The 115343-nt window shown below is 59.1% G+C and carries 97 protein-coding genes and 1 pseudogene (1 of these 98 running past the window's edge); 56 read left to right on the top strand and 42 right to left on the bottom strand.

From position 1 onward, the window contains the following. The 3 genes in view from CKW18_RS10585 to CKW18_RS10575 are tightly spaced (at most 27 nt apart) and all read right to left on the bottom strand, a layout consistent with a single transcriptional unit that may run on beyond the window. Positions 1-45: the start of a methionine ABC transporter ATP-binding protein gene (locus tag CKW18_RS10585; RefSeq protein ID WP_095188743.1), read on the bottom strand. The gene continues 756 nt to the left of window position 1, outside the view; 45 of the gene's 801 nt are visible here — the first part of the coding sequence; its start codon is at positions 43-45; its stop codon lies off the left edge, out of view. Then, on the bottom strand, positions 42-851 hold the full coding sequence (locus CKW18_RS10580; RefSeq protein WP_095188742.1) for a MetQ/NlpA family ABC transporter substrate-binding protein: 810 nt from the start codon (positions 849-851) through the stop codon (positions 42-44). The genes CKW18_RS10585 and CKW18_RS10580 overlap by 4 nt, the downstream gene beginning before the upstream one ends. Positions 852-878: 27 nt before the next feature. Continuing rightward, positions 879-1925, bottom strand: a complete 1047-nt coding sequence (locus CKW18_RS10575; RefSeq protein WP_095188741.1) for an isopenicillin N synthase family oxygenase — start codon at positions 1923-1925, stop codon at positions 879-881. A gap of 498 nt (positions 1926-2423) precedes the next feature. Here CKW18_RS10575 and CKW18_RS10570 point away from each other — a divergent pair, with 498 nt between their 5' ends. The 3 genes from CKW18_RS10570 (at position 2424) to CKW18_RS10560 (ending at position 5817) form a co-directional block, all read left to right on the top strand. Then, a complete protein-coding gene (locus tag CKW18_RS10570) occupies positions 2424-3920 on the top strand; it encodes a HEPN domain-containing protein (protein WP_141233094.1) in 1497 nt (498 codons plus the stop codon). A 381-nt stretch (positions 3921-4301) separates the two neighbouring features. Continuing rightward, on the top strand, positions 4302-4967 hold the full coding sequence (locus tag CKW18_RS10565; RefSeq protein ID WP_095188739.1) for a TIGR02466 family protein: 666 nt from the start codon (positions 4302-4304) through the stop codon (positions 4965-4967). A 484-nt stretch (positions 4968-5451) separates the two neighbouring features. Continuing rightward, complete coding sequence (locus CKW18_RS10560; RefSeq protein ID WP_095188738.1) at positions 5452-5817, top strand: DUF6124 family protein; 366 nt, start codon at positions 5452-5454, stop codon at positions 5815-5817. Between the two features lie 134 nt (positions 5818-5951). Here CKW18_RS10560 and CKW18_RS10555 read toward each other — a convergent pair whose 3' ends face one another. Beyond that, entirely contained in the window at positions 5952-6881 is a 930-nt protein-coding gene (locus CKW18_RS10555) for a Gfo/Idh/MocA family protein (protein WP_095188737.1), read from the bottom strand. Positions 6882-7065: 184 nt separating this feature from the next. On the opposite strand from CKW18_RS10555, the gene CKW18_RS10550 reads away from it, so the two are divergent. Further along, a complete protein-coding gene (locus CKW18_RS10550) occupies positions 7066-8115 on the top strand; it encodes an NAD(P)-dependent alcohol dehydrogenase (RefSeq protein WP_095188736.1) in 1050 nt (349 codons plus the stop codon). A 116-nt stretch (positions 8116-8231) separates the two neighbouring features. Next, on the top strand, positions 8232-8927 hold the full coding sequence (locus tag CKW18_RS10545; RefSeq protein ID WP_256586920.1) for a tRNA (adenine(22)-N(1))-methyltransferase TrmK: 696 nt from the start codon (positions 8232-8234) through the stop codon (positions 8925-8927). Between the two features lie 86 nt (positions 8928-9013). Here the strand turns inward: CKW18_RS10545 and CKW18_RS10540 are convergent, their stop codons facing one another. The 12 genes from CKW18_RS10540 to dnaA all read right to left on the bottom strand — a co-directional run bounded on the left by CKW18_RS10540 (position 9014) and on the right by dnaA (position 30949). Beyond that, complete coding sequence (locus tag CKW18_RS10540) at positions 9014-9409, bottom strand: hypothetical protein (protein WP_095188734.1); 396 nt, start codon at positions 9407-9409, stop codon at positions 9014-9016. Between the two features lie 57 nt (positions 9410-9466). After that, entirely contained in the window at positions 9467-10078 is a 612-nt protein-coding gene (locus tag CKW18_RS10535; protein WP_095188733.1) for a hypothetical protein, read from the bottom strand. After that, positions 10075-14736: an RHS repeat-associated core domain-containing protein gene (locus CKW18_RS10530; RefSeq protein ID WP_095188732.1), complete on the bottom strand. Its 4662-nt coding sequence runs from the start codon at positions 14734-14736 to the stop codon at positions 10075-10077. The genes CKW18_RS10535 and CKW18_RS10530 overlap by 4 nt, the downstream gene beginning before the upstream one ends. 117 nt (positions 14737-14853) lie before the next feature. Continuing rightward, positions 14854-15117, bottom strand: coding sequence for a PAAR domain-containing protein (locus CKW18_RS10525; RefSeq protein WP_095188731.1), 264 nt, complete (start codon positions 15115-15117; stop codon positions 14854-14856). A 100-nt stretch (positions 15118-15217) separates the two neighbouring features. Further along, on the bottom strand, positions 15218-15646 hold the full coding sequence (locus CKW18_RS10520) for an SMI1/KNR4 family protein (protein WP_095188730.1): 429 nt from the start codon (positions 15644-15646) through the stop codon (positions 15218-15220). After that, positions 15643-20325, bottom strand: coding sequence for an RHS repeat-associated core domain-containing protein (locus CKW18_RS10515; RefSeq protein ID WP_095188729.1), 4683 nt, complete (start codon positions 20323-20325; stop codon positions 15643-15645). Before CKW18_RS10515 ends, CKW18_RS10520 begins: the two co-directional genes overlap by 4 nt. Then, positions 20322-23246 carry a type VI secretion system tip protein VgrG gene (locus tag CKW18_RS10510; RefSeq protein ID WP_095188728.1) on the bottom strand — a complete coding sequence of 975 codons (2925 nt, stop codon included), beginning with the start codon at positions 23244-23246 and terminating at the stop codon, positions 20322-20324. Before CKW18_RS10510 ends, CKW18_RS10515 begins: the two co-directional genes overlap by 4 nt. A gap of 127 nt (positions 23247-23373) precedes the next feature. Next, on the bottom strand, positions 23374-23889 hold the full coding sequence (locus CKW18_RS10505; RefSeq protein ID WP_016983993.1) for an Hcp family type VI secretion system effector: 516 nt from the start codon (positions 23887-23889) through the stop codon (positions 23374-23376). An 852-nt stretch (positions 23890-24741) separates the two neighbouring features. Then, positions 24742-27159, bottom strand: a complete 2418-nt coding sequence (gene gyrB / locus CKW18_RS10495) for a DNA topoisomerase (ATP-hydrolyzing) subunit B (RefSeq protein WP_095188756.1) — start codon at positions 27157-27159, stop codon at positions 24742-24744. 5 nt (positions 27160-27164) lie between these two features. Next, positions 27165-28268, bottom strand: coding sequence for a DNA replication/repair protein RecF (gene recF / locus CKW18_RS10490; protein WP_095188726.1), 1104 nt, complete (start codon positions 28266-28268; stop codon positions 27165-27167). A 14-nt stretch (positions 28269-28282) separates the two neighbouring features. Further along, positions 28283-29386, bottom strand: a complete 1104-nt coding sequence (dnaN, locus tag CKW18_RS10485; protein WP_007911887.1) for a DNA polymerase III subunit beta — start codon at positions 29384-29386, stop codon at positions 28283-28285. Positions 29387-29425: 39 nt separating this feature from the next. Beyond that, a complete protein-coding gene (gene dnaA / locus CKW18_RS10480) occupies positions 29426-30949 on the bottom strand; it encodes a chromosomal replication initiator protein DnaA (protein ID WP_095188725.1) in 1524 nt (507 codons plus the stop codon). A gap of 566 nt (positions 30950-31515) precedes the next feature. Here dnaA and rpmH point away from each other — a divergent pair. The 24 genes from rpmH (at position 31516) to CKW18_RS10360 (ending at position 55639) form a co-directional block, all read left to right on the top strand. Further along, positions 31516-31650, top strand: a complete 135-nt coding sequence (rpmH, locus tag CKW18_RS10475) for a 50S ribosomal protein L34 (protein ID WP_003213577.1) — start codon at positions 31516-31518, stop codon at positions 31648-31650. Positions 31651-31666: 16 nt separating this feature from the next. Further along, positions 31667-32068 carry a ribonuclease P protein component gene (rnpA, locus tag CKW18_RS10470; RefSeq protein WP_045122860.1) on the top strand — a complete coding sequence of 134 codons (402 nt, stop codon included), beginning with the start codon at positions 31667-31669 and terminating at the stop codon, positions 32066-32068. After that, positions 32061-32306: a membrane protein insertion efficiency factor YidD gene (gene yidD / locus CKW18_RS10465; RefSeq protein WP_095188723.1), complete on the top strand. Its 246-nt coding sequence runs from the start codon at positions 32061-32063 to the stop codon at positions 32304-32306. Before rnpA ends, yidD begins: the two co-directional genes overlap by 8 nt. A 2-nt stretch (positions 32307-32308) precedes the next feature. Beyond that, on the top strand, positions 32309-33991 hold the full coding sequence (gene yidC / locus CKW18_RS10460) for a membrane protein insertase YidC (protein ID WP_095188722.1): 1683 nt from the start codon (positions 32309-32311) through the stop codon (positions 33989-33991). A gap of 81 nt (positions 33992-34072) precedes the next feature. After that, on the top strand, positions 34073-35443 hold the full coding sequence (mnmE, locus tag CKW18_RS10455) for a tRNA uridine-5-carboxymethylaminomethyl(34) synthesis GTPase MnmE (RefSeq protein ID WP_095188721.1): 1371 nt from the start codon (positions 34073-34075) through the stop codon (positions 35441-35443). Between the two features lie 551 nt (positions 35444-35994). Then, on the top strand, positions 35995-37893 hold the full coding sequence (gene mnmG / locus CKW18_RS10450; protein WP_095188720.1) for a tRNA uridine-5-carboxymethylaminomethyl(34) synthesis enzyme MnmG: 1899 nt from the start codon (positions 35995-35997) through the stop codon (positions 37891-37893). After that, positions 37890-38534: a 16S rRNA (guanine(527)-N(7))-methyltransferase RsmG gene (rsmG, locus tag CKW18_RS10445; protein ID WP_095188719.1), complete on the top strand. Its 645-nt coding sequence runs from the start codon at positions 37890-37892 to the stop codon at positions 38532-38534. The genes mnmG and rsmG overlap by 4 nt, the downstream gene beginning before the upstream one ends. An 18-nt stretch (positions 38535-38552) precedes the next feature. Further along, positions 38553-39350, top strand: a complete 798-nt coding sequence (locus tag CKW18_RS10440) for a ParA family protein (protein ID WP_008084406.1) — start codon at positions 38553-38555, stop codon at positions 39348-39350. A gap of 9 nt (positions 39351-39359) precedes the next feature. Next, the gene (locus CKW18_RS10435; protein WP_095188718.1) at positions 39360-40232 is read left to right on the top strand and encodes a ParB/RepB/Spo0J family partition protein; all 873 of its coding nucleotides are present in this window, start codon (positions 39360-39362) and stop codon (positions 40230-40232) included. 148 nt (positions 40233-40380) lie between these two features. Continuing rightward, the gene (locus CKW18_RS10430) at positions 40381-40788 is read left to right on the top strand and encodes a F0F1 ATP synthase subunit I (protein ID WP_003229783.1); all 408 of its coding nucleotides are present in this window, start codon (positions 40381-40383) and stop codon (positions 40786-40788) included. A 16-nt stretch (positions 40789-40804) separates the two neighbouring features. After that, positions 40805-41674 carry a F0F1 ATP synthase subunit A gene (gene atpB / locus CKW18_RS10425; RefSeq protein WP_095188717.1) on the top strand — a complete coding sequence of 290 codons (870 nt, stop codon included), beginning with the start codon at positions 40805-40807 and terminating at the stop codon, positions 41672-41674. A gap of 133 nt (positions 41675-41807) precedes the next feature. Continuing rightward, positions 41808-42065, top strand: a complete 258-nt coding sequence (atpE, locus tag CKW18_RS10420; protein ID WP_003097235.1) for a F0F1 ATP synthase subunit C — start codon at positions 41808-41810, stop codon at positions 42063-42065. 59 nt (positions 42066-42124) lie between these two features. Continuing rightward, positions 42125-42595: a F0F1 ATP synthase subunit B gene (locus CKW18_RS10415; protein WP_003229781.1), complete on the top strand. Its 471-nt coding sequence runs from the start codon at positions 42125-42127 to the stop codon at positions 42593-42595. 12 nt (positions 42596-42607) lie between these two features. Further along, entirely contained in the window at positions 42608-43144 is a 537-nt protein-coding gene (locus tag CKW18_RS10410; RefSeq protein ID WP_007911956.1) for a F0F1 ATP synthase subunit delta, read from the top strand. A 21-nt stretch (positions 43145-43165) separates the two neighbouring features. Beyond that, positions 43166-44710 (top strand): F0F1 ATP synthase subunit alpha, encoded by a 1545-nt coding sequence (gene atpA / locus CKW18_RS10405; RefSeq protein ID WP_016984064.1) that lies wholly within the window; start codon positions 43166-43168, stop codon positions 44708-44710. 50 nt (positions 44711-44760) lie between these two features. After that, on the top strand, positions 44761-45621 hold the full coding sequence (atpG, locus tag CKW18_RS10400; RefSeq protein ID WP_007911960.1) for a F0F1 ATP synthase subunit gamma: 861 nt from the start codon (positions 44761-44763) through the stop codon (positions 45619-45621). Between the two features lie 27 nt (positions 45622-45648). After that, positions 45649-47028: a F0F1 ATP synthase subunit beta gene (atpD, locus tag CKW18_RS10395; RefSeq protein WP_007911961.1), complete on the top strand. Its 1380-nt coding sequence runs from the start codon at positions 45649-45651 to the stop codon at positions 47026-47028. A gap of 45 nt (positions 47029-47073) precedes the next feature. After that, a complete protein-coding gene (locus CKW18_RS10390; protein ID WP_016772407.1) occupies positions 47074-47499 on the top strand; it encodes a F0F1 ATP synthase subunit epsilon in 426 nt (141 codons plus the stop codon). Between the two features lie 118 nt (positions 47500-47617). Then, on the top strand, positions 47618-48985 hold the full coding sequence (gene glmU / locus CKW18_RS10385; RefSeq protein WP_095188716.1) for a bifunctional UDP-N-acetylglucosamine diphosphorylase/glucosamine-1-phosphate N-acetyltransferase GlmU: 1368 nt from the start codon (positions 47618-47620) through the stop codon (positions 48983-48985). 232 nt (positions 48986-49217) lie between these two features. Then, positions 49218-49994 (top strand): DeoR/GlpR family DNA-binding transcription regulator, encoded by a 777-nt coding sequence (locus tag CKW18_RS10380; RefSeq protein WP_095188715.1) that lies wholly within the window; start codon positions 49218-49220, stop codon positions 49992-49994. Between the two features lie 2 nt (positions 49995-49996). Continuing rightward, positions 49997-51829, top strand: coding sequence for a glutamine--fructose-6-phosphate transaminase (isomerizing) (glmS, locus tag CKW18_RS10375; RefSeq protein WP_095188714.1), 1833 nt, complete (start codon positions 49997-49999; stop codon positions 51827-51829). Between the two features lie 74 nt (positions 51830-51903). Beyond that, complete coding sequence (locus CKW18_RS10370) at positions 51904-52830, top strand: LysR family transcriptional regulator (RefSeq protein WP_095188713.1); 927 nt, start codon at positions 51904-51906, stop codon at positions 52828-52830. A gap of 106 nt (positions 52831-52936) precedes the next feature. Then, entirely contained in the window at positions 52937-53563 is a 627-nt protein-coding gene (locus tag CKW18_RS10365; protein ID WP_095188712.1) for a glutathione S-transferase family protein, read from the top strand. A 45-nt stretch (positions 53564-53608) separates the two neighbouring features. Beyond that, complete coding sequence (locus CKW18_RS10360; protein ID WP_095188711.1) at positions 53609-55639, top strand: pyridoxamine 5'-phosphate oxidase family protein; 2031 nt, start codon at positions 53609-53611, stop codon at positions 55637-55639. A gap of 64 nt (positions 55640-55703) precedes the next feature. On the opposite strand, the gene CKW18_RS10355 is transcribed toward CKW18_RS10360, so the two are convergent. Genes CKW18_RS10355 through CKW18_RS10320 form a run of 8 tightly spaced genes read right to left on the bottom strand, consistent with a single transcriptional unit; the run spans position 55704 to position 64692 of the window. Next, positions 55704-56834, bottom strand: a complete 1131-nt coding sequence (locus CKW18_RS10355) for a glycosyltransferase family 4 protein (protein ID WP_095188710.1) — start codon at positions 56832-56834, stop codon at positions 55704-55706. Next, complete coding sequence (locus CKW18_RS10350; protein ID WP_095188709.1) at positions 56835-57965, bottom strand: glycosyltransferase family 1 protein; 1131 nt, start codon at positions 57963-57965, stop codon at positions 56835-56837. It abuts the gene before it with no gap. Beyond that, positions 57949-59316 (bottom strand): glycosyltransferase family 1 protein, encoded by a 1368-nt coding sequence (locus CKW18_RS10345; RefSeq protein WP_095188708.1) that lies wholly within the window; start codon positions 59314-59316, stop codon positions 57949-57951. The genes CKW18_RS10350 and CKW18_RS10345 overlap by 17 nt, the downstream gene beginning before the upstream one ends. After that, positions 59313-60566 (bottom strand): ABC transporter ATP-binding protein, encoded by a 1254-nt coding sequence (locus tag CKW18_RS10340; protein WP_095188707.1) that lies wholly within the window; start codon positions 60564-60566, stop codon positions 59313-59315. The genes CKW18_RS10345 and CKW18_RS10340 overlap by 4 nt, the downstream gene beginning before the upstream one ends. Then, positions 60566-61363, bottom strand: a complete 798-nt coding sequence (locus CKW18_RS10335; RefSeq protein WP_095188706.1) for an ABC transporter permease — start codon at positions 61361-61363, stop codon at positions 60566-60568. Before CKW18_RS10335 ends, CKW18_RS10340 begins: the two co-directional genes overlap by 1 nt. Beyond that, positions 61364-62806, bottom strand: coding sequence for a mannose-1-phosphate guanylyltransferase/mannose-6-phosphate isomerase (locus tag CKW18_RS10330; protein WP_095188705.1), 1443 nt, complete (start codon positions 62804-62806; stop codon positions 61364-61366). It abuts the gene before it with no gap. A 3-nt stretch (positions 62807-62809) separates the two neighbouring features. Further along, positions 62810-63781: a GDP-mannose 4,6-dehydratase gene (gene gmd / locus CKW18_RS10325; RefSeq protein ID WP_095188704.1), complete on the bottom strand. Its 972-nt coding sequence runs from the start codon at positions 63779-63781 to the stop codon at positions 62810-62812. Beyond that, positions 63778-64692: a GDP-mannose 4,6-dehydratase gene (locus CKW18_RS10320; protein WP_095188703.1), complete on the bottom strand. Its 915-nt coding sequence runs from the start codon at positions 64690-64692 to the stop codon at positions 63778-63780. The genes gmd and CKW18_RS10320 overlap by 4 nt, the downstream gene beginning before the upstream one ends. A gap of 427 nt (positions 64693-65119) precedes the next feature. On the opposite strand from CKW18_RS10320, the gene CKW18_RS10315 reads away from it, so the two are divergent. The 6 genes from CKW18_RS10315 (at position 65120) to CKW18_RS10290 (ending at position 73323) form a co-directional block, all read left to right on the top strand. Next, positions 65120-66697, top strand: coding sequence for a glycosyltransferase (locus CKW18_RS10315; protein ID WP_095188702.1), 1578 nt, complete (start codon positions 65120-65122; stop codon positions 66695-66697). Continuing rightward, positions 66691-67992 (top strand): glycosyltransferase, encoded by a 1302-nt coding sequence (locus CKW18_RS10310; RefSeq protein ID WP_095188701.1) that lies wholly within the window; start codon positions 66691-66693, stop codon positions 67990-67992. Before CKW18_RS10315 ends, CKW18_RS10310 begins: the two co-directional genes overlap by 7 nt. After that, positions 67989-69143, top strand: coding sequence for an acyltransferase (locus CKW18_RS10305; RefSeq protein ID WP_095188700.1), 1155 nt, complete (start codon positions 67989-67991; stop codon positions 69141-69143). The genes CKW18_RS10310 and CKW18_RS10305 overlap by 4 nt, the downstream gene beginning before the upstream one ends. Next, positions 69137-69952, top strand: a complete 816-nt coding sequence (locus tag CKW18_RS10300) for a class I SAM-dependent methyltransferase (RefSeq protein ID WP_095188699.1) — start codon at positions 69137-69139, stop codon at positions 69950-69952. Before CKW18_RS10305 ends, CKW18_RS10300 begins: the two co-directional genes overlap by 7 nt. 61 nt (positions 69953-70013) lie before the next feature. Next, a complete protein-coding gene (locus CKW18_RS10295) occupies positions 70014-71198 on the top strand; it encodes a DUF3142 domain-containing protein (RefSeq protein WP_095188698.1) in 1185 nt (394 codons plus the stop codon). After that, positions 71185-73323, top strand: a complete 2139-nt coding sequence (locus tag CKW18_RS10290) for a hypothetical protein (protein ID WP_095188697.1) — start codon at positions 71185-71187, stop codon at positions 73321-73323. The genes CKW18_RS10295 and CKW18_RS10290 overlap by 14 nt, the downstream gene beginning before the upstream one ends. Here the strand turns inward: CKW18_RS10290 and CKW18_RS10285 are convergent. After that, on the bottom strand, positions 73320-73949 hold the full coding sequence (locus CKW18_RS10285) for a LysE family translocator (protein WP_095188696.1): 630 nt from the start codon (positions 73947-73949) through the stop codon (positions 73320-73322). The two genes, CKW18_RS10290 and CKW18_RS10285, sit on opposite strands and share 4 nt — an antisense overlap. A 144-nt stretch (positions 73950-74093) precedes the next feature. On the opposite strand from CKW18_RS10285, the gene CKW18_RS10280 reads away from it, so the two are divergent. Beyond that, positions 74094-74567, top strand: a complete 474-nt coding sequence (locus CKW18_RS10280; protein WP_045122687.1) for an Lrp/AsnC family transcriptional regulator — start codon at positions 74094-74096, stop codon at positions 74565-74567. A gap of 117 nt (positions 74568-74684) precedes the next feature. Here the strand turns inward: CKW18_RS10280 and lpdA are convergent, their stop codons facing one another. Then, positions 74685-76085 (bottom strand): dihydrolipoyl dehydrogenase, encoded by a 1401-nt coding sequence (gene lpdA, locus CKW18_RS10275; protein ID WP_095188695.1) that lies wholly within the window; start codon positions 76083-76085, stop codon positions 74685-74687. A 211-nt stretch (positions 76086-76296) separates the two neighbouring features. On the opposite strand from lpdA, the gene hflK (CKW18_RS10270) reads away from it, so the two are divergent. From hflK (CKW18_RS10270) to cfaB, 8 genes are all read left to right on the top strand, one after another. Further along, positions 76297-78258, top strand: coding sequence for a protease modulator HflK (gene hflK / locus CKW18_RS10270; RefSeq protein WP_095188694.1), 1962 nt, complete (start codon positions 76297-76299; stop codon positions 78256-78258). Continuing rightward, positions 78255-79292 carry a protease modulator HflC gene (hflC, locus tag CKW18_RS10265; RefSeq protein WP_095188693.1) on the top strand — a complete coding sequence of 346 codons (1038 nt, stop codon included), beginning with the start codon at positions 78255-78257 and terminating at the stop codon, positions 79290-79292. Before hflK (CKW18_RS10270) ends, hflC begins: the two co-directional genes overlap by 4 nt. Beyond that, a complete protein-coding gene (gene hflK / locus CKW18_RS10260) occupies positions 79289-80347 on the top strand; it encodes a protease modulator HflK (RefSeq protein WP_095188692.1) in 1059 nt (352 codons plus the stop codon). Before hflC ends, hflK (CKW18_RS10260) begins: the two co-directional genes overlap by 4 nt. Next, a complete protein-coding gene (locus tag CKW18_RS10255; protein WP_095188691.1) occupies positions 80344-82251 on the top strand; it encodes a cation-translocating P-type ATPase in 1908 nt (635 codons plus the stop codon). Before hflK (CKW18_RS10260) ends, CKW18_RS10255 begins: the two co-directional genes overlap by 4 nt. A gap of 111 nt (positions 82252-82362) precedes the next feature. Next, positions 82363-82614 carry a hypothetical protein gene (locus CKW18_RS10250; protein ID WP_095188690.1) on the top strand — a complete coding sequence of 84 codons (252 nt, stop codon included), beginning with the start codon at positions 82363-82365 and terminating at the stop codon, positions 82612-82614. A 65-nt stretch (positions 82615-82679) separates the two neighbouring features. Then, on the top strand, positions 82680-83525 hold the full coding sequence (locus CKW18_RS10245) for a DUF692 domain-containing protein (protein ID WP_095188689.1): 846 nt from the start codon (positions 82680-82682) through the stop codon (positions 83523-83525). Beyond that, positions 83516-84304, top strand: coding sequence for a DNA-binding domain-containing protein (locus tag CKW18_RS10240; RefSeq protein WP_095188688.1), 789 nt, complete (start codon positions 83516-83518; stop codon positions 84302-84304). The genes CKW18_RS10245 and CKW18_RS10240 overlap by 10 nt, the downstream gene beginning before the upstream one ends. Before the next feature lie 84 nt (positions 84305-84388). Beyond that, the gene (gene cfaB / locus CKW18_RS10235; protein WP_095188687.1) at positions 84389-85576 is read left to right on the top strand and encodes a C17 cyclopropane fatty acid synthase CfaB; all 1188 of its coding nucleotides are present in this window, start codon (positions 84389-84391) and stop codon (positions 85574-85576) included. Positions 85577-85607: 31 nt separating this feature from the next. Here the strand turns inward: cfaB and cls are convergent, their stop codons facing one another. Beyond that, positions 85608-87047, bottom strand: a complete 1440-nt coding sequence (gene cls, locus CKW18_RS10230) for a cardiolipin synthase (RefSeq protein WP_095188686.1) — start codon at positions 87045-87047, stop codon at positions 85608-85610. A 132-nt stretch (positions 87048-87179) separates the two neighbouring features. Between cls and CKW18_RS10225 the strand changes: the two genes are divergently transcribed. Beyond that, complete coding sequence (locus CKW18_RS10225; protein WP_095188685.1) at positions 87180-87698, top strand: DUF3617 domain-containing protein; 519 nt, start codon at positions 87180-87182, stop codon at positions 87696-87698. Positions 87699-87816: 118 nt separating this feature from the next. Here CKW18_RS10225 and CKW18_RS10220 read toward each other — a convergent pair whose 3' ends face one another. The 6 genes from CKW18_RS10220 to folE2 are packed head-to-tail and all read right to left on the bottom strand — an operon-like array spanning position 87817 to position 93023. Further along, positions 87817-89148 (bottom strand): dihydroorotase, encoded by a 1332-nt coding sequence (locus CKW18_RS10220; RefSeq protein WP_095188684.1) that lies wholly within the window; start codon positions 89146-89148, stop codon positions 87817-87819. 3 nt (positions 89149-89151) lie between these two features. Then, a complete protein-coding gene (locus CKW18_RS10215) occupies positions 89152-89712 on the bottom strand; it encodes a DapH/DapD/GlmU-related protein (RefSeq protein WP_025112617.1) in 561 nt (186 codons plus the stop codon). Then, positions 89709-90584: a metal ABC transporter substrate-binding protein gene (locus tag CKW18_RS10210; protein ID WP_095188683.1), complete on the bottom strand. Its 876-nt coding sequence runs from the start codon at positions 90582-90584 to the stop codon at positions 89709-89711. Before CKW18_RS10210 ends, CKW18_RS10215 begins: the two co-directional genes overlap by 4 nt. Before the next feature lie 11 nt (positions 90585-90595). After that, positions 90596-91462: a metal ABC transporter permease gene (locus tag CKW18_RS10205; protein ID WP_095188682.1), complete on the bottom strand. Its 867-nt coding sequence runs from the start codon at positions 91460-91462 to the stop codon at positions 90596-90598. Then, the gene (locus CKW18_RS10200; RefSeq protein ID WP_095188681.1) at positions 91462-92130 is read right to left on the bottom strand and encodes a metal ABC transporter ATP-binding protein; all 669 of its coding nucleotides are present in this window, start codon (positions 92128-92130) and stop codon (positions 91462-91464) included. The genes CKW18_RS10205 and CKW18_RS10200 overlap by 1 nt, the downstream gene beginning before the upstream one ends. Beyond that, positions 92127-93023, bottom strand: a complete 897-nt coding sequence (gene folE2, locus CKW18_RS10195; protein WP_095188680.1) for a GTP cyclohydrolase FolE2 — start codon at positions 93021-93023, stop codon at positions 92127-92129. Before folE2 ends, CKW18_RS10200 begins: the two co-directional genes overlap by 4 nt. An 84-nt stretch (positions 93024-93107) precedes the next feature. Between folE2 and CKW18_RS10190 the strand changes: the two are divergent. Beyond that, positions 93108-94309: pseudogene (locus CKW18_RS10190) on the top strand (N-acetylmuramoyl-L-alanine amidase). Here CKW18_RS10190 and CKW18_RS10185 read toward each other — a convergent pair. Beyond that, a complete protein-coding gene (locus tag CKW18_RS10185) occupies positions 94306-94683 on the bottom strand; it encodes a glutamine synthetase (RefSeq protein ID WP_095188679.1) in 378 nt (125 codons plus the stop codon). The pseudogene CKW18_RS10190 and the gene CKW18_RS10185 overlap by 4 nt on opposite strands. 222 nt (positions 94684-94905) lie before the next feature. Here CKW18_RS10185 and zigA point away from each other — a divergent pair, with 222 nt between their 5' ends. After that, positions 94906-96111 carry a zinc metallochaperone GTPase ZigA gene (zigA, locus tag CKW18_RS10180; protein ID WP_095188678.1) on the top strand — a complete coding sequence of 402 codons (1206 nt, stop codon included), beginning with the start codon at positions 94906-94908 and terminating at the stop codon, positions 96109-96111. Beyond that, positions 96111-96761, top strand: coding sequence for a DUF1826 domain-containing protein (locus CKW18_RS10175; RefSeq protein ID WP_095188677.1), 651 nt, complete (start codon positions 96111-96113; stop codon positions 96759-96761). The genes zigA and CKW18_RS10175 overlap by 1 nt, the downstream gene beginning before the upstream one ends. Positions 96762-96765: 4 nt before the next feature. Here CKW18_RS10175 and CKW18_RS10170 read toward each other — a convergent pair whose 3' ends face one another. Beyond that, a complete protein-coding gene (locus CKW18_RS10170) occupies positions 96766-97125 on the bottom strand; it encodes an NADH:ubiquinone oxidoreductase (protein WP_095188676.1) in 360 nt (119 codons plus the stop codon). Between the two features lie 27 nt (positions 97126-97152). On the opposite strand from CKW18_RS10170, the gene CKW18_RS10165 reads away from it, so the two are divergent. After that, on the top strand, positions 97153-98118 hold the full coding sequence (locus CKW18_RS10165) for a GTP-binding protein (protein WP_095188675.1): 966 nt from the start codon (positions 97153-97155) through the stop codon (positions 98116-98118). 68 nt (positions 98119-98186) lie between these two features. On the opposite strand, the gene CKW18_RS10160 is transcribed toward CKW18_RS10165, so the two are convergent. Beyond that, on the bottom strand, positions 98187-98600 hold the full coding sequence (locus CKW18_RS10160; protein ID WP_095188674.1) for a DUF3301 domain-containing protein: 414 nt from the start codon (positions 98598-98600) through the stop codon (positions 98187-98189). Between the two features lie 117 nt (positions 98601-98717). On the opposite strand from CKW18_RS10160, the gene pdxY reads away from it, so the two are divergent. Further along, positions 98718-99590, top strand: coding sequence for a pyridoxal kinase PdxY (gene pdxY, locus CKW18_RS10155; RefSeq protein WP_095188673.1), 873 nt, complete (start codon positions 98718-98720; stop codon positions 99588-99590). A 134-nt stretch (positions 99591-99724) separates the two neighbouring features. Here the strand turns inward: pdxY and CKW18_RS10150 are convergent, their stop codons facing one another. Beyond that, positions 99725-100207, bottom strand: a complete 483-nt coding sequence (locus tag CKW18_RS10150) for an acyl-CoA thioesterase (RefSeq protein ID WP_003229693.1) — start codon at positions 100205-100207, stop codon at positions 99725-99727. A 282-nt stretch (positions 100208-100489) separates the two neighbouring features. Between CKW18_RS10150 and CKW18_RS10145 the strand changes: the two genes are divergently transcribed. After that, positions 100490-102253 carry a cation:proton antiporter gene (locus CKW18_RS10145; RefSeq protein ID WP_095188672.1) on the top strand — a complete coding sequence of 588 codons (1764 nt, stop codon included), beginning with the start codon at positions 100490-100492 and terminating at the stop codon, positions 102251-102253. Positions 102254-102274: 21 nt separating this feature from the next. Here the strand turns inward: CKW18_RS10145 and CKW18_RS10140 are convergent, their stop codons facing one another. From CKW18_RS10140 to uvrD, 3 genes are all read right to left on the bottom strand, one after another. Then, positions 102275-102682: an SMI1/KNR4 family protein gene (locus CKW18_RS10140; RefSeq protein ID WP_095188671.1), complete on the bottom strand. Its 408-nt coding sequence runs from the start codon at positions 102680-102682 to the stop codon at positions 102275-102277. Between the two features lie 138 nt (positions 102683-102820). After that, positions 102821-103696 carry a Tim44 domain-containing protein gene (locus tag CKW18_RS10135; RefSeq protein ID WP_095188670.1) on the bottom strand — a complete coding sequence of 292 codons (876 nt, stop codon included), beginning with the start codon at positions 103694-103696 and terminating at the stop codon, positions 102821-102823. A 297-nt stretch (positions 103697-103993) separates the two neighbouring features. Beyond that, entirely contained in the window at positions 103994-106177 is a 2184-nt protein-coding gene (gene uvrD / locus CKW18_RS10130) for a DNA helicase II (RefSeq protein ID WP_095188669.1), read from the bottom strand. A gap of 256 nt (positions 106178-106433) precedes the next feature. On the opposite strand from uvrD, the gene CKW18_RS10125 reads away from it, so the two are divergent. The 3 genes from CKW18_RS10125 (at position 106434) to CKW18_RS10115 (ending at position 110727) form a co-directional block, all read left to right on the top strand. Next, positions 106434-109307 (top strand): bifunctional diguanylate cyclase/phosphodiesterase, encoded by a 2874-nt coding sequence (locus tag CKW18_RS10125; protein WP_095188668.1) that lies wholly within the window; start codon positions 106434-106436, stop codon positions 109305-109307. 127 nt (positions 109308-109434) lie between these two features. Beyond that, positions 109435-110301 (top strand): transcriptional regulator HexR, encoded by an 867-nt coding sequence (gene hexR, locus CKW18_RS10120; RefSeq protein ID WP_007962240.1) that lies wholly within the window; start codon positions 109435-109437, stop codon positions 110299-110301. 222 nt (positions 110302-110523) lie between these two features. After that, positions 110524-110727 carry a PA3496 family putative envelope integrity protein gene (locus CKW18_RS10115; protein WP_095188667.1) on the top strand — a complete coding sequence of 68 codons (204 nt, stop codon included), beginning with the start codon at positions 110524-110526 and terminating at the stop codon, positions 110725-110727. On the opposite strand, the gene CKW18_RS10110 is transcribed toward CKW18_RS10115, so the two are convergent. Further along, complete coding sequence (locus CKW18_RS10110; protein WP_095188666.1) at positions 110669-111631, bottom strand: LysR family transcriptional regulator; 963 nt, start codon at positions 111629-111631, stop codon at positions 110669-110671. The two genes, CKW18_RS10115 and CKW18_RS10110, sit on opposite strands and share 59 nt — an antisense overlap. 189 nt (positions 111632-111820) lie before the next feature. On the opposite strand from CKW18_RS10110, the gene CKW18_RS10105 reads away from it, so the two are divergent. Both CKW18_RS10105 and oadA read left to right on the top strand, forming a co-directional pair. Next, on the top strand, positions 111821-113236 hold the full coding sequence (locus CKW18_RS10105; protein ID WP_095188665.1) for an acetyl-CoA carboxylase biotin carboxylase subunit: 1416 nt from the start codon (positions 111821-111823) through the stop codon (positions 113234-113236). An 11-nt stretch (positions 113237-113247) separates the two neighbouring features. After that, positions 113248-115056, top strand: coding sequence for a sodium-extruding oxaloacetate decarboxylase subunit alpha (gene oadA, locus CKW18_RS10100; protein ID WP_095188664.1), 1809 nt, complete (start codon positions 113248-113250; stop codon positions 115054-115056). Between the two features lie 65 nt (positions 115057-115121). On the opposite strand, the gene CKW18_RS30540 is transcribed toward oadA, so the two are convergent. Further along, on the bottom strand, positions 115122-115343 hold a 222-nt coding region (locus tag CKW18_RS30540), incomplete at its 5' end, for a hypothetical protein (protein ID WP_218274346.1).

The raw sequence follows: 115343 nt of genomic DNA, 5'->3' as shown, positions 1-115343 counted from the left end.
CGGCGCTGACGGGTAGGTCTTGCTCAACTGCTCGACGATGATCATGGCTTCGCGTCCGCCACCGGAATCACCGAGCCGGCGAAGTTATCGGTGATGTACTTGGCCACTTGCGGCGAGGTCAGGTCTTTGGCCAGTTGCGCGATGCGCGGGTCGCTCTGCAAGTTCGGTGTGGTCACCAGAATGTTGGCGTAGGGGTTGTGCTCGGCCTTCTCCAGGCCCAGCGCATCCTTGGCCGGCACCAGTCCGGCGTCCAGCGCATAGTTGCCGTTGATCACCGCCAGATCGACATCGTCCAGCGAGCGCGGAATCTGCGGTGATTCGATCTCGAGGATCTTCAGCTGTTTCGGGTTTTCGGCGATGTCCTTGGGCGTCGCCTGGTCCGTTGCCGGATTGTTGAAACCGGGCTTGAGTTTGATCAGGCCGTTGTCCTGCAACAGGTACAGCGCACGGCTCAGGTTAGTGACGTTGTTGGGCACGGCGACGGTGCCTTTTGCCGGCACATCAGCGAAACTTTTATGCCGGTGCGAGTAGATGCCCAACGGTTCGATATGCACGGTGGCCGCGACGGCGAGTTTCTCGCCGAGGGCCTGCTCCTGAGACTTCAGATACGGCAGGTGTTGGAAGTAATTGGCGTCGACATCGCCATGCACCAGCAGCTCGTTGGAGTTCACGCCGTTGGGGATCTCGATGATTTTCAGATTGAGTTGCGGGTCGATCTTCTGCACGTACGCCAGAATCTGCGCATGGGGCACCGGGTCGGCAGCGACACGTAATGGCTCCAGCGCCTGAGCACCAAACGAGGTCACCAGCGCGCCGAGGACGGCCAGGGTCAAACCTGCTTTTTTCAACATGGGCGAAATCCTTGAGCGAGTGATGAATCAGGCGGTTTTGCGAGCGGGTGCTGGCGGCAGCAGCGCATCGGCATAGAACCGTTGCGCCACATCGGGATGCGAGCGCAAACGACCCTTGAGGTAGTTCCAGCCGACATCGCGAAACAGGGGGTTGAGCGGATCACTGGCCGGCCCGCGCGCTTCACGCAACAACGCGGTGGGCAAGGGATACAGCGGCACCGTGGCGTCGAGTTGCGCGCCGAGGAAGAAGGCGATGGACAGGCGTTCGCTGCCTTCGGGCGGCGAGACAACCCGATGCACGGTGGCGCGCAGATAACCGTTGGTGGCGAGCTCCAGCAATTCGCCGATGTTCACCACCAACGTGTTTTCCCGGGGCAGCGCATCGATCCAGCGGCCCTCTTCGATCTCCACTTGCAGACCGGCCTGTTCGTCCTGCAACAGGAAGCTGAGGAAACCCGAATCCTTGTGCGCGCCGACGCCCTGATTGCTTGCATCGACCGCCTGGCCCGGATAGCGCATCAGCTTGATGTGTTCATTGGGTTTGTCGCCGTATAACTGATCAAACGCATCTGCCCGTAGCGACAGTGCCTGAGCGAACGCTTGCAGCAGGCGCAATGACATGCGCGTCATCGCCTGCTGCCAATCGAGTAGCAAGGGTTTGAGTTCCGGCAGCGCCGCCGGCCATTGATTCGGGCCTTGCAGCCGCGCCCAGAACGGGCTGTCCGCTTGCAACGGCAAGACCTTACGCTCGGCGCCCAGATCAAACTGTTCGCGCTGGTCAGGTTGGCCGCGGGTGATCTCGGAAGCCGCGCGGTTGTAGCCGCGAAAGTGCGGCGAGTTGATCATGCCGACGGCGGTTTTTTCTCTGTCGGGCAAGGCGAAAAATTGCCGGGCGTGATCCTGCACTTGCTTGAGCGAAGCGCTGTCGATGCCATGACCGGTAAGATAGAAGAAGCCGACGTCGCGCGCGGCGTGACGCAGGTTTTCAAGAAATTCATAACGCTGTTGCGCCGTGCCTTCGAACAACGAAAGGTCCAGCGTCGGTAATGCAGTGATGTCCAGGGTACGCGGCATGATTCACTCCCGTGTGAACCAAACCTGAAGAGCCTTTGATCGATTCAGCGTGTGCCGTCATGGCAATCGGAGGTCTATCGGTTTGATGCTTTGATTCGTTGGCGAATCAAAACTAATCGATATATAAAACGGCTAACAAATACCTTTTTTGCATTAGCTTAGGTCGGATGCTTTTTGGGTTGAGGGTGTTTGGCAGGTGCGTGGAGTGTCAGGTAGATGGCTGCCCCCTCACCCCAGCCCTCCCGAAACATCCGACCGCCCCCCGAGGGGGCGAGGGTAAAGGGAGCCGATCTATAGCGCGTTCAAAACTGAGTTCGACTCGATGTTTCAGGTCGGTGTAACTCGCAAGAACAATCGCTGGTAACGTGTACGCCCTGCAACGGTGGCGCAGAGCACCTGAAGCAATCATTCTCTGCGTTGCAGCGCGCGGCCTTTTACCCAGCCGACGAGAGCACTTGGCGTGCCCATTTCGGTCCAGTTACGGAAAAGTATATGCACATGGAAATTCAAGACCAGGGGTTCTTCTGGTGGGCAGATGATGATTCTGAGACGCAGAGGACCGCCGGCTTATTAACGATAGACTCAAGCGGTCTGATCAAACTTGAACTGCACGAGACGTTGCCAGGGCGAAGCGGACTCGGCGGAGTTTTTGGTCAAAACCTTGCCGACTCCATTTCCCTGTTGGGCTGTTTGAAAGCCAGCGGCCAATATGTATTGCTCAAGGGACTGGCTGCCGTCGGTGGGCGCACGGGGCACAATTCACATGAAACGTTTATAGCCCGTGAATGTTTTATCTCCCAAAGGCCACCCACCTTTAAAAGCATCAATAAGATCAGTGTGTCCCTGGATGATCTACAGCAGTGGATACGCCCCGGGAAAATCACCTTTGATCGACCAAAGGGTAGTGATGGTGGTGGCGAGGCAATCGAAGCCAGACTGGCGCTAAATCCGGATGAGTCGTTGATCACCTCATCGGGAACGCTTGAAGTTATTCATGACTTCACCGGTTACGAACCCGACATGTGGGCCCATTCAATCAATGCCGGCATGTCTTCAAGACTGGCGTTCACGCCAACAACAGCGATGACAAGCGAGGAGGCACTGGACTGGTACCGTGCCGTCCAGGATTTATTGCTGATTCTTACGAATTCAAATTTAACGCTCAGGTGGCCTAAATTATTCTGGGAAGAGCATGGAAAACTCACTACGGCCGTTTTTTATTTTCGCCGCAACGCACCGGCCGACAGCCCGGTAAAATGGCATGAAATGCTACTGCCGTTCATTATGATCCGCGAGACGTTTGCAACCCTGCTGGAAAACTGGATAGACCAACGAAAACGTTTAGGCCCCGGCATCAGCCTCTATCTGGGAACCCGCCGAAACAAGCCCCTTTATGTAGAGCATCGCTTTGTCAATCTTGTGTGGGGGCTGGAAGCGCTGGATCGCCGCGTCAACGCTTCAAGCTGTGACGACCCGAAACTTACAGAAAAAATTCAGCGACTGAAGAAGTTCGTTGCAGAAAACGGCAAACAACTCAACCGTAGTGATCGTAAATGGTTAACGGGGCTTTTAGAGCAGCGTAGCGCGGAACGGCCGCTGGCAGACAGGCTCTACGACCTGTTAAAGCCGGTGGCTATCGGGCTTGATGACACAAAACTCAAAAAATTTACCCGCGCCTGCGCCGACCTTCGAAATGACCTGTCTCATCACGGTGGTGAAAGGAAGCCGGGGGATTATCAGTATTTCATCAGTGAATTGCTGAAAAAAACTGATGCACTTTCCACCCTTTACCTACTGCGAATCCTCAACCTGACAGGCTTCGACCCGACGCACATCAAGCACATGCTTTATGGCACGCCGAACTCGCGCCAGCTCAAGGAATACTTAATCGGAGCTGACTTGCTTCCCGATGTAGACATCGCTGAACTTCTCGCCAATTTAAAGACCCACAGTTCAACAGCAGCACCACAAGATGGAGACGATACGCCCTCTTAAACGTCCGTTGAACGAAGGTCAGGATAGCCGGTAGAACATTTTCGTTACCGGCGATCAGGTGCGCAATCCTGAGAGTGTCGGGCGTAACGCAGGCACTCTATTTCGCCAGCGGCAGGAATTGCAGGCAGGGAAAAACCGGTCTTAAAGCGCAATTGCCGGATCGGCTGGATACTCGGTGTACGTCGCGCCGGTCCGATATGAGAACTGCATTGAATCAATGGTTGTTACTGACGCGATCAATGATCGTCTGCTGGCTGTGATCAAGCCATAGTCGCTCAAAGGCCTTTAACATCAATACCCTGATTTTTAACAATGGTTTACATCGCTTTGGCAGGCCCCCCGATATAGTTTTTGCACCTGCCACGATCTGGAAATCACGCAATGCAGTCGAGCACTACTCTGGTGGATCCTGAGCTGATCAAGATCCGCCGGCTGTTCGCAACACCTCTGGCCAGTCTCCAATACCCCCATGCAGAAACCCTCAACGCCGAGCTGAAAACCCTCATCACCCAGCGCATGGCGCAAGACCTGTGCGGCACGCAGCGCAGCAATGAAGGTGGCTGGCAGTCCAGCAACGACTTCTCGACATGGGGTGGCGACGCTTGTGATGCCTTGGTGCGCTTCGCCACCGACTTCGCCGGGCAACTGACCGCCGTTCACAGCGAGCAATACGGCCTGACCGAACCGGCATTCGCATGGAAACTCAACGCCTGGGCCAACGTGAATCAGGCCGGCCACAGCAACTCACTGCATGGCCATCCCGGTGCATTCTGGTCCGGGGTTTACTGGGTCGATGCTGGCGGCCGCGAAGACGACCCGGCCGTCGGCGGTGATCTGGAATTCCTCGACCCGCGTGGCATGGTCGCCTCAACCTACAACCCTGCCCTGCGTATGCGCGTCGAAGACTGCCTGACCGCTGGTTTCAGCACGACCTGTGCCGCCCAAAGTGGAACCTTCCTGATGCTCCCGTCGTGGCTGATGCATTTAGTGCAGCGCTTTGAGGGGACGAGGCCGAGGATTTCCATAGCGTTCAACTTTGGCGCGTGAGTGGCTGAACCTCCCCTGCGGGAGCTGCGATGCGATCATTTTCTTTCGGAGGTATGCACTCCAGCTGTAGGAGCGAGCCTGCTCGCGAAAGCGGTAAGTCAGACAACCTCAAAACAGCGGATGGACTGCGCGATGCTCGGTCCGTAAACGCAATCCTGCTAGCGCGTTTAATTTACACAATCCGTTACGCCACAGAGCCTACAACGCCTTGCGCCGTTACCTACGCGTACGCCAGAATCCGCCGGCTTACACGGCTATGGGGCGGGCTATATCGTTTCCCTGTCACTGCATAACAGTGATCGGGTTTGGTAGCCCGCTTCTATAGTAGTCGTATGGCACCACCCTTTATGGTGGCCATGCGTGGGGCTCACTCGTGAGCGCCGGGTTTCCTACTTAGACCGGTCTACCAACCCGCGTATGGCCACCACCCCTCGTTTGGTAGCGAGAGTGATGGTTCCTTAATTTATTAAGTAGGACCTTTATCATGTTCAAAATCACACCCAACCCACCACAAACCGATGCAATCCCCCACGATCCCGCACTCGACCCGCAAAAGGTCAAAGAAGCCACCGACCGCGCCCTCGACTACTACCTCCGACCCGAAGCACTGGGAGCCCCGCCAGGCTCGCCCAGGTTTCGCCCTGTGTTCCTCGTCGACCCCACGCTGGATGACGAAACCCTGCTGGTCGAGGCCTGTGAATCGCTTTCATACGCCCATGCCATGGCCGGCAATATCGCCAACTCGGTGGGCGGCCCGGAGCGCAAACCGCTGCTGGCGCTGCAGCAGGTGATCATGTTGAACGAGCTGTTGGCCAATCGACTGCTGGATAAGCTGCGCTTGCCCGAGTAGTCGCAAGCTCCGCTGATATACGTTTGAGCGGGGCAATAAAAAGCCCGGACGCTTTTGCTGTCCGGGCTTTCAAGAGCAAGAGATCGCAGCGTGCCGCAGCTCCTACAGGGGGGTGACGATGAACCGCAGCGGGTTCAGGCGTCGTAGAACGGCGCGACCGACACGCGACTGCCGACAAAGAAACTATCCGCCACCAACCGCAATGGCTGCAGATCCAGATCACTGGCCTTGTCGCCAATCAACTGCTGGAAATGCCGATACACCGCGGCGTATTCGCCCTCCTCCGACACGGTCTGACGCACCCCGTCGATGCTCAACAACGCGCCGCCGTTATCCAGTCGCAACACACCTTCGGCGCAGCGAATTTCGATGCTCCATAACTCATCATGACCATGGTCGAAATCGAACTCGGCGCGCACATCGAGGTGGCGCGTGTCAGACATTTTGATCGACGCGGCAATCGGTGACTGGCAGTTGCCCGGCACGCGCAGTTCGGCGGATTCGACAAACAACGGCAGCGCCAGCAGGTGCGTGACAATCGACAAGGCATTGATGCCCGGATCGAAAACGCCGAGGCCACCCGGTTGCCAGATCCAGGTCTGGCCGGGGTGCCATTTGCGCACGTCTTCCTTCCAGTCGATCTGCACGCTTTGCAGGGTGCGGGTCGCGAGCCAGTCGCGGGCGGCGGCGATGCCGGGGGCGTAACGTGAATGCCAGGCGAACAACGCGCTGACACCTTGGTGCTCAGTCAGCGTCGCCAACGCCATCGCCTCACCCAATGTGGCGCACGGCGGTTTTTCCACCAGCACATGTTTGCCGGCAGCCAGCGCTTGTTGCACCAGTGCGAAACGCCCTTGCGGCGGCGTGCAGAACGCAATCGCATCAACCTGCGGGCCGTGTTCGAGTAACTCGCTCAACGACTGAAAATTCTCTACACCGGCGCAGGGCTGGCCTTGCGTGGCGACGGACACCAACTGGAAGCCGGGATTGGCGAGGATCGCCGGCACGTGTTGATCCTGCGCAATTTTGCCGTAGCCCACCAGGCCGAGACGGATCGGTTGCATCAATGACTCCTGTTTTTGTTTTAGTCAGCGAACCGGCAGATTACCTGCAAACACCGCGGTCGTCTGTCAACTCAACGTCACAACGGCCCGCAGGATCAGGCAAGCATTGCACAGGAATGCACTACTCCAACGCCGCGCGAAACCGCAAAGATAGTCCTCCGACAAATCCATTGAGGACGTTCCCATGCTCGTACAAGCCTACGGTGCCCACGCTGGCGACAAACCCCTTGAGCCGATGCAGATCAATCGCCGCGCGCCCGCCGCCCATGATGTGCAGGTCGACATTGCCTTCTGTGGCATTTGCCATTCGGACCTGCATCAGGTGCGCGCCGAATGGGCCGGCACGCAATTCCCCTGCGTACCGGGCCATGAAATTGTCGGACGCGTCTCGGCCGTCGGCGCGCATGTCGCGGATTATAAAGTCGGCGATCTGGTCGGTGTCGGTTGCATCGTCGACAGCTGCAAACATTGCGATGACTGCGAAACCGGCCTGGAAAACTACTGCGACGGTATGATCGGCACCTACAACTTCCCGACGCCGGACGCCCCCGGCTGGACCCTCGGCGGCTATTCGCAAAACATCGTCGTGCATGAACGCTACGTGCTGCGCATCCGCCATCCCGAGGCGCAACTGGCGGCCGTCGCGCCACTGCTGTGCGCCGGCATCACCACCTACTCGCCGCTGCGTCACTGGCAGGCCGGGCCGGGCAAGAAGGTCGGCGTGGTCGGCATCGGTGGTCTCGGTCACATGGGCATCAAACTGGCCCATGCCATGGGCGCGCATGTCGTGGCGTTCACCACTTCCGAATCGAAACGCGAAGCGGCCAAACAACTGGGCGCCGATGAAGTTGTCGTGTCACGCAATGCCGAAGAGATGGCGGCGCATGCCAAGAGCTTCGACTTCATTCTCAACACCGTCGCAGCGCCACATGATCTCGATGCGTTTCTGGTGCTGCTCAAGCGTGATGGTGCGTTGACGCTGGTGGGGGCGCCCGCCTCGCCGCATCCTTCGCCAAACGTGTTCAACCTGATCATGAAGCGCCGCACGATTGCCGGTTCGATGATTGGCGGCATTGCCGAGACGCAGGAGATGCTGGATTTCTGTGCCGAGCACGGCATCGTTTCCGACATCGAACTGATTCGCGCCGATCAGATCAACCAATCCTACGAGCGCATGCTCAAGGGCGACGTGAAATATCGCTTCGTGATCGACAACGCGACGCTGGCCGGATAAGGGCTGCGCGCCGTGACCCTTGTCGGCGGAATTTGACAGGCGCCGTGTTGCTCGCCAGAGTCGCACCCCTTTTGCGGCTATCGACGCCGCAGGTTTGGGCAAAACAGGGGTTGTCGTTGAACGAACAAACATTGTCCACGCGCCTGGAGCGCGTGGCGGCGCATGTGCCAGCCGGCGCACGGCTGGCCGATATCGGCTCGGATCACGGCTATCTGCCGGTGGCGTTGATGCGGCGTGGCGTGATTGCAGCGGCGGTGGCCGGTGAGGTGGCGTTGACGCCCTTTCATTCGGCTCAGCGCACGGTGCGCGACAACGATCTGCAGCAACACATTACCGTGCGTCTGGCCAATGGGCTGGCGGCGATCGAGCCTGGCGACAGGGTCACCGCCGTCAGTATCTGCGGCATGGGCGGCGAGACGATCCGCGACATCCTCGACAGCGGCAAAGCGCGTTTGAGCGGCGAAGAACGCCTGATCCTGCAACCCAACGGCGGCGAGCAGCCACTGCGCCAATGGCTGATGAATAACGGCTACCGCATCCTCAGCGAGGAAGTGCTGCGGGAGAACCGTTTCGACTATGAAATCATTGTCGCCGAACGCGCAGAATCCGTGAGCTACACCGATCAGGAGTTGTACTTCGGCCCCTTGCAGATGCAGGCTCGCAGCCCGGCGTTCCTGAACAAATGGCAACGCAAGCTACGTCTGAAGCAGCAGACGTTGAGTCACTTCACTCGAGCGCAGCAGGCTTTGCCCGAGGCGAAAGTGCAAGAAGTTGCTCGCGAGGCGCAATGGATTGCCGAGCTGTTGGCTTGACCGGAGAGGCAAAGCGGTCGATGACATAAAAAACGCTCGCGATCTGCGAGCGTCTTTCTAATGCGCTGAGTCAAATCAACACGGGATTACAAACCGATTTGCTTCAACCCCTGACGCATGCCTTGGTCCGCCTGTTCGCACCACTGTTTCAGATCCAGATTCGCTGGCAGGCTGGCTTCCAGGTTTTTGTATTCACCTTCGGTCAATACTTCACCCTTGCGACCCTGGGCTTCGCTCTTGTCGCCCCCACTCTTGTCCATCCCCCCTGGAATACCGGCCACGTAAGCCACCATTTTGTTGGCGTTTTCCGTGCTGTCCGCTTTCAGGAAGCCCTTGTCGACGCAATGCTTGATCAGCCCGGACATGTTGCGCCCGGTGTCGTACATTCCTTTCAAAGTGGCGGCGTCCGGCCCCTCTGCGTGGGCGACGTTGAAGGTGCCGAAAGCGGCGGTCATTGCGAGGATCAAAGCAGTGTTTTTCATGTTTATTCCTTTAAAAGAAAGAGCCTGGGTCAGTCAATCATCAGGTGAACAAGCACATCACCGAGCGTGCAGATTGTCTTCAATCCACTGGGCAAGAACGGGCCTTTCGATGCTTCGCGCTGCGTCCGCCAAATAGGCGGCCTCGTCCGCACCCACGGTCCATCCATGCGCTACAAGTATCTGCAGACCTTCAATGGCCTGCGCGTCTTCTCCCATATGGAAAACCGCTTGTCGCGCCGGGGTCAGACCGTTGTCTGCCACTGAGTCAACGCTTGCTCCGGCGTCGATCAATCGACGTGCACGCTCTACCGGGCCGAGTTTCAAAAGCGCCGACAATGTCGTGACGCCGGCGTCATCAGGGGTGTCGATCAAGTTATGGGCCTTGTACCAGTCGAGCACCCAGGCGAAGACAGAATCATCACTTTCCAGCGCCGCGCGATGCAGCAGGCTGCCACCGCCGAGGTTGCTTTTCTGAAAAAAATCCACGCCATTTTCCGCGAGAAAATCGAGTGTCTTCACGTTTTCAGCGACGTAGAACAACACCGGGATTTCGCTGTACGACTCGCCGTTTTTTATGTGCGCAAGCAAACGTTGCATTGCACTGCTATCTCCGCCAGCCAGCGCATCGCCGGCTTCATAAAGATCCACTAGCTGTTCTTCATTGATCATCGGTTGCTCCCTATACGAATCGGCGCCACGCCTGGCGGAACGACGACATGCCTGTTCGCGTAGCCTTCTGCCCGATCGAGCACCGGCTTGGCCTTGATGCCCAGGCATTGGCAATTGCATTCGCTGTCTGAATAGTCTTTCAAGGAATTTTTAATCCCTCTCTGAAGATCTCGAATTTCCTTGTAGTGCCCGCCCGGAACAGTCACGCCATGCTTATGCACATGTCCGCCCTTGGCATCCTCAATCGGATTGTATTTGCTGAACTCATGGCTAAGAAGCTGGGTTTTCGCCTCGATTTTTGCCAATTTCGCATAGCAGGCAGCTTTTTTCGCCGTCAGCCCTGACGGATCGACCCAGCCAACCGGGTTCGGCGCATAGGCATACAGGTTCAATCCGCCCGCCAGACCGATCGGGTCCTGGCTGATAAAACGCCCGACGCCTGGATCATAGTAGCGATGCCGATTGTAGTGCAGGCCGGTTTCATGGTCGTGGTACTGGCCCTGGAAGCGGATCGGGTTGGTCAACCCATGACGCTGCGCCAGTGCCGAGCGATGTTCGTCGATTTCCCCCCAGGCCTTGTAGTGGGCGCTCCAGGCAATGTCGCCCTGCTGGTCAGTCAGTTCCTGTGGTGTGCCGAGGTGATCGCATTGATACCACGCCAACACATCAAAAGGATGAGCGATCGGCTTGTGGTTCCACAATGGATCATCTTCAACGCTGTACTCGTCGCTGTCATGCACCTGACCGATCAGGTCGATCGGTTGATGGCGCAGGGCTTGAGCAACCGGAACAAAGGATCCGGGCTCGAAAATATAGTGCACGGTGCGACCGGCACCGCCATCGAGGTGTGCCGGGCTACTTTCCCACGCCAGAGTGTCACCGTCCCAGCCATACAGTGTGAAGCCGCAACCAAGCTCGCGTTGTTGGCGCGCATGTTCATTGCGATTCCATTGTGAACCGGCCTCAGGCCGCTGTTTGTAATGGGCGCGGGAGTTTTTGTGGAGACGTCTGCCCAACGCGTCGTAGGCGAAATCCACGCTCAGCTGCGGGTTTTCGAAATGCACCAGCCGATCAAACAGGTCCCAGTGCAGGTCGCTGCGCTGACCGTTATGCCAGCGCCGGATCTGGTTGCCGCGATCATCGTAGTCGTAGTGGCTGCCGACAAATTCACGCAGCCGATTATCCAACAGGGTGCTACGCGCGGGAGTCTGGTCCAACGGTCGGCGGACTTCGCTGACATGAGCATCAAGCAGGTTGCCCGCCGGGTCGAAGGCGAACGTTTCCAGGCCTCGCCGAGTGGTCGCGCTGAGCAGTTGCCCGATAGGGTCATAGCGATACGTGAGGGCCCCTCTACGGCTGTCATCGATACGGGTCAATTGGTCGGCGGCGTCATAAGCGTAGTCGCGTTTGAGCAGTGTGGACTTGTCCTCGCTGCGCCCCAGCAATTGCTCTTGCAGACGTCCGGTCGGACTCCACTGCTGAGTTTGCAGCAAGCGGTTGCCTTGATGGCGGGCGACTTCACGGTGCAGCGCATCGCGTTCGTAGCCGATCAATTCATGCTCATCGAGGCGCAGCCCCAACAGGTGTCCGCTGCCATAAGTGAGCCAACTGACGCGGTGGCCGTCCGGGCGAACGGTAGCAACACGCTGGTTGAGCGCGTCGTACTCGTGCTGCCAGATCGCGACCGCAGGCTTTTCCAGTGCGAGGTAGTGCTGGTGTTCACGCAACAGATTGCCGGCCAGATCGTGAAACCACTGCAACCGGCTGTCAGCGTTGATGGCCATGATCAGATTGCCGTTACCGTCGTAATCGAAGGTTTCGCTTTGCGACTGGTCGCCCAGGCTGGCGTGGCGTTCGGTCAACCGCCCCATCGCGTCGAAGCTCAAGGAAATCACGCGTTCGCCGTTGAAGACCTGGGCCAGACGTCCTGTCTCGGGGTCGTATTGGTAACGGGTATCACGACCATCAAAGCCGGTTTCTTGCAGCAGACGGCCTACCGGGTCGTAGTGAAAAAGTGCGCGTTGTCCGTTGGCGTTTTCCAGTGCCTGCAACCGCCCCAGCCGATCCCAGCGATAACGCAGCGTCTGTTGCGCTGCATCAACTCGCTCGGCAACCGCACCAGCAGCGCTATAGCTCCACGTGGTACAGCGACCGAGACCATCGACATGCGCCAACAGCCGACCTTCGGCATCGCGCTCAAAACGTTCCTCGGTCTTGTCCGGGTGTTTGATCAGCGCCAGATGCCCGGCCTTGTATTCGTACTCTGTGACGTTTCCAGCGGCGTCGGTGAAACACACCATCTGCCCCCGTTCGTTGTAGTCCCAGACGCTGGATTTACCCGAACAATCGACGTACTCCACCATTTGCCCGGCAGCGTTGTAGGCCAGGGTTTTTTCATTGCCGTTGGCGTCCTTGATCGCCGTTGGCAGCCCCGCCTTGTTATAGGCGTATCGGGTTTTGTTACCCAACGGATCAACCGTTTCAACGAGGTTGCCGTGGTCGTCATGCTCGCGCTGCCATTGGCCACCCTCGGCGTCATGGGTCTTGATCAGTAAATCCTGATCATCGTAGGCGTAGTGCAGCACGGTGTGATCGGCGCGAATGTGTTCGAGCAGATTGCCCCGCTCGTCGTAGCTGTAACGATCAGTGCTGCCGTCGGTGTGCAGATGTCGAATGACGTTTTTAGCGTCATCACGCAATAGCCATTCCGAACGCTCATCCGCATGCCGAATGCGATAGGTGTAGCCAAGGATGTCGTAGTAATGCCAGGTCTCGTTGCCGAGTGCGTCCGTGACGTAAGTCAGACGAATGTTTTCATCCCACTCCAGGCGCGTGTCGAAGCTGCCGTCGTCGGCCCATTCGCGAATGGCTTTCGCGTCGGCGCCGACCCCTTGCCATTGCAGGTTCATGCCGCGACCCGTGCGGTCGGTATATCGGGTCACCAGATGATGTTGATACTGGTACGACCATGCCGCCCCGTTCTCGTCCTGAGCGAGAATCAGATCGCCAGCGGCGTCGTACTGATAGGCACAGAGTTGCCGTTGCGCAACGCCGTCGCGAATCTCCCAGATGCCTGCCAGTCGACCTTGGTCATCGAGCATCGTACCGAGGTGCAAATGTACCTTACTGACGTCGTTTTCCTGATAGGTGATCAGGTCCGAAATCACCGATTGCCCGCCGTGGCTGTGCTCGTAATGCAGCATGATCCCGGCACCGCTGCGCATCGAGACATTGCTCAGCACATAACGCTGGCCATGGCGGACGTAGGTTTCCTTGCGCTCAAACCCGCGGCACAGTAAAAGCTGATCTTCACTGCTGCGCACCAGCGTGATGTTTTCGATAGCGTCGTAATGAAACAGCCCGACTTTGGGTAGCGGCCAGGAATGGCTGCGACCATCGGCATCGTAGAACGACAGGGCTTCATCGACCCTCTCAAAGCGTGTCGAAAAAGGCGTAATCCAGCGCGCGCCCAGCGCCTCCTGATCGTAGGCGTGCAGATCCGAGCTGTAGCAACGGATCCAGTCGATCGGGAATGGGCCGGGCAAACTGAAGTCAGCGTGGGTCAGACTTTCAGAACCCGTGGCGAAACTGATGCTCTTGCACGTACTGGAACAGGTACCGTTCTTGTCAGCGCTGGGTCTTGCTCTGACCGGCACTTCAGTTTTCCTCGCCTCGACCCTGCCGGCCGCACCTTGATGCCTGGCCTGAGTGGTACCGCCGACCCTGACGTTGCCGGGCACCCCACGCCGGTTGCGCGCCCTCCACACCTCGACGGCTTTGGCCAGCATGACCAGCAGCGAGCCGATGGAAAACTGCATATTCGGATTGCTCAGCTTTTTCAACTGCGCCCGCAGCTCAGGCCCCATGGCGGTCAGTTGCGCCGTCTGCCGGTGCACCAGCTTCTGCGCATCCTTGCGCACGAGGAGCTTCGCCGCACTGTTGACCGCGCCTTTGCCCGCAGCCTTGTAGACATCGCAGGCCGCATCAAAAATATTGCTGATGGCCTTGGTGGGGTCGTGAAGCAGTTGCCCGCCTACGCCGCTGACCCTTTTCTGCGCTCTGTCGAGGTCTTGTGCCGCATCCAACTCGCCGTCGACCACCGCGTTCAGGCCCTTGGCGATTTGCTTCAGGAACTCTTCCCCCTTGTGCCCTGCCTTGTCCAGCAAGTCGGGCAACGAGGACTGCGCGGTTTTCACGAACTGATCGATTTCCCCAACGATGGTCGCGTTAAGGTGCCCGGTGACGACATTGATCACGGCATCCGCGAGCACCGCTTTGCCGGCGATCTTCATTTCCTCGCGTATCAGATACAGCATGGGGCGCAAGCTCATGCGAGCGGCGGCCATGTTGGCCGGCACCGGGATCACCCCGATCAGATCGATACCCAGGCTGACCCAGTCGAGCGGGTCGCGTTGCGCACTGCGGGACAAGACCGCGATGTCATTCAGGACATCCACCAAAGCCATGATGTTGCCCACGATCGGCAACGCCCCGGCGACATACTTGATGCGTTCCAGGGTCACATAGCCGCCGCTGACCTCTTGCAGCCAGGCATCGAACTTCGCCGCGTCACGCCCGACGTCCACGACCTGGATCTGATTGAGCGGGACTACCGCAACCTGGGATTCACGTTTTACCGCAGCAGCTTGAGTCGTCATGACAGCGTCCAACAGGCCCGAGCATGCCTCGGGCAATTATTGAAGACGCAGACCTGCGGCAACCGGGGGACACACGTCCCGGAGCGCAGATCTGGTTCCCTATTGAATTTCACCGGTTCAGCTAATGACCGCACCTTTCGGGCCACTGGCAATCAGCGCGGCCCCGCAAGCGGTTTTCATGCCGTCCAGCGCGATGGGAGTGCCATCGACGGTGTAGGTGCTGCTGCCCTCGGCAATCGGGAAAATTCCCTTGCACAAAGGGCAACTGACCTTGTGACCGAGCCCGGCAATCGGTTTGCCGTTGAGGTCGGTCCGGGAGAACGCTTCGAGGACTTTGCCACCGTGCGTAGTGGAGTCGCCCAAGCGGATTGCATCTTTCATGTTGTCACTCCTTTGACGGTCGAACGGGTCGCCGATCTCGACTTCAAACCCGACAGGCAGCGAGACCGCCGCTGCGAGTTTTCAGTTGCTCAACTTTGAATCACGAAAACAGGGCGATAAAATCTTCGAAGCTGTCGGCGATTTTTCGCCAATGATCATCTTCCCACCAGATGACGCTCGGATGCTTGCGATCGCCCCTGTAGTCGAAACAAAACGCACTGCCGTCACCCGCCATGCCAAAACAGATAATGTTTGAGAAGTCGGTGATGTCGGCAATGGCACCCGGCTCATCACTGACATCGCCAGGTTCACCGTAATAACCATCACAGACAAAATCTTTATTGAGCGCCTCGGATTTTTCCCGCAACTGTGACTCGCTCACATACACCTGCGCGAGCTCGGTCTCCAGCGTCTCGTCGAACGCATCTTGCTGGTTTTTCAGCCTGAGATTACAAAAGCCGTCTACCGTTTGATACTTGGAAGCGAAGGCGCTGTAAGCCTTCGGAAGGACCAGATCTTTGACATTCATAATGGCTTTCTCTTTTGATATTCGGGTCTTGTTTTCGCGTAGGCAATCGCCTTCAACGAGGCGCTGTTGCACTTGGTGCCATAAAGCGCTCTGAGGTCTCTTACGTCCTGTGCCAGGCGCTGGCGAGCCAATAGATTATCCTCACCGTCCTTTCTCATCGAGGCTTTGCCTCTTCCCGAGAACGTGCGTGTTTGCGCATGCGCTTGCGTTGTCATCAAAACGGCCGGCCCATCGTTGCGCGATACGCCGATGGTTTTGTTATAGGCATTCTGAGGCATGTGGTGGCCGACTTCGTCAGCCTGCCGTTTGGCGTCCATATCACGGAAACTTCCCCCGTCCAGACAAGGGCATCGCGCCAGTCCCTGTGGATCGATCCAGCCCAGGGGGTTGGGCGCATAAACGAAAAGATTCAGCCCACCTTCGTAACCCGCCGGGTCTTTGGAGATAAAGCGTCCCACCGCCGGATCGTAATAGCGGAAACGGTTGTAATAAAGGCCGGTTTCATGGTCATGGTACTGCCCCTGGAATCGGATCGGGTTACTCAGCCCGGGTTGTCGCCCTGACGCCTGGCTCTGCTCCCGGATCTCGCCCCACGCACTGTATTGGGCACTCCAGGCGATGTCGCCATTTTCGTCAGTCAATTCCTGCGGAGTTCCCAGATGGTCGCACTGGTACCAGGCAAGCCCGTCTACTGGCGGTGCCTTTGGCGTGCGGCTCCACAGCGGATCGTCTTCCAGACGGTAGTCGCCCGATGGATCAGCCAGGCTGGACAACGCGATGTACTGGTGTCGCCTGGCTTGCGCCACGGGTACAAACAAACCTGGCTCATAAACGTAATGAACGGTGCGACCCGCGTCACCGTCGCCTTGACCCGGACTGCTTTCCCAGGCCAGGTTATCCCCATCCCAGCCATAGAGCGTGAACCCGCAGCGCAAGTCGCGCTGGCGGCGTGCATATTCGTTCAGATTCCACAGCGAACCGGCTTCGGCATGCTCCTTGAAGTGCGCTCTGGAGTGTTTGTACAGACGTCGTCCCAACGCATCGTAAGCAAAATCGACCTCCAGGCGTGCATCGTCGAAATGCACCAGGCGGTCGAATAGATCCCAGCGCAAACGACTGATGCTTTCGTTGCACCAACGCTGAATCAGATTGCCACGTTCGTCGTATTCATAATGGCTGCCTGCGCAATGACGTAACAGATTGCCCGCCAGCCTGCCCTGCAACGGATCCTGATCAAGGGGACGTCGGACCTGCTGGGCTCTTTCGTCGAGCAGGTTGCCAGCCGGATCGAAGGCGAAAGTCTCGACAGCCAACCGGCTCTGCGCTTTGAGCAAACGTCCCACGGGATCATATTGGTAGTCCAGTGGACCGCGCCGCGTATCATCGATGTGAATCAACTGTCCTGCGGCGTCGTATCGGTACTCACGCTTGAGCAACGTGCGCTTGTCGTCTGCTCGGCCGAGTACCTGCTCCTGCAAGTAGCCGACCGGCGTCCATTTCTGGGTTTGCTGCAGGTGGTTGCCTTGATAGCGGGTGACCTCACGGTGCAAGTCATCTCGCTCGTAACTGACCAACTCATGTTCATCGACCCGAATACCGAGGACATGGCCGCTGCCGTAGGTCAACCAACTGACCCGATGACCATCAGGACGCCGCGTCGCCACACGCCTGTTGAGCACATCATATTCGTGTTGCCAGACTGCAACGTTGGCCTGTTCGAGGTGCAGATAATGTTGGTGCTCACGCAGCAGATTGCCCGCCGCGTCATGAAACCACTGCAAGCGACTGTCGGCGTTGCAGGCTGAAATCAGATTGCCGTTTCCATCGTAGGAAAAGGTTTCCTCCTGCGTCTGGCCTGCCTGACTCGCGCGACGGGTAATCAAGCGATTCATCGGGTCGAATTCGACCTGGGTAATCCTTTGCCCGTCGATGACCGAGGCCAGCTTGCCGCTGTCGGCATCGTAGCGATAACGTGTGACCTGCCCGTCGAAGCCGCTTTCCTGAAGCAAGCGACCTACAGGGTCATAGTCGAACTGTGCGCGCTGCTCGTTTTCGTTCTCCAGGGCGGTCAGTCTGCCGAGACGGTCCCAACGAAAGCGCAAGGTCTGCTCGGCTGCATCCACCCGCTCACTGATCAGTCCGGCAGCGCTGTAGCACCAGGTCGTGCAGCGACCCAGTTGATCGACGTACGCGAGCAAACGGCCTTCGGCATCTCGAGTGAAGCGTTCTTCGGTCTTGTCCGGGTGAATGATCAGTTCCAGTTCACCGCTGCCGTACCGATATTCGGTACTGTACCCAAGTGCGTCGGTGAAACTGATGATCTGCCCAAGACTGTTGTACGCCCACTCGCTCGCCTTGCCAGAGCAGTCAATGTATTTGGTCAGTTGACCGGCTTCGTTGTATTCGAGCCGGTTTTGCGCACCGTTGGCATCTGTGACCGCTTCGAGCAAGCCGGCTGGGGAATAGGCGTACTCGGTCACGTTGCCGAGCGGATCGACAGCCTCCACCAGATTGCCGCAGTCGTCATAGTCCCTTGACCACAGCCCACCCTCGGCATCGCTGATTTTGATCAACTGGTCCTGATCGTCATAGGCGTAATGCACGGTCGAACCATCGGCGCGCAGGTGTTCGACAAGATTGCTGCGCTCGTCGTAACTGAAGCGGTCAACGCTGCCATCGGCATGCACGTGACGCACGAGGTTCTTCGCTTCGTCACGGAACAACCATTCCGAGCGCTCATCCGGATGACGGATACGATAGGTGTAGCCAAGAATATCGTAGTAGTGCCAGGTCTCATTACCGTGAGCATCTGTCACGTAGGTCAGACGAATGTTTTCATCCCACTCCAGGCGGGTATCGAAACTACCGTCGTCTGCCCACTCGCGCACCGCTCTGGCGTCGGTTCCGTCCCCCTGCCACTGCAGGTTCATGCCGCGTCCCGTCCGGTCGGTGTAACGCGTAATCAAGTGGCGCGAATATTGATAATCCCAAGCCGAACCGAATTCGTCCTGTGCCTGAACCAGATCACCCGCCGCGTCATAACGATAAGCGCAAAGCTGTCGCTGGGGCGCGCCGTCACGGATTTCCCAGAGACCGATCACGCGCCCGCAATCATCAATCAAAGTCCCCAGATGCAAGTGAACCTTGCTGACATCGCCCTGGTAAGTGATCAGGTCCGAGAGTACCGGTTCATCAGCATGGCGGTGTTCGTAGTGGAGCATGATCCCGGCACCGCTGCGCAACTCGATCCCGCTGAGTACGTAGCGCGATCCGCAGCGAACGTAAGACTCCTTGCGCCCGAGGCCGCTGCAGAGCAGTAACTGATGTTCACCGGAACGAATCAGTGTCAGGTTTTCAACAGGGTCGTAGTGGGCCTTGCCAATGTTCGGCAAGGCGTACGCATGACTGCGTCCATCCGCGGCATGAAACAACAAACCATCGTCCACGCAATCGAAGCGCGTGGTGAACTCCGTTAACCAGCGGGCACCCAGTTCGCTGTGGTCATAAGCCCCCAGACTTGAGTAATAGGTGCGGTTCCATTTGATTGGAAAAACCCCCGGAAGACTGAAATCCGTGTGCGTCAGGGTTTCCGTTCCCCGTGCAAAACTGATGTCCCGGGTCGTCCCCGTCGGCACACCATTCTTGCAGCCACTGGCGTCCGCCCGCGCCGGCGCCTGGTTACTCTGCAGCTCCAACTGACCTTTGCCGGCGCGCTGCTCTGCCTTGCTGGTGGCCCCGGGTTTGACACTGGCACTCTGGCCATGCTTGCGGCGCTTGCGCCACGTCACGACGGATCCGGCGAGCATCTGCAACAGCCAACCGATGGAATGCTGCACAGAGGGGTCGCCAAGCTTTTTCAACTGGGTTCGCAGCTCAACACCCAATGTGCGCAACATCGACGTGTTGCTGAGCACCAGGGCCTTGGCGCGGTCCGGCAGAAGATGTTGCGCCGCGCTGTTGGCTACGCCTTTACCTGCTGCTTTATAAGCACTGAAGGCCGCGCCGAAAATATTGCCAATGGCCGCCTTGGGGTTATGTAACAGCTGCCCTCCGGCCGCACTCATTTTCGAGCCCGCTGCACTGAGGTCGCCTTTGGCGTCGAGCTTGCCATTGACCACGGTTTCCAGACCCTTGGCAATCTCGTTCACGGCTTTTTGGCCGAGCTCACCCGCATCGTCAAGAATGCTTGCCAGCTTGGGTTTGGCCTGCTCGACAAAATTGTCGATCGTCCCGACGATGTTGGCATTCAAATGCCCGATCAGTACCTCGATCAAAGAGTCACCCAGCAACATCTTTGCACTGTTGCGCAGCTCCTGACGCACCAGACCCAAGGTCGGGCGCAACGTCATCCGCGCCGAGGCCATCGTTGGCGGCGCCGGCAACACACCAATAAGGTTGATGCCCAGGCTGACCCAGTCGAGGATTTGCCGCTGCTTGCTCTTGGCCAGCGTGACGATGTCGCCAAGGGCGTCAACCAAGGCCATGATGTTGCCGACCACAGGCAACGCACCGGCAACGTTCTTGACGCGCTCAAGCGTTACCACCCCGCCGCTGATGGATTGCAGCCATGCATCAAATTTGGCGGCCCCGCGCCCGACGTCTTTGATGTCGATGGTGTTGAGCGGAACCACTGCCACTTGCGCTTCACGTTTTTTTTCAGCGGATGTCGGCGTAGTCATGACAGCACCTCACCGGGCAGCAGACTGGAAACGGAGCCAGGGGCGAGTTTTTTTACTGATGTTTCAGGAAGCGATACCGCCGGCAGGCTCGGCAACTTGCCTGCCTTGCTCGCGGCGCCGAGGATGCTCGACGCACTCGGCATCGCCGCGCTCGCCAGTTTCGGCAGTCCGGCTACTCCGCCCTGCACTGCGCCTTTCACCTGCTGAGCCGTTTGCATTGCGCCCTGCGCGGTCTGCATCGCACTCATCCCTGTTTGTGCCATTGCCTTGCCCTTCTCCAGCATGTCCCAGTTCTTGGTTGGCAACACTTGAGCGACCATCGCTTGCACCTGGCTTGGCACCTCTGCAGCGCCTGGCGGATTCAACGGCCATTCGGGTTTGCCGATGTAGCTGCCATCGCTCCAGGTGTCTGCCGGATCCTTGCCGAACAACACGCGCGCTGGCCCCGGTGCGGCGCCAGAGACGCTGGCGAAACCCTTGGCGTCGAGCTTGCCCTTGATGCTTTTGCCCAAGGCGTCGATGACTTCGTAATCGCCTTCCTTGATGCCCTGGCGCCCGGCGTACTGGTTGAACAGTTCCAGATTGCCCTTGCCCGGTTTCGGCGGTTCCGGGAATACACCGGCCAGGGATTTCGCCCCGGTATAGGCAAAATTCGCCGCATGCGCCGTGTACGGGCCGGTGGTGGCGTGGGTGATGCCGCCCGCGTTGTACGTTGTTGCACTGCCGCCGCCCTGGATCACCAGTTCGGTTTTCGCGGTAATGGTGATGCGGTCGGCATTGGCGGTGATGTTGAGTTTGGCCAGCAGGTTGATGCTGTCCTTGAGCGCCCGCACGTCGATGTCACCGGACGCGGCTACCAGGCGCCATCCCATGCTTTGCACGAACAGGCGCATGCCGCGACTGGCGCTGGCCAGCAGGCGTTTACCGATGGAGAGGCTAGTGTGCCCGGTGCTGCTCAGCGCCAGGTGTTCGCCGGTGGCGATGTGGCTGGAACGCGGGGTGGTCAGGGCGATGCCGGCCGGGCTGGCAAGGACCAGATGCGGTTCGGTGAACTCGGGGAATTCGTTGGCGGTGAGGTTCGCAGGGCCCGAGCCGAGTACGCCTTGGTGCTGGGCGTGCAGCGCCTTGGCGACGTCATCCTGATCACCGGCTTCCTGCGCTTGCAGCTCTTTGGCCTGCACGGCAAAACCGTCTTGCTGATCGCTCGCAGTGGCGAGGCGCTCGGCAGTTTCCGGCAGGTCTTTGTGGTGTTTCGATTCGTTCGGGCGCGGCTCGGTGGTGATCAGCAAGCCGGCACCGGCACGCACTGCGCCGTGGCGGTCGGTGCGCAATTCAAAACCTTCGCCCCGCGGCTGACCACCGCTCGGGCGCGGATGGGTCAAATAACCAAGGTTGATCGCACTCGCACCGTGGTCACTGCGCAGCGCGATGCTGATCTCGCTGGTGGTGTCGTCGATGCGCAGTTCGTTGGCGCGGCTGCCCTTGTATTCCTTGCTCTTGACCGTGGCGAGGGTCTTGAAATCCGGCAGTTTGTACGGCGGCAAATTCGCGCCGTGGTACAGGCAACCGGTGATCAGCGGCTGGTCGGGATCCCCCTCAAGGAAGGTGATCAGCACTTCCATGCCGACCCGTGGAATATTGATCGAACCAAAGGTTTCCGCTGCCCAGCTCGACGCCACACGCATCCAGCAACTGGTCATGTCGTCGTGCTTGCCTTCGCGGTCCCAGAAGAACTGCACCTTCACCCGACCGTACTGGTCGCAGTAGATCTCTTCGCCTTCGGGGCCGCAGACCACAGCGCTTTGCGTGCCGAGGACTTTCGGTTTCGGGTGATCGAGCGGCGGACGGTATGGCACATCCCACGGAATCGCGCTGAAGCGGTTGCGATAGCCCTGATGGAAATCGTCCTTGTTGTCCGTGGTGTCGCTGGTTACCGACTCTTCCAGCACTTGCGGCTGCTTGCCTTCGTGGAAGATCTCAGTGAGCAGCCACAGGTCGTTCCACGTCGGGTTTGCGTGTTCGGTCAGGGCAAGAAAATGTCCGCTGACCAGAATCGGCTGATCGCTGTTACCTTCGGCCAGACGGTAGTCGCTGCGATGACGTTCCAGCGCGCGATTAGCCAAATGTTTGCCGCGGTCACGGTCAACGAATCGGCCCGGGTAATCGTAATCTTCCAGGTCCGGCTGAGCGCTGCTTTTGGCATCGCTTTCCAGCTCGATTTTCGGTTTGACGAAGTCGTAATCGCGCCGTGTGGTACGGCTGGTGCGCGTAGCCAGACGCAGGCCGAAACGCTTGACCACCGGTTTTTCCGCGACCAGCCCGGAGTCTTGCTGATAGGCCACAGGCGCGAGTTTCGGGAACACCGTCTGGTCATCACCGAAGGTCAGTTTGTGGCCGCTGGCGGTGTGCTGAAAGTGGTAGTGAATACCTTCTTCCTCGCACAGGCGCTGGATGAAATCGAGATCCGATTCGTCGTACTGCACGCAGTAGATGCGCTCTGGGTAAATCGCGCTCAGCTGGAAGTGGTAATCGCTGGCGAGGATGCCGTGCTCTTCCAACACCTTGCTGATGATCTGCTGCACGGTCATCTGCTGGAAGATCCGCTGATTGACCCGGTGCGCGAGGTACGCCAGTTGCGGGCGCAGGGAGATCTTGTAGTGCGTCAGACGCTTGCCGGCCTCGCCCTGAGCGATGCTGTAGACCAGCCCGTGAATGCCGGTACCGGTCGGCGACAGCTGAAGAAACGCCAGTTTATGCAGCACGCTTTCGAGGTTGATCGCAGCCTTTTCGCTGACCAGTTCCAGCTCGAATTCGAAGGGGGTGTTGAGTGCCTCCCGGCCGGTAAACGACAAGACCTGGAAATCGTTTTCCACGCCATCGACGGTCAGGTTGAAATGAGGCTGATTGGCCGGTGAGAACATCCCTTGTTCCTCGCGCAATGCTGCGACGGGCGCCGGTTCCGTGGAGCGTGGCGCACGAAAAAATTCTGTAGGTCAAAGCCGCCCCGGCCAGCCGCACTGGCCGGGGCGGGACAACCATCAGCCATGATTAAACGACTGGAGCACGCCAGTCATCGGAACCCGAAGTACCGGATACTTCGTGGGTCCAGGTGATTTTGCGGTAGGTGAACTGCACTTCTTCCAGGTGGGTGAAGTGCGCGTTGCCTGGATCCTGGCAGTTGTGCATTTTGTTGTTGATGGCGACGATGATCGCGTCTTCCAGTTTGGTGGTGTAGTAGTGCTCTTGGGTACCTTGAGCCGAAGTACGGAACCACTGGATAACGATTTCGCTCATGCGCTCGCCGGAGGTCAGAGCCGCTTGCAGCAGAGGCGAAGCCTTGTCGTAGACCTTGGTGATCACAACTGGCTTGTGCACGCGCTGACCGGTTGGCTGACCGGATTGTGGGTCACGTGGGATGATCACGTCGTGGGTGAACGCCTGAACCATGACCTGGTCTTCGTGGCCTTCCTGGTAGGTGTTGCCAACGGAGTCGGCGGTGAAGGCGCCTGCAGTAATCAGGCCTTGTTTTTCGCCGGTAACCGACATGTACGCTGGTGTAGCCATGGGTGTGCTCTCCTTGCGGATAAATTTAGGGTGCCCGGGAGGCGAAATCGCCCGATGGGTGGCCGACTGCCATCAATGACCGTGCCAGGTTTTTCGAAGTGCCCGGGAACCGGGGCCTAAAACGGCATGGATCGTCACTCAGCTCGTTTTTCACCGAGATAAAGGGAGGAAAGTGCGCAAGAAGTTGCGCAGTACTGCGCAACTTCTTGCGCAGGATGGCAATGAGGCGTTAATGCGTTTCCTTATGCGGAACTCCGGCCTCTATCGCATTCAATCGCTCAATTGAGTTACACAAGCAGATGTAGTCTGGACAATCATTCCTTTGGGCGCCGTGACTGACCAAGGAAAGGGGTCATTCCGTAGTAGCGCACCAAGCGGCACATATCGCGATATATTCAGCCGATCTATATAGAATGGCAACTGAAGGAGATTCCCAGATGGGGCAAGCGGCAGTCACAGCAATACTAGCTGCAGACTCCGAGCCTAAAGCCTGGACAGTGTCCAAACTGGCCATTTACATCTGGGATAAGCGTAGGACGGCAGAACCAATAACCCAAGTTTTCACTGTGTCCAAGGGTGCGCTGTCAGTAATGTGCAGCCTTCCAATTCAAGTACTCCACCACTACAGACGTGCTCATCTCACGACAGCCAATCAGCTCTGAACACGCCTATATCTAGGCAGTCCTCCGCTTCCGCCCCATGAGTTTGGTCGCCAATTAACCGGGAGAGCAGGATAGAAATCGAATTTTCGAGGAAATAAAAAAGGCCAATTCAATGAATTGGCCTTTTTGCATTTGAGTCCGTCGATCATGTATTTGTGAAAATGATCAACTATTGTGTGAACCTACAGGATCAGAAATCCAGGTTGGAAACCGCCAGCGCATTGCTCTCGATGAACTCACGGCGAGGTTCGACCGCATCACCCATCAGGGTGTTGAAGATCTGGTCTGCGCCAATGGCGTCTTCGATGGTGACCTTCAGCATGCGACGCGAGCTTGGGTCCATGGTGGTTTCCCACAGCTGATCCGGGTTCATTTCGCCCAGACCTTTGTATCGCTGGATGGTGTGGCGCTTGGTGCTTTCGGCCATCAGCCAGTCCAGGGCTTCCTTGAACTCGGTGACCGCTTTCTTGCGTTCGCCACGCTGGATGTACGCGCCGTCATCGAGCAGGGTGCTCAGTTGAGCGCCCAGGGTGACGACAGTTTTGTAGTCGTTACTGCCGAAGAAGTCGCGGTTGAACGTCACGTAGTTCGACAGGCCGTGGGAGATCAATTCGACCTCTGGCAGCCACACGCCACGTTCACGATCTTCACGCAGGCTGGCCTTGTAGACCAGACCGGACTTCTCGACGGTACGCAGACGGACTTCGTACTGAGCCAGCCAGTCTTGCATCGCAGCATGGTCGCCGAGTTTTTCAAGGCTGACGGCCGGCAGGTAGATGAAGTGCTCGGTCAGTTCCTGTGGGTACAGGCGCGACAGACGCTTGAGAGTCTTCATCACCATGCGGAAGTCATTCACCAGACGTTCCAGCGCCGGGCCGGAAATGCCTGGCGCTTCTTCGTTCAGGTGCAGGCTCGCATCTTCCAGGGCCGACTGCGTCATGTACTCTTCCATGGCGTCGTCGTCTTTGATGTATTGCTCTTGCTTGCCTTTCTTGACCTTGTACAGCGGCGGCTGAGCGATGTAGATGTAGCCACGCTCGATCAACTCCGGCAACTGACGGAAGAAGAAGGTCAGCAGCAAAGTACGGATGTGCGAACCGTCGACGTCAGCATCGGTCATGATGATGATGTTGTGATAGCGCAACTTGTCGATGTTGTACTCGTCGCGACCGATGCCGCAGCCAAGCGCGGTGATCAAGGTGCCCACTTCCTGGGAAGAGATCATCTTGTCAAAGCGCGCCTTCTCGACGTTGAGGATCTTACCCTTCAACGGCAGGATGGCCTGGGTCCTGCGGTTACGTCCCTGCTTGGCAGAGCCGCCCGCGGAGTCACCTTCCACGAGGTACAGTTCAGACAGCGCCGGGTCTTTTTCCTGGCAGTCGGCCAGTTTGCCCGGCAGGCCGGCGATGTCCAGCGCGCCTTTGCGGCGGGTCATCTCGCGGGCCTTGCGCGCTGCTTCACGGGCACGTGCTGCATCGATCATCTTGCCGACAACGAGCTTTGCTTCGTTCGGGTTTTCCAGCAGGAAGTCGGAGAAGTATTTGCCCATTTCCTGTTCGACCGCGGTCTTCACTTCGGAAGAGACCAGCTTGTCTTTGGTCTGGGAGCTGAACTTCGGATCCGGCACTTTCACCGAAATGATCGCGGTCAGGCCTTCACGCGCATCGTCACCCGTGGTGGCGACTTTGTGCTTCTTCGCCAGGCCTTCAGCTTCGATGTAGGTATTCAGGTTACGCGTCAGTGCGGAACGGAAGCCCACCAGGTGAGTACCACCGTCGCGCTGCGGAATGTTGTTGGTGAAGCACAACAGGTTCTCGTTGAAGCTGTCGTTCCACTGCAGGGCGATTTCCACGCCGATGCCGTCTTCACGCTGGATGTTGAAATGGAACACCTGGTTGACCGCAGTCTTGTTGGTGTTCAGGTATTCAACGAACGCACGCAGACCGCCTTCGTACTTGAACAGCTCTTCCTTGCCGCTGCGCTCATCCTTGAGGACGATGCCGACACCGGAGTTGAGGAAGGACAGTTCACGAATACGCTTGGCCAGGATGTCCCAGCTGAAGTGGATATTCTTGAAGGTGTCAGCCGATGGCTTGAAGTGAATCTGGGTGCCAGTGGTTTCGCTGTCGCCAACGATGGCCATCGGTGCCTGAGGCACGCCGTGGACGTAGGTCTGTTCCCAGATCTTGCCGCTGCGGCGAACGGTCAGTACCAGTTCTTCGGACAGCGCGTTCACTACCGAAACACCTACACCGTGCAGACCGCCGGATACTTTGTAGGAGTTGTCGTCGAACTTACCGCCAGCGTGGAGGACGGTCATGATGACCTCGGCGGCGGAAACGCCTTCCTCTTTGTGCACGTCTACCGGGATGCCACGGCCGTTGTCTTTAACGGTGATGGACTCATCCGGGTGGATGATGATGCTGATGTCGTCGCAGTGGCCAGCGAGGGCTTCGTCGATCGAGTTGTCGACCACTTCGAACACCATGTGGTGCAGACCGCTGCCATCGTCGGTGTCACCAATGTACATACCGGGACGTTTGCGTACGGCATCCAGGCCTTTCAGCACTTTAATGCTCGTTGAGTCGTACGTATTTTCTTCGCTCAATGCCTTCACTCCCGATGGTCGTGGGTCTGGGTGATACGGCCCTGTTCCACGTGGAACAAAGCGACTGGCGTTTCCGTCTGCCAGCCTTCCCTCAATAATTCGTGATCTACACAGGTGATAAACACCTGGCAGCGTAAGTCTTCCAGCAAACGGCACAGCGCACGGCGATGGCTCTCGTCCAGTTCGGACGGCAAGTCATCCACCAGATAAATACACTGACCGCGTCGGGCCTGGCTCACCAGATGCCCTTGGGCAATCCGCAATGCGCAGACCACCAACTTCTGCTGACCCCGGGACAAGATGTCCGCGGCGTTGTGTGCGCCCAATCTAAGACGCAAATCAGCTCGTTGTGGCCCGGCCTGGGTGTGACCCATCTGCTGATCCCGTTGCAGGGACCCGGCAAGTACGGCACTCAACTCCCGATCTTTGTCCCAGCCTCGGTAATAGCTGAGCGTCAAACCTTCGAGCTCAACCAGCTCGCTCAAGGTTTGTTCAAAGACTGGTTTCAAGGCTTTGATGTAGGCGCGGCGGTATTCATCGATTTCAGCGCTGGCCTGGCACAGTTCCCTGTCCCAAACCGCTTGCGAAACGGCGTCAAGTGTACCATGCCGCAGCCAAGAGTTTCTCTGGCGCAGGGCCTTCTGCAAGCGCTGCCAAGTGGCCATGAACCGCGGTTCAACGTGGAATACGCCCCAATCGAGAAACTGCCGGCGAATCTTCGGCGCACCTTCCAGCAGACGGAAGCTGTCGGGGTTGATCAACTGCAGCGGCAGGATCTCCGCCAGTTGCGCAGCACTGCGGGCGTTCTGGCCGTCGATGCGGATCTGGAATTCGCCCTGACGGTCGCGTGATATCCCCAGCGCACTCTGACCACCCTCGGCCAATTCGACCTGACCGAACACGGTGCAGGCAAGTTGCTCGTACTGAATGACCGGCAACAGACGCGTGCTACGAAACGAACGGGCAAGCCCCAGCAGATGAATGGCTTCCAGAACACTGGTTTTGCCGCTGCCGTTGGCGCCGTAAAGAATATTGATGCGGGGGGAGGGGGAGAAGGTCACCGGGTGCAGATTGCGCACCGCGGTGACCGAAACACGACTTAAGGACATCCAGGGTCAGCTGATTACAGACGCATCGGCATGACGACGTAAGCCGAATCGTCGTTGTCGGACTCTTGCACCAGCGCACTGCTGTTGGAGTCGGACAGGATCAGACGAACCTGCTCGGTGGTCATCACGCCCAGCACGTCGAGCAAGTAGCTCACGTTGAAGCCGATTTCCAGAGAGCCGCCGTTGTATTCAACGCCTACTTCTTCTTCCGCTTCTTCCTGCTCCGGGTTGTTGGCCTGGATCTTCAACTGACCGCTGGCCAGTTGCAGACGAATACCACGGTACTTCTCGTTGGACAGAATCGCGGTACGGCTGAACGCTTCACGCAGCGCCTGACGATCGCCGAGCACCAGCTTGTCGCCGCCCTTCGGCAGAACGCGCTCGTAGTCCGGGAATTTACCGTCGACCAATTTAGAGGTGAAGGTGAATTCGCCGGTGGTGGCGCGGATGTGGTGTTGGCCCAGCACGATGCTGACGTTGCCGTCCGGCTCGGTGAGCAGACGTGCCAGCTCAAGAATACCTTTGCGCGGCACGATCACCTGGTGGCGATCAGGCTGGCCGATATCGGCTTTCATCGAGCACATGGCCAGACGGTGACCGTCAGTGGCCACAGCGCGGATGATGCCTTCAGACACTTCCAGCAGCATACCGTTGAGGTAATAACGCACGTCCTGCTGGGCCATTGCAAAGCTGGTGCGTTCGATCAGACGACGCAGTTTGCTTTGCTCCAGGCTGCAGGTCAGCGAGCCCGGGCCTTCTTCAACAGTCGGGAAATCGTTGGCCGGCAGGGTCGACAGGGTGAAGCGGCTACGGCCGGCCTTCACCACCAGCTTCTGCTCGTCGACCTTGATGTCGATCAGCGCATCGTTGGGCAGGCTTTTGCAGATGTCCATCAGCTTGCGCGCAGGCACGGTGATGGAACCTGTTTCAGCCGGCTCTTCAAGTTGCACACGACCGACCAGTTCGACTTCAAGGTCAGTACCGGTCAGCGACAGTTGCTGGCCTTCGACAACCAGCAGCACGTTGGAGAGTACCGGCAAGGTCTGTCGGCGCTCGACAACGCCTGCGACCAGTTGCAGGGGTTTCAACAGGGCTTCGCGTTGAATGGTGAAATGCATGGTCTAGTCCCTTGCCTTAATAAGCTGCGCTGGTGTTCATCAAGTGGTCAGTGTACGCAGCAGGTTCTTGTAGTCCTCGCGGATGTCCGCGTCGGATTCCTTAAGTTCGTTGATCTTGCGGCAGGCGTGCAAAACAGTCGTATGGTCGCGGCCGCCAAACACATCGCCGATTTCCGGCAGGCTGTGGTTGGTCAGTTCCTTGGACAACGCCATGGCGACCTGACGTGGACGCGCGACCGAGCGCGAACGGCGCTTGGACAGCAAGTCGGAGATCTTGATCTTGTAGTACTCGGCGACAGTGCGCTGAATGTTATCCACAGAGACCAGCTTGTCCTGCAACGCCAACAAGTCTTTCAGCGATTCGCGAATCAACTCGATGGTGATGTCGCGGCCCATGAAGTGCGAGTGGGCGATCACGCGTTTCAGCGCGCCTTCCAGCTCACGGACGTTGGAGCGAATACGCTGGGCAATGAAGAACGCGGCATCGTGTGGCAAGTCGACTTTGGCCTGGTCGGCCTTCTTCATCAAGATCGCTACGCGGGTTTCCAGCTCCGGCGGCTCGACGGCAACCGTCAGGCCCCAGCCGAATCGGGATTTGAGGCGCTCTTCAAGGCCTTCGATTTCTTTCGGGTAGCGGTCACTGGTGAGAATGACCTGCTGGCCACCTTCAAGCAGGGCGTTGAAGGTGTGGAAAAACTCTTCCTGGGAGCGCTCCTTGCGGGCGAAGAACTGAATATCGTCGATCAGCAAGGCGTCCACCGAACGGTAGAAACGCTTGAACTCGTTGATTGCGTTCAGTTGCAGCGCCTTGACCATGTCGGCCACGAAACGCTCGGAATGCAGGTACACGACCTTGGCATTCGGGTTTTTCTTTAATAGATGGTTTCCCACCGCGTGCATCAAGTGAGTTTTACCCAAGCCAACGCCACCATAAAGGAAGAGTGGGTTGTAACCATGCTTGGGATTGTCCGCCACTTGCCAGGCCGCCGCGCGGGCGAGCTGGTTGGATTTACCTTCGACGAAGTTTTCGAAAGTGAATGTGCGGTTCAGGTAACTGGTGTGCTTGAGCGCACCTTCGACCTGCACGGTGCGCTGTTCGGCGCGAACCGGGGCTTGTTGCGACGCGGCCCCGGCCATCGGATCGAAGCTGTCACGGGACGGCTCTTGGCTGACTTCGGCGGTTTTCTGCGTGGAGCGCTTGGCAGGAGCTGGCGTCGGGGCAGGCGCTGGTGTGCTTGCCGGCGCGGCATTGGCCTGAGCCTGGGAAGCCTGCGCGGCCGCCAACGGAGCATTTGGCGCTGCACGTGGTGCCGAACTGCGCTTGCTGCCTATTAATAAGGAAAGCGCTGGCGCCATGCCGTTACCGTGCTCATCCAGCAGTTCAAGGACACGCCCCAGGTACTTTTCGTTGACCCAGTCCAGCACAAAACGGTTCGGTGCGTAGACGCGCAACTCGTCGCCTTCGGCTTCGACCTGTAGTGGACGGATCCAGGTGTTGAATTGTTGGGCAGGCAGCTCCTCGCGCAAAAGCTCCACGCACTGCTGCCAAAGTTCCACTGACACGGATATCCCCTAAGTTGAAAGCCGGTGAGGCAAAAACAAGCGGCCATTGTAGCGGCGAGCCGCCCACTTATCCACATGCAGGTTGCCCGCTGCTCATGATTTATCAATGCGTTAACCGGGGAAAAGGCGACCAACGGTATGTGAATAAGCTCTGTGGATAACCGCCACTAAGGCCACTGGACAAGTGGGGGTAAAACTCGGTGGATAACCTGCCTGTGGATAACAGACCATTCCACACACAGGTTATCCGACAGCGCAGCACAGGCTGACCACGGTTTCCAACTGTAGTTGTCATTCTCTGTACATCAAGTGAAATATGGTCTGGAGGCAGTTATCCACAGACGAGTGCCGCTCTAGCTTTTATAAGCTTTACAGAAAAGCTTTAAATAATTCCCTTCTTTATTTTTATGTATGGCGAGCAGGTGTTCAGAAGAAGAAGCCCCTGAGATCTATTTATAAGGAAACGTTGGTTGGAAATTGACCTGAAGGCTTGCTTTCTCTAGAATCCCCGGTCTCTTAAAACGGGGGCCATTCCGGCCCGTTGTGGACGAACCAGGTAACACGACATGAAACGTACTTTCCAACCAAGCACTATCAAACGCGCTCGTACCCACGGTTTCCGTGCTCGCATGGCTACCAAGAACGGCCGCGCAGTCCTGTCGCGTCGTCGCGCCAAAGGTCGTGCGCGTCTGGCAGTTTGATAATCCGGTACTGGAGGTGAGTCAGGACTTCAGTCGGGAAAAGCGTTTGCTTACCCCCCGGCATTTCAAGGCAGTCTTTGACTCCCCTACCGGCAAGGTTCCGGGGAAAAATCTCCTGCTCCTTGCACGCAACAACGATCTTGATCACCCCCGTCTCGGGCTGGTTATCGGGAAAAAGAGCGTAAAGCTCTCCGTTGAGCGCAATCGCCTCAAACGTCTGATGCGCGAATCGTTCCGTCTGCACCAGGATTCACTGGTCGGCTGGGACATCGTTATCGTCGCGCGCAAAGGTTTGGGTGATGTAGAAAACCCCGAATTGATTCAGCATTTCGGCAAGCTCTGGAAGCGTCTGGCCCGTAACAAGCCAGTTCCAGCAGTCAACACCGAAACTGTAGGGGTAGACAGTCCAGATGCGTAAACTGGCCCTCGTTCCGATCCAGTTTTATCGCTACGCCATTAGTCCTTTGATGGCCAGTCACTGTCGTTTCTACCCCAGTTGTTCCTGCTACGCGTATGAAGCCATTGAAACTCATGGCCTTCTGCGCGGTGGCTGGCTGACCTTTCGTCGTTTAGGTCGCTGTCATCCGTGGAATCCCGGTGGTTATGACCCGGTTCCACCTATCCCTACCTCCCGTTCTTCTTCGATGGCCGAGTAATCATGGATATCAAACGCACGATCCTGATCGTCGCCCTGGCAATCGTGTCCTACGTTATGGTTCTTAAATGGAACCAGGACTATGGTCAGGCTGCCCTGCCGACTCAGAATGTTGCTTCCAGTACGACTACATCCGGTTTGCCGGACCCCGCCACTGGCAATAATGCTGCCGCCAGTGACGATATTCCGCGCGCCGCTAGCGATACCAGCGCACCTGCCGAAACACCGGTAGCCGCCAGCAAGGATCTGATCCAGATCAAAACCGACGTGCTCGATCTTGCGATCGATCCACAAGGTGGTGACGTTGCTCAACTGACCTTGCCTCTGTATCCACGTCGTCAGGATCGTCCTGATGTTCCGTTCCAGCTGTTCGATAACGGCGGTGAGCGTGTTTATCTGGCGCAAAGCGGTCTGATCGGCACCAATGGCCCGGACGCAAATCCGGCCGGTCGTCCGGTTTACTCTTCGGAGAAGAAGACTTATCAACTGGCTGACGGTCAGGACCAACTGGTTGTCGACCTGAAGTTCAGCAAGGACGGCGTCAATTACATCAAGCGTTTCACCGTGAAACGCGGCCTGTATGACGTAGCCGTTTCCTACATTGTGGATAACCAGAGCGCTCAGCCCTGGAATGGCGCAATGTTCGCCCAGTTGAAGCGTGATAGCAGCGCCGATCCTTCGTCCACTACTGCGACTGGCACCGCGACTTACCTGGGCGCCGCCCTGTGGACAAGTTCGGAGCCGTACAAGAAAGTGTCCATGAAGGACATGGACAAGGCCCAACTGAAAGAAACCGTCACCGGCGGTTGGGTAGCGTGGCTGCAACACTACTTCGTGACTGCATGGATTCCGGCAAAAGGCGAAAACAACATCGTCCAGACCCGTAAAGACAGCAAAGGCAACTACATCATCGGTTACACCGGTCCTACTCTGACCGCTGCACCGGGTGCCAAAGTTGAAACCAGCGCTGTGCTGTACGCAGGTCCGAAAAGCCAGGCTGTGCTAAAAGAGTTGTCCCCAGGTCTGGAACTGACCGTCGACTACGGCATTCTGTGGTTCATTGCCCAGCCAATATTCTGGCTGCTGCAACATATCCACGCGATTGTCGGTAACTGGGGCTGGTCGATCATCTTCCTGACCATGCTGATCAAGGGTATTTTCTTCCCTCTGTCGGCTGCCAGCTACAAATCTATGGCGCGCATGCGTGCCGTTGCACCGAAACTGGCTGCACTGAAAGAGCAACATGGCGATGACCGGCAGAAAATGTCGCAAGCCATGATGGAGCTGTACAAGAAAGAGAAGATCAATCCGCTGGGCGGCTGCTTGCCGATCCTCGTGCAGATGCCGGTTTTCCTTTCGCTGTACTGGGTTCTGCTGGAAAGCGTGGAAATGCGTCAGGCGCCATTCATGCTGTGGATCACTGACTTGTCGATCAAGGATCCGTTCTTCATTCTGCCGATCATCATGGGCGCAACCATGTTCATCCAGCAGCAGCTGAACCCGACGCCTCCGGATCCGATGCAGGCGAAGGTCATGAAAATGATGCCAATCATCTTCACCTTCTTCTTCCTCTGGTTCCCTGCTGGTCTGGTGCTGTACTGGGTTGTGAACAACTGCCTGTCGATTGCACAACAGTGGTACATCACGCGTAAGATCGAAGCGGCGACGAAAAAAGCCGAGGCGTAACTTACTCTGTGGATAACACCACTCAAAACGCCCCCTAGTGGGGCGTTTTGCTATCTGCCACTTTTGTCTGGATTCCGGTTTATGAGCGCACCTCGTGAAACCATCGCAGCTGTCGCCACCGCCCAAGGTCGCGGCGGTGTGGGTATCGTCCGTATTTCCGGACCGCTGGCCAGTGTTACGGCCAAAGCCATCGCCGGCCGCGAACTGAAACCACGCTATGCCCATTACGGGCCTTTTTTCAGTGACGACCAGCAGGTGCTCGACGAAGGTCTGGCGCTGTACTTTCCGGGGCCGAACTCATTCACAGGTGAAGACGTGCTGGAATTGCAGGGCCACGGTGGCCCGATCGTTCTGGACATGTTGCTCAAGCGTTGCCTGGAACTGGGCTGCCGTTTGGCACGGCCGGGCGAGTTCAGCGAGCGCGCCTTCCTCAATGACAAACTCGACCTGGCCCAGGCCGAGGCGATCGCCGACTTGATCGAAGCGAGTTCTGCACAGGCCGCGCGCAACGCCCTGCGTTCTTTGCAGGGTGCGTTTTCCCAGCGTGTGCATAACCTCACCGAACAATTGATCGGCCTGCGCATCTACGTCGAAGCGGCTATCGACTTCCCGGAAGAAGAAATCGACTTCCTCGCTGATGGCCATGTGTTGAGCATGCTCGACAAGGTCCGCAATGAATTATCCACAGTGCTGCGCGAGGCCGGGCAGGGTGCCTTGTTGCGCGATGGCATGACTGTGGTGATCGCTGGCCGACCGAATGCCGGCAAGTCCAGCCTGCTGAATGCTCTGGCCGGGCGCGAAGCGGCGATCGTTACCGAGATTGCCGGCACCACGCGGGATATCTTGCGCGAACATATCCACATCGACGGCATGCCGCTGCACGTTGTCGATACCGCCGGTCTGCGCGATACCGACGATCAGGTAGAAAAGATCGGCGTCGAGCGAGCATTGAAAGCCATCGGTGAAGCGGATCAAGTGTTGCTGGTCGTCGATGCGACGGCGCCAGAAGCCTTGGACCCATTCGCCTTGTGGCCGGAATTTCTTGAAGTACGCCCCGATCCGGCGAAGGTCACCCTGATTCGTAACAAAGCTGATCTTACGGGCGAAGCCATTGCCCTGGAAGTCAGCGAAGATGGCCACGTAACCATCAGCCTGAGCGCCAAATCGGCAGGCGAAGGTCTGGAATTACTGCGTGATCATCTCAAGGCCTGCATGGGTTACGAACAAACCTCGGAAAGCAGTTTCAGTGCTCGTCGCCGGCATCTGGAAGCCTTGCGCCATGCCAGTGCGGCGCTGGAACACGGTCGCGCGCAGCTGACTCTGGCGGGGGCAGGTGAACTGCTGGCCGAAGATCTGCGCCAGGCCCAGCACTCTCTGGGGGAAATCACCGGGGCCTTCAGCTCCGATGATCTGCTGGGACGGATCTTTTCCAGTTTCTGCATCGGTAAATAATCCGCCGCTGTATTCAAACGGGCCCGTTCGTGGCCCGTTTTTGTTTCTACTTTCTTAATACCAGCCTCAATTGCCCGACTGATTCTCCAGCTCGAGCGGTTTTTTCGTGCCCGGAATTCATCCGGTCATCGATTTTCTGTGGATTAAGCCCTGTGAATAACTGCCACTGAGGTCAGTTGATAACAGGGCCGGAAAACTGGATATAAACCCCTCTGTGGATAACTGCCCGTTTCATCCACAGGCTTACACTGGTTATCCAAGGGCCTCATTGGTACATGAGCACAGGGTTTTGAATCTCTGTACACATTGAATATAAAGGTCTGTAGTGATCTATCCACAGAAAGGTGGGGCAGTAAGAATAAACATAAAAACAAAGATTCTATAAATTTCTTTCTTTTTTATTTTTTTAACCGCGAGTTCTCCACAGCTGGTTAAATTTTGTGCAAAGGGTTCTTTAGGAAGGGCGAAGTCCCTATACTTGCCGACCAGGTTCAGAAACCTGATCTCAAACTATTCCTGAATTACCTACTTAAGCAGGCACGAGGTGCGTGGTGGATTTCCCTTCCCGTTTTGAAGTGATCGTCATCGGCGGCGGTCATGCCGGTACCGAGGCAGCACTGGCCTCAGCACGTATGGGGGCAAAAACCCTGTTGCTGACGCATAACGTGGAAACCCTCGGTGCCATGAGTTGCAACCCGGCGATCGGTGGCATCGGCAAAAGCCATCTGGTCAAGGAAATCGACGCCCTCGGCGGTGCGATGGCCATGGCTACCGATAAGGGCGGCATCCAGTTTCGCGTGTTGAACAGCCGTAAAGGCCCAGCCGTGCGTGCAACCCGTGCACAAGCCGACCGCATTCTTTACAAAGCCGCTGTCCGCGAAATTCTCGAAAACCAGCCGAACCTGTGGATATTTCAACAGGCTGCTGATGACCTGATCGTCGAGCAGGAACAAGTCCGTGGTGTTGTCACGCAAATGGGTCTGCGGTTCTTCGCCGATTCCGTGGTGTTGACCACCGGTACGTTCCTTGGTGGACTTATCCACATCGGTTTGCAGAATTTTTCCGGCGGTCGAGCCGGCGATCCACCATCGATTGCCCTGGCCCACCGTTTGCGCGAACTGCCATTGCGTGTCGGTCGTTTGAAAACCGGTACGCCACCGCGTATTGACGGCAAGTCTGTGGATTTCTCGGTGATGACCGAGCAGCCAGGCGATACGCCGATCCCGGTGATGTCGTTCATGGGCAACAAAGAACAGCATCCACGCCAAGTCAGTTGCTGGATTACCCACACCAACGCCCGAACCCACGAAATCATTGCCGCGAACCTCGACCGTTCGCCGATGTATTCGGCTGCCGGCGAGATCGAAGGCATTGGCCCGCGTTATTGCCCGTCGATCGAAGACAAGATTCACCGCTTTGCCGACAAGGAAAGCCATCAGGTGTTTATCGAACCGGAAGGTTTGACCACCCATGAGCTGTATCCGAACGGGATATCCACAAGCTTGCCGTTCGACGTGCAATTGCAGATCGTGCAGTCGATCCGCGGCATGGAAAACGCGCACATCATGCGTCCGGGTTATGCGATCGAGTACGACTACTTCGATCCGCGCGACCTGAAGTACAGCCTCGAAACCAAAGTCATCGGCGGTCTGTTCTTCGCCGGGCAAATCAACGGCACCACCGGTTACGAAGAAGCCGGGGCCCAGGGTTTGCTCGCCGGGGCCAACGCTGCATTGCGTGCCAAAGGCAAAGAAGCCTGGTGTCCCCGCCGTGATGAGGCGTACATCGGGGTTCTGGTCGATGACCTGATCACCCTCGGTACTCAAGAGCCGTACCGCATGTTCACTTCCCGCGCCGAGTACCGCCTGATCCTGCGCGAGGACAACGCCGACCTGCGTCTGACCGAAAAAGGTCGTGAGCTGGGGCTGGTCGATGACGCGCGTTGGGCGGCCTTCTGCAAGAAACGCGAAAGCATCGAACTGGAAGAGCAGCGCCTGAAAAGCACCTGGGTTCGCCCGGGAACGCCGCAGGGCGATGCGATTGCGGAAAAATTCGGCACGCCGCTGACCCACGAATACAACTTGCTCAACCTCTTGAGCCGTCCGGAAATCGACTACGCTGGTCTGGTCGAAGTGACTGGCGACGGTGCCGAAGACCCACAAGTCGCCGAACAGGTAGAGATCAAGACCAAATACGCCGGTTACATCGACCGTCAACAGGACGAAATCGCCCGTCTGCGCGCCAGTGAAGACACGAAACTGCCTGTGGATATCGATTACACCAACATTTCCGGTCTCTCCAAGGAGATCCAGAGCAAGCTCGGCGCGACTCGTCCAGAGACGCTTGGCCAGGCTTCGCGCATCCCGGGCGTGACCCCGGCAGCCATTTCGCTGTTGATGATTCATTTGAAAAAACGCGGCGCGGGCCGTCAGTTGGAGCAAAGCGCTTGAGTTCTAAGGTCACTTCGCAACACGCCGAAGAGTTATCCACAGGAGCCCGCGAGCTCGGTGTCAACCTCACTGAAACCCAGCACGAATTACTGCTGGGATACCTGGCCCTGTTGATCAAATGGAACCAGGCCTACAACCTGACCGCTGTGCGCGATCCGGACGAGATGGTCTCGCGTCATTTGCTCGATAGTCTGAGCGTGATGTCGTTTATCGAAAACGGTCGCTGGCTCGACGTCGGCAGCGGCGGAGGCATGCCGGGGATTCCGTTGGCGATCCTGTATCCGGACGCGCAAGTGACCTGTCTGGATAGCAACGGCAAGAAAACCCGCTTCCTGACTCAGGTCAAACTTGAACTCAAACTGGATAACCTGCAAGTTATCCACAGTCGCGTCGAAGCGTTCCAGCCTGCTCAGCCGTTCAACGGAATCATTTCCCGGGCGTTCAGCAGCATGGAAAACTTCACCAACTGGACTCGCCATCTGGGCGACGCCGACACACGCTGGCTGGCAATGAAGGGCGTTCATCCAGCCGATGAGCTGGTAGCATTGCCGGCAGACTTCAAACTCGATAGCGAACACGCCCTGGCCGTACCCGGTTGCCAAGGCCAACGCCATCTGCTGATACTGCGCCGCACGGCATGATTGGGAACACAAGCAAGAATGGCTAAGGTATTCGCGATAGCGAACCAGAAGGGTGGTGTGGGCAAGACCACCACCTGCATCAACCTCGCAGCATCCCTGGTCGCGACCAAGCGCCGGGTGCTGTTGATCGATCTCGATCCACAGGGCAACGCCACCATGGGTAGCGGTGTGGATAAACACGGCCTGGAAAATTCGGTCTACGACCTGCTGATCGGCGAATGCGATCTGGCTCAGGCCATGCACTATTCCGAGCACGGCGGTTATCAACTGCTGCCGGCCAACCGCGACCTGACGGCCGCTGAAGTGGTGCTGCTGGAAATGCAGATGAAGGAAAGCCGTCTGCGCAGCGCGCTGGCGCCGATCCGTGAAAACTACGATTACATTCTGATCGACTGCCCGCCGTCGCTGTCGATGCTCACGCTGAACGCACTGGTCGCCGCTGACGGGGTGATCATCCCGATGCAGTGCGAGTATTTTGCACTCGAAGGCTTGAGCGACCTTGTGGATAACATCAAGCGCATCGCTGAACTGCTCAATCCGAACCTGAAAGTCGAAGGTCTGCTGCGGACCATGTATGACCCGCGCCTGAGCCTGATGAACGATGTTTCGGCTCAGCTCAAGGAACATTTCGGCGATCAGCTGTACGACACGGTGATCCCGCGCAACATCCGCCTGGCCGAAGCGCCGAGCTACGGCATGCCGGCGCTGGCCTACGACAAGCAATCGCGTGGTGCGCTGGCCTACCTGGCCCTGGCGGGCGAGATGGTTCGTCGTCAGCGCAAAAATTCACGCATCGCCGCCGCTCAGGCAACTTAAGGAATCCCCATGGCCGTCAAGAAACGAGGTCTCGGACGTGGACTGGATGCACTGCTGAGTGGTCCGACCGTCAGCTCGCTGGAAGAACAAGCCGCGCAAGCGGACACCCGTGAGTTGCAGCACCTGCCACTGGACCTGCTCCAGCGCGGCAAGTATCAACCTCGCCGGGATATGGATCCGCAGGCGCTGGAAGAACTGGCGCAGTCGATCAAGGCACAAGGCGTGATGCAACCGATCGTGGTGCGCCCGATCGGTGGCGGCCGCTTTGAGATCATTGCCGGTGAACGCCGCTGGCGCGCGAGCCAGCAAGCCGGGCAGGAAACCATCCCGGCGATGGTTCGCGATGTCCCTGATGAAACCGCGATTGCCATTGCGCTGATCGAGAACATCCAGCGCGAAGACCTCAACCCGATCGAGGAAGCGGTCGCCCTGCAGCGTTTGCAGCAGGAATTCCAACTGACTCAGCAACAGGTCGCCGACGCTGTGGGTAAGTCCCGCGTCACTGTGGCTAACCTGTTGCGGCTTATTGCGCTGCCGGAAGTCATCAAGACCATGCTGTCGCACGGTGACCTGGAAATGGGTCATGCCCGTGCCTTGCTCGGTTTACCGGACAATCAGCAGGTCGAAGGGGCGCGACATGTTGTCGCACGCGGCCTCACCGTGCGCCAAACCGAGGCACTGGTTCGCCAGTGGTTGAGTGGTAAACCGGAGCCTGTGGAAGCTACCAAACCCGACCCGGATATCGCCCGCCTCGAACAGCGTCTGGCCGAGCGCCTAGGCTCTGCGGTGCAGATTCGCCACGGGAAGAAGGGAAAAGGGCAGTTGGTGATCGGTTACAACTCCCTCGATGAGCTTCAAGGTGTGCTCGCGCACATCCGCTGAAACATTTCCTCATGTAGCGCGCAGTCGGAAATCACTACCTGACAGTTGAATAGGGGCAGAACCGCCCCTATACTCTGCGCGCATTTTGTCGGCACAAATTATGCCAAGTTATTGAATTCTGGCAGCCGACCATTGGAGAGCAAACGTGATGGAAACCCGCAAGCCAAACCGCCTGCCGTTCCATCGCCTGGCGGTTTTTCCGGTGTTAATGGCTCAATTCGTGATTTTGCTCATTGCCGCTTTGGCGCTCTGGCAATGGCACGGAGTCGTTGCCGGATACTCGGGACTTTGCGGAGGCCTGATAGCCTTGCTGCCCAATGTATATTTCGCTCACAAGGCATTTCGGTTTTCCGGCGCCCGAGCAGCCCAGTCCATCGTCCGGTCTTTTTATGCCGGCGAGGCAGGCAAACTGATTTTGACAGCAGTGCTTTTTGCTCTGGTGTTTGCAGGTGTGAAGCCATTGGCGCCGATAGCTGTATTCGGCGCGTTCGTGCTGACTCAGTCGGTCAGCTGGTTCGCTCCCCTGCTGATGAGAACAAGACTTTCGAGACCTTAGGGCGTTTGAGGCAACCATGGCAGAAACAACCGCTTCGGGCTATATCCAGCACCACTTGCAGAACCTGACCTTCGGTCAGCTACCTAACGGCGGCTGGGGCTTTGCCCATACCGCAGCAGAAGCCAAAGAAATGGGCTTCTGGGCTTTCCACGTCGATACCCTCGGCTGGTCGGTTGCGTTGGGTCTGATCTTCGTCCTTCTTTTCCGCATGGCGGCAAAAAAGGCAACGTCGGGTCAGCCGGGTGCTTTGCAGAACTTCGTTGAAGTATTGGTCGAATTCGTCGATGGCAGCGTGAAAGACAGCTTCCATGGCCGTAGCCCGGTGATTGCACCGCTGGCACTGACCATCTTCGTCTGGGTGTTCCTGATGAACGCCGTCGACCTGATTCCGGTCGACTGGATTCCTCAGTTGGCCATCCTGATCTCCGGCGACCAGCACATCCCGTTCCGCGCCGTGTCGACTACCGACCCGAACGCGACTCTGGGCATGGCGCTCTCGGTTTTCGCACTGATCATTTTCTATAGCATCAAGGTCAAGGGCATCGGCGGCTTCATCGGCGAACTGACCCTGCACCCTTTCGGCAGCAAGAACATCTTCGTTCAGGCCCTGCTGATCCCGGTGAACTTCCTGCTGGAATTCGTGACCCTGATCGCCAAGCCGATCTCCCTGGCTCTGCGTCTGTTCGGCAACATGTATGCCGGCGAGCTGGTGTTCATTCTGATCGCTGTGATGTTCGGCAGCGGCCTGCTCTGGCTGAGCGGCCTGGGCGTTGTTCTGCAGTGGGCGTGGGCTGTGTTCCACATCCTGATCATCACGCTGCAGGCGTTCATCTTCATGATGCTGACCATCGTCTACCTGTCGATGGCGCACGAAGAAAACCATTAAGACCAGTTTCGACTAGTCTGATGTCCTTCCCGGTCAAACGGGAAGGGGCTCTTCACAGGGCACCTGAAACGATTTGTTTTACCGCTTTAATCTAAAAAACCTAAACCATACGACGTAAAAGTCGGGAGGAAAGATGGAAACTGTAGTTGGTCTAACCGCTATCGCTGTTGCACTGTTGATCGGCCTGGGCGCACTGGGTACCGCAATTGGTTTCGGCCTGCTGGGCGGCAAGTTCCTGGAAGGCGCAGCGCGTCAGCCAGAAATGGTTCCAATGCTGCAAGTTAAAATGTTCATCGTTGCCGGTCTGCTCGACGCCGTAACCATGATCGGTGTTGGTATCGCTCTGTTCTTCACCTTTGCGAACCCGTTCGTTGGTCAGATCGCTGGCTAATTACCCGGATTCTTCCGAGTAATTTGATGTGATGGACAACGTAACTGCGAGGTGTTGGCGTGAACATTAATGCGACCCTGATTGGCCAGTCCGTTGCGTTCCTGATTTTTGTACTGTTCTGCATGAAGTATGTATGGCCTCCGGTCATCGCTGCTCTGCACGAACGTCAAAAGAAGATCGCTGATGGTCTGGACGCTGCCAGCCGTGCAGCTCGCGACCTGGAGTTGGCCCAAGAAAAAGCGGGTCAGCAACTGCGCGAAGCGAAAGCTCAGGCAGCTGAAATCATCGAGCAAGCCAAGAAACGCGGTAACCAGATTGTCGAAGAGGCCGTTGAAAAGGCCCGTGTCGACGCTGACCGTGTGAAGGTTCAGGCTCAAGCCGAGATCGAACAGGAACTGAACAGTGTCAAAGACAAGCTGCGCGCCCAAGTGGGCTTGCTGGCTGTCGGCGGCGCCGAGAAGATCCTGGGTGCCACAATCGATCAAAACGCGCACGCAGAGCTGGTTAACCAACTGGCTGCTGAAATCTAAGCGAGGGCGATCATGGCAGAACTGACCACGTTGGCCCGACCTTACGCTAAGGCGGCCTTCGAGCACGCTCAGGCCCACCAGCAACTGGCCAATTGGTCAGCCATGCTCGGCCTGGCTGCAGCGGTGTCGCAAGACGACACCATGCAGCGCGTGCTCAAGGCCCCGCGACTGACGAGCGCAGAAAAGGCCGCCACGTTTATTGACGTGTGCGGCGACAAGTTTGATGCCAAGGCACAGAACTTCATCAACGTCGTTGCCGAAAACGACCGTCTCCCGCTTCTGCCGGAGATCGCCGCTCTTTTCGACCTGTACAAGGCCGAACAAGAGAAGTCGGTAGACGTTGAAGTGACCAGTGCTTTCGCATTGAACCAAGAACAGCAAGACAAACTCGCCAAGGTTCTCAGTGCACGACTCAACCGGGAAGTGCGCCTGCAAGTTGCGGAGGATGCTGCCCTTATAGGTGGTGTCGTTATCCGCGCCGGCGACCTGGTTATCGATGGCTCGATTCGCGGCAAAATCGCGAAACTTGCCGAAGCATTGAAATCTTGAGTTTGAAGGGGCAGCAGAGCAATGCAGCAACTCAATCCTTCCGAAATAAGTGAAATTATCAAGGGCCGCATCGACAAGCTCGATGTGACCTCCCAAGCCCGTAACGAAGGCACTGTCGTCAGCGTATCTGACGGCATCGTGCGGATTCACGGTCTGGCCGACGTAATGTACGGCGAGATGATCGAGTTTCCGGGCGGCGTCTACGGTATGGCCCTCAACCTGGAGCAAGACTCCGTAGGTGCCGTTGTACTGGGCGCTTACCAGTCTCTGGCTGAAGGCATGAGCGCCAAGTGCACCGGCCGCATCCTCGAAGTTCCGGTTGGTAAGGAACTGCTGGGTCGCGTAGTCGACGCACTGGGTAACCCTGTTGACGGCAAAGGTCCACTGGGCAACACCGAGACCGACGCGGTCGAGAAAGTTGCACCGGGCGTGATCTGGCGTAAGTCGGTAGACCAGCCTGTACAGACTGGCTACAAGGCTGTCGATGCCATGATCCCTGTCGGCCGTGGCCAGCGTGAGCTGATCATCGGTGACCGTCAGATCGGTAAAACCGCTCTGGCGATCGACGCGATCATCAACCAGAAAGACAGCGGCATTTTCTGCGTCTACGTAGCAATCGGTCAGAAGCAATCGACCATCGCCAACGTGGTTCGCAAGCTGGAAGAAAACGGCGCCCTGGCCAACACGATCATCGTGGCTGCCAGTGCTTCGGAATCTCCTGCGCTGCAGTTCCTGGCACCGTACTCCGGTTGCACCATGGGTGAATTCTTCCGCGACCGCGGTGAAGACGCGCTGATCGTTTATGACGATCTGTCCAAGCAAGCAGTGGCTTACCGCCAGATTTCCCTGCTGCTGCGCCGTCCACCAGGCCGTGAAGCTTACCCAGGCGACGTGTTCTATCTCCACTCCCGTCTGCTGGAGCGCGCATCCCGCGTTTCGGAAGAGTACGTAGAGAAGTTCACCAACGGCGCAGTGACCGGCAAAACCGGTTCCCTGACCGCACTGCCGATCATCGAAACCCAGGCTGGCGACGTTTCCGCGTTCGTTCCGACCAACGTGATTTCCATCACCGACGGTCAGATCTTCCTGGAATCGGCCATGTTCAACTCGGGCATCCGCCCTGCAGTGAACGCCGGTGTTTCGGTATCCCGTGTGGGTGGTGCCGCTCAGACCAAGATCATCAAGAAGCTGTCCGGTGGTATCCGTACCGCTCTGGCTCAGTACCGTGAACTGGCGGCATTCGCCCAGTTCGCTTCTGACCTGGACGAAGCGACCCGTAAGCAACTTGAGCATGGTCAGCGCGTTACCGAGCTGATGAAGCAGAAGCAATACGCACCAATGTCGATCGCTGACATGGCGCTGTCGCTGTATGCCGCTGAGCGTGGGTTCCTGACTGACATTGAAATCGCCAAGATCGGCAGCTTCGAACAAGCGCTGATTGCTTTCTTCAACCGCGATCACGCCGATTTGATGGCCAAGATCAACGTTAAAGGTGACTTCAATGACGAAATCGACGCTGGCATGAAAGCCGGTATCGAGAAGTTCAAGGCCACCCAAACCTGGTAAGCCGCAGCGGGAGCCGCGAGGCTCCCGCTTGCTAACCTGATAGGTGTTACATGGCAGGCGCAAAAGAGATTCGCAGTAAGATTGCGAGCATCAAAAGCACGCAAAAGATTACCAGCGCCATGGAAAAAGTGGCGGTCAGCAAAATGCGCAAGGCACAAATGCGCATGGCTGCTAGCCGTCCTTATGCGGAGCGTATCCGCCAGGTAATTGGGCATCTGGCCAACGCCAACCCGGAATACCGCCACCCGTTCATGATCGACCGCGAAATCAAGCGTGTTGGTTATGTCGTCGTGAGCAGTGACCGTGGTTTGTGCGGCGGCTTGAACACCAACCTGTTCAAGGCCCTGGTCAAGGACATGGCGGTAAACCGCGAAAACGGCGTCGAAATTGATCTGTGTGTCGTTGGTAGCAAGGGTGCGGCCTTTTTCCGTAACTTCGGCGGTAACGTCGTTGCAGCTATCAGCCACCTGGGTGAAGAGCCGTCGATCAATGATCTGATCGGCAGCGTCAAGGTGATGCTGGATGCCTACCTGGACGGCCGTATTGATCGCCTGTCCGTGGTGTCCAACAAGTTCATCAACACCATGACGCAACAGCCTACCGTGGAGCAGTTGATTCCACTGGTGGCAACCCCGGATCAGGATCTCAAGCACCACTGGGACTATCTCTACGAACCGGATGCCAAAGAGCTGCTTGACGGCTTGATGGTCCGTTACGTCGAGTCGCAGGTCTACCAGGCGGTGGTCGAGAACAATGCGGCTGAACAAGCTGCGCGGATGATCGCGATGAAGAACGCTACCGACAACGCCGGTGATTTGATCAGCGATTTGCAGCTGATCTACAACAAGGCGCGTCAGGCTGCGATCACCCAAGAGATCTCGGAAATCGTCGGCGGCGCTGCCGCGGTTTAACGGTTCAAATATTCAGAGGATCCAGCTATGAGTAGCGGACGTATCGTTCAAATCATCGGCGCCGTTATCGACGTGGAATTTCCACGCGACAGCGTACCGAGCATCTACAACGCGCTGAAAGTAGTGAGCGCGGCCGAAACCACTCTGGAAGTTCAGCAACAGCTGGGCGACGGCGTGGTTCGCACCATTGCGATGGGTTCCACCGAGGGCTTGAAGCGCGGTCTGGAAGTTACCGATTCTGGCGCAGCCATCTCCGTACCGGTCGGTAAAGCGACCCTGGGCCGGATCATGGACGTCCTGGGTAACCCAATCGACGAAGCGGGTCCAATCGACACCGAAGAGCGTTGGGGCATTCACCGTCCAGCGCCTTCGTTCGCTGAACAGGCAGGCGGCAACGACCTGCTGGAAACCGGCATCAAGGTTATCGACCTGGTTTGCCCGTTTGCCAAAGGCGGTAAAGTCGGTCTGTTCGGTGGTGCCGGTGTAGGCAAAACCGTAAACATGATGGAACTGATCCGTAACATCGCCATCGAGCACAGCGGTTATTCCGTGTTCGCCGGTGTGGGTGAGCGTACTCGTGAGGGTAACGACTTCTACCACGAGATGAAGGACTCCAACGTTCTGGACAAAGTGGCACTGGTTTACGGTCAGATGAACGAGCCGCCGGGTAACCGTCTGCGCGTAGCACTGACCGGCCTGACCATGGCCGAGAAGTTCCGTGACGAAGGTAACGACGTTCTGCTGTTCGTCGACAACATCTATCGTTACACCCTGGCCGGTACTGAAGTATCCGCACTGCTGGGTCGTATGCCTTCGGCAGTAGGTTACCAGCCGACCCTGGCTGAAGAGATGGGCGTTCTGCAAGAACGTATCACTTCGACCAAGGAAGGTTCGATCACCTCGATCCAAGCGGTATACGTACCTGCGGACGACTTGACCGACCCGTCGCCAGCGACCACCTTCGCCCACTTGGACGCCACCGTCGTTCTGTCCCGTGACATCGCTTCCCTGGGTATCTACCCAGCGGTAGATCCACTGGATTCGACTTCGCGCCAGCTGGATCCGAACGTAATCGGCCAGGACCACTACGACACCGCTCGCGGCGTTCAGTACGTTCTGCAACGTTACAAAGAGCTGAAAGACATCATCGCGATCCTGGGTATGGACGAGCTGTCGGAAGCCGACAAACAGTTGGTTAACCGTGCTCGTAAGATCCAGCGCTTCTTGTCGCAGCCGTTCTTCGTGGCTGAAGTCTTCACCGGTGCTTCGGGTAAATACGTTTCCCTGAAAGACACCATTGCTGGCTTCAAAGGCATCCTCAACGGTGACTACGACCACCTGCCAGAACAAGCGTTCTACATGGTTGGCGGCATCGAAGAAGCGATCGAGAAAGCCAAGAAACTGTAATCCCGGCGCCCGGCAACGGGCGCTAATTTAGGTTGAGGCAATCAGATGGCTATGACAGTCCATTGCGATATCGTCAGCGCGGAAGGGGAAATCTTTTCCGGCCTGGTCGAGATGGTGATTGCGCACGGTGCACTGGGTGATCTTGGTATCGCTCTGGGTCACGCGCCGCTGATCACTAATCTGAAGCCAGGTCCGATCCGCCTGATCAAGCAAGGCGGGGAAGCCGAGGTGTTCTACATCTCCGGTGGTTTCCTCGAGGTTCAGCCGAACATGGTCAAGGTACTTGCCGATACCGTGCAACGTGCTGCCGACCTGGATGAAGCTCAGGCTCAAGCAGCTCTCAAGGCTGCCGAGAATGCCCTGAACGAAAAAGGCGCGGACTTCGATTACGGCGCCGCTGCCACACGTCTGGCCGAGGCTGCAGCTCAGCTGCGCACCGTCCAGCAGATCCGCAAGAAGTTTGGCGGTTAATCCGTCAGCCACTTGTTGTGTGATTGATAAAAAAGGGTAGCCTCGGCTACCCTTTTTTCTTTTCCGATTTTTACAACCCCGGTCGCAGTTGCTGACCACCCAGGATTGGTAGCCAGTCATGTCTCTCGAAATCGTTATCCTCGCGGCCGGTCAAGGCACTCGTATGCGTTCGGCACTGCCGAAGGTGTTGCACCCGATTGCCGGCAATTCCATGTTGGGCCATGTTATCCACAGCGCCCGACAACTCGATCCACAACGCATTCACGTAGTTATTGGCCACGGTGCCGATGTGGTGCGTGAGCGTCTGGCCGCAGACGATCTGAATTTTGTGCTGCAGGACAAGCAGTTGGGCACCGGCCACGCCACAGCCCAGGCTGTGCCGTTCATTACGGCCGACACCGTGCTGATTCTTTACGGTGATGTGCCGCTGATCGAAGTCGAAACCCTGCAGCGTCTGCTCAAGCATGTTGTGCCTGGCCAGATGGGTTTGTTGACCGTAGAGCTGGATGACCCGACCGGCTATGGCCGTATCGTCCGCGACGCCGAGGGCAAGGTCGCCGCCATCGTCGAGCATAAAGATGCCAGCGAAGCGCAGCGTGCGATCACTGAAGGCAACACCGGCATTCTCGCGGTACCGGCCAATTGTCTGGCCGACTGGATGAGTCGTCTGTCGAATAACAACGCTCAGGGCGAGTACTACCTGACCGACGTGATCGAAATGGCGGTCAGCGATGGTCTGGTAGTGGCCACCGAACAGCCACATGACCCGATGGAAGTGCAGGGTGCCAACGATCGCAAGCAACTCTCCGAGCTAGAGCGTCATTACCAATTGCGCGCCGGTCGTCGTCTGATGGCCCAAGGCGTAACACTGCGTGACCCGGCGCGTTTCGACGTGCGTGGCGAAGTCACCGTCGGTCGTGATGTGCTGATCGACATCAACGTGATTCTCGAAGGCAACGTGGTCATTGAAGACGACGTGATCATTGGTCCGAACTGCGTGATCAAAGACAGCACCCTACGCAAAGGTGTGGTCATCAAAGCCAACTCTCACATTGAAGGCGCAATACTCGGCGAAGGCAGTGATGCCGGTCCGTTTGCTCGCCTGCGCCCGGGTACTGTGCTTGAAGCGCGTGCCCATGTGGGTAACTTTGTTGAACTGAAGAACGCCCACATGGGCGAAGGCGCCAAGGCCGGACATCTGACTTACCTGGGCGACGCCGAAATCGGTGCGCGCACCAACATCGGCGCGGGAACCATCACCTGCAACTACGATGGCGCCAACAAGTGGAAGACCGTGATAGGCGAAGATGTGTTCATTGGTTCCAACAACTCGTTGGTTGCCCCTGTGGATATCTCCAACGCCGCAACTACCGCGGCCGGTTCGACCATCACACAGAATGTAGATAACGCGCAGTTGGCCGTTGGGCGTGCGCGGCAGAAGAACATCGATGGCTGGAAGCGTCCGGTGAAAATCAAAAAGGACTGAGCTATCCACAGCCTGACTTAGCCACGCAAACCCAATGTGGGAGCGGGCTTGCTCGCGAAGGCGTCGTGTCATTCAACATCAATGTTGAATGATCGACCGCTTTCGCGAGCAAGCCCGCTCCCACATTTTTGTTTGTGTCGTTCTCAAAAAACTCTGCATCGTGCTTGACGATTTATGGGCAATAGGTTTTGATTGCTTCCGTTATCTTTCGAATCGAAACTTAAAGCCCGCCATGTCGAAACGCAATACGCCGCAGCGCCGCCACAACATCCTCGCTTTGCTCAATGAGCAGGGCGAAGTCAGTGTGGATGAACTGGCCAAGCGCTTCGAAACCTCGGAAGTTACGATTCGCAAGGATCTTGCCGCATTGGAAAGCCACGGTCTGTTGCTACGCCGTTACGGTGGAGCGATCACCATGCCTCAGGAACTGGTCGCGGAAACCGCCCAGAGCATTTCCAAATACAAACAGGCGATCGCTCGCGCTGCGGTGAAACGCATCCGCGAGCACGCGCGCATTATCATCGACAGTGGCAGCACCACCGCCGCGATGATTCCAGAGCTTGGCCAACAGCCGGGCTTGGTGGTGATGACCAACTCTCTGCACGTCGCTAATGCCTTGAGCGAGCTCGAACATGAACCGGTGCTGTTAATGACCGGCGGCACCTGGGATCCGCATTCGGAATCCTTCCAGGGCCAGGTGGCCGAGCAGGTACTACGCTCCTACGACTTCGATCAGTTGTTTATTGGCGCCGATGGCATCGATCTGATGCGCGGTACCACCACGTTCAACGAATTGCTGGGCTTGAGCCGAGTGATGGCTGAAGTGGCGCGGGAAGTGATCGTGATGGTCGAGGCCGACAAGATCGGCCGCAAGATTCCCAATCTGGAGCTGCCATGGAGCAGCGTCCATACCCTAATTACCGATGATCGCCTGCCCTTAGATGCCCGCGATCAGATTCAGGCCCGCGGTATCACCTTGATTTGCGCGGCTATCAGTCAGGAGAAATAAGCATGTGTGGAATTGTCGGCGCAGTGGCTGAACGTAATATCACCGCCATTCTGGTAGAAGGCCTCAAGCGCCTTGAATACCGCGGCTATGACAGCGCCGGTGTGGCCGTGTACACCCACGACGAAACCCTTGAGCGCATGCGACGCCCGGGCAAAGTCAGCGAGCTGGAAGTCGCACTGGCCGAACACCCGCTGGTTGGCCGTCTGGGGATTGCCCACACTCGTTGGGCAACCCACGGCGCGCCTTGCGAGCGTAACGCTCACCCGCATTTCTCCGGCGACATTGCGGTGGTGCACAACGGCATCATCGAAAACCATGAAGCCCTGCGTGAGCAACTGAAAGCACTGGGCTACGTATTCACTTCGGACACCGATACTGAAGTCATCGCCCACCTGCTCAGCGAAAAGCTCAAGGTTCAGCCTGATCTCACCGCAGCCCTCAAAGCCACCGTCAAGGAACTCCACGGTGCATACGGTCTGGCAGTGATCAATGCCAAGCAACCGGATCGTCTTGTTGCCGCCCGCAGTGGTAGCCCGCTGGTGATCGGTCTGGGTCTGGGTGAGAACTTCCTCGCTTCCGATCAACTGGCCCTGCGGCAGGTCACTGACCGCTTCATGTACCTGGAAGAAGGCGATATCGCCGAAATTCGCCGCGATAACGTGCAGATCTGGGACGTTAATGGCGCTGCGGTCGAGCGCCAGACCGTGCAGTACAACGACGGTGCCGAAGCCGCCGATAAAGGCGAATTCCGCCACTACATGCTCAAGGAAATCCACGAGCAACCGGCGGTGGTCCAGCGCACTCTGGAAGGTCGTCTGAGCAACAATCAAGTATTGGTACAGGCATTCGGCCCCCAAGCGGCCGAGTTGTTCGCCAAAGTACGCAACGTGCAGATCGTTGCCTGTGGCACCAGTTATCACGCGGGCATGGTTGCGCGTTACTGGCTCGAAGAACTGGCCGGGATCCCTTGCCAGGTCGAAGTCGCCAGCGAATTCCGCTACCGCAAAGTGGTGGTGCAGCCGGACACCCTGTTCGTCACCATCTCCCAGTCCGGCGAAACCGCCGACACCCTGGCCGCACTGCGCAACGCTAAAGAGCTGGGCTTTCTCGCCAGCCTGGCGATCTGCAACGTCGGCATCAGTTCGCTGGTGCGCGAATCCGATCTGACCCTGCTGACCCAGGCCGGTCGCGAAATCGGCGTGGCATCGACCAAGGCATTCACCACGCAACTGGTCGGTCTATTGCTGCTCACTCTGTCGCTGGGCCAAGTGCGTGGCACTCTGGCGAAAGGCGTTGAAGCCACGCTGGTGGAAGAACTGCGCCGCCTGCCGAGTCGCTTGGGCGAAGCGCTGGCGATGGACAGCACCGTCGAGAAAGTTGCCGAGCTGTTTGCCGAGAAGAACCACACCTTGTTCCTCGGCCGCGGCGCGCAATTCCCGGTGGCGATGGAAGGTGCCTTGAAACTCAAGGAAATCTCCTATATCCACGCCGAAGCCTACCCGGCCGGCGAGTTGAAACACGGCCCGCTGGCGCTTGTGGATAACGACATGCCGGTGGTCACCGTGGCGCCGAACAACGAACTGCTGGAGAAGCTCAAATCCAACCTGCAGGAAGTCCGTGCCCGCGGCGGCGAACTGATCGTGTTCGCCGATGAGAAAGCCGGAATGACCAACGGCGAAGGCACCCACGTCGTGCAGATGCCGCATATCCACGACATCCTCTCGCCGATCCTCTACACCATTCCGCTGCAACTGCTGTCGTACTACGTTGCTGTGCTCAAGGGTACGGACGTTGATCAGCCGCGTAACCTGGCGAAGTCGGTGACGGTGGAATAAGTTATCCACAGCTGAGTTCGCCCTAAAAAATCGCAGCTTCGGCTGCGATTTTTGTATCTGATTCGAGGGTAACCATGGATCGCTTCCAGGAAATGCAGGTCTTCGCCGCCGTCGCCCAGGACCAGGGCTTCTCCGCAGCCGCGCGGCGTCTGGGCCTGTCCGCTGCCAGCGTCACCCGCGCCGTTGCCGCACTGGAGCAGCGGATCGGTACGCAATTGCTGATTCGCACCACGCGCAGTGTGCATCTGAGTGAAGCGGGGCAGCGTTATCTGGAGGACTGTCGCCGGATTCTCGCCGAGGTGCAGGAAGCCGAGGATTCTGCCGCAGGCAGCCACGCCCAGCCCCGTGGGCAATTGACGGTGACGGCGCCGGTGTTGTTTGGCGAGTTGTTCGTTACGCCAGTCATGGCCGGTTATCTCGCACAGTATCCGGACGTGTCGATCAACGCCGTGTTGGTGGATCGGATCGTCAGCATGGTCGAGGAAGGCATCGATGTCGCAGTGCGCATCGGCGAGCTGGCGGACAGTAATCAGCATGCGATCCGCGTCGGTGAGGTTCGGCGAGTGGTTTGCGGTTCGCCGCAATACTTGGCCGAGCATGGCCGGCCCAGCCATCCTAAGGCGTTGGCTGGTTTGCCCGTAGTGGCGACTGCCGCCACCGGCCAGATGCGCAACTGGCCGTTTCTGGAACAGGGCGAACCACTGATCGTGCGCCCGGAGCCGCGTTTGGTGGTCACCGCCAATCAAGCCGCGATCACGGCCGCATGTTTGGGCCTGGGGCTGACGCGGGTGCTTTCCTATCAAGTGGCGAACAAGGTCGCGGCCGGCGAACTGGAAATCATCCTCGCCGATTTCGAGCTGCCACCGCTGCCGATTCATGTGGTGTATCAGGGCGGGCGCAAGGCGCCGGCGCGGGTACGCAGTTTTGTTGATTTCACGGTGAACGCTCTGCGTGAGCATCCGGCGCTGAAAAACGCAGCGTTATTGCACGAGAAGAAATAATCGATTGCGAATGCTGGTGATTCGGTTGCTTCAAGGATAGGTAGAAGATGGCCTCCATCAGCGCTGCCCCCCCCTTGGGCGGCGCGATCATCCAGCGGAGTCGACCATGCAACCGATCAAACTCTACAACTTCCCGCGTTCCGGCCATGCCCACCGGGTTGAGCTGATGCTGTCGCTGTTGCAACTGCCGACCGAGCTGATCCTGGTTGATCTGGCCAAAGGCGAACACAAGCAACCGGCCTATCTGGCCATCAACAGTTTCGGTCAGGTGCCGGCCATTGATGACAATGGCGTGGTGCTGGCTGACTCCAATGCGATTCTGGTGTATCTGGCGCAGAAGTACGGCGAGGGCCGTTGGTTGCCGAGCGATCCGGTCGGTGCCGCGCGGGTGCAGCGCTGGTTGTCGGCAGCGGCCGGGCCGATTGCCTTTGGCCCGGCGGCGGCGCGATTGATCACGGTGTTCGGCGCGAAACTCAATGCTGAAGAAGTGATTGCCCGTGCGCACAACCTGCTCAAGGTGATGGAAGTCGAGCTGGGCAACACGCCGTATCTGGCGGGCAGCGAGCCGACCATCGCCGACGTGTCGGCCTACAGCTACATCGCCCACGCACCGGAAGGCAACGTGTCGCTGGATGACTACCGCAACGTGCGCGCCTGGCTGGCTCGGGTTGAAGCACTGCCCGGTTTTGTCGGCATGCCGCGCACCGTCGCCGGTCTGCAAACTTCAGTCTGATGCTCGCAATCCACACTGCGCCGTAGGGGCAGAGGAGAGGTCGTGATGGAACGTTCACCGTGGCACGCTGGCGAGCAACAGTTGCAGGCGCACGTGGGTGTGGCCGAACGCATGGAGGCCTTCGGGCGTAAGGTGATTCGCACCTGGATGCCAGACCAGCACCGTGAGTTCTATCAGCAACTTCCCTTCATGTTGTACGGCGCGGTGGATCCTGACGGCCACCCGTGGGCCAGTGTGCTCGAAGGCGCGCCGGGGTTTGCCCATTCGCCTGATCCCGAGCATCTGCACTTCGCCAGTCAGGTCGCAGCGGACGACCCGGCGCAACTGCGCAATGGCGAGCCGATCGGTTTGCTCGGCATCGAGTTGCACACACGCCGGCGCAATCGGCTTAACGGCCATGTCGGCAATCTCAGCGCTCAGGGCTTCGACGTGAGTGTGGATCAGGCCTTCGGCAACTGCCCGCAATACATCCAACTGCGCCAGTTTCAAAGAGTGCCGCTGACGGATCCGCAGACGCGCCCGGCTGAACATCTGAATGCGCTCGACGAGGCGGCCACCGCACTGATAACTGGGGCCGATACTTTCTTCGTCGCCAGCTATGTCGATACCGACGGCGAGCGTGCGGTGGATGTTTCCCATCGCGGTGGTCAGGCCGGTTTCGTACGGGTGGAAGGCAATCGTCTGACCATCCCCGATTTCGCCGGCAATCTGCATTTCAACACCCTCGGCAATCTGCTGCTCAACCCCAAGGCCGGATTGCTGTTCATCGACTTTTCCACAGGCGATGTGCTGCAACTCAGCGGGCGCACCGAGATCCTTCTCGACGACCCACAGATCGAAGCGTTTCAAGGGGCTGAGCGCTTGTGGACTTTCGAGGTGGAGCAACTGGTGCGGCGCCCGGCAGCGTTGGCGTTGCGCTGGCGCTTCGACGGCATGTCGCCGACCAGTCTGTTGACCGGCAACTGGGCCGAGGCGAGCGCACGCTTGCAGGCGCAGGCACTGGGCAACCAATGGCGGCCGCTGCGGGTGGCGAAGATTGAGGAAGAGAGCCGCAGCATCCGTTCCATCTATCTCGAGCCCGCCGATGGCGCCGGTTTGCCGGTGTTTCTCGCCGGTCAGCATTTACCGCTGCGCTTCACGATCGATGGCGAGGTGCATATCCGCACTTACAGCCTGTCGAGCGCGCCATCGGATGGTTTCTACCGGATCAGCGTCAAGCGTGAAGGCTTGATTTCATCGCATCTGCATGAGCAGATTTGCGTTGGCGACGTGCTGGAAGCGCGGGCGCCGCAAGGGCATTTCACCGTGGCGCCGTTGGAACACCGCCCGCTGGTGCTATTGGCCGCTGGCGTGGGAATTACGCCGTTGCTATCGATGCTGCGCGAGGTGGTGTACCAAGGCTTACGCACGCGAGGGATTCGTCCGACGCTATTGCTGCAGAGTTCGCGCAGTCTGGCGGATCAGCCGTTTCGCAAGGAGCTGGACCGGTTGCTCGAAACGTCAGGCGATTCCGTACGCGTCCTGCGTTTGCTCAGCCAGCCGGAAGCCGATCTGCAAGAGGGCGAGGATTTTGATCTGCCGGGCCGAATTGACGGCGCAGTGCTGAGAAACCTGCTGGATGCCGAGGATTTCGACCAGCTCGATTTCGTCCTTTGCGGTCCCGGTGGTTTTACTCAAGGCCTGTACGACACCCTGCGCGAACTGGATGTGCGCGATGCGCAGATTCATGCAGAAACCTTTGGCCCTTCGACACTGAAACGTCAGGCCGACCCGGACGCCATCGTCATCGAACAACCGCCCGCCGCCACGACGTCGGTGCCGGTGGTGTTCGAACGCTCGGCGAAAGAGGCGCGCTGGCAGCCGGATGGTGGCAGTTTGCTGGAGCTGGCGGAAAGCCGTGGATTACGTCCGGAGTTCAGTTGCCGGGGAGGGTCGTGCGGCACCTGCAAGACCCGACTGGTCAGCGGTGCGGTGAATTATCCACAGGTGCCGGCGGATATCCCGGAAGCCGGGCATGTGCTGATTTGTTGCGCGGTGCCGGCGCAGAGCAGCCAGCCACTGGTCTTGGATCTGTAACCGAAAACAAACTTGTGGGAGCGAGCAAGCTCGCTCCCACAGGGGAAAGGAGTTGAATACGGAATCAGGCGTAGGACAAGGATTTCTCCTCCAGCAACTCCTGATACAACTCCGTCCACTTGCGACCCATTTCGTCGGCTGTGAATAACTGCCGGTATCGCGCTTCAGCCTTCACGCCCATCGCGGCCGCCCGCACCGGGTCATCCCACAACGTACGCATTGCTTCGCGAAACGCCTGTGGATTACTCGGCGGTACTACCAGCCCCGTCTCGTTGTGGATATTGATGTAACTGGTGCCAGTGCCGATTTCGCTGGAGATCATCGGTTTGCCGTACATCGCGCCTTCGAGCAGGGAGATGCCGAACGCTTCCGAACGCAGGTGCGAAGGGAAGACGATGGCGTAACTCAGTTGCAGCAGCGCGACTTTGTCTTCATCGCCCAGACGTCCGAGGAAATGAATGTTGCGCAACCCGAGCGCTGCCGCTTGAGCATGCAGTTCTCGCTCAAGCGGGCCAGCGCCAACAATCACTACCGGATAATGCACATCCTTCAGAGCATCAAGCAGAATGTGCAGGCCCTTGTAATAACGCATCACGCCAACAAACAGGAAAAACTTATCCCCAAGCTGCTGGCGCCAGCGGTTCATGCGTTCTGCACCAGCCTGTGGATAACCTGCCTTGTTCAAACCGTACGTAATAACCCGGGTCTTGTCTTGGAACTGTTGCAGCACATCGCTGGTGTGCAGGTAGTTCGGCGATGCCGCCACGATACGGTCGGCGCTGGCGAGAAAACGGTTCATCAAGGGGCGATAGAGCTTGAGCAAGTGCTTCTGGCGAATGATGTCCGAATGATAAGTGACCACGCTTGGTTTGTTCGGCGCGCTGGCAAAATGCACCAGGTCCATGAACGGCCACGGAAAGTGGTAATTGATCACATCGGCTTCGGCGGCCAGTTCGCGGAACTGCTTGAACACACTTCGGGAAAAACCAGTCGAGGCGACGTGAATATCCAGCTTTGCACGATGCACTTCATGGCGACCCAATTGAACCACGGGCGGGTTTGGATCGGCGCTGAGGGTCAAAACCTGGCCGTCGATGCCGTGATTCGCGCCGCTTTCGCAGAGTTGGAAAATCACCTGCTCAATGCCGCCGAATGATTCAGGCAGGTAAGTCTTGAAAAAATGAAGTACGCGCATTCAACCTCCCATGGCCTGGCGGTAGGCACCGGCCGTCGCCTGTGCACAACGCTCCCAGGAAAAAAGCCGTGCCTGCTGCAATCCGGCTTCTCGGCATGCCTGCCAATGTGCTTGATCATCGATCAGTCGGCGCATGGCATCACGCAAGCCGTCTGCATCGTCAGCTTCAATATAGTTGCCCGCAGCTCCCGCCACCTCCGGCATGGCTGAAGAGCGGGTGATGACCGCCGGCGTGCCGCTGGCCATTGCCTCCAAAACCGGCAGGCCAAAACCTTCGTACAACGAAGGAAAAATCAGCGCCCGGGCGCCGGCCAGCAGTTGAGCCACCTGTTCGTCCGGCAGATAACCGAGCAGACACACATGCCCGCTCGCCAGCGCCTGGCGCAACGGTTCGCTGAATTTTTCGCGCTCCCAGCCCGCCATTCCGACGATCAGCAAGGGAAAGCGCTGGCGTACGGCGTCTGGCAACAAGGCGTGCGCACGCAGAGCGAGGCCGAGGTTTTTGCGCGGTTCGAGGGTGCCGACACACAGAAAGTACTCACGGTACTCCACGGCATGCGCCTTGAGTACGGCGTCGAGGGTGTGCGGCTCGCGCGGATGGAAACGCTGCGCCACGCCCAAGGGGGCGACGGCAAAGCGCTCGGCGGGCAAACCGAAATAGGCTTGCGCCTCGTCGGCAATGGCATGCGAGTCAGTCAGGATCAGCCGCGCCTGCTCCACGCCGGTGGCCAGTCGACGTTCGATTTCCCTGAGCCGCGCCGGCGGCTGGGTGTCGGGGAAATGCAGGTGCGTCAGGTCGTGCAGGGTGATCACAGTCGGGCCGTTGAAGGCCAGCGGCCACAAACTCGGTTCGTGATAAAGATCGATGTCTTGTGCGCTGCCCTGATCGAAACGTTTCTGCTCCAGCCAGCGCCGTGCCTGATAAGCCCCGGGAATCTGCCGTAGCAGCGGGGTCAGGCGCGAATAACCGGGCATAGCCGCTTCCGGCAGCACCGAACTCCAGCCCCAGCCGTGAAATAGCGTGACCTCGACATCGGTCTCGTTGCGCAACGCGCTCACCAGTTCGGAGACGTAATGGCCGATGCCGGTGCGCGGTGCCTGCAGAATCCGCGCGTTAAGGGCAATGCGCATGCTGCCTCGCTTGCGCCGCTGGCGCCTCCAGAACATGGCGGACACTGCGTTCGGCCAATTGCACACTGGCCTCGCGCCAGCCAATCCAGTCCCAGTCAGCCACATCGCGGGTGGCGGGGAACTGGCCGCTGTTTTCGAAAGAGTTGATCAGGTCGGCAAGGCTTTGCGGATCCTGCAGATCGAAATACGCCATGAACTCGCCGCCGATCTCGCGGAACACAGCGATGTCGCTGCCCATCGCCGGCAAGCCGCGTTGCATGGCTTCGACCAGCGGCAGGCCGAAACCCTCGACGAAGGACGGAAACACCAGCGCACTGGCGTGGCCATAGGCATGTTCGAGGCTGGTGTCGCTCAGATCATTGAACATGAACAAGCGCTGATTCAGCTCGGGGTGGCTGCGCACCCGCTCAAGCAAGGCGTCGCATTTCCAGCCGACACGCCCGGCGATGCACAACCGCGCGTTCGACCCGGCGGCCCAGGCGCGTTCGAAGGCGTCGAGCAGATAACCGTGATTTTTGCGCGGCTCGATGGTGCTGACCATCAGGAACACCGGCTCAGGCGTGGCGAATATTTTGTGCAGGCGCGGCTCGACGCTGGCGTCGCTGGTGCGCAAGTCAAGTTCGGAGCCGAGGTGGAAGAAATCGAACCAGCGCTGGTCAGCCTGTTCGGGGCCGATGCGCCGTTGCAGTTCCTCGCGCACCTGATCACGCACCGTGGCGGAAATCGTCATGTAACCGTCAGCGGTACGGGTGATCCAGTCGAACCATTCGCTGAAAACCTGAACCAGTCGTGTGTCATAGAACTGCGGATGCGTCAGCGGGATCAGGTCGTAGATCACCGCGATCATGCCGACGCCGTCGCGTTTGAGTTGCTCGGCATAGGCAAAAAAATCCGAATGCCAGGACGAATCCAGCAGCACCAGTTGATCGCCGGACTGATGCTGCAGCGGTGAGCAACGTTTAAGCAGTTGAGTGTGATTGATGGCGCCAATCAAGCGCAGCGGTAAACCGAACAGGCCGAACGATATCAGGTGATAGGCGACATACAACACACGCCGCACAGGTTTGGCGTTGTAGCGGCTGTGGAGGCGCTGGTGCCATTGCCAGAACCGATGAGCCAAACGTTGCAGGCGTTCCCCGAACGTCGCCAGGGCGTTGAACACTGGGGTATCCAACGGTGCCAGACGCTGCACGCGATAGAGTTGCCCATTGAGCAGAATCACCGGCATGCAGTCGACGCCGTCGACACTCGCAGGCAATTGCTTGATGACGTTGCGCACTACGCGCTGGATGCCCGAGTTGACCTTTGGGTGCTTGAACACGTGCGTGCATTCCACCAGCAAGCGGGTCATGGCGTGCGCTCGACAGGCGTGACATCGGTTTGCCGAATGATCGTGGTCTGGGCGTTGAGCCATGAGCAGCCGACGAAATCCTCGCGGCGATTGTTGATGACATGGAACACCATGCCGTAGTCGCGCCACTCGAAGTTGCGATCCAGGTGCGAGTCCAGACGCGACAGGCTCAGCGACACCGAATAGTTACCTTTGCCCAGGCCCATGACGAAGGCGAAGCGGTAGGTAAAGCGTTCGCCGGCGCGCAGATCGGTCAGGGCTTTGCCCTGTCGGTGGGTGTTGATGCCGTACATCATCTGGCCCAGGCGATCCTTGAGGATGAAGCCCAGCACCAGGCGCTCGATGTCCTTGCGCACTTCGATCTGCACTTCCAGGACCACCGGTTGGCCGACTTCAGCGGCGTCGATGCTGCGTTCGTTTTCGTCGAGCATGCGCACGCCGAGGATCGCCGCTTCGCCGGTGCCGGACACGGTCTGCACTTCACCCCCGGCGAGCATTTCCTGACGCACGACCTGGCCTTCGCGTTCGGCCATCAGGGCGTTGTAGTAATCGAGCACGGCTTCGGGCTTGCCGTACATGGCCATGCGCCCATCCTTGAGCAGGATCGCCGAATCGCAGATCGACTGAATCGCCGAGCGGTCATGGGACACGATCAACAGGGTGGTACCGGCCTTGCGGAAGCTGCGGATGCGCTCGAAGCTCTTGTGCTGGAAGTAGGCATCGCCCACCGACAGCGCTTCGTCGACGATCAGAATGTCCGGCCGCCGCGCGGTGGCCACGCTGAACGCCAGGCGCATCTGCATGCCGCTGGAATAGGTGCGCACCGGGTGATCGATGGCTTCACCGATTTCGGCGAAGTGTTCGATCTCGGGCATCAGCGCTTCGATTTCTTCGAGCTGCATGCCCAGCAACTGCCCGGCCATGATCGCGTTCTGGCGCCCGGTGAAGTCGGCATGAAAACCCATGCCCAGCTCCAGCAGCGCCGCGACCCGACCCTCGAGTTCAATCTTGCCGCCAGTGGGCTGGGTGGTGCCGGTGATCATCTTCAACAAAGTGCTTTTGCCGGCCCCGTTGGCGCCGACGATGCCCACCGCTTCACCGGGGGCGATTTCGAACTCGACATCGCGCAATACCCAGTGCTGGTGATGACGAATGGGCGAGAAGGGAATCAGCCACTCGGCCAGTCGAGCCCAGCGGTTGGGGTATTGCTTGTAGGCCTTGCTCAGGCCGGTGACACGAATATGGCCCATCAGAGTTCATCCACCATTTCGCCGACGCGTTGACGAAACAGGCGCAGCCCGATCAGACAGAACACGATGCCGGTGACGAAGATCGGCAGCAGCGAACTCCAGACCGGCCACTGACCATAGAGGAACAGGTTCTGATAACTGCTGAACAAATTGGTCAGTGGATTGAGCTGCAACAGGCGTTGCACCCATTCCGGCAGGATCGTGATCGGGTAAACGATCGGCGTCAGCCAGAACCAGAACTGCAGGCAGATCGCGAAGAGCTGACCGACATCGCGAAAGAACACATTCAGTACACCAAGCACCATGCCCAGTCCGGCGCAAAACATCATTTGCAGCGCGACCAGCGGCAGCAGCGCCAGCAGGACCATGCCCGGCCAGCGTCCCGTCACCAGCAGGAAGCCCAGAAACAGCGCGATGATGATCGCGAAGTTGATCCCGGAGTTGATCAACACGATCACTGGCAGACAGATCCGCGGGAAGCTGATTTTCTTCAGCAGATTCGCGTTGTCGAGAAACATCGTCTGGCTGCGCAAAGTGATTTCGGAGAACAGTCCCCAGGCCAGCAGGCCGGCGCAGAGGTAAACGCTGTAAGCCATGCTGTCGTCCACACCCGGCAGGCGTGCGCGCATGATGTGCGAGAAAACCACCGTATAAACGACAATCATCGACAGCGGATTGAAGATCGGCCACAGCGCGCCGAACAGCGAATTGCGATAACGCGCTTGAAACTCTCGTTGCACGCTACCGAGGATGAATCCACGGTAGCTGTGTAGCGAGCGATACAGGGAAAGCAGCATTCAAACCGTCCTGCCGTAATGGTCTTCGAAGCGGACGATATCGTCCTCTCCCAGGTATTCGCCGCTTTGCACTTCGATGATCACCAGATCGATCACACCGGGGTTTTCCAGGCGATGCCTGTGGCCGGCGGCGATGAACGTCGATTCGTTCTTGGCCACCAGCGTCGTACCGCTGCCGTTGTTGGTGACCTTGGCCATGCCTTCGACCACCACCCAGTGTTCGTTGCGGTGATGGTGCATTTGCAGGGACAGCTTGCCGCCGGGTTTGACCACGATGCGCTTGATCTTGAAGCGCGGGCCTTCCTCGAGAACGGTGTAGGTGCCCCAGGGCCGGCTGACGGTGCGGTGCAGGCGATAGGCTTCGTGGGATTTGTCCTTGAGCTGCTTGGCGACGCGCCGCACATCCTGAGCGCGGTCGGCATGGGCCACGAGCACGGCGTCGGCGGTGTCGACGATGATCAGGTTATCCACACCCACGGTGGCCACCAGCCGGCCTTCGCTCTGGACAAAGTTATTGTGGCTGTCGATGAAAATCGCTTCGCCGCTGGCGCGGTTGTTGTCGGCGTCGGCCGGCACCAGTGCGGCCACCGCGCCCCACGAACCGATGTCACTCCAGTCGAAACCGGCGGGCACCACCACAACTTTTTCCGAGCGCTCCATCAACGCGTAGTCGATGGAAATGTCGGTGATTTCAGCGAACAGCGCAGGCGACAGTTCCTGTTGCAGGCAGCCGACGGTCTCCACCGGGGCGCTGGCGGCCATGCAGGCGCGGGTCTGCTCCAGCAGTTCTGGCGCGTGCAATTGCAGTTCGGCAATGACGGTCGCGGTGGTAAAGCAGAACATGCCCGAGTTCCACAGGAAGTTGCCGCTCTCCAGGTAATGCGTGGCGGTCTGCAGGTCGGGTTTTTCCACGAAGCGCTGCACTTTGGCCGCGCCTCTGGCGTCCAGTGGCGCACCGGTTTCGATGTAACCAAAGCCGGTTTCCGGCGCGGTCGGCAATACGCCGAAGGTCACCAGATAACCGTCCTTCGCCAGATTCACCGCGTGCTCGACGGCCGTCTTGAGTGCGTCCTGATTGACGATCAAATGGTCGGCCGGCATCACCACCATGATCGCCTCGTCTCCGTGCAGCGCTTGCAGCGACAGGGCTGCAGCGGCAATCGCCGGGGCGGTATTGCGCCCGGTCGGCTCCAGGAGGAAGTGCCCGCGATGGCGTGACACGTGGGCGGCGCAGTAGTGATCCTTGCTCTGGAAGTAATATTCGCGGTTGGTCACCGTGACAATGTCGCCCCAGCCGTCGAGCAACGCGGCGGCACGCTGGTAGGTCTTGCCGAGCAGCGACTGGCCGTCGGGCAGAGTCATGAACGGCTTGGGATGGCCCTCGCGGGACACCGGCCACAAACGGGTGCCGGCACCGCCGGACAGAATCACGGGGATCAGCATGGCCTACTCCTTGGCGACGCGTTTCATGTCCGCATCCATCATCATGCGGATCAAGGTATCCAGGTCGGTTTTCGGCTTCCAGCCCAGCACACGCTGCGCCTTGGCCGGATTGCCGAGCAGCACTTCGACTTCAGCCGGGCGGAAAAACGCCGGGTCGATCTTCACGTAGTCGCGGTAGTTCAGGCCGACGTGATCGAAGGCGATGCGGCACATTTCGCGCACCGTGGTGGTGACGCCGGTGGCGACCACGAAATCGTCAGGCTTGTCCTGTTGCAGCATCAGCCACATGGCTTCGACGTAGTCGCCGGCAAAACCCCAGTCGCGTTTGGCGTCGATGTTGCCCAAGGCCAGTTCCTGCTGCTTGCCCTGCTTGATGCGGGCGGCGGCGTCGGTGACCTTGCGGGTAACGAATTCGATGCCGCGCAGCGGTGATTCATGGTTGAACAGAATGCCGCTGCTGGCGTGCAGGTTGAAGCTTTCGCGGTAGTTGACGGTGATCCAGTGGCCGTACAGCTTGGCCACGCCGTAAGGGCTGCGTGGATAGAACGGGGTGTTCTCGTCCTGCTGCTCGGCCTGGATCAGACCGAACATTTCGCTGGTCGAGGCCTGATAGAAGCGGGTGTGCGGGCTGAACTGGCGGATCGCTTCCAGCAAGTGGGTAACGCCCAGGCCATCGACGATGCCGGTGGTTACCGGTTGATTCCACGAGGCGGCGACGAAGCTTTGCGCGGCGAGGTTATAGATTTCGTCCGGAGCCGATTGAATGACCGCGCGCTGCACCGAGCAAGCATCGGCCATGTCACCGTCCAGATAGACGATGTCGGCCTCGACGCCCATTTCGCGCAGGCGCCAGCGCGAATCGCTGCTGCGCCGGGCGACGAAGCCATAAACCTTGTAACCCTTGTCGAGCAGCAGTCTGGCCAGATACGCGCCGTCCTGGCCAGTGATCCCTGTGATCAGTGCACTTTTTGTCATTCTTGTCGTACTCGAATCTCCCAGTCGGACAGGATCGTCCGCAGGGATTGTTGTGTAGTGATGGCTGGCGACCATCCTGTGGTGTTGGCCAGTCTTGCGTGGCTGCCGCAGACGCGGCGCTGATCGGCGCGACGCATGCGCGCCGGATCCTGAACCAGTTGCATCTGGACTTCGGCCAGATCTGCCAGCTGTTCGATGAGGCTGCGGATGCTTTGCTCGCGCCCCGAACAGATGTTGTAGACCTGGCCCGGCTGGCCTTTTTCAAGCAGGGCGAAATAGGCCGATATGACGTCGCCGACATCGAGGAAATCACGCGTCACGTCGATGTCGCCGACTTCCAGTTGCGGCGCTTGCAGGCCTTGTTTGATGCGGTTGATCTGGCGGGCGGCGCTGGCGATGACGAAGCTGTCGCTCTGCCCGGTGCCGATGTGATTGAACGGGCGCGCCACCAGCACCGGCCAGTGTTCGCTCAGGCCCCATTGCAGGCTGAGAAACTCCGCCGACAGTTTGCTCACCGCGTAAGGGTTGCGCGGGCAGGGCGGTTGTTGTTCGGTGATCGGTAGAGCGCTTTCGCCGACCTGGCCGTAGACGTCGCCGGAGCTGACGTACAGGAATGTGCCGGTAAAGCCACGCGCCTTGAGGGCTTGCAACAGGTTGAGGGTGCCGAAAACATTGATATCGAGGGTGCGGGCCGGATCACGGAAGGCTTCGGGGACGAAGGTTTGCCCGGCCAGATGGACTACCGCGTCGGGCATCTGCGGCCACAGGTCGCTGAGGCTGCCGGCATCCGTGAGGTCGAAGGGCGATGCGGCAGGCAACAGCTCCCACGACGAATCGGGCAAGGCCAGACGTGACTGTATATGTTGTCCCACGAAGCCACTGAGACCCGTGATGAACAGACGCTTTTTCAAACAGCGACCCCTTGGTCTTGAACTTGCGCCACTTTCCCACAGGCTTTGAGGAAAGATCTGTCAGACCAAAAGAAAAACTGGCTAAAAGACAGGCGAAGTCAGTTGTTGTAGTTGTTTGTCTTCAATCTGTGCCAATTGCACAGCAATTTCAACTGGCCAGACCGTGACTGGTCAGTTCTCGTAAGCGTAGACCGATTTATTCTCGCCGGGCGGTTCACGGATCCCCGACGGATGTGTTTAGAATGCCCCTCGTCGCCATTCCCGTCGGTTCGCCGTGGGCATTGTGCAACGGGGTGAAACTGACCACTAAAACAAGAACAAAGACGTGCCTGAAGATGGAGGACGAGCGCCAGTGATGCCGACTTGATCCGACGCCGGGCCGTCATAGCATGAGGCTGCCGGGAAGGCTGCTTCATCGTGGGATGCCATGAATTTCATTCTTCACTCGGACGTCAACGACCGCTCCATCAGCCAGAGCCTGGGACGTCCCGAATACAGCTATTACTTTGTGCTCAAGGCCTATCGCCCGATACTCGAGAGTCTCGGTCAGGTGCACATTGTGTCGTCCAGCGCCGAAGTCGATCCGCTTTTTCGGCAACTGCGCGCGGCTGGCCAGGACAGCGTGTTTCTGTCGTTCACCCCTGCGCATAAAACCCCCACGGAACTTGAGTGTCCGACGATTTGCGTCTTGGCATGGGAGTTTGACTCGATTCCGGATGAACAGTGGGACAACGATCCGCGTCATGACTGGACGCAGATGTTTGCGCGTCAGGGCCGGGTCATCACCTTGTCGAGCCACACTGCCCGAGCCATTCGCCGGGCCATGGGCGAAGACTTTCCAGTGTTGGTGTTGCCGACGCCGCTGTGGGAGAACTTTGCGGCGATTCGCGAGCAACACGTCTGTAGGCCGATCAATCCCGGCGCGGTGCTTTCCATCAAGGGCTGCATCTTCGATACCCGAATGCTCGGGTTGTCGGCCGATGCATTGATCCCGACACCTCTGACCGCCGAGCAGGAAGCAATTCTGGCCGCCGAGCTCGAGGCAGCCCGACCGCCACCGCTGACCTTCAAACGCCGCCTGATCATTGCCCGGCATTACCTGCGTCTGTGGTTGCTGAATGCAGGACGCGACTACGCACCACCGTTGCCGCGGTCGAAGTTTTTGCACAACTGGTATTGGGAAGGGGTTCGCGATCGTGTCCCGGACGTATTGCACGGCTGGCTCGAAAAACGCCTGCCGACCATTTGCGGCCCGCAACCGGTACCGGTTATCGAACCCGAGCCGCTGAACCTGCCGGACACCTCATCGGTGGTCGACATAGCGGTCGACGGCGTGATCTACGTCAGCGTGTTCAACCCCAAGGATGGCCGCAAGAACTGGCATCAACTGATCACCGCGTTCTGCTGGGCCTTGCGCGAAAGAGCCGATGCGACACTGGTGCTGAAGATCACCCAGAACGATCTGGCGTCGTACTACAGCGAAATGATGACCTTGCTCGCGCAGCTTTCACCCTTTGCTTGCCGGGTGGTGGTGATGCACGGTTATCTGGACGACGCGCAGTACACCAGGCTTTATGCAGCCGCCAGTTTCTACGTCAACGCTTCGCGTTGCGAAGGGCTTTGTCTGCCGTTGATGGAGTTCCTGTCCAGCGGCAAACCGGTGATCGCACCGGATCACACGGCCATGGAAGATTACATCGATGAGTCGGTGGCGCTCGTGGTCAAGTCCAGTGAAGAACTCACCATCTGGCCGCAAGACAGTCGCATCATCTATCGCACACTGCGTCATCGGCCCGATTGGGGCTCGCTGAAAAGCGCTTATGAAAGCAGCTATCGAATGGCCAAAACGCAGCCTGAGGATTACCAGCGCATGTCCGCTGCTGCGATTGCACGCATGCACGATTACTGCGCGTTCGCGCCAGTGCAAAAGCGCATGGCTGATTTTTTCGGACTTGTGCCGCGCACTCTGGATGCTGCGCCAGTGACGGATAACGCTTCATGCTGATCATCATTCATTCGGAAACCAACCAGCACACCATCGCTCAGAACCTGGGCCGTTCGGAATACAGCTACTACTTCGTGCTCAAGGAGTATCGCCCGGTACTCGAGCGCCTCGGGCGCGTGGTGGAAGTGGCAGACCCGCAGGTCGAAGTCGATGCGCTCTATCTGGAGTGTCTGGCTCGGGGCGAGCCCTGTGTGTTCTTGTCCTTTTCCCCGCCGCATCGCACGCCGGTGAACCTGGCGTGTCCGACGCTCCCGGTGTTTGCATGGGAATTCAGCACGATCCCCAACGAACCGTTTGCCGGTGAACCGCGTAATGACTGGCGCACCGTGCTGCACGCTTGTGGTGCTGCCATTACCCATTCCAGCTACACGGTCAACGCCGTGCGCGAAGCAATGGAGGCTGATTACCCGATTGTCGCGGTACCAGCGCCGGTATGGGATCGCTTCGCAGCCCGCGGCGCGCAGTTGCAAGGGCAGTCGCTGGTGGCTACGGTGCGGTTGAAGATCAAAGGCCTGGTGGCCGACAGTCGAAAACTGGATCTGAATGCCTTCGGCCCGATGCATTTGCGCAGTGGCAAAGGCATCGACTTTGAGGCCCCCCTCACCGAGCAGGAGCTGCTGCTTGACGGTGTGGTGTACACCTCGGTGTTCAATCCCGGTGATGGGCGCAAGAATTGGGAAGACATGCTCAGCGCGTTCTGCGTGAGTTTTCGCGACATCGAAGACGCCACGCTGGTGCTCAAGCTCACGCACCACGATGCCGAAGAAGCGCTGAGCGACATCCTGCATCACCTGTACAAAAATCAGTCTTATCGCTGCCGTATCGTGCTGATCTACGGCTACCTTGCCGATCCCGACTACGAGCAGCTGGTCCAGGCCACTCGTTATGTAGTGAATACGTCATACGGCGAGGGCCAATGCTTGCCGCTGATGGAGTTCATGTCGTGCGGCAAACCGGCGGTGGCCCCGCGCACCACCGCGATGATTGATTACCTGAGCGCCGAAAATGCGTTCCTGATCGAGTCGACCGATGAGCTCACAGCCTGGCCGCACGATCCGCGCAAGGCCTTTCGTACGCTGCGCTATATGACCAACTGGGCGTCGTTATGCGCGGCCTATCGGGAGAGTTATGCCGTGGCAAAAAACGACCCGGCGCGTTATGCCCGGATGTCGGCGCAAGCGGTCAGCAGCCTGCAAGCGTTCTGCAGCCAGGCAGTCGCTGAACAGCGATTACGGCTTTTCTTTGCGCAGTTGTTCGAGCGCCGTGGTGTGACTGTGGAAATCCCCGGAGCATGAACAGCAAACGGATCATGGACATTGAGGTCCTGCGTGCGATCGCGGTGCTGGGGGTGCTGTTCCATCACTTGCAGGGCAGCCTGTTTGCCGACCCGGTGCCGCTGCTGGAAAAAATTCACGCCTGGGCCCAGCCGTGGTGGGGCGTCGATCTGTTTTTCGCCATCTCCGGTTTTGTCATCGCCCGTGGCCTGATCCCGGCGCTGCAAGGGTGTACAACCCGCCAGGAATACTGGCAACAGACGCGCAACTTCTGGCTGCGCCGGGCTTTTCGGCTGTTGCCATCGGCCTGGTTATGGTTGGCTCTGATGCTGCTGGGGTGTGTGTTTCTCAATCGTTCGGGTGCGTTCGGTTCGCTGTACGCCAACCTGCAAGCAACGCTGGCGGGTGTGTTGCAGTACGCCAACTTCCGTTTCGCAGACAGCTTCTTCCACTATGAGTACGGCAGCAGTTTCGTCTACTGGAGCCTGTCACTGGAGGAGCAGTTCTACCTGCTGTTTCCGCTGTTGATTCTGCTCTGTCGCAAGCATCTGGTCTGGGCATTGCTGGCGCTGGTCGCCGTGCAGATTTTCACGATGCGCACGCCATTGCTGATGGCCGTGCGCACCGACGCCCTGGCTCTCGGCGTGCTGTTGGCAATGTGGAGTGCGCAGCCGGGTTATCAGCGCTGGCAGCCGACGTGTCTGCGCAGGCCCTGGGTCGGGATTTTGGCCTTGATCGCTACCGGTTTGCTGATGAGTTTCATGGCTACCGACCGGTTCACCTTCGCCAATTACCGTCTCGGTTCGATCGCGGTGCTCAGCGCGGTGCTGGTCTGGATTGCTTCTTACAATCGCAACTATCTGTTGCCCGCCGGCCATGCGCAACGGCTGATGGCGTGGATCGGCAGCCGCTCCTACGGCATCTATCTGGTCCACATTCCGGCCTATCAACTGGTGCGTGAACTGATTTTCCGGTTACAGAGCGCCGGTCTGCCAAGCCCTGCCGGCCATCCGATTCTGACGCTGGTAATCGCTTTCGGCCTGATCGCGCTGCTCAGCGAACTCAATTACCGTTTCATCGAAATGCCTATGCGCAACCGCGGCGTAGCACTGGTCAAACGCCTCGGTACGTCACCCACCGCCGTCCCATCCTCTGGAGCCACCTCATGCTGAGCCTTTTGAAGAAACTCACGGCGGCGACGTCTGCACAGCCTTCCGTTGCGGTCGCCGAGAAGACTGATCCGTACATGCTCGGCCTGCACGACGCGATGCTCAGCGGCTGGTTCAACCAGGCAACCGGCGAGCTGTTCACAGGCTTTCCCGTGAGTGCTGACGACACGCTGCTGGATGTCGGCTGCGGTGATGGTGGCAACGTGCATTTCTGCGGTATGCGTGGGGCGAAGATCATCATTGCCGACATCGACGGCGCCAAGGTCGAGGCGACGCGTCAGCGACTGAGCGACACCCCGGCGCGCGATATCGAATGCCATGTCACCGATTGCAATCCGTTGCCGATTGCCGACGCGACAGCGACCCGCGTGGTGTCCACCGAAGTCATTGAACACGTCGACGACCCGGCGCAGTTTCTCGCCGAGCTGGCGCGCGTCGGCAAGCCAGGCGCGTTGTACCTGTTGAGCGTGCCGCACCCCAGCTCCGAAGACCTGCAAAAAGACATCGCGGCGCCGGAGTATTTTCAGAAACCCAACCACATCCGGATCATCAGCGAAGAGCAGTTCAAGTCCATGGTCAGTGAGGCCGGCCTTGAGATCATCAGCCACAGCCAGTACGGCTTTTACTGGTCGATGTGGATGTTGTTGTTCTGGGAAGCCAAGGTCGATTTCAGTAACCCTGATCATCCACTGCTCAATCATTGGGCCGACACCTGGCAAGCGGTGCTGGACTCGCCACGCGGGGCGCAGATCAAGCAGGCGCTGGATGCGGTCGTGGCGAAAAGTCAGGTGATCATCGCCCGCAAGCCTTGAAGCTTTTGCAACTGAGTTTTGTGTAACCTTGCAGCCCTGTGCTGTAAGGGGTTTGCAAGGTATGCGCTTTATCGTCGGTCTGTTGGCTTTGCTCATGCTGTCTGCCTGTGAACAGCAGAGCGCAGCGCCACTCGATCAGCAGCTGTACATCTGGCAACGCCAGTGGACGTCGGCCCATGAGGCGGCGTTGCGCGATAGCCGCAGTGATTTCTCGACCTTGCGGGTGCTGGCGTTGCAGGCGTTTCCGGGGGCGGGATGGCGCCGGGCATTTATCGATGCGACGTTGCTCAAGGGCGATGGTCGCCCGCTGATTGCGGTGATTCGTCTCGACGGCCAGCTCAAGGCGCTGGATCAGCAGCAGGTCACGGCGCAGATTCTTCAGGTCATCAATGACTGGCAGGCGCAGGGCCTGACCCTGAGTGGCGTGGAGATCGACCACGATGCGGGCAATGCGCGGCTGCCGGCCTACGCTGAATTCCTCACCCATCTACGCTCGGCACTCCCGCAATCATTGCCTCTGAGCATCACCGCGTTGCCGGCGTGGCTCGACAGTGCGCAATTGCCAAACTTGCTGGCGACGGTCGACAGCAGCGTGCTGCAAGTGCATGCCGTCAGCGACCCGCGACGCGGCTTGTTCGACGCCGAGCAAGCACGGCGCTGGGCTGAGGCTTGGGGGGGCATCACCGATAAGCCTTTCTATCTGGCACTGCCGGCCTATGGCGTCGCGTTGCTGCCCGATACGGGTGACGCACCAGTCGTGGAAAGCGAGGTACCGCTAGAACGTGGCGGCGAGCGTCGTGAATTGCTGGCCGATCCGCTGCAACTGCGCCAACTCGGCCAAGCGCTGCGTGAAAATCCGCCTAAGCATCTGGCCGGTTTGATCTGGTTTCGCTTGCCGCTGGCCAACGACCGCCGCGCCTGGAGCCTGACGACCCTGCGCGCCGTGGCACGCGGCGATACGCTGATCAGCCAGCTCGGTTTGAGCATCAGTGAACACAATGACCTCTATGACATTCGACTCGCCAACCCCGGCAACCTCGACAGCGCCTGGCCCGCACGTATCACCGTGAAGGTCAGCGACTGTGAAGGCGCCGACACGCTCGCCGGTTACTCATTGCAACAGAGCCCGGATCTGCTTACCTTCACCCGCCTGCGCGACGGCCGCTTGCCGGCGGACGGACAGCGCGCCATCGGTTGGGCGCGCTGTGCATTTATTGATCAAGGAGGTTCGCATGTTGACCCGTAACTGGCCCCGCCATCTGCTCTGCCTGAGCCTCTGTCTGCCGCTGGGCTCGGCGCTGGCCTGCGGCCCGGACTTCCCGATGCGCCTGCTCGACAATCGCGGGCAGACCCTGGCCGATCTGCCCGAGGGCAACTTCAATTTTGAAGTCAGCCGCTTGGGCAAAGCGATCGCCGGGCTGAAAAACCTCACACCTGCCGCCGACAACCCGAATGGCTTTTATGGCGAGCCGACCGATCCTGCCGAGGAACGCGCAAAGGTTGAGGCCACCGGGCTGACCGAGGAACAGCAAGCACTTGTCACGCGTCTGCGCGGGCTTACCGATGCCCGCGACGCTTACGCGCAGGGCAGCAGTCTCCCGGCGGAAATCCGTCTGTATGTGGCGGGAGCGGTGGCCTTCAGTGTCGGCGAGCATCAACTGGCGGTCGATTATTTCCGCCAACTGCTGGCGCTACCGGCGGATCAGCGCCCACTGCGTAGTACGTGGGCGGCGTATTCCGAGGGGCGTGCGCTGTTCGCCATGAGTGCCGAGGCTGACGACATGCTCGATCCGCTGGAGCAGGCGATCTCGGCGTTCCGCCAGACCCGGCAACTGAGCATCGACGGTTTCAGTGATCCACTGGGGCTGGGTGTCGCCAGCCTCGGGGAAGAGGCGCGAGCGTCGCGCATGGCCGGTGGCTGGGACGATGCGATCAATCTTTATGCCGCGCAGAGCGTGCACGGCTCAATGGTCGGCTACACCTCGCTCAAACAACTGGCTAACGAATTGGCTGAAATGCCTGAGCCGGAACTGGCCAAGCTGATGCAACACGAAGGTGTGCAGAAACTGGTCACCGCCTCGTTGCTCAGCCGCCTCGGCTGGTCGTTTGGCGATGAACCGCCGAACGAGAAAAAACTGGTCAAGCTTCTGCAAAACAGTACCCGTGGCACCTTCGACAACGCCGATCGATTGGCGGCGGTGAGTTATCAACAGGGTGATTACGACAGCGCCAAAGCCTTCCTCGAACGCGCGGGTGACAGCGGCCTGGCCTGGTGGCTACGAGCGAAACTGGCAGTGCGCGACGGTGACAAGAATGCGGCGGCAGCCGCCTATGCGAAAGCCGCGCAGGCCTTCCCGCAGAAGGAAGACTGGGGTTATCGGCGCACGCCGGACTGGGCACTGGAAACGGTCCAGCCGAAATGCCGGGTCGAGGGCGAAAGCGCGATTCTGGCGTTGCAACGCGGCGAGTACCTGCAAGCGTTCGTGCAGTTGTATCGCAGCAACAACATCTATTGGTTCGATGCCGCGACGGTTGCCGAGCGCGTGCTGACCGTCGACGAGCTCAAGCAATATGTCGACGCCAACGTGCCGGCACCGCCGGCGCTGACTCAAGAGCAGCGTGACAATTACGTGCCGCTGCCGGTGGCCGCCAGCCTGCGCAATCTGCTGGGCCGGCGTTTGCTGCGCGAAGGGTATTACGCAGAGGCCGTCGGTTATTTCGACAATCCCGATCTGCAGAACAAGGCCCGACTCTACGGCGAGCAAAGACTGAAAGCCGATTCCGCCTGGTGGCCGACCAAGCGTGCCAGTGCGCTGTACAACGCGGCGTGGACGGCCCGGGAGTGGGGCATGGACATCCTCGGTTACGAGATGGCCCCGGATTACGCCACCTTCGGCGGCAATTACAGCCTGGAAACCACCGCGCTGAACGTCGGCCCGCTGGTGTCCGAAGCCGAAGTGCAACGCCAGAAGGCCAGCCAAGCGCAGCCCGATCAGCGTTATCACTACCGTTTTGTCGCCACCGCGCTGGCCAATCGCGCCGCCGACAACCTGCCGCACACCAGTCAGGCGTTCGCGGCCGTGCTGTGTTCGGCCGCCGGTTGGAACAGCAGCCTGGAAGATCAGAGCGCCCTCTATCAGCGTTACGTGAAGGAGGGCCCTTACGTGCCGTGGGCGGTGGATTTCGGCAATCAGTGCCCGTACCCGGACTTTGAAAATGCTGACAAGCGTTATGTCACCCAAGTGACCGACGCCGTCCGCGCCAGCCTGCGACCGTACAAGTGGCTGGTGCAGATCGGCGCGATTGTGCTGGCAGTCGGCGCGGCGTTGCTGCTGATCAACCGCCGCCAGCGCAAGGCTCGCAAGGGCTAAGCCTGCTGGATGAACGTCAGGCGCACCGCGAAGCCGATCAACAGGCTGCCGAACAGCCATTGTTGAACCCGTTGTGCCGTTGGACTGTGTTGCAGCCAACGGCCCAGCGCGGCGCCGGTCAGGGCGTAAGCGCTGTCGAACAGCAGGCCGACACCAACCAGCAGCATGCCGAGCAGGGCGAATTGGCTCAGCACCGGTGCGCCGTTAGCCTCGATGAATTGTGGCAGCAGCACTGAGCAGAACAGCAGCGCTTTGGGGTTGAGCAGGTTGGTCAGCAAGCCACGGCGGATCGCTTCGCGCCATTGCCCGCGCGTCTCGGCAACGTCGCCGCTATTAAGGTTCGGCACCAGCGTGCTGCGCAGGCATTGAATGCCGATCCACAGCAGATACGCCGCCCCGGCGAGGCGCACCACTTCGAACGTCCACGGCGCAGCCTTGAACAGCGCCGCCAGCCCCAACGCCGCCAATGCCACATGACATGCGCGGGCAATCGCCAAGCCTATTACGGTGGCCAGCGCCGCTGCGCGACCTTGTCGGGCGCCGGTTTGCAGCAGCAGGATCATGTCCGGGCCGGGCAACAGAAACACCACGGCCAATGCCAGGAAAAACAGCCAGAGACTCGCCACGTCATACCCCTTTCGTTGTCGATTCGGTGACGTCAGTCTAGGGGCGAAGGGTGGGGCAGGTGCTTGCGTAGTTCGCTTCAAAATGGCTCGGGATTGGCATAACCTGCGTTCTTTTTGCGCTCTCGCCATCAGGATCTGCCAACCATGAAACTCGACGCCTTCGACCGCAAGATTCTCGCCGCCCTGCAACGGGACGGTCGCTTGAGCAACGTCGAGCTGGCGGACGAGATCGGCCTGTCGGCGTCACCGTGTTTGCGTCGGGTGCGGATGCTGGAAGAGGCCGGGGTGATTCGCGGTTATCAGGCCAATCTGGATCGCGATGAAGTGGGGCTGGGGCTGACGGTGTTTGTCGGGGTCAAGGTCGAGCGCCACAACGATGAACAGGCCGAAGCGTTTTACGCAGCGGTCACTGCGCTGCCGGAGGTGATTTCAGCGTTTCTGGTATCGGGGGAATCGGACTTTCTGCTGCAGGTGGTGGTACCGGATCTGCGCGCGTATGACCGCTTTCTCAGCGGTTGCCTGTTGAAACTGCCGGGGGTGAGTGATATCCGCAGCAACTTTGCGATTCACACGGTGAAGACGCCGGGGGCGTTGCCGTTGGGGCATCTTCCGCTTTAGATCGCGTGATTCCATTCGCGAGCAGGCTCGCTCCCACATTTGACCGAGTTCCATCAGGAAATGCGCGATCGAATGTGGGAGCGAGCTTGCTCTCGGAAGCGATATCCCGGTCGACACTTACATCTGCGTCGCCATCCCCTCCACATTCATCGCCGCCTGGCGCAACGCCTCGGAGCGAGTCGGGTGCGGGTGACAGGTCAGGGCGATGTCCTCGGCCGAAGCGCTGAATTCCATCGCCACACAAAACTCGCCAATCATTTCGCTTACGCTCGGGCCGACCAGGTGCACGCCGAGCACTTCATCCGTGCGCTCATCAGCAAGGACTTTGGCGAAACCTTCAGTCTCGTGGTTGATCTTCGCCCGGCTGTTGGCAGTGAACGGAAACCTGCCGACCTTGTAGGCCCGGCCTTCAGCCTTGAGTTGCTCTTCAGTTTTGCCGACGCTGGCCAGCTCCGGTTTGGTGTAGATCACGTTGGGGATCAGGTCGTAATTGACCTCGCCGGCCTTGCCGTGGATCTGCTCGACGCAGGCCATGGCTTCGTCTTCGGCCTTGTGCGCGAGCATCGGGCCGGACGTTACGTCGCCGATCACCCAGATCCCCGGGGCTTCGGTGCGGTGTTGTTTGTTGGCGAGCATGCCGCGCTTGTCGGTGCTCAGGCCGACGTTCTCCAGGCCCAGGCCTTGGGTGTAGGGGCGACGACCGATGGCCACCAGCACGTAATCCGCCTCCAGTAGCTCAGCCGTACCGCCGGTGGCCGGTTCGACGCTCAGTTGTACGCCGTTGGCCGAAGTGGTGGCGCTGGTGACTTTTGAACTTAATTTGAAGGCGATGCCTTGCTTGCTCAGCGAGCGTTGCAGGGTTTTGCCGGCCTCGCCATCAACGCCGGGGCAGATGCGGTCGAGGTACTCGACCACGGTGACCTGCGCGCCGAGACGTCGCCACACCGAACCCAATTCGAGGCCGATCACGCCGGCACCGATCACCACCAGATGCTTGGGCACTTCGCTCAGGGACAACGCGCCGGTCGAATCGAGAATGCGCTGGTTGTCGATCTCGACCCCGGGCAGGGGAGTGGGTTCGGAACCGGTGGCGATGATGATGTCCTTGGCGGTCAGCTCGATCTTGCTGCCCTGATCGCCGGTCACGGTGACTTTGCCCGGGCCGTCGATATGGCCCCAACCCTTGATCCAGTCGACCTTGTTCTTGCGAAAGAGAAACTCGATGCCCTTGGTCAGGCCGGTCACGCTCTCGTCTTTCTGCTTCATCATCTGCGCGAGATTGAGCGTCGGTTTGACTTCGATCCCGAGGTTGGCAAATTCCGCACCCATGGCCGCGTCGTACAGCTCTGAGGCATGCAACAAAGCCTTGGACGGCATGCAACCGACGTTCAGGCAGGTGCCGCCGAGGGTCGCGCGACCATCGACGCAGGCAGCCTTGAGGCCCAACTGGCCGGCGCGGATCGCCGCGTTATAGCCCCCGGGGCCGCCGCCCAGAATCACTACGTCATAGTTGCTCATGCGCTTACTCCTGGTTGAGGGATGCGGATCGCTAAAGGTAGTTGTTGACTAAAATTACGAGCGTAATATGTGCGTATCCGGACATTTCGGTCAAGGCTTCAGGCAAGCGACAGCTCGGGCGTTTTTAGATAAACGCAATTTGTGTACGAATATTTCACGACTTTCGTTATATCGTAACGATAAGAGCAAAGAGCCGAGGCTTTGGGGTGATATGCAGGTCGATCTGGAGGTTGAAGGCACGCAAGTGACCGGACTGCCGCGCTTTCAGCAGGCGGCCACGCAGGGCCGACGCTTACGCCGGTTGGCGATTGGCTTCGGCGCGTTAGCCGGGGCGGGTTGGATACTGGCATTTTTTGTGGCGTTGTTTACACCGCAATCGTTGTGGTTGCCATTGCTGGTCAATCAGAGCGCGGCGCTGTGGGTGCTGCTGGCCGGGCTGCAATCGGCTGGGTGGGTGGCGCAGTGGCGCGAGCGGGTGACGAGTCCGTTGACATCGACACCGGGTGCAGTCGAAGAGCAACTCGCGCCGGATGGCTGGTATGAGCGCCTGCTGGATCGCTTGAGTCAACGTGGCCTGCATCTGGTGGGCCTGATCGGCGCGGCGACGTTGTGGCTGGCCGGCTGGGCCTTGCTGGTGGTGATCAGCATTGAGCAGGTGTGGAACCTGGCCTTGCCGCCCGCCGCCGTCGGCATGTCTGCCACGGTTGGCGCCGTTCTGGCGCTGCTGCTGGCGTTCGGTTTGTTGGTATTGGAACGGCAGCTGGCTCAGCAAACTTCGGCGCAATGGCCTGAGGCGGGTTCGCTGGCGCAGCTGACGCGCGTCGCAATCATCAGCCTTGTGCTGGGAGCGCTGTGTTTGTTGTTCGCCAGCGAAACCGCAGTGTGGCCGGTTCGCCTTGCGGTGCTGATCGGCATCTTGCCGGGTCTTGTCGCGATCGAGCTGCTATTGCGCGCCGTTCTTTCGATATTCAGCCCGCGCCGCGATCGGCTCGAACCGCGATTGCTGGCGCGCAGTTTTGTCGCCGACCTGCTGCGTTGGCCGCCACAACCGCTGCTCGTGTTACAGCACGAATTGCACAACCGCTTCGGCATCGATCTGCGCCAGATTTGGGCATTCAGCTACATGCGTCGGGCCTTTGTGCCGGTGTTGGTGCTGGTCGCGGCGGTCGGCTGGTTGCTGACCGGTCTTCACGAAATTCCCCTGCAAGGTCGCGGTATCTATGAGCGATTCGGCAAACCGGTGCAGGTCTTCGGCCCCGGTTTGCATGCAGGTTTGCCGTGGCCACTGGGTCGGGTGTTGAGCGTCGAAAACGGCGTGGTCCATGAACTGGCGACCAGCGTCGGCGAAAATCCGGCGCCGCTGCAACTCGATCCCGCCGAAGGCCCGGCACCGATCACGGCCAATCGTTTGTGGGACGCCAGCCATGTGAACGATAAATCCCAGGTCATCGCCAGCAGCCGGGGCGAGCAGCAGAGCTTTCAGATCGTCAACATGGATGTGCGCTTCGTCTATCGCATCGGTCTGAGCGATCAGGCAGCCCTGGCTGCAACCTATAACAGCGCTAATGTGCCAACGCTGATCCGCAGCACTGCCAGCCGGATTCTTGTGCATGATTTCGCCTCACGTACCCTCGACGGTCTGCTCGGTGCGGACCGGGCAGGGCTGGCGGAAGAGATCGGCCGTGCGGTGCAAAGTGATCTGCAAAAACTCGACAGTGGCGTGGAAATTCTCGCCACCGTCGTCGAAGCCATTCACCCGCCGGCCGGCGCCGCCAATGCCTATCACGGTGTGCAAGCGGCGCAGATTGGCGCGCAGGCGTTGATCTCCCGCGAGCGTGGGGCAGCCGCTGAAGCCAGTAACCAAGCGCAGTTACAGGCCAGCCTTGCTAGCGATCAGGCCAGCGCCAACGCCCGCGAAATCGGTGCAGCCGCACAGGCCGCCGAGCTGAAATTCAGTGCCGAACAAAAAGCCTACGCCAGCGCCGGCCAGGCATTCGTACTGGAGCAATACCTCAGTCAGCTCAGCCAAGGCCTGAGCAAAGCCAAATTGCTGATCCTCGACCATCGGCTGGGCGGTAGCAGCAATGCGCCGACCATCGACCTGCGTACGTTCACGCTGCCGGCTGACCCGACGCCCGCGCGCACCACCGCTCAACCAGGAGTTGCCCATTGAGCCAGTCGCACACTCACGATCATCATGACCACGGCGGCCCCGATCACGGCCACGGCGGGCATCACCATCATCACGGTCACCACCACGGTGCGCCGGAGGAGGCGGGGCCATTCCCTTGGCGGCGCATGGGCTGGGCGGTTTTGCTGGTGGCGTTCGCCATCGCGGCGGCGAGTCTGGTGCAGGTGCGTTCCGGTGAGGCTACGGTCATTACTCGTTTCGGCAATCCTTCGCGGGTCTTGCTCGATCCGGGTTTGAGCTGGCGTTGGCCGGCGCCGTTCGAAGCGGCGATCCCGGTGGATCTGCGCCTGCGCACGACGTCCAGCGGCTTGCAGGATGCCGGCACCCGCGACGGGTTGCGCATCATTGTCCAGGCTTACATTGCCTGGCAGGTGCAGGGCGATCCGGACAATGTGCAGCGCTTCATGCGCGCAGTGCAGAACCAGCCAGACGAAGCGGCGCGGCAGATTCGCACGTTTGTCGGCTCTGCTCTGGAAACCACCGCCAGCAGTTTTGACTTGGCCAACCTGGTGAACACCGATGCCAGTCAGGTTCACATCGCTGATTTCGAGGCGCAGTTGCGGCAGCAGATCGATCAACAATTGCTCGCCACTTATGGCGTGCGAGTGGTGCAGGTGGGTATCGAACGTCTGACGCTGCCATCAGTGACACTCACTGCCACGGTCGATCGGATGCGCGCCGAGCGTGAAACAATCGCCACCGAACGCACGGCCATCGGCAAACGCGAAGCGGCGCAAATCCGCTCTGCCGCCGAACGCGATGCGCGAATTGTGCAGGCTGACGCCACGGTGAAGGCCGCCGATATCGAAGCGCAATCTCGCGTTGAGGCCGCGCAGATTTATGGTCGCGCCTACGCCGGTTCGCCGCAGTTGTACAACCTGCTGCGCTCACTGGATACCCTCGGCACTATCGTCACCCCAGACACCAAACTGATCCTGCGCACCGATGCCGCGCCATTCCGTGTACTGGTCGACGGCCCGCCGAGCTTCGACAACAAGTCCGGATCGCAGCCATGAATGAAGAAGTTCCACGTGGAACACATTCGCTGAACAGTCCGTGGATTCAGGCGGGACGCTTGGCATTTTTTGCCTTGTACGCGGTGACGATCCTGGCGGCATTGGCCTGGGCGTTCTCCAATGTGCGGCAGATTGATCCGCAGAATCGCGCCGTGGTTTTGAACTTCGGCGCGCTGGATCGCATCCAGAACGCCGGCCTGCTATTGGCCTGGCCGCAGCCATTCGAACAGGTCGTTCTGCTGCCAGCGGCGGATCGGGTGATGGAACGGCGAGTGGAGAATCTGTTGCGCAGCGACGAAGCGCTGCAGGCTGATCGTGTCGCCTCATTTGCTACACCGATCAGCGATGCGTTGGCCGGCTCTGGTTATTTATTGACCGGTGATGCCGGTGTTGTGCAGTTGGATGTGCGGGTGTTTTACAAAGTGATCGAGCCCTATGACTTCGTGCTTCAGGCCGATCATGTTCTGCCGGCGCTCGATCGCTTGGTCACACGCAGCGCCGTGGCGCTGACGGCCGCGCGAGATCTCGACACCATTCTGGTTGCCAGACCGGAACTGATCGGCGCGGACAATCAGGCCGCCGAACGCCGCGAAAGACTGCGTGGTGATCTGGTGCAAGGCATTAACCAACGGCTGGCTGAACTGAAGGCGAGCGGGCAGGGCATCGGCATTGAAGTGGCGCGGGTCGATGTGCAATCGAGTCTGCCGGATCCGGCGGTCAGTGCCTTCAATGCGGTTTTGACCGCCAGTCAGCAGGCCGACAAAGCCGTGGCCAACGCCCGCACCGACGCCGAGAAACTCACCCAGTCCGCCAACGAACAAGCCGACCGCACGTTGCAAGTCGCCCACGCTCAGGCGGGCGAACGGCTGGCCAAAGCTTCTGCCGACACCGCCACGGTGTTGAGCCTGGCCAAGGCGCAACAAGGCACCGAGCCGCAAATGCTGCTGCGTCTGTACCGCGAGCGCATGCCGAAGATTCTCGGTCACGCCGGATCGGTCACCACAGTCGATCCGAAAGACGATTCCCGCCTGATCATTCAGGGAGCCAGTAAATGAATGCGACTGCCGCTGCACCGAGCCTTTTATCTTCGGCCGAACAACGCCGTGCGGCCAGGCAACTGACCTTGGCGATGCTCGCTTTGGGTTTGCTTGGCCTCGGATTGATCTGGCGCTGGGCGATGCCGGAACAAACCGGGGTCAGTCAGTTGCTACTCGGTTTTGCTTCTTTATTAGTGGCGGTGCCGGTGATGCGTTCGGCGTGGTACAGCCTGCGTTATCCAAGCCTGCACGGCATCACCGATCAACTGATCGCGCTGGCGATGCTCGGGGCGTGGGCGACGGGTGATCTGCTCACCGCCGCGTTACTGCCGATCATCATGATCTTCGGCCATGTGCTGGAGGAGCGCAGCGTCATCGGTTCACAGGAAGCGATCCACGCCCTCGGCCAATTGACCCGCAGTCATGCGCGCAAACTTCAGGCCGACGGCTCGATCATTGAAGTGGACAACGGCACGCTGAAATCCGGCGATACGGTCGAGGTCAGAGCCGGTGATCGTGTGCCAGCGGACGGTCGGATTTTGTCAGGGCAGGCGAGTCTCGACACCGCTTCGATTACCGGGGAATCCGTGCCGGTGGAAGCGAGTGCGGGTATGTCGGTGTTCGGTGGCGCGATCAATCTCGATGGTCTGTTGCGTATCGAAGTAACTCGCACCGGCGATGAATCGACTCTCGGTAAAGTCATCGCTTTGATGCAGAACGCCGAGCGCTCGAAACCGCCGATCACCCGATTGCTTGAACGCTATGCCGGCAGTTACATGGTGTTGGTGTTGCTGCTGGCGGCGGTCACCTGGTTCATCACCCACGACGCGCAAGCGATGCTCGCGGTGTTGGTGGCGGCGTGTCCTTGCGCGTTGCTGTTGTCGGCGCCGGCCACGGCGATTGCCGGTGTAGCAGTGGCTGCACGGCATGGGATTCTGATCCGCAGTTCGGCATTCCTCGAAGAACTGGCCGACCTGACATCGCTGGTCGTCGACAAGACCGGCACCCTGACTTACGGCACCTTGCGCTTGCAGGCGATCAGTAGTCTGCGCGCGGATCAGTCCACGGTCGTGACGCTCGCCGCCAGTCTCGGCGCGGCGAGCAGTCACCCGGTCAGTCGGGCATTGGCGGGGTTGGTCAGTCAGGAAAAGTGTGTGGCGCTGAGCGATATCCACGAGCGACAAGGTCTCGGTGTCGTCGCAGTGACCGCACAGGGCGAAGCAGCGCTTGGCCGGCCAGAGTTGTTCGCACAACTGAAAATCCCCACCACGCCGACTCCCGAGCACGACGGCCCGATTGCCGGCCTCGCCTTGAACGGTGAATTTCTCGCCTGGCTGTTGTTGGCCGACAGCGTCAAACCGGAAGCCCGATTGGCCCTGAGCGAATTGCGCGAACTCGGTCTTGGCCGACAACTGTTACTGACTGGCGACCGACAAAGTGTCGCGCAGACCTTGGCCAGGGATGTCGGTCTACAGGACGTTCAAGCCCAAGCCTTGCCCGAAGACAAACTCAATCGTGTGCTCCAGGAAATCGACAACGGCTTCCGGCCAATGGTTGTCGGTGACGGCATCAACGATTCGTTGGCACTCAAGGCAGGAGTCGTTGGCGTAGCAATGGGGGCGGGCGGTGCGGATATCGCCTTGGCGTCGGCTGACATCGTGCTGATCGGCAGCGACCTGCGCCGGCTCGGTACTTGTGTGCGGCTGAGTCGCCAATGCCGCCGCACCCTGCAGGTCAACGTGATCATCGGTCTGGGCTGGACGCTGGCCATCGTCGTGTTTGCCGCGTTCGGCTGGCTGGGCGCCGCCGGGGCGATGATTGCGGCGCTGCTGCATAACCTCAGCACGTTGCTGGTACTGGGCAACGCCGGGCGTCTGCTGCGTTTTCAGGAGCCGCTGCTCAAGCTCAAGGAAGATATTTGAAAATATTTCTACCGCCTCTGTAACGCCGTCGGGGTCGCGCGCTCTAGTGCTATGTCGGGACTGAACAAACCGTCCAGCCGACACCCCCTGACGATTACCGAGGATAAAAAAATGACTATCAAGACCGCCGCTGCTGGTGCCGCTCTCGCTTTGGCCGCTGCCACTATGTTTGCCGGTGTCGCCACCAACGCGATGGCCGCCGATGCCAATGTTCACTGCTACGGCGTGACTGCCTGCAAAGGTCAGAACGACTGCAAGACCAAAGACCATGCTTGCAAAGGCATGGGTGCCTGCAAAGGCCAGGGTTTCAAAGCCATGACTCAAGCGGCTTGCGAAAAAGCAGGTGGCAAGGTCGGCGAATAACTGACCGGCCAGTGCCGCCGCAGTGGCTCACGCCACTGCGGCCACTTTTTATCAGGAGTCTGCACATGTCCGCCTCTGGTCCCTTCCTCGGCTACGGCCTGGGATTGCGTAGCGCTTACTACCAGCAGATCCTCGAACAGTCGCCGGACGTGGACTGGTTTGAAGTGGTCTCCGAAAATTTCATGGTGCAGGGCGGCAAGGCCCTGTATTACCTGGACGCCATCGCCGAGCGTTATCCGCTGGTGATGCATGGCGTTTCCCTGTCCATCGGCGGGCCGCATGCCCTCGATGTGGACTATCTGAAACAACTCAAGCAACTGGCCGAACGGGTCAACCCGGCGTGGATCTCCGATCACTTGTGCTGGAGCCGCGGCAACGCTCATCAGTTGCACGATTTGCTGCCTCTGCCTTACACCGAAGAAAGTCTTGAATACATTGCCGAGCGCGTGCGCCAGGTTCAGGACGTTTTGCAGCGTCCGTTGGTGCTGGAGAACGTCTCCAGCTATGTCCGCGCCGCTTCGGATGATTTCACTGAATGGGAGTTTCTCGCGGCCCTGAGCCGCGAAAGCGGCTGCGAGTTGCTGCTGGACGTCAACAATGTCTACGTCAGCTCACGCAATCACGGTTTCGATCCGTGGACGTTCATTCAGAGCCTGCCGGTGGACAAGGTGCGCCAACTGCACCTGGCGGGACACAGCGATTACGGCGATTACGTCATCGATACCCATGACCAACCGGTGAGCGATCCGGTCTGGGTGCTGTATCAACGTACGTTGGAGCACTTCGGCCCGGTGGCTACGTTGCTGGAACGTGACGATCATTTTCCGCCTTTTGAAGCGCTGCTCGAAGAACTGCAAAAGGCTCGGGCGCTGGGTGACAGGGTTCTGGCCGGGAGACAGCAATGCGCCTGAAAGAATGGCAATTGGCATTTGAGTCGTTTTTGCTCGAGGGGGCGGCCACCGCCCAACCGCGGCTGGGTGCCAGCCTGATCGGCGGGCCGACGCTGGATGTCGGCACGGGTCTGGCGATCTATCACAACGCCTATCAGGCCCGTTTACTGGAGGTGTTGCGCAACGATTTTCCAGCCATCTGGCACTGGTTAGGCGACGAGGAGTTCGACGCGATCGCTACCGCGTACCTGCGCCGGTATCCGTCGGCGCATTACAGTCTGCGTTGGCTGGGCAAAGGCTTCGAAGGGTTTATTCGCGAGCATCTGGTGCCCGAGCAAAGTGCACCTTTGGCTGAGATGGCAGTAATCGAGTGGGCATTTACTTTGGCTTTCGATGCGCCAGCGGGTGAGCCGTTAACCATCGAAACAATGGCGACACTGTCCGCGCCAGAATGGCCAGCGCTGCGAGTCAAACTGGCGCCCTGCGTTCAGTGGCTGGAATGCCGGTTCAACAGCGTCGCGCTGTGGCGTTCGGTTAAAGAAGAAACTGATTTCCCTCCCAGCCAGCCACTCCAAGATCCCCAGATCTACCTGATCTGGCGCAACGATCTGATCTGTCATTACCGCAGCCTGGAATCTGCCGAGGCCAATGCTCTGAATGGCTTGATAAACGAAGGCTGGAGTTTCGCCGAACTGTGCGCCGAGTTAGCAGTCATCTATGAAGAGGGCGCTCCACTTCAGGCCGTGACCTGGTTAAAGCAGTGGGTGCAAGAAGGCCTGTTAGAGCGTCTGCAACGATAGTTAAGGCTGATTAAATCGATAGCCTGCTAATTTTTCAGGATGGTCTACCCTCAGATTTGACGTCTGAAACAAGGGGGATTTTCCATGCTCGCGCAACTTCCACCGGCCTTACAGAATCTGCAGCTTCCGCTTCGCCTGCGACTCTGGGATGGCCATGAGTTCAATCTGGGCCCGGCGCCCAGTGTCACCATCGTGGTCAAGGATCCGCAGATGGTCAGCCAGCTCAGCCATCCAAGCCTGGACGCGCTGGGGGCGGCATTCGTTGAAGGCAAACTTGAACTGGAAGGCTCGATCAGCGAGGTCATCCGGGTCTGCGACGAATTGAGCAGCGCGTTGCTCAATGAAGATCAAGACAGTCAGCCAATGCGGACCTTGCATGACAAGGAAACCGACGCCAAAGCCATCTCCTATCACTACGATCTGTCCAACGCGTTCTACCAGCTCTGGCTGGACAGCGACATGGCGTATTCCTGCGCGTATTTCGAAACCGGCAGCGAGTCGCTCGAGCAGGCGCAGCAAGCCAAATTCCGTCATCTGTGCCGCAAGCTCCGTTTGCAGCCTGGCGATTATCTGCTGGACGTCGGTTGCGGCTGGGGCGGCCTGGCGCGTTACGCCGCACGGGAATTCGGTGCCAAGGTGTTCGGCATCACCCTGAGCAAGGAACAACTGGAACTGGCGCGCGAGCGCGTCAAGGACGAGGGCCTGGAAGATCAGATCGAACTGCAATTGCTCGACTACCGCGACCTGCCGCAGGACGGTCGTTTCGATAAAGTCGTCAGCGTCGGCATGTTCGAGCACGTCGGCCACGCCAACCTCGCCGAGTACTGCAAAACCCTGTTCGGTGCGGTGAAGGAGGGTGGTCTGGTGATGAACCACGGCATCACTGCCAAGCACACCGATGGCCGTCCGGTCGGACGTGGTGCCGGGGATTTCATCGAGAAATACGTATTCCCCAATGGCGAGTTGCCGCATCTGTCGATGATTTCGGCCGAGATCAGCGAAGCCGGGCTTGAGATCGTCGATGTCGAAAGTTTGCGCCTGCATTACGCTCGCACGTTGGATCACTGGAGCGAGCGGCTGGAGGACAACCTCGAAGCGGCTGGCAAACTGGTGCCTGCTCAAGCGCTACGGATCTGGCGCCTGTACCTGGCCGGTTGTGCTTACGCGTTCGCCCACGGCTGGATCAATCTGCACCAGATCCTTGCGGTGAAAGCGCACGCCGATGGCAGCCATGAACTGCCATGGACTCGTGACGACATCTATCATCCTTGAAGCTTCTTTCCCTTGCCGGAGAGGGGGCTTTTCAGAGAATCGGTGAAATGAGCCGGGCGATCCGCATGCCGACCTGTTGCAGGCGGTGGAGCTCCCGGCTTTCTTCTTTGGCAACTTCATAGGCCAGCTCGAAGTCCGCGTTCAGCATCTGTTCGACTTTGCCAGCAAAGGCGCTATCGACGGTCAGCAACATCACTTCGAAATTCAGCCGGAACGAGCGGTTGTCCAGATTGGCGCTGCCGATGGCGCTGATTTCGCTGTCGATCAACACCACTTTCTGATGCAGAAATCCCGGTTCATAACGGAATACCCGCACCCCTGCGCGAACGGCTTCAAACGCGTACAGGCTGGAGGCGGCGTAGACGATGCGGTGGTCCGGGCGCGAAGGCAGCAACAGGCGAACATCGACACCGCGCAATACTGCCAGTCGCAATGCGGCAAACACGGCTTCGTCGGGAATGAAATAAGGGCTGGTGATCCACACCCGTTCCGTCGCCGCGTGAATGGCCTCGACGAAAAACAGCGAGCAGGTTTCGTAGGCATCGGCCGGGCCACTGGCGAGCAATTGGCAGAGCACGCCGTCATCCGGGTATTCGTCCGGAAGGATCAGCGGTGGCAGCGTGCGCGCCGCCCAGAACCAGTCTTCGGCAAAGGATTCCTGCATACAGGCCACCACTGGGCCGCGCACTTTTACATGGGTGTCGCGCCACGGTGCGAGCGGCGGCTTTTCGCCCATGTATTCATCGCCGACGTTGTGCCCGCCGACAAACCCGACCACGCCATCGACCACGACGACTTTGCGGTGATTGCGGAAGTTGACCTGGAAGCGGTTTAGCCAGCCGCTGCGTGTGGCGAACGCTTTGACCTCGACACCGCCATCGCGCAGCGTCTGCACATAGCGGTGGGGCAGGGCATGGCTGCCGATACCGTCGTAGAGCAAATGAATGGCAACGCCTTCGGCAGCTTTCTTCAGCAACAAGTCACGCAAGCGTTGGCCAAGGCGATCGTCATGGATGATGAAAAACTGGATCAGCACCGCTTCCTTCGCTTGATCGATGGCCTGGAAAATCGCGTTGAACGTCTCGGTCCCGTTCACCAGTAACTGGACTTCGTTGTTGGCCAGACACGGCATGCGTCCCAGTTTCGGCATCGCCCGTAAGGAAGCGTAAGCATTCGAGGCGCGCGCGGTCAGCGCCTCTTCCACCCATGGGCGCCAGTTCAGTTCAGAGATGGCCTGGCGCATTTGTTCGTTGGCCTGGCGGCGCGCCTTGATGTAACCATCAAAGGTGCTGCGACCGAACACCAGATACGGAATAAGCGTCAGGTAGGGAATGAAGATCAGCGACAATGCCCAGGCGATCGACCCTTGAGCCGTGCGCACGGTCAGCACCGCGTGAATGGCAGCGATCATGCCGAGGGTGTGTATCAGGGCGATCAGATAACCGAAAATGTGCGGTCCAAAATAATCCATGGGGCAGCCTTGCTCCGCAAGATTCAATGCCTTAACAGACCATGTTCCGCCGCGATTGTCGCTATTTAATTGGGGCATGAACCGAAGCAATCGGCCGACGTCTAACGGCCACTACTGATCAGGAGTTTCTCGATGAACGTTCGTCTGCTGGGTTTGGCGCTGGGCCTGGGTTTGGCATTGCCGGTGATTGCGCAGGCGCAAATGCTGCAGCCGGGGTTGTGGGAAATGACCTCGAGCAATGTGAAAGTCGATGACCAGCCAATGGATGTGCAATCGATCCTCGGTCAGCTCCAGGGCCAGATGACGCCGCAACAGCGCGCGGCGCTGGAGAAAAATGGCATCAATATCGGCGGCAAGGGTATCCGTGCCTGCCTGACGCCTGAGCAAGTGGCGACCAATGATATTCCGCTGGCCGATCCGCAATCGGGCTGCAAGCAGCAGATCACCGAGCGCAGCGGCAACCAGTGGAAATTTCGTTTCAGCTGCCCGAAAGCGCAGGGCACCGGAGTCGCCACTTTCCAGAGTGATCGGGAATTCACTACGGTTGCCAACGGCACGTTCAACGCCATCGGGATCAACCAGAAGGGTAGCCTGGAAACCCGTGCAGTGTGGCTGGGTCAGGATTGCGGCGCGGTGAAACCAAGAGCTTAAAAGCTTCGCGGGCAAGCCCGCTTTCACGGTTCACGGGTGTACACGAAATCCATGTTCACCAAAGAACTCTGTGGGAGCGGGCTTGCCCGCGAAGGCATCTTGTCAGGCGCCGAATCACTCAGCGCATAAACCGCAGCGGTAAGCCCCGGCATCCCTCATTCACCTGGCCCTCGTGCCAGGCAATCTGCCCCGACACCACCGTCGTACTCACCCGATGCCGAAACCGTCTACCGGCAAACGGCGTCCATCCACACTGCGACAAAATCGGTTGCCGCGACACCTCCAGCGTATCCGGTTTTACCAACACCAGATCCGCCCAATAGCCTTCACGCAAATAACCCCGATCCGGAATCGCAAACAGATCCGCCACTCGATGGCTGGTCTTCGCCACCAGCGTGGTGAGCGGCAACACACCCTCCGCCACCAACTCCAGCAGAGCCGGCAACGCATGCTGTACCAGCGGCAAACCGGAAGGCGCTTCGGCATACGGTCGCTGCTTTTCTGCCCAGGTATGTGGTGCGTGGTCGCTGCCGATTACATCCAGTCGATTGCTCAGTAACGCCGCACGCAATGCATCGCGGTCGGCCATAGTCTTGATCGCCGGATTGCATTTGATCAGGTTGCCGAGGCTTGGATAGTCGCGATCATCGAACAACAAATGGTGCAGGCAGACTTCCGCAGTGATGCGTTTTTGCGCCAGTGGTTTGTCCTCGAACAATTCCAGTTCACGAGCAGTAGTCAGGTGCAAAACGTGCAGGCGCGTACCGTGACGTTTCGCCAGGTCCACGGCCAGCGAGGATGAGCGATAGCACGTGTCGGCATTGCGAATCAGCGCATGAGCTGCCGGAGGCAGATGGTCGCCAAACAGTTCGCTCAGGTTGGCCGCGTTGGCGTCGATACTCGGCGTGTGCTCGCAGTGGGCCAATAGAATCGTTGGCACCTCGGCGAACAGCCTTTCAAGAATCTTCGGGTCATCCACCAGCATGTTGCCGGTGGACGCGCCCATGAACACTTTGACCCCGGCCACTTCACAGGGATTGAGCGCGGCAACGGTGTCGAGATTGTCCTGGCTCACACCGAAGTGAAAGCCGTAATTGGCCACTGAGTTGATTGCCGCCCGGCGCTTCTTGTCAGCCAGTGCTTCGAGGGTGAGGGTGGCGGGATGGGTGTTGGGCATGTCCATGAAACTGGTAATGCCACCGGCCACCGCCGCGCGGGATTCGGTATGAATGCTGCCCTTGGCCGGCGCGCCGGGTTCGCGAAAATGCACTTGGTCATCGATCATGCCCGGCAGCAGCCATTGGCCGCTGGCGTCGATTTCCACGTGCGCGGTTTCACCTTCGATGCTGCGAGCAATCTTGACGATACGTCCATTGCTGACGAGCAGATCGCCGTCAAACTCACGCCCTTCGTTGACCAGTCTGGCATTGCGAATCAACACACTGCTCATGATTCAGAACTCGTTCTGCAAAGCTTTGTAGCCGCGCACCAGATCGACGTTGGTGCGTGCCACGTCTTCGGAAAACTCCGAGGCGCTCACACTCACCGGCGGGAATTGGGAAAGGTCGGTGTTCGGCCCGATCCGGGTAGTGGAGGGCACGTAGAACGCGTCCGGCAAATCACGGCCATCGACCACCGAGTTGTGCCGCACCACACAGCCGTCGCCGACCACGCAATTGAACAGCACGCTGTTGAAGCCAATGAAAACGCGGTCGCCGACCACGCAGGGGCCGTGCACGATCGAGCGGTGGGCAATGGATGTGAATTCGCCGATGGTCACCGCCGCGCCGGATTTGGAGTGGATCACCACGCCGTCCTGAATGTTCGAATTGGCGCCGATGGTGATCGGTTCCATCGCGCCCGAAGCATCCACTTCGTCTGCACGGATGACGGCATAGGGACCCACGAATACGTTCTCGCCGATCACCACTTTGCCGCAGATGATCGCGGTTTTATCGACGTAGGCTGACTCGGCAATTTGCGGCAGATCGCCTGAAGGATTTTTACGAATCATGGTTGGCTCAGTGCGTCGTAAAGGGTATTGAGGTTGTATTCGAACAGACCGGTGAACGTGCTGGCCGGGCCGCTCGCCGCGAGCGCGTCCGAGTAAAGCGTGCCGCCGATGTGGGCTCCGCTTTCGTCGGCGATCTGTTTGAGCAGTCGTGCGTCTTTGATATTTTCCATGAACACCGCTTTGACGTTGGTCTGGCGGATCTGGGTGATCAGCGCGGCGACTTCAGCAGCGGAAGGTTCGCGCTCGGTGGAAAGACCCTGCGGGGCCATGAAGTCGATGCCGTAAGCCTGGCCGAGATAACCGAACGCATCGTGGCTGGTGACGATCTTGCGGTTGCCAGGTGGCAGCGAACCGAGCTTGGCCTTGGCTTCGGCGAGCAGGGCGTAGATCTGCTTCAGGTAGGTTTTGCTGTTGCGCTCGTAGTCGGCCTTGTTCGCGGGGTCGGCGGCGATCAATGCCTTGGTGATGTTGGCAACGTACAACTCGGCGTTGGCCAGATTGTGCCAGGCGTGCGGATCGGCAATCGTCTCACCGTCTTCATCCAGCGAGCGCGGAATCACCCCGTGACTGGCACTGATGACTGTGGCTTTGGTGTCAGTGCTGGTGACCAGCCGATCCAGCCACGGTTCAAAACCCAGGCCGTTTTTGATGATCACTTTGGCGCTGAGCAGGGCCCTGGCGTCGTCCGGCGTCGGCTCGTAGGTGTGGGCGTCTGCGTCCGGGCCGACCATATTGGTGATCTGAATATGCTCGCCGCCGACCTGATGAACCATGTCGGCGAGGATGCTGAAGCTGGTGACCACCGGCAATCTCTCCGCCGCCGACAAAGACATCGACAGCATCAGACTGAACAGCACGAGTAGAACGCGCATCGGGAAACACCTCATTGGGATGTGAGCAAAGGTGGGCGGCGCAGCAAACCGTGTACCGGCCCAAACACCACGGACAGCAGATAACCCGTACCAGCGACCAACACGATGGCTGGCCCGCTGGGCAGCGAGTAATAAAAAGAGAGGAGCAAGCCGAACCACACTGAGAGGCAACCTATGACTGCCGCGATGGCAATCAGGATCGGCAATCGACGACTCCAGAATCGAGATGCTGCGGCGGGCAGCATCATCAATCCGACCACCATCAACGCGCCGATCGCCTGAAATCCGATCACCAGATTCAACACAACCAAGGTCAGAAATAAACCGTGAGCGAGTGGGCCGAGGCGGCTGACCGTTCTTAAGAACAGCGGGTCGAGGGTGTCGAGCAGCAGCGGTTTGTAGATCAGCAGCATGGCGATCAGGCTGAACGCTGAGACCCACAACATGCCATTGAGGGTAGGACCGTCGACGGCCAATGCCGAGCCGAACAGCAGGTGTAACAAGTCGAGGCGTTTGCCGGCGATGCCGAGAATCAGCACGCCGCTGGCCAGCGATATGGGATAGATCGCGGCGAGGCTGGCGTCTTCGCGCAAACCTGTGCGGCGGGTGATCCACGCGGCGAGGCCGGCCATGCTCAGGCCTGCACCGAGGCCGCCGAGTGTCAGTGCGGGCAGACTCAGGCCGGCAAACCAGAAGCCCAATGCGGCGCCGGGGAGGATGCCGTGGGCGACGGCGTCACCGATCAGGCTCATGCGCCGCAGGATCAGAAACACACCCAGTGGTGCCGTGCTGCACGCCAACACCAGGCCGCCGAGCAGCGCGCGACGCATGAAGACGAACTCGTTGAATGGTTGCCAGAGGTGAGCGACGTCAAGCATCAGGCCACCTGCGTGTGAGGTGATTGCACGATGAGATCTGCGCTTGCGCCGAATACACAGTCTCTGTTTTTGATCAGCAGCGTTTCAGGGATGTGTTGGCGGACGGCGCCGAGGTCATGGCAAACCACAACCAGTGTTCGACCTTCGGCATGCCAGGCGTGGATGTGTTGCCAGAGCAACTGTTGGCCAAGTTCATCAAGTGCGGCGTGGGGTTCGTCGAGCAACAGAACAGGTGAGTCAGTCAGACTCAATCGAGCGAGCAGGGCGCGTTGCAGTTCACCGCCGGACAACGCCATTAATGGGCGGTGGCCGAGTCCGCTCAGATGCCAGTTTTCCAGTGCGGCTGCGAGGCGCTGGGAGCGCAATTGCGTCGACAGTCTTCGTCCCCAGAAACCGGCAGCCACCAACTCTTCCAGGTTGATTGGGAACTGGCGATCAAGGTGTTGCTGTTGGGGGAGGAAGGACAAGCCGCTTTGCCGTGGAACGCTTAGCGTCACCTTTCCTGCCAAAGGCTTTTGCAGCCCGGCGATGACTTTCAACAGGCTGCTTTTACCGCAACCATTGGCGCCGATAATTGCCGTCAGGCTGCCGCTGTCGAGTTCCAGGTGCAGGGGCGAGGTCAGCGGTTGACCCGGTGCGCCCCAGATCAGGGATTGGCAGCGGATCATTCTTGCTCCCGCTGCCATTGGCTTTCGGCAACCGCGTCATGGGCGTGCAGGCTTTCGGCGTGAATCACCCGCAGATGGAAAGCGCTGACGCCGGGAGAGCGACGCAGGGCGAGATTCAGTCGACGCGCGGCGTCTTCGCAGAACATCAGGTTCTGCCCGTTGGCGAGGGCGAAGGCTTGTTCGTCGGCGCGTTTGACTGCGGTTTGTACCGCGGTACCGAGGGCTGCTTCGGCATCATCGATGATCGCACCGAGTGACAGCTCATCAATAAATTCGTCTAGATGAACGTGCAGTTGCGCGGTACTGCGTTGGCTATGGGGTGTCGCAACGATCCCTTGGGTTGAACCGAGCCAGGCCAAAACATCGGCGTGTTGCAGGGGTTGATTGGCGAAATCGTCGATGAATTGTTGCTGGATCAGCTGCCTAGCGAGTGCCGCGGAGCATGGGCAAGTCGAGGAATAGGGCACATCGATTTTGAGTTCCACGTGGAACACTTCGTTTTTCAGGCTGGCTGAGATTGTCGCTGGATACGATTTCCAACCGGCCAAAGGGCTGATCAGCGCAGGCCTTTTCAGTAGCAACTCGGTATTGATATTGAGGTATGCGCTCTTGGATAAACCTTCATGGCTATCAACGAAACGTTGCAATACATAACGCAGCAGAGCGGGGCAAAGGTTGTCCTGCTCAAGGGCTTCCAGTGCTAAATACAGTCGCGACATATGAATGCCGCGTGCCTCGCTCTCATCAAGGCTGACACCGGCATCGACCTTGGCATTCAGTCGTTGGCCCTCTAACAGGATTGGTAACGCGATGCCGCGCATACCCACCCACTCGAGTGGCAAAGCCTGGCGGGAAGCCTGCGCAGCGATATCCGGAAGTGTCAGCGAATTCATGTTCGGGACCATCGTGTTGATTGAATTGAATGTTACATTATAACAATTCAAATCACGATGCCTTTTTCATGAACAGGCTTTCATATGCACAGACGCCAATTGCTTAATCTGATCCTCGCCAGCGCAGCGCTGGCTCTCCCTTTTAATGCCTCAGCCACACAGATCCGCAATGCGCGACTCTGGCGCTCGGATGAAAAACTGCGATTGGTGTTCGATTTAAGCGGCCCGGTTCGCTACAAAACCTTCAGTCTCAGTGCCCCCGAACGGTTGATCATAGATGTGAGCGGAGCCAGTCTGGAGGGGGCTTCAACCAATTGGCACTCGGCAACACGGTGATTCGCTCGATTCGATCTGGACGTTTTGCTCAGGGCGATACGCGCATTGTTCTCGATCTGAGTGCTCCGGTGCGGCTAAACAGTTTCCTTTTGCCGCCACAGGATGGGCAGGGGAATCGCTTGGTGCTGGATCTGGTTAGTGCAAGTCAGGCCACCCCGACACCAAAGGTTCCACGTGAAACACCTCAGAATAGAGCTCATCCGCAGCGCGACATCATCGTTGTCGTTGATCCTGGCCATGGTGGAAAAGATCCCGGCGCGGTTGGGGCGAAAGGTGAGCGGGAGAAAGATGTCGTGCTGTCCATCGCCCGGTTGCTCGCCAAACGCCTGAAAAAAGAGAAAGGTTTCGACGTGAAACTGGTGCGAAATGACGACTTCTTTGTGCCGTTGCGCAAGCGCGTAGAGATCGCCCGTCGGCACAAGGCTGACATGTTTATCTCGGTGCATGCCGATGCGGCTCCACGACTGACGGCTTCGGGTGCCTCGGTGTACTGCCTTTCTGAAGGCGGCGCGACCTCGGCGACTGCGCGCTTCATGGCGCAGCGCGAGAACGGCGCAGATCTGTTCGGTGCGACCAGCCTGTTAAATCTGAAGGACAAGGATCCGATGCTCGCGGGTGTAATCCTCGACATGTCGATGAACGCCACCATCGCTGCGAGTTTACAGCTGGGAAGTACGATTCTCGGCAGTCTGGCCGGCATCACCACACTGCATCAGAAGCGCGTGGAACAGGCGGGGTTTGCCGTGCTCAAGTCACCGGATGTGCCATCGATCCTGGTGGAAACCGGCTTCATTTCCAATGCCCGCGACAGCCAGCGATTGGTCAAGGCTAGGCATCAGCAAACCGTCGCCGATGGTTTGTTCGAGGGTTTGCAGCGCTACTTTCAAAAGAATCCGCCGGTCGACAGCTACATGGCCTGGCAGCGGGAGCAACAAAAAGCCCAGGTCTAACAGCCGGTCAATCGGCTACAAGTGAATTTCGCGCTGTTACCTCCCGAGCTGGAGAAGCGGTTGATGGTTGTCCAACCCACTCGGCGGGTGTAGCCCACCCATGCCTCACCGTCGGAAGCGATACCGGTGAAGAACGTCAGTTGACCGAATCGACTGTTGGTTTGCGCCCAGTAGCGTTGACCAACCTTTTCGAAACCGCGCAGGTAAAGCGTGTTGCCGATCGTGTTGACGCTGTATGCATTGCCTTCAGCATCCACACAGGCCAGCAGATTGGCGCTGTGCGTACAGGTAGCGAGCGCGGGGACCTGTGCCCAAGCGCCAGTAGCGGCCACCAGTGCAAGGCTAAAAACCAAGCGTTTCAGCGGATGTTTCATGACCTTTTCCACGCGGCGGACTGATGGCAGCTTCCAACTCTTCATCTGTAAGAGCAAGAGCAAGGCTGGCTAATTCACATTGTTATACTATAACATAAATTAGAACTTAGCCTGATCCAGCCGATTTCAAGCGTTTACCTTCTGCGAACCGTCGTATGAAGCCCAGAACGCCACGCGCTACGCAAAAGCGCAGATTGGTTGCTACCTGAAGAGGATTATCCAATGTCAGCCGTACTGCCAGTGACCGTTCTTTCCGGATTTCTCGGCGCCGGAAAAAGTACACTTTTGAATTACGTACTACGTAATCGCGACGGCTTGCGCGTCGCGGTAATCGTCAATGATATGAGCGAGATCAACATCGATGGCAGCGAAGTCCAGCGTGATGTCAGCCTGAACCGCGCGGAAGAAAAACTTGTCGAAATGAGCAACGGCTGTATCTGCTGTACGTTACGTGAAGACTTGCTCGAAGAAGTCAGCAAACTGGCCCGAGAAGGGCGTTTCGATTACTTGCTCATCGAATCCACCGGCATTTCCGAGCCGCTGCCAGTGGCAGAGACCTTCACCTTTCGCGATGAAGAGGGGCAAAGCCTCGCCGACGTAGCTCGTCTCGACACCATGGTCACTGTAGTCGACGGCGTGAATTTCCTGCTCGACTACCAGGCTGCCGAAAGCCTCGCCTCTCGCGGTGAAACCCTCGGCGAAGAGGACGAACGCTCCATTACCGACTTGCTGATCGAGCAAATCGAGTTTGCTGACGTGCTGCTCATCAGCAAGATCGATCTGATCAGCCAGCGTGAGCGTGAGGAGCTGATCGCCATCCTCCAGCGCCTTAACGCCCAAGCTGAAATTATCCCGATGGTGATGGGCGAAGTGCCGCTGGAGAAGATCCTCAACACTGGCCGTTTCGACTTCGAAAAAGCCGCGCAAGCACCCGGCTGGCTGCAGGAGTTGCGCGGTGAGCACGTCGCGGAAACCGAGGAGTACGGCATTGCTTCCACCGCCTACCGCGCGCGTCGGCCTTTTCACCCGCAGCGTTTCTTCAGCTTCATCGACCGCCCATGGCTGAACGGCAAACTGCTGCGCTCCAAAGGTTTCTTCTGGTTGGCGAGCAAGCCCACGGACGCAGGCAGTTGGTCGCAGGCCGGCGGTTTGATGCGCCATGGTTTTGCCGGGCGCTGGTGGCGGTTTGTGGAGAAAAACCAATGGCCGGAGGATCAGGAAAGCACCGCCGCCATCATGGGAAACTGGACGCCGAGTGTCGGAGATTGTCGTCAGGAGTTGGTGTTCATCGGACAGAACATCGATTTCGTACAGCTTTCTGCCGAACTCGATGGCTGCCTGCTAACCGATGATGAAATGGCGATCGGCGTTGAAGGCTGGCGATTGCTGCCGGATCCGTTCGGCCCTTGGCACGAAGAGGTGGCGTGATGCTCGCACTGAGTCTCCAGCAAAATCGCACGCGTTATCAGCATCAGGGAGCGACACCCAAAGTGCTGACGGGAATCCTTGAGGACGACGTCAACCTGAGCATCTGGCAGCGACAACTGCCATTGCATATCGCTGATTTCGCCAGTCTCCTGCTTTCGCTCAACGAGTCCCTGGCCGAGTCGCTGTGCCTGGAGTTACCCGACGAAGAGGCCGAACCGGATCTCACCGGGCTAGCCTTGGGATTTCGCGATCTACAAGGCTATGAAGGGTTTATCGCTGATATTGGATGGCTCGTCAGCGCCTTCGCCTGTCTGCTCGGCGCCCGGCGTATCGGCCTGCGCCTGCGGGTGCTGGATAAAGCGATGTGCCCACGTTTTCACGTCGATCATGTGCCCGTGCGCCTGATCACCACCTATGCCGGAGTCGGCAGCCAGTGGCTCAGGGAAGGTGCAATGGATCGTCAGCAACTGGGCCAGGCAAACGCCGAGCCGCAGGAAGCAGGGCAGGTCCAGCAACTCAAAAGCGCTGATGTGGCGTTATTGAAAGGTGAAAAATGGCACGGCAATGAAGGCTTCGGCCTCATCCATCGCTCCCCGCAACTGGCGTCCGGCGAGCGTCGGCTGATCTTGACCCTCGACTGGCTCGGCTAACGCCTCAAGGCTTGAGCCATGCGCCTTGGCTTTGGCCTTCGCAGTACGGCTGCAAATAGGCAGCATCAGTGGCCACGCCGTAATAGTGGATGTCCTGGCGATAGGGCATATTGGCGACTTGCGCGTTGCTGCAAACGCCGAAGGCACCGGTCGGGCATTGATCGACGTACTGCACGTCGACTTTCTGACCGGCCAGCGTTGGCTGGCAGAAGCCGTCGTTGAACAGTTTTTCCGGGATGTTGCGGTTCTGCTGGCAGACTTTGACGTCGACCCGCTCGCCCTGACTGTGCACCACACAGGCTTGGGCCAACACTTTGCTCGACACCACCACCATCAACAGCAACGACCATCCCATCCAACGCATCTTCGACCTCCTCAGAAAATACCCACCATGTTGCAGAACATTCCTACTCATGTCATCGCAGGTCCGTTAGGCGCCGGCAAGACCAGCCTGATCCGCCATCTCATGGCGCAACGCCCGGAAGGCGAACGCTGGGCGGTGCTGATTAATGAGTTCGGCCAGATCGGCCTCGACGCCGCGCTGCTGAGCCGCGACGGCGATGGTATCGCACTGGGTGAAGTGGCCGGGGGCTGCTTGTGTTGCGTCAATGGTGCGCCGTTTCAGATCGGCCTCGGCCGTTTACTGCGCAAGGCGAAGCCGGATCGGTTGTTTATCGAGCCGTCCGGATTGGGTCATCCGGCGCAACTCATCAAGCAGTTGAGCGAGGCGCCTTGGCGGGGTGTGCTGGCCGTTCAGCCGTGTGTTCTGGTGCTGGACGCCCAAGCGCTCCAAGCGGGGAAACCGTTGCCGGCCGCACAACAGGAAGCGTTGACCAGTGCCGGTTTATTGCTGCTGAACAAGTCTGAAAACCTTGATGAATCGGTGCGCAATGAAATCACCCGACAATTACCTAAAGTCAGGCTGATCTGGACGCAGCAAGCGCAATTGCCCGTGAGCGAATTGCCGGGGGTAAGGGCGAAAGCGGTGACGGCTGTGGATAACTTGATTGTGCCGAAGGGATTGGCACAGATCCCGGCAGTCTGGAGCGATCCGTCGGTGCCGATTTGCCTGAGTCAGGCGCAAGACGGCGGTTGGAGCGTGGGTTGGCGTTGGCATCCGAGTCAGATATTCGACCGCCAAAGCGTTGCAGCCTGGCTGGAGAGCCTTGTCTGGAAGAGGGCGAAGCTGGTTATCCACAGCGCTGATGACTGGGTCTCGGCGAACGCGCTGGATAATGCCGAGCTGGATTGGCAGTCGAGTGAATGGCGGCGGGATTCACGGATTGAGCTGATTTTCGGTGAGGCGCAGGAGGTTGGTGTTTTGCAGAGGGCGATATCGGGTTGTCGAGTGGGTTGAGGATCAAAAGATCGCAGCCTGCGGCAGCTCCTACAGGGGGAACCAGACGCTGCCGATCTTTTAATCTTTCAGGGTTTCCACTTGGTATGTTCCTGCCGCCATTGACTGAGCTCGATGACTTCGGCGCGTGGCTTGTGAACCTCGACCACCGGCGGCGTATCGTCGAACGGTGCCGGGTAGGGCGCCAGTTCGATCTGCGCACTGTGGGCACCGAACTGAGTAATGGTGCCGTTGTGCCGGGTTTCGCCGGTCACGGTGAACTCGAAGGTATAGATCCGCGCCAGGCGTCGTCGACCGCTGGCATCCTTGATCAAGCCGATCTTCTTCAATGCGACGTTACCGTCCAGCAGCTCCACGCCGACGTTGATGCAATGCTGTTTGACCCGCTCCAGCGCCCGCTCGCGCAAGCCGTGGTTGTGCCAAAGCCACGCGCCGGCAGCGGCGAACAGCATCAGCACGAAGATGTTTTCGAGGGTCAGCATCAACAAGGAACTCCAAAAGATGGCGTCAGCTTAACTGCGTCGCCGGTCTGTCGTACAGGCTGCGTTTCGTCGCATACTGCGCGGCTTGAATTTCAATCGTTTTACGGAAAAACCCGAATGAAACGTACGCCTCATCTGCTCGCCATTCAGTCCCATGTGGTGTTCGGCCACGCCGGCAACAGCGCCGCAGTATTTCCGATGCAGCGGGTCGGGGTGAATGTCTGGCCGCTTAACACGGTGCAGTTCTCCAACCATACCCAGTACGGCCAGTGGGCCGGCGAAGTGTTGGCGCCGCAACAGATTCCCGAGTTGGTTGAAGGCATTGCGGCCATTGGCGAGCTGGGCAACTGCGATGCAGTGTTGTCCGGTTATCTCGGCAGCGCGGCGCAGGGCCGGGCGATTCTCAGCGGCGTGGCGCGGATCAAATCGGTCAATCCGAAAGCTTTGTATTTGTGCGACCCGGTGATGGGCCACCCGGAGAAGGGTTGCAGCGTGCCGGCGGAAGTCAGCGATTTCCTGCTGGACGAGGCGGCGGCCGTGGCCGACTTCATGTGCCCGAACCAGTTGGAGCTGGACAGCTTCTCCGGGCGCAAGCCGCAATCGCTGTTCGATTGCCTGGCGATGGCGCGGGCTCTTCTGGCGCGCGGGCCGAAAGCGGTATTGGTCAAGCATCTGGACTACCCGGGCAAACCGGCCGATGGTTTCGAGATGTTGTTGGTAACGGCTGACCAGAGCTGGCATCTGCGTCGTCCGTTGTTGGCGTTTCCGCGTCAGCCGGTGGGCGTGGGCGATCTGACGTCTGGCCTGTTTCTGGCGCGGGTGCTGCTCGGGGACAGTCTGGTGGCGGCGTTCGAGTTCACAGCAGCCGCGGTGCATGAAGTGCTGTTGGAGACCCAGGCATGCGCCAGTTATGAGCTGCAACTGGTGCGGGCGCAGGATCGGATTGCGCATCCGCGGGTGAAGTTCGAGGCCACCGCGATCAGTCTGTAAGATCGCGTCGCCCCCCATTCGCGAGCAAGCCCGCTCCCACATTCAACCGCGTTCTCATGGGAGGACTGCGATTAATGTGGGAGCGGGCTTGCTCGCGAAGGCTATCGATAAAGCGACATCCTTCCAAAGGCTGATCAGGCGTCGCCTTTTATTTCCTGATAACGCTTTTCCAGCTCCTGACGAATCTGCCGGCGTTGCTGGGCCTGCATATATCGGCGCTTGTCTTCGCTGTTCTGCGGTTGTAGCGGCGGCACGGCGGCCGGTTTTCGCTGATCGTCGACCGCGACCATGGTGAAGAAGCAGCTATTGGTGTGGCGTACCGACCGCTCGCGGATGTTTTCGGTCACCACTTTGATACCGACTTCCATCGAGGTGTTGCCGGTGTAGTTGACCGAAGCGAGGAACGTCACCAGTTCGCCGACGTGAATCGGCTCGCGGAAAATCACCTGATCCACCGACAGCGTCACCACGTAGCGGCCGGCATAGCGGCTCGCGCAGGCGTAGGCCACTTCATCGAGGTATTTGAGAAGGGTGCCGCCGTGGACATTGCCAGAAAAATTGGCCATGTCGGGGGTCATCAGTACCGTCATCGACAGCTGGGCGTTTCCGGGTTCCATAACGTTCTCACGGATCAAGGCTGGTTTGCTGGAAGCACCTCTGCGGGGTGCCTGGTCGCTTTTCAAAAGCACCGTTATCGGGACGCCGGGCGAGTGGCTGCCGTCACGCCGGTATCGATCTGTTTCCTTATATTGCACTGCCTTCCAGCCGGAAGTCGCGGTGTTACCCTGCAAAAGCCCGCCTCAAGGGCAATTTCCCACACGAAAAGCGGATTTTTACCCGGCTCGCTCAGATTTTTCTGATGTCTGACCGCGAGCCTCGTCATTCAAGGAGCCCACGCCATGCATGCCATCAGCTTTATTCAGGACCTGGCAGTCATCATGTTGGTCGCGGGTGTGGTGACCGTTCTGTTTCACCGTTTCAAGCAGCCGGTAGTGCTCGGCTACATCGTCGCCGGCTTCATCATCGGCCCGCACACCCCGCCTTTCGGCCTGATCCACGACGAAGAAACCATCAAGACCCTTGCCGAGCTGGGGGTGATCTTCCTGATGTTCTGCCTCGGGCTCGAATTCAGCCTGCGCAAGTTGTTCAAGGTCGGCGCCACGGCGTTTATCGCGGCGTTCCTCGAAATCGTGCTGATGATCTGGATTGGCTACGAAATCGGCCGCTGGTTCGACTGGAACACCATGGATTCGCTGTTCCTCGGCGCGATTCTGGCGATTTCCTCGACCACCATCATCGTCAAGGCACTCAACGATCTGAAGATGAAGAACGAGCGCTTCGCGCAGTTGATCTTCGGCGTCTTGATCGTCGAGGACATCCTCGGCATCGGCATCATTGCCTTGCTGTCGAGTATTGCGGTCAGCGGCACCGTCAGCTCCGGCGAAGTGTTTTCCACGGTCGGCAAGCTGTCGCTGTTCATGATTGTCGCGCTGGTGATCGGCATTCTGCTGGTGCCGCGACTGTTGGCTTATGTGGCCAAATTCGACAGCAACGAGATGCTGCTGATCACCGTGCTGGGCCTGTGTTTCGGCTTCTGCCTGCTGGTAGTCAAGCTCGAATACAGCATGGTACTGGGGGCATTCCTGATCGGCGCAATCATGGCCGAGTCGCGGCAACTACTGAAAATCGAACGGCTGATCGAGCCGGTTCGTGATCTGTTCAGCGCCATCTTCTTCGTCGCCATCGGCCTGATGCTTGATCCGATGATCCTGCTGCAATACGCGTGGCCGATTGCGGTGATCACCGTCGCCGTGGTGCTCGGCAAGATGTTGTCTTGCGGGCTCGGAGCCTTTATCGCCGGCAATGACGGACGCACCTCACTGCGGGTCGGGATGGGGCTGTCACAGATCGGCGAATTTTCCTTCATCATCGCTGCGCTGGGCATGACGCTGCAGGTCACCAGCAACTTCCTGTATCCGGTCGCCGTGGCGGTGTCGGTGATCACCACGTTGCTGACGCCTTACCTGATTCGCGCGGCGGATCCGCTGTCGATCAAGCTGTCTGCCGCCATGCCCAAGCCTCTGGCAAGGGTGCTCGGAATGTACGGCGAATGGTTGCGCAGCATCCAGCCGCAAGGCGAGAGCGCCATGCTGGCGTCGATGATCCGACGAATTCTGTTGCAGGTGGGGGTCAATCTGGCACTGGTGATTGCGATCTTCTTCAGCGGGGCTTACTTCGCCGAGCGTATCTCGCTGTCGCTGCAAGACTGGATCAGTGACCCGAGCTGGCAGAAGGCGTTGATCTGGGGCGGGGCGCTGCTGGTGTCGTTGCCGTTCTTGATCGCGGCGTATCGCAAGCTCAAGGCGCTGTCGATGTTGCTGGCGGAGATGGGCGTGAAGCCTGAGATGGCCGGGCGGCACACGCAGCGAGTGCGCCGGGTGATCTCCGAAGTGATCCCGATTCTCTCGCTGCTGGTGATTTTCCTGCTGTTGGCAGCCTTGTCGGCCAGTATCTTGCCGACTAACAAGTTGCTGGTGCTGATTGCCGTGGTGGCGGCCGCCGTGGCGGCGTTGCTCTGGCGCTGGTTCATCCGCGTGCATACGCGGATGCAGGTGGCCTTGCTGGAAACCCTCGACAACCATAAGGAGTCATCGGGGCATTGACCATCTGGGGCGTTTGGCTGATCAGCTTTCCAGCCAGACGTCCCGCGCCCAATGCCACACCGACTCCCACGTTTCTTCGGCAATCAGTTCTTCTTCAGCCTGCCACAGCACCACCGTGCCATCTTCTTCGACGCAGTAGTAATCATCGCCGTCCTGGCAGATTGGAATCAGGCTGCGATCCACGCCGGCATCCCAAGCGTTGGCGGCGACATCCGGCAAGTAGGTGTGCGATTGCGGGTCGGTGACAGTTACCGGCTCCAGGCTACCGTAAACCACGTCGCTGACTGTCAGCAAAAACTCTCTGAAGACAAACGGAATATCGATGAACAGTTGTTCTTCGATTTCGACCAGCAGATCTTCGTCAGGCAACTCCAGGGGAACCGGTACCGGTTCGTTGGCGTCGCGCAGTTGTTCGATGATTTCTTCCACGTCCGGGATCCTCTTGCTTGAATGGCGCGGTTTATATGGGCCGGTTTATACAGTAGCTTGCTATAGATGCAACCGCGAAATAGAAAAACCCCGGACAAGTCCGGGGTTTTTGTTACCGCATGCTTAACGCAGAGGGGATCAGCCGTTCTGGCGGATACCAGCCACCAGCCAAGGCTGGTTGTCGCCCTGCGGACGTTCCATGTTCCAGCTTTCGCTGAACACTTCGCCCTGGTCGAAACGCGAGGTCTTCGACACACCGCTGAAGGTCAGGGTGGCAATGGTCTTGTCCGCACGGTCATCCACGCCGTCCAGTTGTACCTGGAGGTTGTCGATGTAGGTCGACTGGAAAGCATCGCCCAGATCCGCACGCTCACGCTTGAGGAACTCAAGCATTTGCGGGGTTACGAACTCGGCGATTTTGTCCATCTCGTTGGCGTCCCAGTGCTGCTGCAGCGACTGGAAGTGGCTGCGCGCAGCTTCAAGGAAGTTCTGTTCGTTGAACCAGGCCGGTGCGTTGATTACCGGACGGGCGGCAGCAGGTGCAGCCGAACCACCGAAGATCGAGCCCATGCCGGCAGGCTTTTGCTCGAACACTTCACGCTGCATCGGCGCGCCGGCCGGAGCCAGATGCTCCTGCTGCTTGCGGCGACGGGCGGCGATGAAGCGGAAGATGACGAACGCGATCACGGCCATGATCAGGATGTCGAAGATCTGCATGCCCTGGAAGCCGCCGCCCATGAACATGGAAGCGAGCAGGCCGCCGGCGGCGATGCCGGCCAGAGGGCCAAGCCACTTGGAAGCACCGCCGGCCTTGGCAGCAGCGCCAGCGGCACCGGCAGCACCAGCGGTCGCCGCAGCGCCGCCAACGCCTGGAGAAGAAGGAGCCATCTGGCTGGTCTGGTGCGTCGGCGCAGCGCCGGCGCTTTTGCCACCACCAAAGCGCTTGGCGTTGGCGTCGAGGCTCATCGTCAGGCCGATGCACAACGCCATGGCGATGCTAAGAAAACGTTTCATAAAGGGAATTCCCGTTTGTGGAGACACGCGCGCCATGTTGCACAGCTGAACTGTTGCTGGCTAGCGAGAGAGTGTTTCGGGCTTTTGCCTGACAGGTTACGTTCAGCTCGGTCGAGGCAATAAGGCCTTGTACTTTTGGCTGTAGGAAAAGTCGATAGGTTCAGCGGGATTGTTGGTCAGAACACCGAACCCTGTGGGAGCGAGCCTGCTCGCGAAAGCTGCACCGCGGTCTATCAGATCAACCGCAGCGATTTCATTCGCGAGCAGGCTCGCTCCCACAGAAAAGCGAAACCGGCTTCAGATCGCTTCCAGCTTCGCGTAACCCAGCATCAGCCACTTGCTGCCTTCGCTGAAGTTCACCTGCACCCGGGCCTGGGCCCCGGCGCCCTCGAAGTTGAGGATCACGCCGTCGCCGAAGATCGAGTGACGCACCGCCTGACCCAGACTGAAGCCGGTTTCCGGGATCTCGCTGCCGCTGAACAGGTTGCTGCCGCTCATCGACTGGTTGCCGCCGAACGGTCGGCTGACGCTGTTCGACAGGCGTACTTCCTGAATCAGACCCTTCGGCACCTCGCGGACGAAACGCGAGACCTTGTTGTAGGTCTCGCTGCCGTAAAGGCGTCGGGTTTCAGCATAGGTCATCACCAGATTCTGCATCGCCCGGGTAATGCCGACGTAGGCCAAGCGCCGCTCTTCCTCAAGACGCCCGGGTTCTTCCAGGCTCATCTTGTGCGGGAACAGGCCTTCTTCCATGCCCACGAGGAACACGTAAGGGAATTCCAGGCCTTTGGCGCTGTGCAGGGTCATCAGCTGAATGCTGTCTTCGTGTTCGTCGGCCTGAGTGTCGCCGGCTTCCAGCGAAGCGTGGCCGAGGAACGCCGCCAGAGGCGTCAGCTCTTCGTCTTCTTCGGTGTTCTCGAAGTTGCGCGCGGCGCTGACCAGTTCCTCAAGGTTTTCCACCCGGGCCTGGCCTTTCTCGCCTTTTTCCGCTTCGTGGTAAGCGATGAGGCCGGATTGCTCGATGACGGTCTGAGTCATCAGATGCAGCGGCATCTCCATGCACTTGGCCGCGAGGTTCTCGATCAGTTCGATAAACGCCCCCAGCGCACCGGCCGCGCGACCGGTCAGGCCTTTATTGGCGACCAGTTGGCGCATGGCTTCCCACATCGATACGTCGCTGTGGCGTGCGTGCTCGCGAATCGCTTCGACGGTTTTCTCACCGATGCCACGGGCCGGCACGTTGATCACCCGCTCCAGTGCCGCGTCGTTGCCGCGACCTTCGAGCAAACGCAGGTAGGCCATGGCGTTCTTGATTTCCGCCCGTTCGAAGAAGCGTTGGCCACCATAGATGCGGTACGGGATGCGTTCGCGCAGCAGTGCTTCTTCCAAAACGCGGGATTGGGCGTTGGAGCGGTACAGGATCGCGATATCGCTGCGAGCCAAGCCGGTTTTCAGCGCGCTTTCGATGGTTTCGACAACGTAGCGTGCTTCGTCGTGTTCGTTGAACGCGGCATACAGATTGATCGCTTCGCCGTCGCCACCGTCGGTCCACAGCTCTTTGCCCAGACGCCCGGTGTTGTTGGCGATGAGGGCGTTTGCCGCTTTGAGGATGCCGGCAGTGGAGCGGTAGTTTTGCTCCAGACGAATGGTCACGGCGTCCGGGAAGTCGGCGGAGTACTGATGGATGTTTTCGATCTTCGCCCCACGCCAGCCGTAAATCGACTGGTCGTCGTCGCCGACCACCATCAGGCTGTCGCCGCCCTTGCCGAGCAGGCGCAACCAGGCGTACTGCACGGCGTTGGTGTCCTGGAATTCGTCCACCAGAATGTGCCGGAAGCGCTTCTGATAGTGCGCCAGCAGGCCCGGGTGATCGCGCCACAGGTCGAGGGCGCGCAGCAGCAGTTCGGAGAAGTCGATGACGCCGGCGCGCAGGCAAGCGGCCTCGTAGGCTTCGTAAATGCCGCGCATGGTCGCCAGGTACAAGTCGCCGCTGGCCTGAATGTGTTGCGGACGCAGGCCTTCGTCTTTCTGTCCGTTGATGAACCATTGGGCCTGACGGGCCGGCCAGCGCTGCTCGTCCAGACCCAGCTCGCGGATTACCCGCTTGACCAGTCTTTGCTGGTCATCGCTGTCGAGAATCTGGAAAGTCTGGCTCAAGCCCGCTTCCTGCCAGTGTGCCCGCAACAAGCGGTGCGCCAGGCCGTGGAAGGTGCCGACCCACATGCCGGCCGGGTTAAGGCCCAGCAACTGCTCGATGCGGTGACGCATCTCGGCAGCGGCCTTGTTGGTGAAGGTCACCGACAAAATGGAGTGGGGCGAGGCGTTTTCGACCTGGATCAACCAGGCGATACGGTGCACCAGCACTCGGGTTTTACCGGAGCCAGCACCGGCCAGGACCAACTGACGGCCAACGGGGGCCGCTACGGCCTGGCGTTGGGCATCGTTGAGGGAGTTCAGCAGAAGGGAGAGATCATCGCGCATCGGGGCATTCTAGGGTGCGTCGCAGGCCCGGGCAAACCGAGCTTTGCATTAGCCGATGAAACTGCTGCCGATGACGACCGGTCGGTCACTGGCTACAGGCTTCAGCCCGTCTCGCTTTGCGGGGGTTGCAGGCGCTACGGCGGCGAGAAATTTCGGCCAGATTCTGATCCGGGGCAGTTTGGCAAAGGGGTTGGCTTGTGTATGCTCCGTCCACGTTTCGGGCGCACGCCCTCCTATAAGAACAAGAACGTTGCCCATGACCCTCAGCGCCGAACTGTCGGGCCCCTCTGTGGAACCCCGGGTTATCCGCAAGCACTATGCCGTCGAAATGGCGGTCGAGCGTACGCGCCTTCTGTATCAGGGTTCCTTGTTGCCCACGCTGTTCATGTTGATCAATGGTCTGGTCTGCGCCGGTTTGCTCTGGAGCCCGCAGCGCTACTTCGTGGTCAGCGTCTGGCTGGTGTGGTTGTTGTCGCTGGTGGCGTTGCGGGTGATTCAGGTCGCGGCGTTCGACTCGGCGATTCCCAACCGGCAGGCCCAGCCGATCTGGTTCCGCATGTTCCTGATCGGTTCGACCATGACCGGGCTGACCCTGGCCGGAGCCGGCATCGCCCTTGTACCCGCCGACAACTTCATGCAGCAGGCCTGGGTGTTCGGCCTGATCGGTGCGGCGACGCTGTCGGCCAGCGTCGCCTATGCGGTCAGCCTGCCGGCGTTTCTGTCCTTTACCTTGCCGTGTCTGCTGCCGGCAATTGGATTTCTGTTCTGGGGCGGCGATGACATGGCGCGGGGCTGGGGCTGGCTTGGGCTGATTCTGCTCGGATCGCTTAGCGTGGTGGCGTGGCAGGTCAATCGATTGATTGATCGCGGCTTGCTGCGGCGTTTTCAGAATCAGCACTTGATTGAACATCTCCAGCAAACGCAGGCGCGCAGCGAGCAGCTCAATCAGGAGCTGGCCAAGGAAATCGAACACCGGCGCTGTGCCGAGGGCAAGTTGCTCCAAGCCCAGGTCGAGCTGGAAGACCGCGTTGCTCAACGCAGTCGCGAACGGGATGTCGCCAATCAGGCCTTGAGCAAAAGCGAAGCGCGCCTGGCCCTGGCGTTGAAGGCCAGTGAGCTGGGGCTGTGGGACTGGAACCTGCAAACCGACGAAGTCCATCACACGCAAATTCAAGAGCTCTTCGGCCTCGCCCCGGAATACGTCACGGCGATCCTGCGCGACCTCAAACCGCGGCTGCACCCGGAAGACGTGCCTTCGCTGAAAAGCGCATTGATCGACCACTTGAAGGGCCGCACCGAGGACTATCAGATCGAATACCGCGTGCGCCATGGCGATGGCCATTGGGTGTGGATCGAAGACCGTGGTCGCGCCGTGGAGCGCAGCGAGAGCGGGCGGGTGATCCGTATGCTTGGCACTCGGCGTGACATCAGCGCCAGCAAGCATCTGGAAGAGCAGCAGCGGCTGGCGGCGACGGTATTTGAAGCCGCCAGCGAGGGCATCGTGATCCTCGACCCGAACTATTCGTTGATTGCAATCAACCAGGCTTTCAGCCGTGTGACGGGTTATGACATCGACGACATGCTCGGGCGCAACGTCGTCGAGCTGCCGTGCAGTCGCGATGCCCGCCGCCATTACGTCGCGATCCGCCAGGCGCTGGAGCAGCACGGCAGTTGGCAGGGTGAACTGGTAGAAACCCGCAAGAACGGCGAGTTGTATCCGCAGTGGCTGCAATTGACCGCTGTTCGCGATAATCGGGCAAATGTCAGTCATATCGTTGGCTTCTTCGCCGATCTTTCCGCGCGACGCGAATCCGAAGAGCGCATGCGCTATCTGACTCACTACGACGAATTGACCGGGCTGGCCAATCGCTCACTGTTCCGCGAGCGCCTGCACGAAGCGCATCAGCGGTTCCGCCAAGGCGGGCGGCGCAGTCTGGCCTTGCTGCACATCAACCTCGATCGCTTCAAATTGCTCAACGACAGCCTTGGGCATGAAGTCGCGGACCAGTTGCTGCAGAAAATGGCGCGACGGCTGGTGAATGCCTTGCCGGAGGCGGACACCATCGCCCGGCTGTCCGGCGACGAATTCGCGGTGTTGTTCGACGCCTACGGCAACCTGTCGAGTCTGGCGCGGGTTGCCACTCGACTGGCGAACAAGCTGCGGCTGCCGCTGACGGTCGAAGGGCATGAGTTGGTGGTCAGTGCTTCGATAGGCATCAGTATGCTACCGGACAATGCTCGAGAGATTTCCGCGTTGGTCAGTCAGTCGAACATGGCCATGCAACATGCCAAACACTTGGGCGGCAACAACTTCCAGTTCTACACCGAGAGCTTGCAGGCCAGCACGCTGGAGCGTTTGCAGCTGGAAAACCAGCTGCGTAAAGCCATCGATGACAAGCAGTTGAAGGTGTTCTATCAGCCGAAGCTGTGCCTGCAAACCGGGCGCCTGAATGCGGCGGAGGCGCTGGTGCGCTGGGATCATCCGAGCATGGGCCAGGTGCCGCCGGGAGACTTCATCGGGTTGGCCGAGGAAACCGGTCTGATCGGCCCGATCGGCGAATTCGTCCTGCGTCAGGCCTGCTGGCAGGCATGCGAATGGCAGCATCAGGGGCTGGCGCCGATCCGTGTTTCGGTGAACCTGTCTGTGCATCAGTTGCGCCAAGGCAAACTGGTCAGTCTGGTGCGGCAGGTGCTGGAGGAAACCGGCCTGGCGCCGCACTACCTTGAGCTGGAACTGACCGAAAGCCAGTTGCTCGACAGCGTCGAACACATCATCGCGACCTTCCAGCAGTTGCGTGATCTGGGGGTGAAACTGGCCATCGATGATTTTGGCACCGGGTATTCGTCGCTGAGTTACCTCAAGCGCATTCCGGTGGATTACGTGAAGATCGACCAGGCCTTCATTCGCGGTCTGGGCGAGGGCAGTGAAGACGCGGCGATCACTCGCGCGATCATCGCCATGGCCCATGGCTTGTCGCTGAAGGTGGTGGCTGAGGGGGTCGAACGCCAGGAGCAGCTGGATTTTTTATGCGCCGAACGCTGTGATGAAGTGCAGGGCTATCTGATCAGTCGGCCGGTTGAAGCTGACTGTCTGGCCGGGCTTTTGCGTGAACAGGAAAAACCGCTTTAAGGGCTACATGCACCCCATCGCGCCTGATATGGGGACATGGAGTTACGCATTGAGCAGGCAAAAAGCCGATTCATGTAGTATAACTACAAGCTTGCTACATCCCCGACCATAACAAGAGTCCAGCCCCTTGAATCTGCTGCAACACATCGCCCAGTCACGTCACCTGTTACGCAAGTCGGAGCTCAAGGTCGCCGACCACGTGCTGCTTGACCCTGCGGCGGTGATGCACAGTTCCATGGCCGACCTGGCGCACAGCGTCGGCATCAGTGAGCCGACCATCGTGCGCTTCTGTCGCGCCATCGGTTGTTCCGGTTTTCAGGATCTGAAATTGAAACTGGCGCAGAGCCTGGCCGCCGGTGCCAGCTTCGGCCAGTTCGCGATCCACGAAGACGACTCGGTCGCCGACTACAGCCTGAAGATTTTCGACACCACGCTGCACACCCTGATGGAGGTTCGCGAGAAGCTCGATCCGGTGGAGTTGCAGCGTGCGGTGACGTTGATGTCCCAGGCACAACGTGTCGAGTTCTACGGCTTTGGCGCGTCGGGCGCGGTGGCGGCGGATGCGCAGCACAAGTTCTTCCGCTTGCTGCTGACCGCGGCGGCGTATTCCGACCCGCACATGCAGGCGATGTCGGCGGTGACCTTGAAGCCGACCGACGTGGCGATCTGCATTTCCCAGTCCGGGCGCTCGAAGGATCTGCTGATTACCGCCAACCTGGTGCGTGAGAGCGGCGCTTCGCTGATCACGTTGTGCCCGAGCCAGACGCCGTTGGCGGAACTGTCGACGGTCAACCTGGCGATCGATGTGCATGAAGACACTGAAATCTATACGCCGCTGACTTCGCGCATTGCTCACCTGGTGGTGATCGACGTGCTGGCGATGGGTGTGGCCATGGCGCGTGGGCCGAGCCTGGTCAACCATCTCAAGAGCGTGAAGCGCAGTTTGCGTAGCTTGCGCTTGTCGCCCAAGGCCGTGAAAGCGCTGGATGATTAAAGCAAGGTCGTTCCGACCTTAATCGCGGGCAAGCCCGCTCCCACAGTGGTAGGTGGTGTTTACAAATACTGTGATCAACACACAACCCGGTGGGAGCGGGCTTGCCCGCGATGGCGTCCTCGAAAACAACGCAAGTTTCATCGCACTGTCATCCCCGCGCAGCCAAACCGTCATCCCACACGCCTATCGTGAAACTCCCGTAAACGCCTTGGGAGACTCGAAATGGCTCAGCCTTACGAAGAACGCAACAGCGCCGCGAAAACCCGTCGTCAGCAGGAAGACCAGCGCCGCATGGAATTTCGCCGCGCGATCGAAGATCGCTTCGAACTCCGTCAGCTTCAGGCCGAAATCGGCGATTTTCCCGAGATCAATCACTGGCAGGCAGCACCGGCAGCTTCCCGTCGAAGCGCTCAACCAGCGCGCTGATCTGCGCCCGTTCGCTACGGATAAACGCCAGGAAGGCGTGCGCCACCGGTGACAGTCGTTTGGCTTTGGCTTGCACCAGGCACCAGCTACGCAGCAGCGGCAATTCCTCGACCGGTAACTCGACCAGTCCCCCGGTCGCCAGCTCAAGGTTCAGGGCGTGGCGCGTCAACAGCGCCAGGCCCAGACCCGCCACCACGCATTCGCGCTGGGCTTCGGCCGAGGCCACTTCCTGGGTCTGAGTGAAGTGCACGCGCTTCTCTTTGAAGTATTCCTCGCAGGCCAGCCGTGTACCCGAGCCGGGTTCGCGGATCAGCAACGTGTACGGCTCAAGATCCTGCAAACGCAGCGGTCCCATGTGTGCCAACGGATGATCCGGGCGTGCAGCGGCGACAATCGGGTTGTTGAGAAACGGCAGGAACTCCAGGCCCATGTCCTGCGGCACCATCGACATGATCACCAGATCATCGCGGTTGTCCGAGAGGCGCCGAATCACTTGGCCACGGTTGACCACGGTCAGTTGCAGATTGACTTCCGGGTGCTGGCGCTTGAACGCGGCAAACAGGTGCGGCACGAAATACTTGGCGCTGGATTCCACCGCCAGTTTTAGCTGACCCTGCAACGAACCCTGCATGTCCGACAGCTGCATATCGAGGTTTTCCAGGCGCCCGAAAATGTCCCGGCTGGCCCGTTGAAGTGCCTCGGCGGCTTCGGTCATGTAGAGTTTTTTGCCAACGTAATCGAACAATGGCTGGCCGATCAGCTCTTCCAGCTGACGAATCTGTAGGCTGACGGCCGGTTGTGTGAGGGACATTTCATCGGCGGCACGGCTGTAAGAACGCAAATCGCACACTTCATTGAAAATCTGCAACTGACGTAATGTCATACGCATCAAGGACTTACGCATTTTCTACAGGCTCTCGCCGCTGGATGATGGCTGACTATAAGTCTTTACTTATGGCTAACCCAATTTTTATTCATTTTTGTTAATCCCTTGTGAGCGCTAGTGTGGGGTCGCGACCAGATTGAAACATTTGGTCACGCGTCGACCTGGGTCTAGCAGGTCGTGGTGCCACCGGCTCAAGGGAACCTCCAAGTGATAACAAAGATCCTGATCGCCAACCGTGGTGAGATTGCCGTACGAATCGTGCGAGCCTGCGCCGAGATGGGCATTCGCTCGGTTGCGATTTTTTCCGACGCCGACCGGCATGCCTTGCATGTGAAGCGTGCGGACGAGGCCCACAGCATCGGTGCCGAGCCACTGGCCGGTTACCTCAACCCGCGCAAGCTGGTAAACCTGGCCGTGGAAACCGGTTGCGATGCACTGCACCCCGGTTACGGTTTCCTTTCGGAAAACGCCGAGCTGGCCGACATCTGCGCCGAACGTGGAATCAAATTCATTGGCCCGTCGGCAGAAGTCATTCGCCGCATGGGCGACAAGACCGAAGCGCGCCGCAGCATGATCAAGGCCGGTGTGCCGGTCACGCCGGGCACTGAAGGCAACGTCGCGGATATCGAAGAGGCGTTGGCCGAAGGTGACCGCATCGGTTACCCAGTGATGCTCAAAGCCACTTCCGGTGGTGGCGGTCGCGGTATCCGTCGCTGCAACAGCCGCGAAGAACTCGAACAGAACTTCCCCCGCGTCATCTCCGAAGCGACCAAGGCCTTCGGTTCGGCGGAAGTGTTCCTGGAAAAATGCATCGTCAATCCCAAGCACATCGAAGCGCAGATCCTCGGCGACAGCTTCGGCAACGTCGTGCACCTGTTCGAGCGTGACTGCTCGATCCAGCGCCGCAACCAGAAACTGATCGAGATCGCCCCGAGCCCGCAACTGACCCCGGAACAGCGTGCCTACATCGGCGACCTGTCGGTGCGTGCGGCCAAGGCGGTGGGCTACGAGAACGCCGGCACCGTGGAGTTCCTGCTCGCCGAGGGCGAGGTGTACTTCATGGAGATGAACACCCGGGTGCAGGTGGAACACACCATCACCGAAGAAATCACCGGGATCGATATCGTCCGCGAACAGATTCGCATCGCCTCCGGCCTGCCGCTGTCGGTGAAGCAGGAAGACATCCAGCACCGGGGTTTCGCGTTGCAGTTCCGCATCAACGCCGAAGACCCGAAAAACAACTTCCTGCCAAGCTTCGGCAAGATCACCCGCTACTACGCCCCCGGCGGCCCCGGCGTGCGCACCGACACGGCGATCTACACCGGCTACACCATTCCGCCTTACTACGACTCGATGTGCCTGAAGCTGGTTGTGTGGGCGCTGACCTGGGAAGAGGCGATGGATCGTGGCCTGCGTGCGCTCGACGACATGCGTCTGCAGGGTGTGAAAACCACCGCCGCGTACTACCAGGAAATCCTGCGCAACCCGGAATTCCGTAGCGGCCAGTTCAATACCAGCTTCGTTGAAAGCCACCCTGAACTGACCAACTACTCGATCAAGCGCAAACCCGAAGAGCTGGCCCTGGCCATCGCCGCCGCCATCGCCGCCCACGCAGGCCTGTGAGGAATACAAGAATGAGCAAGAAGATCTTTGTCACCGACACCATCCTGCGCGACGCTCACCAATCGCTGCTCGCCACCCGCATGCGCACCGAAGACATGCTGCCGATCTGCGACAAGCTCGACAAAGTCGGCTACTGGTCGCTGGAATGCTGGGGCGGCGCGACGTTCGACGCCTGCGTACGTTTTCTGAAAGAAGACCCGTGGGAGCGCCTGCGCCAACTGCGCGCCGCACTGCCTAACACTCGCCTGCAAATGCTCCTGCGCGGGCAGAATCTGCTGGGCTACCGCCACTACAGCGACGACGTGGTCAAAGCCTTCGTCGCCAAGGCAGCGGTCAACGGCATCGACGTGTTCCGCATCTTCGACGCGATGAACGACGTGCGTAACCTGCGCGTGGCCATCGAAGCGGTGAAAGCGGCAGGCAAACACGCCCAGGGCACCATCGCGTACACCACCAGCCCGGTGCACACCATCGACGCCTTCGTGGCACAAGCCAAGCAAATGGAAGCCATGGGTTGCGACTCGGTGGCGATCAAGGACATGGCCGGTCTGCTGACCCCGTACGCCACTGGCGAACTGGTCCGGGCGTTGAAGGCCGAGCAGTCGCTGCCGGTGTTCATCCACTCCCACGACACCGCCGGTCTGGCGACCATGTGTCAGCTCAAGGCCATCGAAAACGGCGCCGATCACATCGACACCGCCATCTCCAGTTTCGCCTCGGGCACCAGCCACCCAGGCACCGAGTCGATGGTCGCTGCCCTTAAAGGCACCGAGTACGACACCGGTCTGAATCTGGAACTGCTGCAAGAGATCGGCCTGTACTTCTACGCCGTGCGCAAGAAGTACCACCAGTTCGAAAGCGAATTCACCGCCGTTGATACCCGCGTGCAAGTCAACCAAGTGCCGGGCGGGATGATCTCCAACCTCGCCAACCAGCTGAAAGAGCAGGGCGCGCTGAACCGCATGGCCGAAGTGCTGGCGGAAATCCCGCGCGTGCGTGAAGACCTCGGCTTCCCGCCGCTGGTAACCCCGACCTCGCAGATCGTTGGTACGCAGGCGTTCTTCAACGTGCTGGCCGGCGAGCGTTACAAGACCATCACTAATGAAGTGAAGCTTTACCTGCAGGGCGGTTACGGCAAGGCGCCGGGCGTGGTCAACGAGAAGCTGCGTCGGCAGGCCATCGGCAGCGAAGAAGTCATCGACGTGCGTCCAGCCGATCTGCTCAAGCCGGAAATGACCAAGCTGCGTGCCGATATCGGTGCATTGGCCAAGTCCGAAGAGGACGTGCTGACCTTCGCCATGTTCCCGGACATCGGCCGCAAGTTCCTCGAAGAGCGTGCCGCCGGCACCCTCACGCCGGAAGTGCTGCTGCCGATTCCAGAGCCAGGCAGTGTCGCGTCGGCGGGCGGCGCGGGTGTGCCGACCGAGTTCGTCATCGACGTCCACGGCGAAACCTACCGCGTCGACATCACCGGTGTTGGCGTCAAGGCGGAAGGCAAGCGTCACTTTTACTTGTCCATCGACGGCATGCCGGAAGAAGTGGTGTTCGAACCGCTCAACGAATTCGTCGGCGGTGGCAGCAGCAAGCGCAAGCAAGCGTCTGCACCGGGCCATGTCAGCACCACCATGCCAGGCAACATCGTTGATGTGCTGGTCAAGGAGGGCGACACCGTCAAGGCTGGCCAGGCTGTGCTGATCACCGAAGCCATGAAGATGGAAACCGAAGTCCAGGCCGCCATTGCCGGCAAGGTCACTGCCATTCATGTGGCCAAGGGCGACCGGGTCAATCCGGGCGAAATCCTGATTGAGATCGAAGGCTGAGATAACCGCCTCGATCCAACGCTTTAAACCTCGGGGGGGCATGTGCTCCCCTTTTTTTTGGTTCTTCACGGAATCCCGGGAAACACAGAAACAAGAACGCCGATTTGATTGATGATGTTCGTGCGAGCAAACACATCTAACAAACCGGCGTTCTTATGCGCGATATTAATACTTTCCTTCCTTTTTGGGAGGGCTTTTCTGTCGTCACGATCAAGCCTGATGGTGATGCCCTCCAGATCGATCTGACGCCCCACGCCACCCGATTCCCTTCCTGTGGTGGGTGCCAA

It is taken from the genome of Pseudomonas sp. Irchel 3E19 (genome assembly GCF_900187585.1).
Taxonomy (GTDB): domain Bacteria; phylum Pseudomonadota; class Gammaproteobacteria; order Pseudomonadales; family Pseudomonadaceae; genus Aquipseudomonas; species Aquipseudomonas baetica.
Note: the sequence above shows the minus strand (reverse complement) of the source record. Positions and strands in the feature narration are given on the sequence as shown.

Bases quoted from the DNA above. Each gene is read 5' to 3' on its own strand.
- yidC (WP_095188722.1), top strand. From the start codon at position 32,309: ATGGATATCAAACGCACGATCCTGATCGTCGCCCTGGCAATCGTGTCC.
- CKW18_RS10150 (WP_003229693.1), bottom strand. From the start codon at position 100,207: ATGGAACCCGGAAACGCCCAGCTGTCGATGACGGTACTGATGACCCCC.
- CKW18_RS10170 (WP_095188676.1), bottom strand. From the start codon at position 97,125: ATGCGTTGGATGGGATGGTCGTTGCTGTTGATGGTGGTGGTGTCGAGC.
- CKW18_RS10515 (WP_095188729.1), bottom strand. From the start codon at position 20,325: ATGACTACGCCGACATCCGCTGAAAAAAAACGTGAAGCGCAAGTGGCA.
- atpA (WP_016984064.1), top strand. From the start codon at position 43,166: ATGCAGCAACTCAATCCTTCCGAAATAAGTGAAATTATCAAGGGCCGC.
- hflK (WP_095188692.1), top strand. From the start codon at position 79,289: ATGAATGAAGAAGTTCCACGTGGAACACATTCGCTGAACAGTCCGTGG.
- CKW18_RS10540 (WP_095188734.1), bottom strand. From the start codon at position 9,409: ATGAAAAACACTGCTTTGATCCTCGCAATGACCGCCGCTTTCGGCACC.
- CKW18_RS10295 (WP_095188698.1), top strand. From the start codon at position 70,014: ATGCGCTTTATCGTCGGTCTGTTGGCTTTGCTCATGCTGTCTGCCTGT.
- CKW18_RS10115 (WP_095188667.1), top strand. From the start codon at position 110,524: ATGGCTCAGCCTTACGAAGAACGCAACAGCGCCGCGAAAACCCGTCGT.
- CKW18_RS10335 (WP_095188706.1), bottom strand. From the start codon at position 61,363: ATGCTGCTTTCCCTGTATCGCTCGCTACACAGCTACCGTGGATTCATC.
- CKW18_RS10390 (WP_016772407.1), top strand. From the start codon at position 47,074: ATGGCTATGACAGTCCATTGCGATATCGTCAGCGCGGAAGGGGAAATC.
- cfaB (WP_095188687.1), top strand. From the start codon at position 84,389: ATGCTCGCGCAACTTCCACCGGCCTTACAGAATCTGCAGCTTCCGCTT.
- CKW18_RS10535 (WP_095188733.1), bottom strand. From the start codon at position 10,078: ATGATCAATGAAGAACAGCTAGTGGATCTTTATGAAGCCGGCGATGCG.
- uvrD (WP_095188669.1), bottom strand. From the start codon at position 106,177: ATGCGCGATGATCTCTCCCTTCTGCTGAACTCCCTCAACGATGCCCAA.
- CKW18_RS10360 (WP_095188711.1), top strand. From the start codon at position 53,609: ATGGAACGTTCACCGTGGCACGCTGGCGAGCAACAGTTGCAGGCGCAC.
- CKW18_RS10580 (WP_095188742.1), bottom strand. From the start codon at position 851: ATGTTGAAAAAAGCAGGTTTGACCCTGGCCGTCCTCGGCGCGCTGGTG.
- glmU (WP_095188716.1), top strand. From the start codon at position 47,618: ATGTCTCTCGAAATCGTTATCCTCGCGGCCGGTCAAGGCACTCGTATG.
- folE2 (WP_095188680.1), bottom strand. From the start codon at position 93,023: ATGAATTCGCTGACACTTCCGGATATCGCTGCGCAGGCTTCCCGCCAG.
- CKW18_RS10510 (WP_095188728.1), bottom strand. From the start codon at position 23,246: ATGTTCTCACCGGCCAATCAGCCTCATTTCAACCTGACCGTCGATGGC.
- dnaN (WP_007911887.1), bottom strand. From the start codon at position 29,386: ATGCATTTCACCATTCAACGCGAAGCCCTGTTGAAACCCCTGCAACTG.
- hflK (WP_095188694.1), top strand. From the start codon at position 76,297: ATGCAGGTCGATCTGGAGGTTGAAGGCACGCAAGTGACCGGACTGCCG.
- CKW18_RS10240 (WP_095188688.1), top strand. From the start codon at position 83,516: ATGCGCCTGAAAGAATGGCAATTGGCATTTGAGTCGTTTTTGCTCGAG.
- CKW18_RS10520 (WP_095188730.1), bottom strand. From the start codon at position 15,646: ATGAATGTCAAAGATCTGGTCCTTCCGAAGGCTTACAGCGCCTTCGCT.
- CKW18_RS10110 (WP_095188666.1), bottom strand. From the start codon at position 111,631: ATGCGTAAGTCCTTGATGCGTATGACATTACGTCAGTTGCAGATTTTC.
- CKW18_RS10300 (WP_095188699.1), top strand. From the start codon at position 69,137: ATGCTGAGCCTTTTGAAGAAACTCACGGCGGCGACGTCTGCACAGCCT.
- CKW18_RS10570 (WP_141233094.1), top strand. From the start codon at position 2,424: ATGGAAATTCAAGACCAGGGGTTCTTCTGGTGGGCAGATGATGATTCT.
- CKW18_RS10350 (WP_095188709.1), bottom strand. From the start codon at position 57,965: ATGCGCATTGCCCTTAACGCGCGGATTCTGCAGGCACCGCGCACCGGC.
- atpD (WP_007911961.1), top strand. From the start codon at position 45,649: ATGAGTAGCGGACGTATCGTTCAAATCATCGGCGCCGTTATCGACGTG.
- CKW18_RS10565 (WP_095188739.1), top strand. From the start codon at position 4,302: ATGCAGTCGAGCACTACTCTGGTGGATCCTGAGCTGATCAAGATCCGC.
- glmS (WP_095188714.1), top strand. From the start codon at position 49,997: ATGTGTGGAATTGTCGGCGCAGTGGCTGAACGTAATATCACCGCCATT.
- CKW18_RS10315 (WP_095188702.1), top strand. From the start codon at position 65,120: ATGAATTTCATTCTTCACTCGGACGTCAACGACCGCTCCATCAGCCAG.
- CKW18_RS10435 (WP_095188718.1), top strand. From the start codon at position 39,360: ATGGCCGTCAAGAAACGAGGTCTCGGACGTGGACTGGATGCACTGCTG.
- CKW18_RS10305 (WP_095188700.1), top strand. From the start codon at position 67,989: ATGAACAGCAAACGGATCATGGACATTGAGGTCCTGCGTGCGATCGCG.
- CKW18_RS10365 (WP_095188712.1), top strand. From the start codon at position 52,937: ATGCAACCGATCAAACTCTACAACTTCCCGCGTTCCGGCCATGCCCAC.
- CKW18_RS10245 (WP_095188689.1), top strand. From the start codon at position 82,680: ATGTCCGCCTCTGGTCCCTTCCTCGGCTACGGCCTGGGATTGCGTAGC.
- CKW18_RS10370 (WP_095188713.1), top strand. From the start codon at position 51,904: ATGGATCGCTTCCAGGAAATGCAGGTCTTCGCCGCCGTCGCCCAGGAC.
- CKW18_RS10280 (WP_045122687.1), top strand. From the start codon at position 74,094: ATGAAACTCGACGCCTTCGACCGCAAGATTCTCGCCGCCCTGCAACGG.
- CKW18_RS10440 (WP_008084406.1), top strand. From the start codon at position 38,553: ATGGCTAAGGTATTCGCGATAGCGAACCAGAAGGGTGGTGTGGGCAAG.
- CKW18_RS10525 (WP_095188731.1), bottom strand. From the start codon at position 15,117: ATGAAAGATGCAATCCGCTTGGGCGACTCCACTACGCACGGTGGCAAA.
- atpE (WP_003097235.1), top strand. From the start codon at position 41,808: ATGGAAACTGTAGTTGGTCTAACCGCTATCGCTGTTGCACTGTTGATC.
- CKW18_RS10530 (WP_095188732.1), bottom strand. From the start codon at position 14,736: ATGACGACTCAAGCTGCTGCGGTAAAACGTGAATCCCAGGTTGCGGTA.
- CKW18_RS10210 (WP_095188683.1), bottom strand. From the start codon at position 90,584: ATGCGCGTTCTACTCGTGCTGTTCAGTCTGATGCTGTCGATGTCTTTG.
- CKW18_RS10560 (WP_095188738.1), top strand. From the start codon at position 5,452: ATGTTCAAAATCACACCCAACCCACCACAAACCGATGCAATCCCCCAC.
- yidD (WP_095188723.1), top strand. From the start codon at position 32,061: ATGCGTAAACTGGCCCTCGTTCCGATCCAGTTTTATCGCTACGCCATT.
- CKW18_RS10205 (WP_095188682.1), bottom strand. From the start codon at position 91,462: ATGCTTGACGTCGCTCACCTCTGGCAACCATTCAACGAGTTCGTCTTC.
- atpG (WP_007911960.1), top strand. From the start codon at position 44,761: ATGGCAGGCGCAAAAGAGATTCGCAGTAAGATTGCGAGCATCAAAAGC.
- CKW18_RS10185 (WP_095188679.1), bottom strand. From the start codon at position 94,683: ATGAAACATCCGCTGAAACGCTTGGTTTTTAGCCTTGCACTGGTGGCC.
- atpB (WP_095188717.1), top strand. From the start codon at position 40,805: ATGGCAGAAACAACCGCTTCGGGCTATATCCAGCACCACTTGCAGAAC.
- CKW18_RS10175 (WP_095188677.1), top strand. From the start codon at position 96,111: ATGCTCGCACTGAGTCTCCAGCAAAATCGCACGCGTTATCAGCATCAG.
- CKW18_RS10410 (WP_007911956.1), top strand. From the start codon at position 42,608: ATGGCAGAACTGACCACGTTGGCCCGACCTTACGCTAAGGCGGCCTTC.
- mnmE (WP_095188721.1), top strand. From the start codon at position 34,073: ATGAGCGCACCTCGTGAAACCATCGCAGCTGTCGCCACCGCCCAAGGT.
- CKW18_RS10165 (WP_095188675.1), top strand. From the start codon at position 97,153: ATGTTGCAGAACATTCCTACTCATGTCATCGCAGGTCCGTTAGGCGCC.
- CKW18_RS10330 (WP_095188705.1), bottom strand. From the start codon at position 62,806: ATGCTGATCCCCGTGATTCTGTCCGGCGGTGCCGGCACCCGTTTGTGG.
- rpmH (WP_003213577.1), top strand. From the start codon at position 31,516: ATGAAACGTACTTTCCAACCAAGCACTATCAAACGCGCTCGTACCCAC.
- CKW18_RS10575 (WP_095188741.1), bottom strand. From the start codon at position 1,925: ATGCCGCGTACCCTGGACATCACTGCATTACCGACGCTGGACCTTTCG.
- CKW18_RS10225 (WP_095188685.1), top strand. From the start codon at position 87,180: ATGAACGTTCGTCTGCTGGGTTTGGCGCTGGGCCTGGGTTTGGCATTG.
- recF (WP_095188726.1), bottom strand. From the start codon at position 28,268: ATGTCCTTAAGTCGTGTTTCGGTCACCGCGGTGCGCAATCTGCACCCG.
- CKW18_RS10505 (WP_016983993.1), bottom strand. From the start codon at position 23,889: ATGGCTACACCAGCGTACATGTCGGTTACCGGCGAAAAACAAGGCCTG.
- CKW18_RS10250 (WP_095188690.1), top strand. From the start codon at position 82,363: ATGACTATCAAGACCGCCGCTGCTGGTGCCGCTCTCGCTTTGGCCGCT.
- cls (WP_095188686.1), bottom strand. From the start codon at position 87,047: ATGGATTATTTTGGACCGCACATTTTCGGTTATCTGATCGCCCTGATA.
- CKW18_RS10125 (WP_095188668.1), top strand. From the start codon at position 106,434: ATGACCCTCAGCGCCGAACTGTCGGGCCCCTCTGTGGAACCCCGGGTT.
- CKW18_RS10135 (WP_095188670.1), bottom strand. From the start codon at position 103,696: ATGAAACGTTTTCTTAGCATCGCCATGGCGTTGTGCATCGGCCTGACG.
- oadA (WP_095188664.1), top strand. From the start codon at position 113,248: ATGAGCAAGAAGATCTTTGTCACCGACACCATCCTGCGCGACGCTCAC.
- CKW18_RS10145 (WP_095188672.1), top strand. From the start codon at position 100,490: ATGCATGCCATCAGCTTTATTCAGGACCTGGCAGTCATCATGTTGGTC.
- CKW18_RS10200 (WP_095188681.1), bottom strand. From the start codon at position 92,130: ATGATCCGCTGCCAATCCCTGATCTGGGGCGCACCGGGTCAACCGCTG.
- zigA (WP_095188678.1), top strand. From the start codon at position 94,906: ATGTCAGCCGTACTGCCAGTGACCGTTCTTTCCGGATTTCTCGGCGCC.
- gmd (WP_095188704.1), bottom strand. From the start codon at position 63,781: ATGACAAAAAGTGCACTGATCACAGGGATCACTGGCCAGGACGGCGCG.
- CKW18_RS10345 (WP_095188708.1), bottom strand. From the start codon at position 59,316: ATGACCCGCTTGCTGGTGGAATGCACGCACGTGTTCAAGCACCCAAAG.
- CKW18_RS10290 (WP_095188697.1), top strand. From the start codon at position 71,185: ATGTTGACCCGTAACTGGCCCCGCCATCTGCTCTGCCTGAGCCTCTGT.
- CKW18_RS10430 (WP_003229783.1), top strand. From the start codon at position 40,381: ATGGAAACCCGCAAGCCAAACCGCCTGCCGTTCCATCGCCTGGCGGTT.
- CKW18_RS10380 (WP_095188715.1), top strand. From the start codon at position 49,218: ATGTCGAAACGCAATACGCCGCAGCGCCGCCACAACATCCTCGCTTTG.
- CKW18_RS10550 (WP_095188736.1), top strand. From the start codon at position 7,066: ATGCTCGTACAAGCCTACGGTGCCCACGCTGGCGACAAACCCCTTGAG.
- lpdA (WP_095188695.1), bottom strand. From the start codon at position 76,085: ATGAGCAACTATGACGTAGTGATTCTGGGCGGCGGCCCCGGGGGCTAT.
- CKW18_RS10220 (WP_095188684.1), bottom strand. From the start codon at position 89,148: ATGAGCAGTGTGTTGATTCGCAATGCCAGACTGGTCAACGAAGGGCGT.
- CKW18_RS10340 (WP_095188707.1), bottom strand. From the start codon at position 60,566: ATGGGCCATATTCGTGTCACCGGCCTGAGCAAGGCCTACAAGCAATAC.
- CKW18_RS10310 (WP_095188701.1), top strand. From the start codon at position 66,691: ATGCTGATCATCATTCATTCGGAAACCAACCAGCACACCATCGCTCAG.
- CKW18_RS10555 (WP_095188737.1), bottom strand. From the start codon at position 6,881: ATGCAACCGATCCGTCTCGGCCTGGTGGGCTACGGCAAAATTGCGCAG.
- CKW18_RS10255 (WP_095188691.1), top strand. From the start codon at position 80,344: ATGAATGCGACTGCCGCTGCACCGAGCCTTTTATCTTCGGCCGAACAA.
- CKW18_RS10215 (WP_025112617.1), bottom strand. From the start codon at position 89,712: ATGATTCGTAAAAATCCTTCAGGCGATCTGCCGCAAATTGCCGAGTCA.
- pdxY (WP_095188673.1), top strand. From the start codon at position 98,718: ATGAAACGTACGCCTCATCTGCTCGCCATTCAGTCCCATGTGGTGTTC.
- CKW18_RS10355 (WP_095188710.1), bottom strand. From the start codon at position 56,834: ATGCGCGTACTTCATTTTTTCAAGACTTACCTGCCTGAATCATTCGGC.
- CKW18_RS10160 (WP_095188674.1), bottom strand. From the start codon at position 98,600: ATGCTGACCCTCGAAAACATCTTCGTGCTGATGCTGTTCGCCGCTGCC.